The organism is Nitratireductor aquibiodomus, assembly GCF_900105565.1.
Taxonomy (GTDB): domain Bacteria; phylum Pseudomonadota; class Alphaproteobacteria; order Rhizobiales; family Rhizobiaceae; genus Nitratireductor; species Nitratireductor aquibiodomus.
The window spans coordinates 1358629-1469497 of record NZ_FNSL01000001.1 but is presented as its reverse complement, the minus strand read 5'-3'; the positions used below and the strand labels follow the sequence as shown (position 1 = coordinate 1469497).

Here is a 110869-nt window from a genome sequence, read left to right as displayed (position 1 = left end):
ATCGCGGGCGAGGTCGAAGCGCAGGGTGCCGTCAATGCCGCCTTCGATGTCCGCGACTTCATCTCCAGAAACTGACTTGCGATAGATGCCATAGGCGTCCACCGTCGCTGCATGCCGCGCCCAGTCGGAAACCGCGTTCAGTCTGAGCGTTGATTGGGAAACAATGGCTTCGCTGCCATTGGTGCTGGAATCGGCATTGGACGTCCAGGTCAGACCCTGTTCCAGCGTGGGGATGACGGTGAAAGTACCGAACCTCAGCCCCAGCGGAGCATAGGGATTTTCGTCTGTGGCCTGAAAGTCGCCTTCGATCGCCCCGGTGCGTGGATTGAGCGCTTCTGCGCGTTCGATCCGTTCAAAACCGGAGTTTTCCTCTTCGTTTTCGGGAATGCCCTGCGTGACGACCGTGTCCAGCGGTGGTTGCACCGGCCGCGTCGGGTCGTTCTGAGCCGTGCGGGCGCGCTCGCGCTCGACGGCGGTGGATGGCGCCCGGGTTGAGCGTTCGTTCTCGGTCTCGGCCGGCTCGGCTGGGCCTGGTGTCGCCGGCTCGTAACGCGGTGACGGAAGCCCGGTTTCAGCCGTGCTCTGGATGGATGATGTGATATCCGTTTCGGAGACGAGACCGCGCAGGCCTTCGGCCTGCTGCGCTTGCGCGGCAGCGGGTGTCAATGCCGTGAGACATGGGGCAATGAGGCACGGGGTAATCAGACACAGGCCGAGTGCGGTCGACCTGTACCATCCGCGTATGCGGGAACCCACTCTGACACCGGGACGAGACATACAGATCCAGACTATCAAGACGCGCCATGATTATGCTTACCGAAATCTAAAGCTCCATGGTTAACGGAAGGTTGAGCCCCGCCGCGTTATCCTCCGTCACTTGCCTGTGAACAATCTGAATGGACAGCAGGTCATCAAGGCGGTAAGGGCAGTGCCATGCTGAAAGACTCTTCCATGAACATCGACCGGAAAAGCGTTGTCGCTTCCGCCGTTCGCACGCTTGAAACGGAACGCGCGGGCCTGAAGGAACTGGCCGAAGCTCTCGACAACGGACTTGCCGACCCCTTCGCGGAGGCGGTGCGCATCATCGCCGGGATCAAGGGACGGCTGATCGTGACCGGCGTCGGCAAGAGCGGCCATATCGGCTCCAAGATCGCCGCCACACTCGCTTCGACGGGAACGCCAGCCTTCTTCGTGCATCCGGCGGAGGCCAATCACGGCGATCTCGGCATGATCGGCGATGACGACGTGATCCTCGCCATGTCATGGTCGGGCGAAACCACGGAATTGCACGGCATCGTCGCCTATGCGCGGCGCTTTGCCATCCCGATCATCGCCATCACGGCAGGCAAATCATCCGCGCTTGCACGGGAGGCCACGGTCGTTCTCGGACTGCCGCGTGCGCCCGAAGCCTGCCCGCACGGGCTCGCACCCACGACGTCGACGGTTCTGCAACTGGTCATCGGCGATGCGCTGGCGGTGGCGCTGCTTGAAGCGCGGGGCTTCACGGCCGATCATTTCCGCACTTTTCATCCTGGCGGCCAGCTCGGCGCGAAACTGACACAGGTGCGCCAGATCATGCATTCGGGCAGTGAACTGCCGCTTGCCAGCAGCGGTGCGCTGATGCGTGAAGCCATTCTGGAAATGACCCAGAAAGGGTTCGGCTGTGTCGGTATTACCGATGCGGACGGTGTGTTGATCGGGATCATCACCGATGGCGATTTGCGCCGCCACATCGACAGCGAGCTTCTTTCCATGACGGTCGATCAGGTGATGACGCGCAATCCGAAAACCATCGGGCCGGAAACACTGGCGGAAAGCGCGCTGCAGGTTGTCAATTCCTCGGCCATCACCACGCTGATGGTGGTTGAAGACGGCAAGCCATGCGGCGTGGTGCATCTGCACGATCTGCTGCGCATCGGCGCTGCCTGATCAGGCGGGAACACATGCTTTGGCCGGTCTGACCGGCCAATTCGTCAAACCGCTTCCACGCGCAAGGTGCCAGCGTCCACCGAAGCGACCCTGACACGCGTGCCTGCCGGCAGTTCGGGCCCCGCGACACGCCACAGGGTGTCGTCAAGCCGGATACGGCCGAAGCCGTTCTCGATGGCTTCCTCGAGCGTTGCCGTGCGTCCGACGAGCTGCTCCCTGCGACGATTGAGAAGCGGTTGGTCGGTTTCTTCGTTGCGGCGCGAATCCATAAGGCGTTTGCCGGCATAGGCCGAGATCAGCGAGAGCGCCAGGAAAACCAGAACCTGCACCTGCCAGCTCCAGGCCGGCAGGTCCCACAATTGCAGCGAAAGCGCGCCGGTCAGAATGGCGGCGATACCGATCCAGAGCAGGAAGACACCGGGTGCCAGAATCTCGGCTGCAAGAAGCACGAAGCCAAGCAGCATCCAGTTCCAGGGGCCGAGTTCCGCGACAACATGCTCGATCATGGCGCTACTCCTGCGACGGTCCCGTGCGGGGCGGACGGGCCGATGAGACACGGTTTGACGGCGCCTGCGGTGTGCTGCCTTCGCCAAACACTTCGCGCGCGATTGAACCGATGCCGCCCAGCGAGCCGATCAGCGAGGATGCCTCGAAAGGCATGAGAACGATCTTGTTGTTGCTGGAGGAGCCGATGGTGGCCAGCGCTTCGGTGTATTTCTGCGCGACGAAGTAGTTGACGGCCTGTACATCGCCGGCGGCGATGGCTTCCGAAACGACCTGGGTGGCGCGTGCTTCGGCCTCGGCGGCACGCTCGCGTGCCTCGGCATCGCGGAAAGCTGCCTCGCGGCGGCCTTCGGCCTCGAGAATCTCGGCCTGCTTCAGGCCTTCCGCCTCCAGAATCTGCGCACGCTTGTTGCGCTCGGCCATCATCTGGCGTGCCATCGATTCCACGAGATTGGCCGGCGGATTGATGTCCTTGATCTCCACACGGGTCATCTTGATGCCCCATGGGCTGGCTGCGTCATCGACAATCCGCAGAAGCTTCTCGTTGATCGCATCGCGGTTGGACAGGAGTTCATCAAGGTCCATGGAGCCCATGACGGAACGAATGTTTGTCATGGTCAGATTGAGGATCGCGTTCTCGAGACCGGAGACCTGATAGGCTGCCTCGGCGGCGGTGAGCACCTGGTAGAAGGCAACACCGTCGACGGCAACAATCGCGTTGTCACGGGTGATGACTTCCTGGGTGGGAACGTCGAGCACCTGCTCCATCATGTTCATCTTCGCGCCGACGCGATCGATGAAGGGGACAATGAGATTGAGGCCGGGCGTGAGCGTTTTCGTGTAGCGACCAAAGCGCTCTACGGTGAAGTTGAAGCCCTGCGGAACGGTCTTGATGCCGGCAAACAGCAGGAGCAGGACAAGGACAACGAGTACTGGAATGATGAAGTCAAAACCGGAGAAAGGCATATTCGGCTCCTGGGACCGCTTCAGAGGGGCATGAGTGACACGCGGGCGTGCAGTTTAGGGCACTGCGCCACGATGTGAATAGAAAGACCACGGATCGCACCACCACGGAAACAGACTGCACGGAGGCTAAGCCTGTTTCCACAGCAAGTTGCATCGCGGTGCATATGCCTCGCCAAATATGACGTGCCTGTGGCAAGGCTGCGTTCGATCCTAAAGCCAGCCCGAAAGCTCGCGGCGTACAAGTGTCTCGATCACGGCCATGCCCTCATCCGTGTCGTTGAGGCAGGGAATGTGGGTGAAATTCTTGCCGCCGGCTTCATGAAAAATCTCTCCGGCCTCTCCGGCGATTTCTTCCAGCGTCTCCAGACAGTCGGACACGAAGCCGGGATTGAACACGGCAATGGATTTGACGCCCTCTCTGGCGAGCTTTTCAACGGTCTTGTCGGTATAAGGCTGGAGCCATTCTTCCGGGCCGAAGCGTGACTGAAAGCAGGTCATGAGTTTCTTCTCGTCCCAGCCGAGGCGTTCGCGCAGGAGGCGTGTCGTTTTCTGGCAGTGGCAATGGTAGGGGTCGCCGCGCCTGAAATAGCTTTGCGGGATGCCGTGATAGGAAGCGATGACGACTTCCGGCTCGAAATCCAGGCTCTCAAGGTGCTTTTCGATGGAGCGGGCGAGCGCCTCGATATAGACCGGCTCGTCCTGATAGGAGGGCACGGTGCGGATGGCTGGCTGGAAGCGCATCTTCGCAAGCGCTTCAAAGAATTTGTCGTTCACCGTTGCCGTGGTGGTGGCGGAATATTGCGGGTAGAGCGGGAACATGACGATGCGGTCGCAGCCGCGTTCCATCAGGCTCTTTGTCACCGTTTCGATGGAGGGCTGCCCGTAGCGCATGGCCCAGTCGACAATGACATGCTCATGCCCCGTCAGCGCCTGGGCGAGTTTTTCGCCCTGTGAACGGGTGAAGGTACGCAGCGGCGATTCATTGCGCTCATGGTTCCAGATTTCCGCATAAGCCGCGCCTGACTTTTTCGGCCGCGTGTTGAGAACGATGCCGTAGAGGATCGGATACCAGATCGCTTTCGGCCATTCGATGACGCGGGGATCTGATAAAAACTCCTTCAGATATCGCCGCATCGGCGCGTAGTCGGTTCCGTCTGGTGTGCCGAGATTCACAAGCAAAACGCCTACCTTGCCGACGCGGACAGGTGGGTGTTCTGCGGGCAGCGGGCCAATGGCCTTTGCCGCTTTTGGGTCGATTTTCGTGGGGAGATTCATGCTTTGGCTCCGATCATGCAGGGGAAGCTAGCGAAGCCGGGCAGGTTTTCAATGGAGCGCGTGGCCGCAGGGGCGAAAAAAAGAGCCCCGCCGGGTGGCGAGGCTCCGTGAAGCTCTGGAAGCGACCGCTCAGTTTGCCGATGGCAGGTTAAGTTCCATGCCGACGTCGATCCGGTTGGGATTGATCTGCGGGTTGGCTTCCGCGATAGCCTGCCATTTGGCCGGATCGCCATAATGTGTGCGGGCGATCTCCCAAAGCGTGTCGCCGCGTGCGACGGTGTGGGTTTTCTTCTCGCCCTCCATGGCTTCACCGGCCTCTTTCGCGGCATCGCCGGCGGTTTCGGTCATCTTTTTCATGGCGTCGCCGGCCTCTTCAGCAGCCTTGTCCGCCATTTCCTTGGCGCCTTCAGCCATGCTTTCGACGGCGTCGCCCGCCTTTTCAACGGCCTCTTCGATCGCTTTTGGTGCCTCGCTGGCAATCGTTTTCGACATCTCCGGCAGATCTGGGGTTGTGGCCTCGGTCTCCGCTCCTGCAACGCTCGCCTCGACCATCGTGATGCGGCCGTCAATGGCTGGCGTATAGGGGCTGTTTTCGGCCAGATAATCGGCAAGAACCTGTTCAAGCCCCGGGCCGTAATCATAGGCGTTTTCGGCATTCTCCGCGAAGAGCCTGTAGCCATCGCCGCCATTGCGCATGAAATTGTTGGAGGCGATGGTGTAGGTGGTGCCCGGGTCGATCGGAGACCAGCCGTCGCCGTCCTTCACCTCGACGGACTTGATGCGGCCTTCGCCGGGAGAGACGGACGGGTCGAAGCTGTAGCGCAGGCCCGAGACCTGCGGGAAACGGCCCGCGCCTTCCTCGATCTGGCTCACGCCGCTTTCCAGCGAGGCGACGACGTCGGCGCCCTTCAACTGGAAGGTGGCAAGCGTGTTCTGGAAGGGCAGGACACCCAGCACTTCACCCATGGTGACCTCGCCGCCATCGATGGAGGCGCGCAGGCCGCCGCCATTGGTTATGGCGAACTGCACGCCCTGATCCGCAGTGCGCGCGACCATGGCGTCGGTCACGAGATTGCCCATCTCGCATTCGCCGGCCCGGCAGGTCTCGCGGCTGCCATCGACGGGGGCCGCCGTTTCGGCGACGATCTTGTTCTTCAGTTCCTCGATGGGGCCGGCCAGCTCCTTGACGCGGGCGACAACGGCTTCGTCCTTGGCAACGGAAGCGTCGATCAGCTTGACGTCGCCGGTGGCGGCGGTGACGACGCCGTCATCGTTGAAGGTAAGCTTCAGTTCGCCCAGATATTTGGAATAGGACGCGGCCTGCACCACGGGCACCTGATGGCCGTCGGGATTGTCGACCATGGTCGGGTAGGGGCCTTCGGCACCTTCGACCGTGTTGGACAGGAGCGTGTTTGAGTGGCCACCGACGACCACGTCAACGCCGGGGATTTTGGCGATGGCCTCAAGGTCGCGCGGATAGCCCACATGGGTGAGCGCGATGACCTTGTTTGCGCCTTCGGCGGTGGCGGCTTCGACGGCTGCGGTGATGCCGGCCACATCCTCGATGATGGAGACGTTTTCGCCGGGCGAGGAAAGCTCCGCCGTGTCATTGGCGACCGCGCCGACAATGGCGATCTTCTCGCCGCCGACATCGAGGATGAGATACTCCTTCACCCGGTCACCGAGCGCGGAGGCCTCTTTGGCCTTGACGTTGGAACCCAGAACCGGGAACTCGACCTTGTCGAGGAAGGTGGCGAGGCCGTCTTCGCCGTCGTCAAACTCATGGTTGCCAACGACCATGGCGTCGGTCTTCATGAGGTTCAGGAACTCGGCTTCGGCGGCACCCTTGTAGGTGGTGTAGAAGAGCGAGCCCTGGAAATTGTCGCCGGCGTTCAAAAGCAGGACGTTTTCGCCCTCAAGCGCCTTGCGGGACTCGGCCACGGCGGTGACGAGGCGGGCAGCACCGCCAAAGCACTCGCCGGCTTCATCGTCTTCCGGCGAACAGGTGGAATCGTATTTGTTGATGGGCTCGATGCGGCTGTGCCAGTCGTTCATGTGGAGAATGTTGAGCGTGTAATCGGCGAAGGCCGCGCCGGCGCTCAGCGTCAGTGCCGATGCGGTCAGCGATGCAAGGGCAAGGCGCTTCCTGAAGATCGATCTGTTCATTGTAACTTCTCCCGAATGGCTCTTTTGCGGTCTCTACCGCCGCATTGTGACGCCGTTTTAAAGGCTGTCCGGGCCGCATGTTTCCACCGGCTTGCAAGCGATGCAAGTGAAACTTGGGTGGCAGGCGGGAAGTTCGCGGCGCGTGCTTATGGTGCTATTCTGGGCGGTGCTGAAGAGCCTGAACAGGTCAGGATCTAACCTAAGGGAAGGTGAACGCCATGGACGCTGCAGAACTGCGCGCCATTCAGGCGCCGATCAAGAACCGCTATCGCGGCGAGCCGGGCGCAGCCCTCATCACGCTTCACGCCAGAGGCGCGCTCGACGATCAGAATATTGCCTGCAAGGTGGAGACCGGCCGTGCGATGGCCATTGCAGGACTGCACCCGGCGACGGGCGGAACGGGGCTGGAGCTTTGCTCCGGCGACATGCTTCTGGAGGCGCTGGTCGCTTGCGCGGGCGTGACGCTGAAGGCCGTGGCCACGGCGCTGGAGATACCGCTCCGGGCGGGCGTGGTTTCAGCCGAGGGCGATCTCGACTTTCGCGGCACGCTGGGCGCGGTGAAGGATGCGCCGGTGGGTTTTGCGGAAATCCGGCTGTCCTTCGATCTCGACACGGATGCATCGCAGGAGCAGCTCGATCAGTTGTTAAAACTCACCGAGCGCTACTGCGTGGTCTACCAGACGATTGCGAACGGCCCCTCGCTCAGCGTGGCTATGACGCGGGTGTGAGCGCGCCGCGCGGGCTTTCGATGCGCGCCATCTCGACGGAAACCGCCTTGAGCAGGGCGTGGACCCGGCTGCCCGGCTGAAGGCCGAGCGCATCTGCCGATTTTGCCGTGATGCGGGCCAGAAGCTGCTGCCCGCCAAAGCCGAGCGCGACGGTGGCGAATGCGCCGTCGCGGCGAATTTCCTCGACAATTGCGGGAAGCTGGTTGCGGATGGAGAGCCCGTCATGGGGCGCATTGGCGATGGCGACATCGCCTGCCCGCACGCGCAGCCGCACCGTCATGCCGGGTGCGAAACCGTCTCCGGTCAGCTCGATGCGGCCTTCACCAAGCGCGATGACGGCGGTGTGGTAGGCGGGGTCAACATCCGTGATGCGACCCTCAAGGATGACGCCGGCCTCGTCGGGATCGCCGCCGGCGGCAAGGCCGAGACGGGCGAGGATGGCGGCGGCGGGGCCACTGTCGGAAACGCGTCCGTTTTCGATCAGCACGACCGTGTCGGCCAGACGCGCGACCTCGGACGTTTCATGGCTTACATAGAGGATGGGAATGCCGGCCTCGGTGCGGATCCTCTCCAGATAGGGCAGGATCTCGTTGCGGCGCGCCTTGTCGAGCGAGGAGAGGGGCTCATCCATGAGAAGCAGTGCGGGGTCGGCAAGCAGCGCCCTGCCGATGGCGACGCGCTGGCGCTCTCCGCCTGAAAGCGTGGCGGGTGCGGCGTCGAGACGGTCTTCAAGGCCGAGCAGGGCCACCACTTCATCGAAGCCGCGGGAGGCCGGACGGCGACCGGCCCAGCGGGCATAGGTGAGGTTTCTGCGCACCGACAGATGCGGGAAGAGGCGGGCGTCCTGAAAGACGAAGCCGATGCCGCGTTTTTCCGGCGGGAGGTTCGTGCCCCTGGCCGAATCGAACAGCGTGTGCCCGCCCGCCACGATGCGCCCCGACTGCGGACGGGCCGTGCCCGCGATCATCTTCAGGAGCGTGGATTTGCCCGCGCCGGATGGCCCGAACAGGGCGGTGACGCCTGCGCCGGCCTGAAAGGCGGTTTCGATCTCGAACCTGCCGGCGCGGCCCCTGATGTCTACGTATAGAGCGGTCACGCGCGTCCTCCGGTGGTGAGCCTGCGGGCCAGATATTCGGACGCGACGATGGCGGCGAGCGCCAGGGCGACGGCGATTGCGATGAGGCGAAGGGCGGCGGCGTCGCCGGATGGCGACTGCAGCAGCGCATAGATGGCGAGCGACAGGGTCTGCGTTTCGCCGGGAATGTTTGAGACGAAGGTGATCGTCGCCCCGAACTCGCCAAGCGCCTTGGCAAAACCAAGCACGGCGCCGGCAATGACGCCCGGAAGGGCGAGCGGCAGGGTGACGGTGAAGAACACGGTGAGACGCGATGCGCCGAGCGTGCGCGCGGCCTCGCCAAAGCCCTGATCCATGGCTTCCAGTGACAGGCGGATCGGCCGCACGAGGAGCGGAAACGCCATGACACCGGCGGCGAGCGCGGCACCTGTCCAGCGGAAGGCGAAGCTGATGCCGAACAGGTTTTCAAAGAGCTGGCCAAGCGGACCTTTGGAACCGAACAGGATCAACAGGCCATAGCCGGTGACAACCGGCGGCAGCACGAGTGGCAGGGTGACCAGCGCCTGAACGACACCCTTTCCGGGGAACTCCCTGCGGGCCAGAAGCCAGGCGACTGCAAAGGCCGGAACGAGCGCGCAGAGGATGGCGGTAAACGCCACCCTCGCGGACAGGAGTATGATCGAAAGTTCGGTCTCGCCCATGTCGGCAGTCTATTCCGTAGCTTCGGAAAAACCGAGATCGGTGAAGATCGCGCGGCCGGCCTCGCTTTTCAGGAAGGCGAGGAAGGCTTCTGCGCTTTCGGCTCCATCCTTCGTGGCGGCGGCGGGGTAGAGGATCGGCGCGTGGCTGTCTGCCGGGAAGACATAGGCGCGCACCAGATCGCCGGCGGCTTTCTGGTCCGACCCGTAGACGATGGCAGCTTTCACCTCGCCACGGCTGGCAAGCTCCAGCGCCACGCGGACGTTTTCACCGAACACGGCGTTCTTTTCGACGTCTTTCCAGAGGTCGAGGTTTTCGAGCGCCGTGCGGGCATATTTGCCGGCGGGCACATGGCTCGGATCGCCCATGGCGAAGCGTTCGTCGAGCAGGGCGTCGGGGCTCTCAGCGGGCTTTGTGCCCTCTGCGGTTGCGATGACGAGATTGTTGCCGGCGATGATGATCTCGCTATCGGTGCGGACCAGATCGCGTTCGACCAGATACGCCATCCAGTCGGTGTTTGCGGAGATGTAGACATCTGCCGGCGCACCGGCCTCGATCTGGCGGGCGAGAACGGAGCTGGAGGCAAAGGAGACGACCACTTCGTCGCCACCGGCTGCCTGATATTCGCCTGCGGCGCGCTCGATGGCGTCCTTCATGCTGGCAGCGGCAAAAACGGTGATCTTTTCGGCGGTAGCCGCCGTGGAAAGAGAAGCGAGGAGGGCGAGGCTCACAAGAGCACGTTTGAACATGGAACCACCATAGGTCATTAGGCGGACGGTTGCCGCGCGCCGGTCAACGGGAATGCATGGTGGTCAGGTCTGGACATTCGCGCCCCGAATGCCGCCCGAACCTTGGGACAGAGGCAGCCATCACGCGCTGCCCGGGCCGGATATTAGGAGGGGCGTGACGGCGGGGTCAAGGGAGGATGGGGCAAAGCGTTGGGGATGCGGGCGCGTGAGGTGGTGGGCATCTTGGGAATGCCGGTGCTCGCCCCTTATCCTCACCTTCTCCCCGCAAACGGGGAGAAGGGTACCTTGACGTTGGGAAACGGTCAGGCCGTTGCTTCGGAGACGGTTGCCTCAATGTGGTCGACAAGCGGGTCGGGCAGGCGCAGGCGGCCGGCGAGCATGTCGAGATAGCCGCGCTCGGCGCGGGTCTTCGGCTCTATGGTGAGACGCGACGCCGTGTATAGCTCGATCTTCTGGGCGTCGGTCTGCGCGGCCTCGACCAGAGCATCGAGATCGACCGGACGTTCGAGCTCCTGCATGAGGAAGGCCTCTGCCTCGCTGTCGATGCCAGAAAGCTTGAGCTTGTCGGCGATTTTGGCGCGCTCGCCTTCATCGATATGGCCGTCGGCGCGGGCGGTGGCGATCATGGCGCGCACCAGCGCCAGCGCGAATTCGCCTTCGCCCTGGGGGGCCTGGGCCGGGTTGAAGCTGGTGTCTTCCGGGGGCGGCAGAAGCTCGCCTTCCTTGGCCGCTTCGGTCGGCTCCTTGCCGGACTGATAGTTCTGATAGGCCTTGTAGGCGAGGCCGGCCACGGCGGCGATGCCGCCGAGCTTGAGCGCGCTGCCGGTGACGGAACGTCCAGTGCTGGTGCCTAACAGGACGGCTGCGATGGCGCCGGTTGCAAGCGGATTGTCCTTGGCGAGCTGAACCGCCTGGCCCGCCTTGTCGCGCACGGTTCCCTGCGTTCCGGGCACCTGTGAGCCCAGAAGGTCGTTCAACAGCTTCTTTGGATCAAACATCCGCATCTCCTCGTTTCGCGCCTTTTGCGCCGTAGCGTTGGCGAAAAGGTAGGAAGGCATTTGTGGCATTGCAATGTTGGAGGGTGATGCAACCGGCAGGGGAAGACGAAAGTCCAATGTCATTCAAAGGGCTCGGCAGGAGCCTTGCCGCCCGACAGCCCGGTCATGAGCGCGGGGCGGGTACCCCTTCTGTGTTCGGCTGTCTCGAACCGGAGGGCTTCGATGACGCCGTCGCGCGGGAAACGCTCCAGAACCTTTGCGAGCGAGGCAGGCGCGATGCGGCGGCGGCCCGCGCCGAAAAGATCGCAGACCGCGCCGCGCGACACCAGATGCGCCTCCGCGCCATGGGCGCGGGCGGACACCCATCCGTTGAGATGGAGCGCGATGGCGTCGCCGACCTTCCGGCCAACCTTTGCGCCATGTCCCTTCGCGCAGAGATGATCGTGCGCCCGCTCGCCGCCGCTGAGCGCAAAACAGCGGGTGCAGACTGGCGGCTCGTGGCGCTCGGTCAGGCCGATATCGTGCAGGATGGCGGCGGCGAAAAACAGGGCGGGATCGTGGTCGAGGCGCTCATGGGCCGCGATCAGTGTCCCGAACAGATAGGTGCGCCAGCTATGGAAAAGCAGCGCATCGCGATGGGTCTCGGTGGCGAGCTGAAGCGCATCTTCCACCAGCGCGGTCTGCGGCGGCATCAGCGCGTCGAGCGAGACCGGAGCCGGGGTGAGAAGGCCAAGGCGGTGGCGAACCGTGTCGAGTGCGGCATGCACCTGCACAAAGGCGAGATTGCCGATGAGGCGGATTTTCTCGCCGCTGCTCAGTGTTCCATCCATTCCGTGCCCCCAGGCGAGCGTGCCCATGGCTGCGTTTTTGGGATGTTGGGATTGGGTCATTGTAATGTGCCTTGATATTTGTACTGTTTCGCATAAAAATGCACGGAGATGAATTTTATGCAAGATGGTACAAAATGATTGCACGCCGAGGACGCCCGCCGGCCTATGACCGCGAAGCGGCGCTGATGGCCATTGCGGAGGCGTTTCGCCTGCGCGGCTATGCCGCTGCCTCGCTGGACGAGATCGCGCGGGCGGCGGGGATGAACCGGCCCAGCCTTTTCGCCGCGTTCGGCAACAAGAAGGCCATGTATCTGGCTGCCCTTGAAGACTATCGGCGTCGGATGAAGCAGGCGGTTTCGCCGGCGCTGGCGGGTGAGGGGCCTCTGGGCGATGCGCTGACGGGGTTCTTCGACGCGGCCATTGGCTTTTATGGCGAGGGTACCGCGCCGGGCTGTCTCGTTTTTTGCACGGCGACGGCGGAAGCGCCGGCTGATGAAGAGATTGCCGCTGCCCTGGCGGACACGATTAGTGGGATCGAGGCGCAGCTAGCGGCGCGGATCGCGCGCGAAGCGGCTGACAGTGAAGTGGCGGGGCTGGCGCAGTTGATGGTGTCGGTGCTGATATGCATTGCCGTTCAGGCCCGTGCGGGTGCGGACGAGGCGGCGCTGAAGAGCTTTGCGCGCGCCAGCGTGGCTGCGGCATTGCGTCAGGCCCTGTGATTGGGCTTTGACATTTGGCGCATCGGGTGGCACTGGCTCCAGCCCGATTTTCAAATGCAAGGCATTCACGTGGCCGACGTCGTTTCCCACACCCTGACTCTTTCCGATGGACGCAGCCTCGGCTGGCATGAATGGGGCGCGCCTGCAGGCCGTGTCGTGATTTTCTGTTCCGGTGCGGGGATGGCAGGCGCTATCCCGTTTGGCGGCGCGGCGGCAGAGCGTCTTGGCCTGCGCATTGTCGCGGTGGACCGGGCAGGGCTCGGCGCGTCTGACGCGGACCCGGACAAGAGCTTTCAGCGCTGGAGCGTGGATGTGGCGGCGCTGCTGGCGGATCTGGGGGAAGACAGTGCGCTGGCCATGGGCTTTTCGCAGGGCGCGCCGTTTGCGCTGGCGCTGGCGGATGCCGGGGTGGCGAAGGCCGTGGCGCTGGTTTCAGGTCAGGATGAACTGTCTGCGCCGGAAGTGCTGTCGCAATTGCCCGAGCCTGTCGCCGATATGGTGCGGCTTGCCAGGGAAGATCCGGCGCGTCTGGAGGCGGACATTGCCGCCTTCGCGACGGCCGAATGGCTGTGGCAGATGATCGAGACGATGAGCGGGCCGCAGGACCGCGCCTATTATGCAGGCGAGGCGTTTGCGCCGCTCTATCGCGCAGCGCTGGCGGAGGGGTTTCGGCAGGGGGCAGCCGGGTATGCCCGTGACACGCGGCTTGCCATGGAGCCCTGGCCGTTCCGGGTCGAGGAGATTGCTTGTCCGGTGGCGCTGTGGTTCGGCCTTGCCGATACGAGCCCGGTGCATTCGCCGGACTTTGGTGCGACGCTGGATGGCCGTTTCGTCAACAGCACGCTGCACCGGCTTGAAGGCGAGGGCAGCGCCATTCTGTGGAGCCATGCGGACGTGATCCTCGAGGATCTTGCCGCAGCGGGCTAGGTCTTCTGCTTCTCTGACGGTGTGCCGATGGGGAAGCTCTGGCCGCGCTTTTCGGCCAGTTCCACCTGGTGCTGGCGCTCGGCATAGCGGGCGCGGTCTGCTTCGCTGCGGGTTTCGGCGCAATGCGGGCAGGAAACGCCTTCCTGAAACAGCGGGGAGGCGCGCTCCTGAGGCGTCAGCGGATGTCGGCAGGCGCGGCAAAGCGTGGCGTCGCCCTCTTCCAGACCATGGCGCACCGAGACGCGTTCATCGAACACGAAGCACTCACCTTCCCACAGGCTTTCTTCAGCCGGAACCTCTTCCAGATATTTCAGGATGCCGCCCTTGAGGTGATAGACGTCATCGACACCGATCAGCTTCATGTAGGATGTGGCCTTCTCGCAGCGGATCCCGCCGGTGCAGAACATGGCGACCTTGCGGCCCTTGAGGCGGTTGAGGTTTCGCTCCGCCCAGGCGGGAAAGTCGCGGAAGGTTTCCGTTTCGGGATCCACGGCTCGGGAAAATGTGCCGATGGCGGTTTCGTAGGCATTGCGGGTGTCGACGACCAGCGTGTCGGGATCAGCGATCAGCGCGTTCCAGTCGGCAGGCTCCACATAGGCACCCACCTGATTGACGGGGTCGACCTCGGGCACGCCCATGGTGACGATCTCCTTCTTCAGCCGCACTTTCATGCGGTGGAAGGGCATTTCGGAGGCCGTGCTGTATTTGACCTCGATGCCCCTGAGAGCGGGGATCTTCTCCAGATGGGCGATCAACGCGTCGATGGCTTCGGGCGTGCCGGCAACGGTGCCGTTGATGCCCTCAGTGGCCAGAAGAAGCGTGCCGCGAATGCCGCGTTCGCAGCAAAAAGCTGCAAGCTCGGGACGCAGCGCCTCATACCGCGGCAGGTCGGCGAAACGATAGAGCGCGGCGACGCGAAATCTCTGTTCAGGCGTGGAAGAAATCATGCGCGGTCTCCTACGCTTCTCCCCGTCGGCTTGCAAGAAAAAGCGGAGTTCTGCCATTCCCGGGGCGCCGTGGCGGGTTATTTAAAATTGTATCGCATTCAATTTATCCCCCTTTGGTTGTGTTGACCGATAATTGCCGAAAGCAATGACGGGCGATAGCGATGTTTTCAGAAACAGCAATCAGGGAAATCGGCGAAGCGGCTTTCCGGGCAGGAGTTGAGCCGGCCCTGCTTCTTGCAGTGGCCCAGGTGGAGAGCGGTGGCAGATCACATGTCATGGTTCGCGGTCGGGCAGAGCCGGTGATCCGGTTCGAAGGGCATTATTTCGACCGAAGGGTTGCTGGCAGTAAGCGGGCGGAGGCGCGGGCGGCGGGGCTGGCTTCGCCGGAAGCCGGCGGTGTCGCCAATCCGCGCGGTCAGGCCGAACGCTGGGCGCTTTTTGAGAAGGCTGCGCGCATGGACAGAAAGGCCGCGTGCGAATCCGTTTCCTGGGGGCTGGGGCAGGTGATGGGAGCACACTGGAGCTGGCTCGGCTTTGCCGATGTGGAGGCGCTGGTGGCCGAGGCGCGGAGCGAGACCGCCGGGCAGGTTCGCCTGATGCTGCGCTACATCGAGAAGGCGGGGCTGAAGGAGGCCCTGACTGCGCGGAACTGGGCACGGTTTGCGCGGGGCTATAACGGGCCGGGCTACAGGCGCAACCAGTATGACCGGAAGCTCGCCCGGGCCTACCGGGCCTATGCGGCGCGCGAAACATCCGGCGCTGGCGATCTGCTACGGATCGGTGCACGGGGCGCTGCGGTGGAGCGCCTTCAGGCTATGCTATGCGCACTCGGCTACCCGGTGGTCTTGGACGGGGTGTTTGGCGCGCGGACGGAGATGGCCTTGAGGCGCTTTCAGAAAGAGGCAGGCCTGATTGCAGATGGCGTGGCGGGAGGCGTGACATGGAGAGCGCTGCAGAACGCGCTGCCTTTTCGCGGTTTGCTGCGGCGCCTTTGGGGCCGGTTGACCGGCTTCTGGACGCGTTTGCGAACAGACAATTGAGGTTTGCGGCTTGCCAGTTTTGGGAGAAAAGTGTTCATGGGCGGCGAAATACGTGATTGAACCGTTTTAATGGTGCGGTTTCGCCGGAAATGTAGAGGCTTTGAGGAGACGTGTGCACATGAACGCTGCCATGCAGAAGAAGAACGAGGTGCTGCTGGCGATCCTGGAAGGTCAGCCGGTGATTCCGGTCTTGAAGATCGACCGCCTGGCGGACGCCGTGCCGCTGGCGCGGGCACTGGTGAAGGGCGGGTTGCCGGCCATCGAAATCACGCTGCGCACGCCCGACGCCATCGACGCGATCCGTCTCGTCAGCGAGGAAGTGCCGGAGGCGATTGTCGGTGCCGGCACGATCCTGACCTCGAAGGACTTCTCCTACGCGGTGGCGGCCGGTGCGCGGTTCATCGTCAGCCCCGGCATCACGCAGGAGCTGCTGGATGCTGCATCGATGTCCGAGGTGCCGTTCCTCCCGGGTGCAGCGACGCCGAGCGAGGTGATGGCGGCGCGTGAGGAAGGTTACAGCCTTCTGAAGTTCTTTCCGGCCGAGCAGTCGGGCGGCGCGCCTTTCCTGAAAGCCCTTTCCTCACCACTCGCTTCCATCCGTTTCTGCCCGACGGGCGGTGTCTCGCCGAAGAATGTGCATGACTATCTGTCCTTGCCGAATGTGATCTGCGTCGGCGGCTCCTGGGTCGCGCCCGACAAGGCGATCGAGGCCGGAGACTGGGCGTCCATTGAGGCGCTGGCTCGTGAGGCAAGTGGCCTGAAGGGCTGAAAAAGCCTGTTCTCAAACGAAAAAAGCGGGGCCCCGGAGCCCCGCTTTTTTGTTGTCTTGCAGGCCTGCCTCAGTTGGTGCGGAAGCGGGCCATGGAGATGAAGTTCACGGCCTTGCCGCTGAAGCGGGTGGCGTCCGCCACGGTGATATCCTGCTGGAAGCCGGTCGTGTAGACGGTCTCGGGCGAACGGACGAACTCACTGTCGAATGCCGGCGGGTGGGTCGGGCGCGCGGCTTCGGTCAGCATGGAGTTCCGGCTGAGCGCGCGGCTCGGCGCCTCACCCCTGCTGGCGACCACGACGGGCTGCGCATCGCGGATCACGTCAGCCGGGCCGGGTTTGGCCGATTTACGGGTGCTGCGTGCACGGCTTTCGTGGTGCGTTTCCGTTGCCTGATCCGCACGGGCCAGAAGCGCCTTGCGGGGGGAGGCTGAAACGGGCTGTCCACGCTCTTCCTGCAGGGCAATGGCAACCGTTTCAGGTTCCCTGTCGGCAGCGAGGGCGAATTCGCTCTGCGACGCTACGGGCTCCGCCTGCGGGCGCGGTTCGGGAAGTGCGGCGAGCGTGAACTCGTCGGCCACGGCGCGGGCGGGCCGGCTCGACGGAACCGGCAGATAAGCGGCCGTTGTAATCGGCTGCGCGGTATCTGCGTCGTCGGCCAGAACGCCGGCAATGGCATCCGGCGCATCGGTCTGCGCCGAGGCAATCTGCACAAGAGCTTCCTGGGTCGCGGCGTCTGGCGCATATTCCGGGCGGCGTGTCGGGATCGGTATATTCGCGGCCACGAGAACCGCGGTTCCGGCCTGTTCAGGCGTCGCCTGCTCGGTGATGGCCGGTGCTTCCTCGACAGGCTTGACCTCGAAGGGCAGGGACTGGCCCACGGCCACATCCGGTCGCGGTGCTGCACGTGGTGTCGGCAGGCTGCGCTGCGGCAGGGCCGCGAGGATCGTGCTCGGGGTTTCGGGCTCGGGCTGCGGTGCGGGCGCTGCTGCCGGCGCCTGAGGCCGGCGCGCTGCCGGCTGCCGCGCTGCAACCGTCGTGGTCTCGGCGGTATCCTCTTCCTCGTCGGCACCACCACCGAAGAGCGCGGCCAGGAGACCGCGGCCATTGCCGCCGCCGCCATTGTCACGCGCAACCTGAATGGAGCCGCCGTTGCGCTTGCGCGATTCGTAGGCGGCAACCGCCTGCTTGTATCCCGGCAAAGGTTTGCCGTCGGTCGGAACATGCATGGTCTTGCCGTCGGGGAACACGGCCATAAGCTGCTTGCGGCTCATGCGCGGCCAGTGGCGCACACCGCCGACATCAATGTGAATGAAGGGCGAGCCCGAACGCGGGTAATAACCGACGCCGCCGGCTTCGTACTTCAGTGCAGCGTTGCGCAGGCTGGCAAGCTTGACGCCTGGAATGTAGAAGTCGATCGCCTTGCCAAGCATGTGCTGGCTCTTCTTTGCGACACCGTTGGAACGGCTGCGAAGCATGGCGTTGGTCTTGGGCGAGCGGTAAGCGGAAACGACGTGGATGTAATCGCGTGCACCGGTGGCGCGATAGACCTCCCAAAGCAGGTCGAGAACCTTGGGGTCCATATTGGTCGGTTCGTTCTGTCGCCAGTCACGCAGGAAGCGGTTTACCTGTTTGAGGCCGCTCTGGATGTAGCGCCCGTTCCGCTTGTAGGTGATCTCGGCGCGTTCCTTCGTGTGGATGAAGTAAAGCTTCAGGGTGCGTGTTTCGGCGTGAGCAGCGGGCGCGGCTGCGACCAGCGCGCCGACTGCAAGCATCAAACCGGCGAGGAGCCTCACGCGTACAAGCGCAGGCAAGCGCCATCCAAGAACGTGAACGTCGTTTTGTCTCAAGATCCGTGGCCTTACAGGCTGGTGTTTGTCCCCCGAGCCTCAGGCCCGGACTGTGTGGTTCCCACCTTCCGATTATTCTATTTAATGGTTAATTCGATCTTATTAAAGGAGGAATGCGCGAAGAGGATGGCGATATCGTGGCAAAACGTGACAAGCCGCCGCAGGGTAAATGCGGGGTTAATGTCTGGACTGTGTCCCCGGCGCCTCAGTCGTCTTTCGCGCGCGGGCGTTCTGCCGGATCGATGCCCATATCCTTGAGTTTTCGATAAAGCGTGGAGCGTCCAATGCCCAGGCGCCGCGCGATTTCGCTCATCTGGCCACGGTAGTGATCGAGGGCAAACCGGATCACATCGCTTTCGATGTCCTCCAGCGGGCGTACATTCCCGTCTTCGTCCAGTGTGGCAACGCTTCCCGGCAGGTTTTGAATCGGAGGCGCTTCCCGATGGGGAAGGTCACGACGGTCTGTCGGGAGCTCTGCCGCAGGGCGATCCTCGGTCGGTATTGTTCCTGTCTGGGCCTCGTATGGATCGATGCCTTCGACCTGAGCGAAGATCTGCGGGAAGTCGGCTGTGTCGAGCACGGTCGTTTCACAAAGCACGACTGCCCGAAAGACGGCGTTTTCCAGTTGCCGAATGTTGCCGGGCCAGTCGTAGCTTTCCAGAAGCGCGAGCGCTCTTCGCGATATGCCAGTGATCCGGTTTGAAGCGCTGTCGCTGAAGCGGGCAATGAATGCCTGCACCAGAAGAGGAATGTCATCCCTTCTGTCGCGCAGCGGCGGCACCATGATCGGGAAGACATTGAGGCGGTAGAACAGGTCTTCACGAAACCGGCCTTCTTTGACGCGTTCAATCAGGTTCTGGTTGGTGGCCGAGATCAGGCGGATGTCGACCTTCTGTGTCCCGCGCCCGCCGACCGTGTCGACTTCGCCCTGCTGTACGGCACGCAGGAGCTTGACCTGTACGTCGAGGGGAAGGTCGCCGATCTCGTCCAGAAAAAGGGTTCCCGTATCGGCCTCGGCGAATTTGCCGATGCGCTTTTCCGTTGCGCCGGTGAAGGCCCCTTTTTCGTGGCCGAAGAGAATGCTCTCCACCAGCGTATCGGGGATCGCGCCGCAGTTGACGGTGACGAAAGGCTTTCGGCGGCGCCGGCTTTCGCTCTGGATCGCGCGGGCGATAACCTCCTTGCCGACACCGGATTCACCTTCGATCAGGATGGGTATGTCACTGGCGGCTGCCTTCTGGCCCAGCATGATGATCCGTGCCATGGACGGGCTGTTGGTGACCAGATCATCGAAAGAGGATGCCTCGGCCGGTTTGCCGCCACGGCGCTGGCGGGTCTCCATGGCGCTGAACCTGAGGGCGTTTTTTATGGCTGCACCAAGTCGGGCCGGGGCAACGGGCTTGACGATGAAATCGAAGGCGCCGGCGCGCATGGCTTCGACCGCCGTGTCGATGCTGCCGCGCGATGTCTGCACGATCACCGGAATGTCCGAGCCCTCACCGCGAAGGCGTTCGAGCATTTCGAGCCCGCTCATCTGCGGCATGACGAGGTCGAGCACAATGGTACGCGGGGCCTGCTCGGCGCGTTCCAGCACACCCAGCGCCTCCTGACCGTTCTCTGCAAGAAGCGGCGTGTGACCGAGTTTCTCCACTGCAGCCTGAAGAAGGCGGCGCTGGACCGGGTCATCGTCGACTATGAGAACGGCTTCGGACATGTCGCAATTATGCAATGGCGTTACGATATCGCGCGCAGTTTTCCGGCGCGGTCTGGATCAAAATGGCATAGGCTTCTAAACAAGGGTTCAAGAATCCCGGTGAACGAAACCTTTCGGCACCGTGGACGGACAGCGATTTCGGCAACGAGGATTACATGGCCAACAACACTGACAGGGCCCGTCGCCCTGCGGCAACGGATGCGGCGCTAGCGGCTGAAAACGCGTTTTCGGAACTCGGCAACCTGCCGGAGTGGAATCTCGCCGATCTGTATCCGGCAATCGAGTCACCCGAACTGAAGCGCGATCTCGATCGTGCCGCCGCGGAAGCGGCCGGTTTCGAAACCGCCTGGAAGGGCAAGCTTGCGGACGAGGCTGCCAGGGGTCCGGAAGGCAGGCTGGGCGAAGCGGTTGAAGCCTATGAAGGCATTGAGGAACTGATGGGCCGCATCGTCTCCTATGCGGGGCTTCTCTATGCGGGCGATACGTCAGATCCGAAGCGTGCCAAGCTTTATGGCGACGTGCAGGAGAAACTCACGGATGCCAGCGCACATCTCATCTTCTTCACGCTGGAGCTGAACAAGATCGAAGACGCAGTGCTCGACGCAGCGCTGGAAGCCGATCCAAGGCTTGCGCACTACAGGCCCTGGGTGCTCGATATCCGCCGCGACAAACCCTACGAACTCGAAGACCGGGTCGAGCAGCTTTTCCACGAAAAGTCGGTGACCGGGCGTGGCGCCTGGAACCGCCTGTTCGACGAGACCATGACCAGTCTGCGCTTCACGGTGGACGGAGAGGAACTGGCGCTGGAGCAGACGCTCAACCTGTTGCAGGATGCGGATGGCGAGAAGCGCCACCGGGCGGCGCAGGCGCTGGCCGATACTTTCTCGAAGAACCTGCGCACATTCACGCTGATTACCAACACACTGGCCAAGGACAAGGAAATCTCCGACCGCTGGCGCGGGTTCGAGGACATTGCCGATTCCCGCCACCTGGCAAACCGCGTGGAACGGCCGGTCGTGGATGCACTGGCGGAAGCCGTGCGAACAGCCTATCCGAGGCTATCGCATCGCTACTACGCCATGAAGGCCAGGTGGCTGGGCATGGATGTGCTGAACCACTGGGACCGCAACGCGCCGCTGCCGGAGACACCGCAGGCGGTGATCGGCTGGGACGAGGCGAAGAATACGGTGCTCGACGCCTATGCCGCGTTCGATCCGCGAATGGCAGAAATCGCGGGCCGCTTTTTCGATCACAACTGGATCGACGCGCCAGTGCGTCCGGGTAAGTCGCCGGGGGCGTTTGCTCACCCGACCGTGCCCTCCGCGCATCCCTATCTGCTCCTGAACTATCTCGGCAAACCGCGTGACGTGATGACGCTGGCGCATGAGATGGGGCATGGCATTCACCAGGTGCTGGCCGGAAAACAGGGCGCGCTTATGGCGCCGACGCCGCTCACGCTTGCCGAAACGGCCTCGGTTTTCGGCGAAATGCTCACCTTCCGCTCGCTGCTCGACCGAACGACCGAAAAACGCGAACGCAAGGCCATGCTGGCGCAGAAGGTGGAGGACATGCTCAACACCGTGGTGCGCCAGATCGCCTTTTATGAGTTCGAGCGCAAGGTGCATGCGAAGCGCCGCAGCGATGGTGAACTGACCTCCGATCAGATCGGCGAATTGTGGCTCGACGTGCAGAAGGCGTGTCTCGGTCCGTCGGTGAAGCTGCGCGAGGGATATGAGACGTTCTGGGCCTATATCCCGCACTTCATCCACTCGCCTTTCTACGTTTATGCCTATGCCTTCGGCGACTGTCTGGTGAACTCGCTCTTCGCCGTTTACCAGCAGGCTCCGGAGGGGTTCCAGGAACGGTATTTCGCCATGCTGGAGGCCGGTGGCACGAAGCATCATTCTGAGCTTCTGGCGCCTTTCGGCCTCGATGCGAGCGACCCGGATTTCTGGGGCAGGGGGCTTTCGGTGATCGAGGGGCTGATAGACGAGCTTGAAACGCTCGACGGCTAGGACAGGTTTCTCAAACGCGATGCCCGTCGATATTCGGGGCCAGGTTCTGATCCGCGACGACGCGGCCGGTCGGGAGCTTTGCTTCTCCCGACCGCGCGCTCTTCTGACCGCGAGAGATGCCGAGACGTTCGAGATCATGCTCGACCGGGCAGAGAGGGCGCGGCGCGACGGTTTCTGGCTTGCCGGATACATGGCCTATGAGGCCGGTTATCTGCTGGAGCCGAAGCTCAGACCGCTTCTGCCTGGGGGACGGCGTGGCCCACTCCTTTGCTTCGGCGTCTTCGACCCTCCGGAGGATCGCCCGGTTTCCAGACCGGCGGTGGCGGATGCTGAGCTCGTCGATGCGAAACCGGGATGGAACAGCTCCGACTATGAACGCCGTTTTGAATGTCTGCACGGGCATCTGCGGGCCGGCGACTGCTACCAGGCGAATTTGACCTTCCCCATCCAGGCCAGGTGGCACGGGGAGCCTGCAGGGCTGTTCGATGCGCTCGGCGCGCGCCAGCCCGTGCGGTATGGGGCGCTGGTCGAGCTCGGCTGGCCGGTGATCGTTTCCCGTTCGCCGGAACTGTTTTTCCAGGTTTCGCGGGACGGCTGGATCGAGACCCTGCCGATGAAGGGCACGGCGCCGCGCGGTGCGACGCCCGAAGAGGATGCGGCGCGGAAGGCGTTTTTACGCAACGATCCGAAGAACCAGGCGGAAAACCGCATGATCGTCGATCTCCTGCGCAACGACATTTCCCGCATCAGCGAGGTGGGAACGCTGGAGGTGCCCGAGCTTTTCCATGTGGAAACCTATCCGACGGTTCATCAGATGGTGAGCCGGGTCCGCGCGAGGATCAGACCAGCGACGGGTCTGCGTGAAATCTTCGCGGCACTCTTTCCCTGCGGCTCGGTGACGGGGGCGCCGAAAATCCGCGCCATGGAGATCCTGCGGGAACTGGAGACCGGCCCCCGCGAAGCCTATTGCGGTGCGATCGGCTGGGCGGCGCCCGACGGTACGATGCGGTTTAACGTGGCGATCCGTACGGTTTCGCTCTTTGCCGACGGGGAAGCAATCTACAATGTGGGTGGTGGCGTGGTGTTCGATTCCACAGCCGATGGCGAATATGAGGAAGCGCTGCTCAAGGCGCGCTTTGCGATGATCTAAAAAGGGACCGGTGATGTTTATCGTTTCGTTGCGCTATGTGGTGCCGATCGAGGATGTTGAGCCGCATATGGAAGGGCATATGGCCTGGCTCGAGAAATATTATGCGAACGGGACGTTCCTCGCATCCGGGCGCAAGGTGCCGAGGACGGGCGGTGTCATTCTCGCGCTCGGCGACCGCGAAGCCCTCGAAGCCTGTCTGTCGGAAGACCCATTTGCAGTGCATGGCATCGCCGAAGTCGAGATAACCGAATGTGCTATTTCACGCACGGTGGAAGGGCTTGACGCACTTAGGGAATAGCAGGGCCTTTGCTAACCGGAACCGCATTTGCGCTTTATTGTGACACGCTTCTGTGTTTTGGAGGCTCAATCGTTCTGTTTTGGAGAGGCGCGTAATGGCTGACAGGAAATGGCCCATCCATGGTGAAATCACCGGTCCGATCGTGATGATCGGCTTCGGCTCAATCGGGCGCGGAACGCTGCCGTTGATCGAGCGCCATTTCAGGTTCGACAAATCGCGCATGGTTGTGGTGGATCCGAACGATGCGGATCGCAAGCTGCTCGACGAACGGGGCATCCGTTATGTGCAGGCGCATGTCACGAAGGACAACTACAAAGACCTGCTCAAGCCACTCCTGACGGAGGGCGAGGGGCAGGGCTTCTGCGTAAACCTATCGGTCGACACGTCTTCGCTCGACCTGATGAAACTGTGCCGCAAGCTTGGCGTGCTCTATATCGACACGGTGGTGGAGCCCTGGCTCGGCTTCTATTTCGATGACAAGGCCGACAATGCCTCGCGCACCAACTATGCGCTGCGCGAGACGGTGCGTCGGGAAAAGGCCAAGAATCCGGGCGGCACCACAGCCGTTTCCACCTGCGGCGCCAACCCCGGCATGGTGTCCTGGTTCGTCAAGCAGGCGCTGGTGAACCTGGCGACCGACCTGGGGCTTGACTTCGATGAGCCGGGTGTCGAGGACCGCGAAGGCTGGGCGAAGCTGATGAAGAAGTGCGGTGTGAAGGGCATTCACATTGCCGAACGCGATACGCAGCGGACCAAGAAGCCGAAGCCCATGAACGTGTTCTGGAACACCTGGTCGGTGGAAGGTTTTATCGCTGAGGGATTACAGCCTGCCGAACTCGGCTGGGGCACACATGAGACATGGAAACCCCGGAACGCGCGCAAGCAGAAGAAGGGCAACAAGGCGGCGATCTTTCTGGAGCAGCCGGGTGCCAACACGCGGGTGCGCAGCTGGTGCCCGACGCCGGGGCCGCAATATGGCTTCCTTGTTACCCACAATGAGTCGATCTCCATCGCGGATTTTTTCACCGTACGTGACGGGAAGGGCAAGGTCGTCTACCGGCCGACCTGTCACTACGCCTATCATCCCTGCAACGATGCGGTGCTTTCGCTGCACGAAATGTTCGGTGCCGAAGGCAAGGCGCAGCCCGAGCAGCACGTTCTTGACGAGAACGAGCTGGTGGACGGGATGGATGAACTCGGCGTGCTGCTCTACGGGCACCGGAAGAACGCCTACTGGTTCGGTTCGCAGCTCACGCTGGAAGAGGCGCGCGAACTGGCGCCTTATCAGAACGCTACAGGTCTTCAGGTGACCTCCGCCGTGCTTGCGGGAATGGTGTGGGCGCTGGAGAATCCCGAAGCCGGTATCGTCGAGGCCGATGAGGTGGACTATCGCCGCTGTCTTAAGGTGCAGTTGCCATATCTGGGGCCTGTGAAGGGCTACTACACGGACTGGACGCCGCTCGAGGGCAGGCCTGGGCTTTTCCCCGAGGACATAGACGAATCCGATCCGTGGCAGTTCCGCAACATTCTCGTGCGTTGAGCGGGGATGCGCGCGCTGCGCTTGCAATGACGTCGAAATCGGGCAATTGAAATGGGTATTGCCCGGCCCTGATGGGGGCGGGCCGTTTCCAAGGCGGTGCGCTGTCGGTGCAGTACCGTAGGCGCAACAGGAGGCCAGAACCATGAAGACAGGCAAAATTCTGACGCTCACAACGGTTTTCTCGGCGCTAGCGCTGGCTGGTTGCCAGACGGGTATGCCCGATGGCGGAGGACAGCGCGCTGCGCGCCAGACGGGGGTCGAAGGGCAGTGGATGGGCACGGACGGCGTGGCGGTGTCGACACTGCAGGGCGGTCGTTTCAGCTCGCGTGCGGTGGAGACCGGCGAAGTGCTGACCGAGGGCTCCTATTCGCATCGCGATGCGACCACGATCGAGCTCTCCTTCTATTCGCTCAAGAGCCAGCAGCAGACGGCCGCAACATGCCTTCTCGCATCCAGCGATCAGATGAACTGCACGCTGGCAAACGGCACCAATTTCGTCCTCACGCGCGCGGCCCGCGTCTCCTGATCCATGGCGCGATGATGGCAGGTCGCACAGGAAGCTTCCTGCCCCTGTTGCGTTTTTCAACGCCGGCTCTCTCATGCATGACCTTGGTCGGTCTTGCTCCCTGGGTGTGATTGTTGCGATAACATGCTCAAAACCCTTTGGGAGGAGCCATGTCACCGCATTTCGACGCGCTGGAAATTCGTGATCCGGCGGAGCGTGAGCGTGACCTGTTTTCGGTCCTGCCGCATTTTTTGAGCGGTGCCGTGGCCAAGGCGGAGGGGCTGGCGGCCTGGCTTTCCGGGTGTGATCTCTCCAAAATTGTTGATCGGGCGGCGCTTGCGCGGCTGCCGGTCCTGCGCAAACCGGAGCTCCTGGAACTACAGCAGGCGAAGCCGCCTTTCGGTGGCTTTGTCGATCCAGACGCGCTCGAGGGAGCGCGTGTCTTCATGTCACCGGGGCCGATCTGGGAAATTCAGGGGGCGGGCGCCGACCCCTGGCAGGCGGCACGCGCCTTTTTTGCTGCGGGCGTGCGGCCCGGGGCGCGCGTTCACAACGCGTTTGCCTATCATATGACGCCGGGCGGTTTCGTGCTGGACACGGGCGCGCGGGCGCTCGGATGCAGCGTGTTTCCCGCGGGCACCGGCAATACCGACATGCAGGTGGAGGCGGCCGAAGCCTTCCGGCCGGATGTCTATGCCGGCACGCCGGATTTTCTGAAGATCATGCTCGAACGGGCGGATCGTGATGGCAGGGACCTGTCATCATTCCGGATCGGTCTGGTTTCGGGAGGGGCGCTGTTTCCTTCACTGCGTGAGGAATACCGCGCACGGGGCATAAACGTGCTGCAATGTTACGCCACCGCCGAGTTTGGCGTGATCGCTTATGAATCGACCGGGCCTGACGGTGCACCGCTGCCGGGCATGGTGGTCAACGAAAACCTGATCGTCGAGATCGTGCGGCCGGGCACGGACGATCCGGTGCCGGAGGGAGAGGTGGGTGAGGTTGTGGTGACCTCGCTTAACCCGGCTTATCCGCTGGTGCGGCTTGGAACCGGCGATCTATCCGCAGTGCTGCGGGAAAAGAGCCCATGCGGCCGTACCAATATGCGTATCAGGGGCTGGATGGGACGTGCCGACCAGCGAACCAAGGTCAAGGGCATGTTTGTCGATCCCAAGCAGATCGCGGAGTTGACGCGCAGACACGGCGAGATTGAACGCGCCCGGCTTGTGGTGACCCGCGATGGCGCGAGCGACGCCATGGCCCTGCATGTCGAGACAATCACCGGCACCGCTCCGGACATGAGCGCGATCGAGACAACGCTGCGCGAAGTCACGAGGGTCGGCGGGCGCGTGGTGCTGGCTGAGCCGGGCAGCCTGCCGCGCGACGGCAAGGTGATCGCCGACGAGCGGGAATATTCAGACTAAAGCATAAGGGAGAAAAGCGGGCCGCAATTCGCGTCTCGCTTGATTTCACGCCACCCGTATCACAGGATATGGTTGCAATGTCGCTGGACGCTGGTGATCGTCCGCGCCGTGCCAGAAAAGAAACAGGCGGTGACAGGCCGCGATTGTTCGTCCGCAGCGTGATGCGGGCTGTGCAGAGTGGAGGAGACCCCATGCGACTTTTGATCGGTGCCGTCTCGGCGCTTTCCCTGACCGTGCTTGCAGGTCAGGCCCAAGCCCAGTGCGACGATGGAGAAATGGTTATCAAGTTCAGCCACGTGGTTGCCGAAAAAGGCCATCCCAAGGGCGATGCAGCGACGCTTCTGGCGGAACGGGTGAATGACGAGATGAACGGAACCGCCTGTATGGAGGTGTTTCCGAACTCGACGCTTTATGACGACGACAAGGTGATGGAGGCTCTGCTTCTGGGCGACGTGCAGCTTGCCGCACCTTCGCTGGCGAAATTTGAGGCCTATACGCTCAAATACCGCCTGTTCGACCTTCCGTTCCTCTTTCCCACACTTGATGCGGTGAACAAGTTCACCACGTCGGATGATGGTCAGGGCCTGCTGACAGTGATGGAAGACGAAGGCTATACCGGCCTTGGTTTCTGGTCGTCGGGTCTCAAGCAGTTTTCTGCCGGCAAACCGCTTATGGAGCCGCAGGATGCGGCGGGGCTGAAGTTCCGCGTGCAGACCTCTGACGTCGCCGTGGCCATGATCGAAGCTATGGGCGCATCTGCGCAGAAACTTGCTTTCAAGGAGGTTTACGGTGCACTGCAGACCGGTGTCGTGGATGGCCAGGAAAACAGCTGGTGCAACATCTACACCCAGAAATTCTTTGAGGTGCAGGACGGGATCACGGAGACCAACCACCAGCTTCTTGCCTATCTTCTCGTGACCTCGACAGAATGGCTGGAAGGTCTTGACCCGGCAGTGCGGGACCAGTTCGTCTCCATTGTCCAGGAGGTGACGGAGACAGCCAACGCCAATGTTGCCGACCAGGAAGGAACCTGCCGACAGAACATACTCGACGCCGGTGGCACGATCCGTGAGCTGAGCGCCGAGCAGCGCGCGACCTGGGTCGAAACCATGAAGCCCGTCTGGGCGAAATTCGAAGGTGATATCGGCAAGGAACTGATCGATTCAGCCGCCGCAAGCGGCTCCTGAGCTTTCAGTCTTTCCCGACGCGGCGTCTCCCCTCGTCGCGTCATGCAGGGCCGTCCGCTGCGTGCGGGCGGTCTTGTGGCAGGTGATCTTCGGGAGGGAAATCATGGTTCTGATATGGCCGGCGCTCGGGCTTGCGGCAATCGTGGCCGCCATGTTCCTCCTGGAACGGCGTTTTCCCGATGCGGTCGGGCGGTTTGAAGAAAACGTGCTTGCCATTCTTCTGGCAGCCATCACATTCGTCTCTTTCACGCAGGTTGTCGCCCGATACGGTTTCAACAGCGGTTGGGGCGGTGCGCTGGAGTTTACGCGCATCCTGTTTGCCTGGATGATCCTGTTCGGGATGAGCTATGGCGTGAAGAACGGGATTCATCTGGGTGTCGATGCCTTTATCAGGCTGCTTCCTTCACGGCTCTTCAAAGCGGTGGCGATCTTCGGTGCTGTCTGTGTCTTCCTCTACGCTTTCGTTCTTCTCTATGCCGGCTGGATGACGCTGGTGGGCGCCGATGTATCCACCAACTGGCGCCAGACCGGCGCCATCGGCTACTGGAAATTCATGTTTGACCGGGGCACCGGGCTCGATGATCTGCGGTATCCGCTGTGGATGCAGGAGGCGTTCGGTCTGCAGGATCGTGTGCAGCGCTGGGTGGCCTATCTCATGCTGCCCGTCGGCCTGGCACTCCTCGCGTTTCGCGCCCTACAGGGCGTGGTGGGGATCGCCAAGGGTGAGCGCGACCTGATCATTGCCGGCCACGAGGCGGAGGACCTCGTCGCTGAAAACAAAGATGCCCTGAAGGAGTAGCGGCGATGGAACCAGCCATTCTCTTCGTCCTTGTTCTGCTCCTGCTGTTTCTTGGGGTGCCGGTGGCGGTGGCTCTCGGGCTCTCGTCGCTCATCATCATCGCCTTCTTCTCCAGCGATTCCATCTCTTCCGTCGCGCTGCAGCTTTTCACTGCCTCGCAGAACTACACGCTTCTGGCGATCCCGTTCTTCATTCTGGCTTCGGCCTTCATGTCGACGGGCGGCGTGGCGCGGCGCATCATCCGGTTCGCCATCGCTTCCGTCGGCCATTTTCGCGGCGGTCTGGCAATGGCGTCTGTGCTGGCCTGCATGATGTTCGCGGCCCTTTCCGGCTCTTCGCCGGCAACGGTGGTTGCCATCGGCACCATCGCCATCGCGGGCATGCGGCAGGTGGGCTACTCCAAGGAATTCGCGGCCGGCATCATCGCCAATGCCGGCACTCTCGGCATTCTGATACCGCCATCCATCGTGATGGTTGTCTATTCGGCGGCGACGGACGTCTCGGTCGGGCGCATGTTTCTGGCCGGTGTGGTGCCCGGGATCGTTGCCGGACTGATGCTGATGGTTGCCATCTATGTGATGGCACGGGTGCGCAACCTGCCGGCGGAAGAGTGGAAAGGGTTTCACGAGATCGTCGCGGGCGGCAAGGAGGCCGGCTGGGGGCTGTTTCTGATCATCATCATTCTTGGCGGGATCTATGGCGGGGTGTTCACTCCCACGGAGGCGGCGGCTGTTGCCGCTGTCTATTCCTTCGCGGTGGCGCTGTTCGTCTACCGCGACATGGGGCCGATGAAGGATGAGCGGTGGGTGAAGGAGGACGACGGCAGGCGCGCGCGGGTGGGGTTTTCCGCCACTGTCTATGCACTCGCGTTTTTCTTTGTCTGGATGATCCTCAGCTTCTTTCTGACCGCCGACTGGGAAGGGGTCACCTTTGAGGGGCGCACGCTTACGGGGCTCATCCTGTCTCTGGTTGCCATGGTGGCTTACGCGGTGTGGCGCGGCGGGGGCGGGGTGGCGGCGCTGCCGGGGCTGCTGGCTGCAAGCCTGCCGATCTGGCAGCGCAATCTGAGCCTGATGGGCCGAAACTTCCTGCGCGCCTTCTTCAATGAAGAGACGCGCAAGGTGACCGTGGATGCCGCACGCACCACGGTGATGCTGATGTTCATCATCGTCAACGCGCTGCTTTTCGCGCATGTGCTCACGGCCGAGCGCATTCCCCAGGCGATCACCGGGCTGATGGTCGATGCGGGGTTCACCTGGTTTACCTTCCTGATTGCCGTGAACCTGCTTCTGCTCCTGGGCGGGCAGTTCATGGAACCCTCGGGCCTGCTTCTGATCGTTGCGCCGGTGGTGTTTCCCATCGCCATGGAACTGGGTGTCGACCCGGTCCATCTTGGCATCATCATGGTGGTGAACATGGAAATCGGTATGATCACGCCGCCGATCGGGCTCAATCTGTTCGTGACGAGCGGCATAACCGGCATGAGCCTGATCCAGGTGGTGCGCGCGGCGGCGCCCTTCGTACTGGTTCTGTTTATCTTCCTGATACTGGTTACCTATATGCCGATTATGTCAACATGGCTGCCATACAGCCTTATGGGGCCTGAGATCGTGACGAGATAGATGCTTTTTGAGGCTTTTCGTTAAGTAAACGTTAACGATTTGATGGTTAGGCTTCCGATTGTCGGATCGGCTTTCCTCCTCCCAAGCACGGTTCGAAACGGGGCGGCCGACCAGTGGCCGCCCCGTCCGCTTCTGGCATCCTTCTCCAATCATTTCTCTGGCGCAGGTCTGCATGCGGTGCTGGGCCTTTTCGGGCATGTGCGGCCGTGCTTTGCAGAGCGGTAGACAAGGCTGGAGAACACCCCTATGCAGACCGACCTTAAAAACTGGACAGCCCGACCGCGCCCGGCGCGCCAGGTTCTGGAGGGGCGCACGGTCCGGCTTGAGCCACTCGATCCTGCGCGCCACGGCGATGGTCTTTATGCCATTTCCAGCGTTGTCGACGCGGGAGAGCGGTTTCGCTGGCTGGCCGAATATCCGCCGGAAAGCAGGCAGGCATTCACAGCGTGGCTCGAGAAGGCGGCCACAAGTGCGGACCCGTTCTTCTATGCCGTGATCGACAGGGAGACAGGACAGGTCGGCGGCCGGCAGGCGCTGATGCGCATCGACCCCGCAAATGGTGTTATCGAGGCGGGGAGCATCTATTGGGGACCGGGGATTTCGCGCACCGTACGGGCAACCGAGGCGCTCTATCTCTTCGCACGCCACATCTTCGACGATCTGGGTTACCGGCGCTTCGAGTGGAAGTGCAACAATGCCAACCTGCCATCACGCCGGGCAGCCGAGCGTTTCGGCTTCACGTATGAAGGTGTTTTTCGCCAGCATATGGTGGTGAAGGGGGAGAGCCGTGACACTGCCTGGTTCTCGATACTCGATAGCGAATGGCCCGCGGTAAAAAGTGCATTTGACGCATGGCTTGATCCGGCCAATTTCGATAAGGAGGGCCGTCAAAAGAAACGGCTGGAAGCTTTCAGGGTGTAACCCTGAAGTGCGGCGAACGGACAGGCAGGATCACTTGTCGGAAAATCGCAAGGCGGCGATCGCAGCCGCGCTCATCCTCATCGGCTTTGGTCTTGTGGCCTATCTGATGCCACGCATCATGCTGACAATCGGCGCTTATTCGCCCTGGGTCGCGGGCGGGGTCGCGGTGCTGTTCGTGCTGGCATTCTTCATGGTTTTCTGGTTGCGCGCGCGCGCTCAGCGGAAGCGCAACAACTGACACGCCCTTCCAGTGTCACGCGGCAAGGCTTGCGGCAAGGAGGGTGAGGCCCAGAACCATGACAAGGGCAGCGCCGCCGATCTCTATCGCGTTGTGAATGCGGTTGCTCGCACGATTGCCGCCTGACAGCGCCACCGCCCAGTTCTTTGCCGTCACCGCAAGTGTTGCCAGAACCGAAACGGTGATTGCCGTTCCGATCGACATGGCGACCACCGACAGAATGCCGCCAAGCCAGAGGCTGTTGAGAAACGCGAAGGTGAGCACGATCAGTGCGCCGGAGCAGGGACGTATGCCCACGGCGGCGATGGCAGAGCCTGCGGTTTTCCAGTCAAAACGCTCACCCGTCAGCATGGCGGGATCTGGCGCATGTGCGTGACCGCAGCTGGGGCAGACCTCGCCGGGACCGTGATCATGCGAATGTTCGTGCCCGTGCCCGTGCCCGTGGTGATGGTCATGTCCACACGCGTGTTCATCCGGATGGTGATGGTCGTGATGGTGTGTGTGCTCATGGACATGCGCTGCCGAAAGGCTGTGCATGGGCTGCGGAGCGGGCGCGCTGGTGCGCATCAGGCCCGAGGTTTTGCGCCACAGGAGCCAGGCGCCGAAAGCCGCGATCAGGCCGAAGCTGACGGTTTCCAGAAACCAGGCGGCGTCGGTCATGGAGATCGAGGTGCCACGCAGCGCAAGGAACACGACACTCATCAGGACGATGGCGGTCAGCCCCTGGAGAAGAGCGGAAGCGAAGGAAAGGATGACGCCGCGGCGCAGCGCCACCTCGTTTGCCAGCATGTAGGAAGAGATGACTGCCTTGCCGTGTCCCGGCCCGGCTGCGTGGAAAACGCCATAGGCGAAGGAAAGACCGATCAGGACCCAGAGCCTGCTGCCATCCTCGCGCATCGCCTTCAGTGCACCGGTCAGCGTACGGTAGAAGGCCTGTTGCTGGGTGTTGATCCATTGCAGGGTGCCGGCAAAAGGGCCGGCCGGGGTGATAGCCGGTTCGGCAGCGCCGATGCCGAGCGAGCTTTGTGCCATCGCTGCGCCCGCGGCGATAAGAGTGATTGCTGCAGCGGCAATGACGACACGGCGGGATGGGAGCATGGGTCAGCTATCCTTGCTGCAGGTTAACTCCAGGCGGGTCGCAAAAATCTTACTCATGTCATTGCCGGTCGGATCGTCGAAGAAGGCGTCCGTCAGGGTCTGCTGGTTCTGGGCGATCGCTTCATCGGGGTCCGGACGGACAACGCTGCTGGTGCAGCCTGCCGGGAGACTGTTGACGGTCATGTAGCTGTCTTCGATAAAGTCGATGGCTGTGTAGAATGTGGGGTCGTAGACGCCGAAGGCGATCTTGCCTGTAAGGGGGAGAGGCGTTTCGGGCTTCGATTCGAACAGGATGATGAGCTGATTGTCGACAAAATCGGCAATGAGCCGCTCGGGTGCCTGCATGGGCACATCCTTGCCGTCCCGGGTGACAAGCTGAAAGTAGTTGAAGTCTGCAAGCGACCCGTGAACCACGCTCGCCACCTCGTCCAGCTCTGCCTGGTCGAGCGCGAGGTCCTGGTTCTTGTCGAACTCGACAAGAACCGTGCTGGAAAACAGGTCGTCGAAGCGCCAGACATGGTGCAGGGAGGCAACGTTTCCATTGCCATCCGTGTTCACGTCAAGCCTGGCTTCGGCGAAGACGTGGGGGTGGGCGAAGGCAGGCGCCGCAAAAGTCAGAGCGAGAAGGGATATCCCGGCTCTGAGCATGAAATTTGTCCGAATCGCCATGTACAATCGTCCCGCTCCCATCTGGCTTGTGCTGTTTTCTACACGAACCGGGCGGAAATTGGACGATATGTTACTTGATTGGGTAATTTTCCTTCAGCCATTGCGCGAGATAGTCCACCAGGGCGCGGACCTTTGCAGGCAGGTATCGGCGGTGTGGGTAGATGGCGTAAATCCCGGCGCCGTCGAAACTGTTTTCCTCAAGCAGAGACACGAGACGGCCGGCGCTGATTTCGGGGTCCGCGATGAAGTCGGGCAGGATCGCAAAGCCAAGGCCCGATAGCGCCGCAGCGCGGGCTGCCATGGGGCTGTTGACCTCCAGGCGCCCGGTCACGGGGACATTGACGGTGGTTCCGTCATCCAGCCTGAAGGGCCAGTTCTGGCGGTAACGGCTGTTTGTGTCGACGATGCAGGGCAGGTGGGTGAGATCCTGTGGGCTTCTGGGCTCTCCGTGAAGGGAGATCAGATCGGGTGAGGCGCAAAGCGCCACGCGGAAGGGGGCCAGACGTTTGGCGATGAGCGAAGAGTCGGCCAGCTTGGTGATGCGAATAGCGAGATCGAACCCTTCCTCGACGAGATCCACGAAACGGTCGTCGAGATTGATCTCGAGCGTGACATCGGGGTGTGCCCCGGCAAAATCGATCAGGGACTGGCCGATTGGAGCGTCCGCGAATGTGCGGGGTGCGGAAAGCTTGATCCTGCCGCGCACATCTCCGGAGGAATCGCGCACCGCTTCGGCGAGGTCCTCGACGTCGCGCAGGAGCTCGACGGCGCGGGCGAAATAGGTGTGGCCGGCCTCCGTCAGGGACAATTGCCGCGTGGTGCGGTTGAGCAGGAGCGCGCCGAGTTCATCTTCCAGTTCGCGGACATATTTCGACAGAAGCGCTTTCGACTTTCCCACTTTGCGGGCGGCGGCGGAAAAGCCCTCCGCTTCGACAACATCGACGAATGCGCGCATACGGCTGAGTGTATCCAAGGGAGTTTCCTTCAGCTTCCGGAGAGGAAATCGGCGGCAAGGCGGATGAGCTGCCGGTCGCTGCCGGCGGGTCCGAGAAGCGAGATGCCGAAGGGGGCACCATGCACCTGGCCGAGGGGGATTGTGATCTCCGGCCAGCCAAGCAGGCCGGCGATGGCGGTGAGTTTGAGTGCAAGGCCTCGGTAGCGGTCGAGCTCTTCCTGGGTTGCGCTTTTCAGTGGCGCAGCGGTTGGCTGGGTCGGCATGACCAGCACCATGTCGTGGTCGAAGAGCGCGGCGAAATCCTGCTGAAAGCGCCGGCGTTCCCCGCGGGCCCCGGCAACGGTTGCAGCGCTGATGCGGCTTCCAAACTCAAAGCGCTCCCTGACACCGGGGCCAAGTTCCGGTTTTGCACTGCGGATAAAATCGCCATGCACCTCCCAGGCCTCAAAAGTCTGGATGATGCGGAAGCATTCAAAAAGCTGTTCCGGGGAACCAGGTAGCGCGAGGAAGGCGGCCTCCCGGTCGAAATGATGCACGACGGACGAAAGCATTGTGCCGTAGACGGCGCGCTCCTTCTCTCCGAAGAGGAGCGCTTCGAATTCCGGGATCCGGACGGGGCGTGCGAGGTCATCGTCATACGGGTCGTCGCCAAGCAGCACTTCGCCGACACGGGCATAAGTTGCGGCGTCGCGTGCGAACCAGCCGAACGTGTCGAAAGAGGGGGCAAGCGGCATGGCGCCGTCGAGCGGGATGCGCCCATGGGTGGTGCGGAGGCCGATCAGGCCGCAATAGGAGGCTGGCGCACGGATCGAACCATTGGTGTCGGAGCCTGCTGCGATGTCGGCCAGTCCGCCGGCGACGGCAGCCGCCGAACCGGAAGACGAACCGCCGGTGAAACGCTGGGGCGCGGCGCGATTGACCGGCGCCGGGTAATGGGCGTTCTGCCCGATCATGGAGAAGGTCAGTTCGTCTGTCTGGGTCTTGCCGATGAACCGCGCGCCCGCGTCGAGCAGACTCTGGATCGGCGGTGTGGTGCCCGGGGCGCAGGAATGGATTTCGGCCCGACGTGGATTGCCGCCACCGGTCGGATAGCCGGCAACGTCGAAAATGTCCTTCACGCCAAGCGTCAGGCCTGCTAGCGGACCCTCGCCCGAGGCTGGAGGAGGAGCGTCTGGATAGTCGAGGAAAGCGTTCAGCGTATCGCGCATCTTCATCATCTTCGTTTTCCTCGTCGATCCCAGAGCGACAAAGGTCGGCATTCGCGCTCTTTTTTTCAAGCGCATAAAATTTTTCATTGATTGTGACAGTCGTTGCGACTATATCCGCGCTGCCCAAAGTCGCACGTGCCTGTGGGTGTCCGCCGGACCTCGAATATGGCGAGGAAACCGGTACGGTACCTGGACCTAACCGCTCCAGTCGGTCTGATGGCCAACCATCAAACCGAGGACATCTTGAAGCAACGACGGTGCGGGCCTTTCTGGTGTCTGCCGGCTGTCCAAAAGCCGGGGTTACTGAAGAGGCACACCTTCATTGCCGGCAGTGCGGTTGGGGTCTCCCATCCAAAGCTGAGGCAGACAAAGCGCATCTTCGCCGCGTGGCGGGAATGCATCGTAGCGCGTTGTCGCATGAACTGGTTCCGGTGCTCTCCACCTGCCGGCTCCCGTGTGCGCATGCCGCGCCCTTTGTCCACCGCGGAAGCGAGGTTCGCTTTCGCAGTTTCGAAGCTTCGGTAACGCGGCCCGGATGCCGCGATTGGAGAGACAAATGGCCACCCAGCGCATTCTCGATTTCCTCGCCACCCGACGTCCCGACGGCCCCTGCCTCGTCGTCGACCTCGATGTTGTGCGTGACAATTACTGCGCCTTCGAAAAGGCACTGCCCGATTCCCGGATCTACTACGCTGTGAAGGCCAATCCTGCGCCGGAAATCCTGCGCCTTCTCGCTCAGCTCGGCTCCAGCTTCGACACCGCTTCCGTGGCGGAAATCGAGATGGCGCTGAATGCGGGCGCGACCGCAGATCGCATCTCCTACGGGAATACGATCAAGAAGGAGCGCGACATCGCGCGTGCCTACGAGCTTGGCATTCGCCTGTTTGCCGTCGACTGCGAGGAAGAGGTGGAGAAGATCGCACGTGTTGCCCCCGGTTCACGCGTGTTCTGCCGCGTCCTGACGGATGGTGCCGGGGCTGAATGGCCGCTCTCACGCAAATTCGGCTGTGTTCCGGCCATGGCGGTCGATGTTCTGCGCCATGCCCGAACGCTCGGCCTCGATCCTTATGGCGTTTCCTTCCATGTCGGCTCGCAACAGACCGACCTTGATGCATGGGACCGTGCGCTGGCGGATGCCCGTGGTGTCTTCGGTGCGCTGGCGGATGAGGGCATCGTGCTGCGCATGGTCAACATGGGCGGCGGCTTCCCGACGCGGTATCTTCGTGACGTTCCGGCTGCCCAGGCATACGGTCAGGCGATCTTCTCGGCGCTGCGCAAGCATTTTGGCAACCGAATTCCCGAGACCATCATTGAGCCGGGCCGCGGCATGGTAGGCAATGCCGGCGTGATCAAGTCGGAAGTCGTCCTGATCTCCAAGAAGGCCGACAACGATAATGTGCGCTGGGTTTATCTCGACATCGGCAAGTTCGGCGGTCTGGCCGAGACCATGGACGAGGCGATCCGCTACCCGCTTGTGACGCGTCACGATGGCAGCGAAACGGCACCGTGCGTGCTGGCCGGTCCGACCTGCGATTCCGCTGACGTGATGTATGAGAAGACGCCCTATCCGCTGCCGCTGTCGCTGACCATTGGCGATGAAGTGCTGATCGAAGGTACGGGCGCCTACACCACGACCTACGCATCGGTGGCCTTCAACGGATTTGAGCCGCTTCGATCCTATGTGATCTGACAGTGAAACGGGTTGCCCGCGCAAACCTGCGCGGGCCGGATTTCTCGGGTTTCGGGATCGAGGCCATGAACCAGGCTGTTGTCGGTGGCGCACCAGCGCACGCCTTTTCTATTCTTTGTGAAACCGCGCGGGACTTGGCTGAGCGCGAGGCTCTGCTCGACCGTGTCATGGGACCGAAGCGCAGGTTGAAATCATCGGAGAAGCTGCGCCGTGGCCGTTTGCCGGCCGAAGGGCTGGCTTTCGTGGCGCGTGACGAGGCAGGATATCTGATCGGCTCTGTCCGGCTTTGGAACGTGCGCCTGGGCGCAGAGGGGGCAAACGCGCTCCTTCTCGGGCCGCTTGCGGTGGAGGCTGCGCTTTCGGGACGTGGCGTCGGGGCTGCACTGATGCGCCATGCAATCGCCGAGGCGCGTCGACTGGAGCACACAGCGATCCTGCTGGTTGGCGATGCTGCTTACTATGAGCGGTTTGGCTTCTCATCGGAGCTGACGGGTGCGCTTGCCATGCCCGGGCCCTATGAGACGGATCGGTTTCTGGCGCTCGAACTCCGGCCCGGTGCGCTCGCAAACGCATCCGGAACGCTCTGTGCCAGCGGTCGCACCGGGATCACCCGGAATCTGGTTGCGTAAAACGAAAGGGCGGACCGCTCTCGTATCGCGATCCGCCCGTATATGCCTGTCCAGGGGGGGTATGAACGCCCCGTTTGTCAAGCGCCGGTTACAGAACCTGACTGAGCTGCATGGCGACCGACATATCGCCGTCGACCTTGAGCTTGCCCTGCATGAAGGCAGCGGTTGGGTCGAGATCGCCTGCGATCATCGCTTCAAGATCGTCCTTCGACAGGCTGATAACGCAATCGGCGTCACTGTCTTCGGTGGAAACCGTGTTTCCGTCGATGACGACGACGCCGTCATTGCCGCAGTCGAATTTCACTGACCGGCCGAAACCCGAGTCTGCCACGCGTGCCTTCACTTTCTCGGCGATTGCTTCCATCCCCATGCATATTCTCCCTGTAAACGCATCTGCGTTGTGTTGTCGTGCAATTGGCTTCACCCGTGCGAGGCACGCGTTGCCGATGGCCGACACTAGACGTTAGTTGACGTTTACGTCAACGTCTTTGTTGGCTTTAACGACGCGGGATCGGGGTTCTCTTCTTGCCGGCAAGCAGACGGTCGAGGAGTGCGATCAGAGCGTCTCGGTTCTCTTCTCCGCCCAGTCTTTCAATGATCCGCTTCTCGTGCTGCGCCCACAGCTTGGATATCTCGGCGATAAAATCCGAGCCCTTCGCGGTGAGGTGAAGCGAGTGCGAGCGGCGGTCAATGTCACCCTTGCGGCGCTCGGCGAGGCCGCGGGTTTCCAGGCAATCCATAAGTGCAACGAAATTCGCGCGTTTGATGCCGAGCTGCTCCGCTACTTCGGTCTGCTTTTGACCGGGGTTGGTGGCGATCAGGGAAAGCACTGCAAATTCCGTTGGCCGCAGCTTTACGCAGGCGAACGATTTCTGAAAATCCTGAAACACGGCAAGCTGAGCGCGGCGCAGCTTGTACCCGATGGCTGTCGCCAGAAGCGGTAAGCAGTGGCTGTTTGCATTTGTATCAAAGACATCAAGATAATCTTTGTCCGGTGTCCGGGCGGAAATATCGACCGAGGGCTGGGTCATCGTCACTGTAAATCTCCAAACTATACTCTTTCGGCCCGCGCAAATCGCAGCGTCGAAACAGCGCTCCGCGTCTCTACCGAAAAATGGCGAGATAAATGCAGTAGCGAAAGACTGTTTGCATACGTTGGCCGTATAAGGCAACGCCTTATATCCACATTAAACAAATCGATTTTGGACAGGAATGAGGCGTGGAGATACAAAAGTTCTCAGAAAGCAGGTTTTATTCGCCTTCTATTTCCCGATATAATCTTTATGGGAGATATTTTTTCAAACATCCAAATTTATATTTTTATAAATATGCAAACGATTATCGGGCCTGACCATTTTGCTCGGTTTATGGTCCGGGTCGGAGCGTAAACCCGATGGTCAACGAGAGCCAGGAAGATGAAAGCGGAGGCGTGAGTGCCTGAAATTCGGGTCGCTTCCCCATTTCGTGTAAGCGTTGACCGGCCCTAAAACGTCGGACCGAAAAGTGGACTCCGGATTTTGGATTGTTTCGATGCTCCATCAATAGATTAGATCGTCCTTTGTGCGTCCCGACGGACGCACGGCGATCTAGTGAGCGTTCTTCTGCGGTGCGGGTGCCGCGTCGGCTGGCCCAAGGCGGCTGCGCGCGGTCTTGTCACGGATCTCGGCCTTCGAGAGATAGTCGGCCTGTTCGATGAAAACTTCATGGATGAGCTTTTCGCCCACACGTTTGTTGATACTCTCGCGCAGGCCGTCGCGGAAGGCGGCGACATCGAACCCATTCTCGCTGGCGTAGTCGATCGCCGGATTCGCATAGAGATGGGAGTAGATTTCATCCACCAGCATCGTCTCCACCGGAATGCTCAGGGCAGGCAGCTTCTTGGAATCGACCGAGTAGGAGAGGCGGGTCAGAAAGTAGCCGTCCACCGTCCCGGCCTTGATGACCGGCACCGATATGACATCGGTGCTCACATAGTCGAGACCGCCGAAGAATGCAGGCGGTGGCTCGGCACTGATCTTGGCCTGTGAGAACTGGAACGAATAAAGCATCGTTCCGACCGTCACGGCGCAGATCCAGAGGGCGGCGAAGACGAACTTGATCATGCTGGCGAGGCCTGCCCGAATTCCTGCTGAGAGTAGGTGCCGTCCGTCTGGGCGCGCTGGATGGCGTCCTGAAGCAGATCGGCGACCTCATTCACTGCGCCCATATGCGCGCGGATGGTGGCTTCGTTGTCGGCGAGCTTGTCGCGCAGGCGGATAAGGGCGTCGCGGTGCGCACTGGCAAGACCGGCCTCGTTGGCTCCTTTGAGCGCGCGGGTGAGCTCGTAGAGGTGGCGGCTCTTGCGTGCATTGGAAGCCTTGAGGTCGAAGGCAGGATCATTGCGGATCGCAGCCGTCTCGGCATCGATGGTCTCCTCAATGCGGCGCATGATTGCCAGGGCGCTTGCGCCGCCGTGCTGGCTCATAGCCAGAGAGGCATTTTCGGAGTGGGCTGCGGAGGTCATATCATACATGGTTTCGTTCCGTTTCTGAACTTCAGCTCTCTTCGTCGCGGCTGGACGACGGTGCAGTGTTTACGCCCAGCGTTTTCGCGGCGTGTCGCTCGATTTCCTCGACCATGGCGGTGGAAAGAAGTGTTCGCCTGCCGATCGCCTCCTGTTCGGGCGTCTGAGAGACGGCGCCCACGGGCACTGGCTTTTCGTTTTCAACCGTGTAGTCGCGCAGGACGTTGCGGGCGATGCCGATGCCGCCTTTTTCAGCCAGCGTCTCGCTTAACTGCTGTGCCAGCATGGAGCGCCACATTTCGCCGGCAAGGCCCTCGCCGTAAACGGCGGAGGTTTCCTCGGGCAGAAGCGATTGCATGAAGTTCTGCAGCACCATCGCCTCGAACTTCTTTTCGACATCGGAGGGGGCGTTCACGCTGACCTTCGTGGTGCCGACGGGCTGGTTGTCGAACACTGCCGAGAAGCTGGCGGTCGCACCCGACTTTGCCTGGAGCCGCTCTCTGGCGGCTGCGGCTTTGGCGGGGTCGGCGGCGCGCGCCACGTTCAGGACAATGTCGCCGGGAGGCGATATCGCCAAGGCGTCCTCCATCGTTCGTGTCTGTGAGGGACATATTCCCAGAACAAGCTTGTGGGAGGCTTAAGCTCCGTTTGTCCTGCGGCGTTCGATAAACTCCAGACGCTCCTTGTCGGCGGCGCTGCGTTCTTCGAGATCAGCGGCTTCGCGGTAGGCGCGGGCGAGCGCGTTGCTGCGTGCATCCGCCTGCATGATGCTCTGGGCCTCCTGCCGGGCGCGATCGGCACTTGTGCGGCTGCGCTCGAGCGCGCTGGCAACACGGCGGTGGTAGAGCTCGGGAAACAATGCGGTCATGGCGGTGCCGCTGTCGAGCGTTTCGGTGATGGTTCTTGCCTCGTCCCGGGCGGCAGCGGCTTCGGCCATGTGCGCGGCGTGCTGTGCCTGATGGAAGTCCTTGAGGCGCTGCATCACCAGAACCAGTTTCTGCAGGCGCTTCTGGCGGGGTGTCGGCATCGCTAGCGTCCTTCGAAGATCGGGAAGAAGCCCTCGGCAAAGAGTCCGAGGAGTGAGGGGATGGCGAAGTAAAGAAGGATGATGCCGCCGGCAATCACGAAGGGCAGGGAGATGAAGTAGATCGGAATCTGCGGCGTGAGCTTGTTGATGAAGCCGATGGCTAGGTTCACGAGGATGGCATAGGCTAGGAACGGGCTGCCAAGCCGGATCATCACGAAGAATGCGTCGGACAGCGTGTCGGTGATGTCGGTCAGTGCCGCCTGCGGATCGAACAGGCTTTCGATCGGGGCAAGCTCGTAGGAGACCACAAGTGCGCGAATGATCTGATGGTGGAAATCGAGAACGAAAAGCAGCATCAGGGCTGACAGCGAAATGAGTGCGGTTAGGGGCGGCTGTGCTTCCGCCTCCTCAATGGCCGTACCGCCTGCCGCCATGCCGAAGCCGGAAAACATCGCCATGGATGTGCCGATGAACTGAAGCGACAGCACGTAGAGACGCGCAATGAGGCCGATCAGCGCTCCTATGGCCAGTTCCGAGGCAATGAGCAGGAACAGTGGACCAGGCTCACTGGAGACATGCGGCGTGATCAGGTCCCACAGATGTGCGAGCATGGCGAGTGTTGCCGCCACCGCCACGAACAGGCGCACCTGCATCGGCACGCGCACGCTGGAAAGCCCCGGCATGAACAGGAAGCAGCCGCCGATGCGGCAGAAGGCGAGAAAGGCTGCCAGAAGCGGGGTTTCGAGCATGGCGTCAGGCCACCGCCGCGGTCGCTTTCAGAGGAGGGGCGACGCGCATCAGGAAATCGAACCCAATACGCTGAGTTCGACGCCCTTTGCCATCTCAACATGGCTTAGCACCGGCAGCGTCGGGAAAAGCCGTTCGGTGATCATGCGTACATAGGGGCGCGCCTCCGGCGCGGTGACAAGCACAAAGCGTTCGCCGGCATCGAGATGCTTGCGGATGGCGGTGCTCGCTTCCTGACCAAACTCCTCGAGCTGACGTGGGTCGATGTCGAACTCGCGGATTTCGCCCTTGGCATCGCGCTTGAGTGCCTGGTGAAAGGCGAGGTCCCATCGGCCGCCGAGCCGCAGCACTTTGAGTGTGTTGCCCTCGGTCAGGTCGCCGCAGATCTGCTGTGCCATGCGAATGCGCACATGCTCCACGATCTGCTCCGTGCGGCGGATATGCGGCGCGATCTCGGCGATGGCCTCGATGATAAGGTGCAGGTTGCGGATCGACACGCGCTCGGCCAGGAGCAGCTTCAGCACCGCCTGCAGGCCCGGGTAGGTGATGTGCGAGGAGCAGATTTCGTCGGCAAGCTTGCGGTATTCGGGGTCGAGCCGCTCAATGAGCGCCTTCATGTCCTTATAAGAGAGTAGCTGCGGCAGGTTGTTGCGGATCACTTCGCTCAGATGGGTGAGCAGCACAGACATGTTGTCGGCGAAGGCGTAGCGCTCGCGTTTCAGGTCGTCAGCGAACATTTCCGGTACCGAGAAGGCGCGCATGCCAAAGGCGGGTTCCTTGACCTCCTCGCCGGGGATGTCGGGCATGCGGTTGTTGCCGACCAGAACGAGCAGTTCTCCCACGCGCATCTGGTATTCGGTAACCACCGTGCCATGGATCTTGATGCGGTAGCTCTTTGGCGGGATCGAATAATCGTCGGTCAGCCGGACCTCGGGCACCACGAAACCGTATTGCGCGGCGAATTTCTTGCGCATCTTGCCCATCCGGTAGGCGAGTTCCTGATGCGATGCCAGAAGCCGCGTCGAAAGCTGTTTGCCGATGAGAAGCTCGATCTCTGCGGTTTTCAGCGATGATTTGACGGAGTTGCGCTCTTCCTCTTCCTGAGAAAGTTGCTCCTGTCTCTGTGCCTCGTTGTGCTTCTCCTGCCTTTGGCGCGCCCGCCGTGGCAGCGCATAGCCGATCCCGGCCATGGCGCCGGCCAATGCCACAAAGGGCAGGAAGGGGAGGCCGGGTACAAGGCCGAGCACGGTCAGGAGCATCGCGGCAACAAAGAGCGCGCGCGGATAGGCGCTGAGCTGCCCGAACACGGCCTGATCGGCGGAACCTCGCGTGCCGCCCTTGGAGACCAGAAGGCCGGCCGCCAGTGACACGATGAGAGCCGGGATCTGCGAGACAAGGCCGTCGCCCACGGAAAGTTTGGTGAAGACATCCGCCGCTTCGCCGATGCTCATGTCGTGGCGCGCGTAGCCTATGGCGATGCCGCCGACGATGTTGATGGCGGTGATGATGAGGCCGGCGATGGCATCGCCGCGCACGAATTTGGAGGCGCCGTCCATGGCGCCGAAGAAGGAGCTTTCCTCTTCCAGTTCTGCGCGCCGGCGCTGGGCTTCCTTGTCGTCGATCGTACCGGCGGAGAGATCGGCATCGATGGACATCTGCTTGCCGGGAATGGCGTCGAGGGTGAAGCGGGCGCCAACCTCGGCGATACGCGTCGAACCCTTGGTGATGACGACGAAGTTCACCACCACCAGGATCATGAAGACGATCAGGCCGATGACGAAATCGCCGCTCATCACCATGCGCGAGAAACCACCGATCACGTAGCCTGCCGCGTTCGCCCCCTCATGTCCTTCCGAAAGGATCACGCGCGTCGTGGCGATGTTGAGCGAAAGGCGCAGCATCGTCGCAATGAGCAGGATTGTGGGGAAAGAGGAGAAATCCAGTGGCCTCTGAATCCACAGCGCGACCATCAGGATCAGCACCGAAAGCGCGATCGAAAACGCGAGGCCGACGTCGATCAGAAAGGCCGGGATGGGCAGGAAGAGCACCGCCAGAATGATGACAATGCCGACGGCAAAGCCGATGTCGCGGCCGTGTTTTCTGGTCTCTGCGCCCGTGATTGCTTCGCTCAACGCCATGCCGGTCTTCCCACTCGATTCAGGACGCGTTTGCACGCCCGCGCGCTGACGCTAGCGCGTCAAGCTTGCGCGAAAGAGGAGAGTGGCGCGGGAAGAGGTCAGAAGCCGCCTTCGATGCGCTGAAAGATGACGTTGCTGAAACCGGAAATCTGCGAGGCGACGAAGGGTGCCGAAAAGGCAACCGCAACGAGGATTGCCACGATCTTGGGAACGAAGGTGAGGGTGATTTCCTGCACCTGTGTCAGCGCCTGCACAAGCGCGATGCCGACGCCGACCACCATGGCGACGATGACCGCGGGGCTGGAGGCCACCAAGACGGTCCAGATCGCATACTGGACGATATCGAGGGCGTCGGCTTCGTTCATTGTCTAACGGATTATGACGCCGGGTCCGACGGGGATCTTGTCGCCGCTTTCCAGAATGGCCATGACACCATCGCTGTAAAGACGGACTTCAGCGACCTTGCCGGTGGTCTCGCCATCGGCGGACGTGATCTCGCGGCCAACCAGGCTGCCGGCCTGCGCAAGTGCGGACGCCTGCAGGATCTGGTCAAGCTTGGCATTGGCCTGCACCGACTGCTCCACCTGCGAGAACGTGGCGAGCTGCGCCACATAATCGGTGGATTCCATCGGGCTCGTGGGATCCTGGTTTTTCATCTCGGCCACCAGCAGGCGAAGGAATGCCTGATAGTCCACCGTCTGCGGTGCGGCGACCTGCTGCGTTCCGTTGCCGTAGGTCTTTGCGCCCGATGCTGCTTCAACGTTCATGGCTTACTCTCCTGCAACGGCGGCGACCGGCTGGCTCTCCGCCGCTCCTGATTTCTGGATCATGATTTCGTCTTCGACAGGATAGAGCGCACGGATTTCCTTCAGCGCGTCATAAACCTGGCCGTTGGCCACAAGCTCCTCGACATGCTTCAGCCCGGCACGAATGCGCTCACTGGTGAAGCTGTTGAGGAGCCTGGGCAGGAGTTGACTGAAGAGACGGCGCGCGTCGTCTGCATTGTCCGGCGTGATCAGCATGATCTGTACCGTGAAATACAGCTGCCGCAGCGGCGTCCGTGCCTCTTCTGCCTGGAGAACATGGTTCTCAAGCAGGAACTGGACATTGTTCAGAAACTCCAGCGTGACCTTTCGATCGGTCTTGATGACCGCGCCGTTGACGTAGATCTTCTCGTTCGCCTTGAGTGATATTTTTAACGTGCTCATTGCTGAATGCCGTCGCGGATGATCTGCGACACCTCGATCAGCCCATCAAGGTTCTGCGATCTTCCCTGACGAACCTCTTCGCCTTCCCGTAAAAGCCATAAACCGATGGAAATCAGATTGGCCCTGAGCTCCTTGGGAAGCTCGTTTTCCGGATTGCCGAGATCGTCGATGAAGGCAGTCCAGACGCGGATCATGAAATGGATTGCCTCGACGGCTTCCTGCGAGTTCACACCCTTTTCGCGCGCGGCCTGGAGGAGATCGATTGAACGGCTTAGAACCTGTTCCTCCCGATCTCGGGCGTCGGCGAGCGAGTCTGTCTGAACTTCGCTGTAGGAAAACTGGTACATGTGCTTCCCGTTCGTTTGGTTCCGGCTGTCTGTTATCGCAGATAGTTCAAGAGGCTGAGTTGCTGGAGCCGGGCTGTCAGTGCGTATGAGGCATCGAGCTGCGCTCTCAGATCGTTGACCCGTGTCGCTGCCTCGTAAGGATCGATGCCTTCGCTGTCCTTGATGAGGGTATTGAACAGATCGACCTGAGATGAAATGCGCGCGCTCGCGTCCGAGACGCGGTTTTCTACGATACCGGCCTCGGCCTGCGCACCGGCGATGTCAGCGATCGCTTCTCCCACAAGCGTGAGCGACCTGTCGTACAGGACGTTACGGGCCTCCTCGCCGAGCGGTCCGCTGAGCAGATCGGAGATCGTGGCCGCGACCATGGCCAGTTTGCGTATACCGGTTTCATTTGCCGTGAGCGAGGTTTCGGCGGTCTCGTTCAGGGTGATGCGGCTGGTGATTTTCTGGTTGGATGCGCTCGACCAGTTGGTCTCCCATCCCGCTCCGATGAACTGGGATTCCACATAATTTGTCAGGAAGTCATCCATATCGACCGCGCTGATGTTTGCAGCCGCCGGATCATTCTGTGTGAAACCGAATTTTGCCACGAATGCCGCATCGAAGGCGGCTTTGGCCGGGGAGGCAGGATCGTGAAAATCTGCCACCGGCTTCACGTCCGTGTTGATGCCCGCAAACAGATACTCGCCGTTCAGATTGCTGTTGAGGATGCCGGTCATCGTCTTGAGCACGCGTTCGGCTTCACCCCGCGACACAGAGACCTGGTCGATGTCCGATTTCGCCGCGGTCAGCGAGGCAAGGAGACTTTGCCCCATATCGCCAAGCTGGGTCATCGCATTCTGCGTTGCCGAAAGACGATTGGCTGCGATTGCGTTGGCGTCGATCAGCCCGTTTAGACGATCGATGTTGCGGTTCATCGACAGGTTGCGGCCAGCGTGTGCGCCAAGCGCGATGCCGACGTCCGAGTGGCGTCCGGTCTGCGATTCCTTCAGGCTCTCGGCAAGCTCGGCCTGCATGCGCATGGTTTGGTAGCGCAGCGTCTGCGACATGGCCAGCGACGAGATGAAGGAGGTTTTCATGATCGGTCTCTCTACCGGGTTGCCTGCAGCAAGGTGGACAGCATTTCGTCGATCACCGAGATCAGCCGCGCTGATGCCTCATAGGCGTTTTCGAGATCGAGCAGCAGTGCCATCTCGTTGTCGACATTCACGCCGGTTGCGTTGGAGAGTGCGGTTGCCGTGCGCACGGCGAGCGCTTCCTTGCCTTCCGCGCCGCTTGCAGCCTGTTTGCGGTTTGCTTCCAGCCAGCTGACGGAATCGAACGAAAAGGCCGTTACGCTGCGGTTCGTGTCGAGACCGGCCAGCGGGTCGAACGTCATGGGTTCGTCAAGGCGTTCGGAGTAGCGCAGGAGCAGATCCGAGAATGAAGCCGCGCTGGTTGTGTTGTGCAGATAGGCCGCGCCATTGGCACCGCCATCCCTTAACAGTGACGGGTCGCCACCTGCGTTCTTGTCGAACGCAGCGTTCACGCGGATCGCACCGGCCAGGCCGTCAATCAGGGTGCCCGCAGGCGGGATGCCGGGCCCGCCGGCCCAGCTGAACAGGCCGGCCATATCCGGGAGTGTGCCGCTCGGATCGGTCTCCGCAAATGCCGTGATCAGGCCGCGTGCAACCTCGTCGAGCTGGCGCTGCATCTGCAGCGCGGTCTCGTCGCGCAACTGAAGGGAAGCTGCGATGGACCCCTTTGCGCTGGTGTTGCCACCAACACCCGGCACCAGGGGCACGCCGTCGACATAGACCGAATTGCCGGTCGTTCCCGGACCATAGCTCGTGTTCGGGGTGAATGTGACGGGCCGGGGAATTGTCTCGAACAGCGTTGCTCCGTCAGCGGTGACAATCACCATGTCGTTTCCGGAGCGCGTCGTGGTCGAGATGGCCACATATTCCGAAATCTTCTTGAGGAGTGCATCCCGGCGATCCAGCGCATCCGAAACGGCGCGCCCGGAACGTGTCCCGTTCACGACCTCCGTATTGACGGTCTCGAACTCGCCCAGAAGATAGTTGAGGTCATCCACGGCCGTTGCGATGTCGCGATCGGCATCGGCTCTGAAGTTTTGCACCGCGCCCGCACCGTCATTGAGCGAACGCACCACCTGATGTGCCGCCTGCACCGCGCTTTCGGCGAGTGTTGCGTTCGAGGGGGTGCCTGCATAGAGCTGCAGCGCCTCCTGCAACTTGCTGATGGCGGTAGCAGGCGCGTTCGCGTCCTCGACGCCATTGACTGTCAGGCGCATCGTATCGAGCCCGCCGGACATGGCTTTCTGGCCCTGCCATGCGGAAATTGCGAAGAGATTTTGCCGGAAGAGAACTTCATCGGCGGCGCGTCGAATCTGGACGACGCGCGCGCCGGGAGCCATGCTGGACAGAAGCGCGCTGCGATGCGCGTAGTCCGGGTTGCTGGCTTCCGAAACGTTGCGAGAGACGACCGAGGTCTGGCGCGAGGTGTTGAAAAGCGCCGTCTGCGCGATGTTCAGTGCAGATGTCAGTGACATTTACGTTCTTCCACTCCCCCGTTCCGGAAACCCACGCTTATCGCTTCAGATTGACCAGGAGTTCCATCAGCTCGGAACCGGTCTGGAATGACTTGGAATTGGCCGTGTAGTTGCGCTGGGCCTCGATCATGTCCGTAAGCTCTGTGGCGATGTCCACATTGGACCGCTCCACCGCGCCCGGCGTTACCTTTCCAAGGCCGCCGCTTCCCGAGAAGCCCAGTTGCACACCGCCCGAGTCTGCGCTTTCGGAAAAGACGTTGCCGGTGATGACCTTCAACTGGTCCGGGCTCTGCACGGTCGCGAGCGGAATGCGGTAGAGTGCGCGCCGCGATCCGTCCGCATATTGAGCGAAGACTGTGCCATCCTCTGAAATCTCGACGCTGTCGATGGCGTAGGGTGCGCTTCCGTCCACCTTGCCGGTGACCGAGAAGCCCGTGTCGAGCTGCGTCATGTCCGACATATCAATCGTCAGCGTGTCGCCGCCTGGTACGGTCAGGGAGATGTCCGTCGGGCTGCCGCCGGCGAGTTTGCCGTTGGTCGGGTCGAAGGTGAGCGTGGTCGTGGCCAGCGGCGGGTTGGCATAGGGGAACGACGTATCAGGCGCGGCATCCGCGCGGTCGTAGACGGTGACTTCCCAGGTGTCCGCGCCGGTCTTTGTCATGTAGACGTCGAGCAACTGCTTGCCGCCGAGATTGTCGTAGGCCACGAGCGATGTCTTGTGCGTGTACTGTGCCGTGGCTGCGTTGGCGGACGGCAGGTCCGCAGCGGCGACCACATCTGAGCCTGCCGGGAGGTTGGCCGTGAGCGAGCCATTGCGCGATGGCGTCGCTACCAGCTCCGACTGCGCGATCGTCACGGTTTCAAGACCCGCATACCCGTTTGCGGTGACAGCGGGAACGCCATTGGCGTAGCTGTACCCCATGAGCTTGTAGCCAGCGGCATTGACGAGTTCGCCGTCAGCGTTCGGCACGAAAGAGCCGGCACGGGTGAGGAATGGCTGACCGTTGGTGCCCTGGACGACGAAGAAGCCGTTGCCTTCGATGGCAAGGTCCGTTCCCGACGTGGTGTATTGCAGCGGGCCGGACTTGGAAATTTCATAGCGGATTGATGTCGTGACGCCGCCCGAATTGTACGAGCCGCCAGAGGACGGCAGGACAAGCGAGGAAAATTCGGCCTTCGCGCGCTTGTAACCGTTGGTGCTGGAATTGGCGATGTTGTCGGCAACGGTGGACAATCGGTTGGATTGTGCCGCCATGCCGGAAACGCCGGTACGCATCATGCCATAAAGGCCCATCGGAAGTCTCCTCGTAGTCTGCGCCGATCACGGCCAAGGTAGGAGACGTGACTTGCGTGAAACTGGTGGTGGCGTGTTCTGAAGGAAAAAAGCCGGCGGATTATGTATCCGCCAGCCGATAGCCGAGGTAGCGTTTGGAATCGATCGGGTCGAAACCGAGTTTTTCGCGCAGTTTCTTGCGCAGTTTGCTGATGTGGCTTTCGACCACATTCTCTTCGACGTCCTCGTCGAAGATGCCGTAGATGGCATTGAAGATCTGGGTCTTGGTGACCCGGCGCGCCGGGTTGCTCGCCAGATATTCCAGGATGCGACGTTCGCGGCGCGGCAGGGGAAGTGGTTGCCCCTCGATTTCCGGATCGCGCCCGTCGAAGTAGATGCGCATGGCACCGATTTCGGTAAATGTCGCGGCTTCCTGCTGGGCCCGGCGGCGGATCGCCGTGATGCGTGCCAGAATTTCGCGGATGTGCACCGGTTTGCGCACGACATCGTCGACACCCCACTCGAACATGCGCAGTGTGTCATCGAGCGAATTGCGTTCGCTGAGTGCGATCAGCGGTGCTGCCGAACGTTCGCGAATGCGCTGGGCGCGAATGTCGCCCTCTTCGCACTGGCCGAGCAGGAAAGCACTGACGGCCTTCAGTTCTTCGTCGGCGACCGTTTCGACCCATTCGCCGAATTCATCCGGTGCGAAGCCCGCGCTCGCAACCCCCTCACGATTGAAAAGTGAGTGATAACCTTCAGTCACCAGCTCACGCTCGTCTATCACGACAATCAACGGCCCGCCCTCCGAATCAACTTATGTATCAAGTGGTAACTGGTCGGGCGAATCGCACACAACCATGAAATCTCAGGAGTCAATATTGGGGAGTCGCTGTATGGATGCTTTTCAGCTCAAGGAAATCAATAAATTCAATTAATGGTTGCAAAAACTGCGTGCCTCGGGTGTCCACGCACCGAAGCCCGTTGTGACCATGTTGGTGATCACCCGGCAGACATAGCGCTTCTGCGCCGGATCGTTGTCAGGGCCGGCGTGATAGCGTGCCACGGCCATTGACCAGGAGCCGTGCCGCCGCTTTAGCTGAATCAGAAACCGGGCCGCGTAGTCGACATTCTGACGCGGGTCCAGCATGGACCCTAGATTTCGAAATTGATCGCCATGGTAGTGGTGGTTGATCTGCATGCATCCAAGATCAATGAGTTTCTTGCCCTCGCCGCGTGCCCGCTCGAAGGTGCGGATCGCTTCACCCGCGCTGCGGGCGAAGACGGCCTTGCCTTCAATGTTGAGAGCGTAAGGCTGCAGGCTTCCCCTCACGCCGGTCTCCGTGAGCCCGACAGCGTAGAGAATACCGGGCGGAACCTGATAGCGTTCCGCCGCGCGGAGGATTTCGCCCTCGCAGGCGTTCCCAGCTGCCTGCGCGTCTCCCGCGAGCATGAAGAGGCTAAATATAAAGGCCGTTCTGCGCCGCATCGGCGGTATCCTGCGCCTGTCTTCCGTCGCGGCCAGCCTGCTCTCGGGGCGAGCGTTCCCCGCCAGCTCCGCGTGAGAGGTCGCCTTCGCCCCGGCCATCGCTCATGGACTGGAACGCCCCATCGCGTGCGTTGCCGCCGGTTGCGGTGTTGCTTTGACCACTGGACGCGGACTGCTGCACCGTGACCCGGTCAATATCGTAGCCGAGCGAGCGCAGCGCCTTGACGATGGAATCGCTGTCGGTGCTGAGACGATGGCGCGCTTCGGTGTTTTCCACCTGCAGGTCCACGGTCAGTTGCTCTCCAACGATGCGCAGCCGGGCTGTCACCATCCCGAGTTCGGCCGGCTGGAGCTGAATCTTCAACGTCTGCACCATGCGCCCGGCCTCGCCCTGCTGACCGGTTTGCAGATGTGCGGCTTCGCTGGTGCCGGCGCGCGGGGCAAGAGGTGTCAGCTCGCCGCCGGCCACAGGGGCGGGTGCGGGTGCGCGCTGGATGGAAACCACGCGGATTTCAGGTTGCTGGTGCTGCTGGGCGTTGTCACGCAGCAACCCATCGCTACCGTTGCCGCCAGCGACACGCTGCGTCGCCTCGGGTTTTCCAGAATGGCCAGGCTGCTGCTCGACGGCTCCTGCGGCCGGCTTTTCGGCTGCGGAGGCATTTGCTTTCACTGCCGCCTGTGCGGTTTCGGGAGCGGGGCGTTCAGGCCTGCCCGGGGCTACCGTAGCCGTGCGCTCCCGGGGCCGTTCATTTGTCTGGGGTGACGGCTGCCCGGCTGCAGCGTGAGGTGCAGCTGCAGCACGTTCTGAGGCTGGAGGGGTAGCGTTTGGCGCTCCATTGGCCTGTGCGGCCCTGCTTTCACCGTTCAGTGCCTGTTTGCCGTCGTCCTCAACCGCTGCAGGATCTGCAGCCACGGGTGTTGGCCTGTCGCCGGCTTCAGTGGAGGCGGCGCGCATCTGATCGGAGGGCTGGTCTTCCGAAAGCGAGATTTCAATGCTGTCGGCCGGTTGCTCTTCGTCGCGCGGGGCCCCCTCCTGCCCACCCATTCGATGCGGCAGGGTCCAGCGTATCGGGTGCCAGCCTGTTTCTTCGTCTCCGGCTTTTCTCTCCGGGTCGCCGTTTGCTTTCTGGTTTTCCTGGAGGGCTTCCTCGAACGCGGGGGAACCAGCCTCGCCGGCGGCGCGCTTCTGCAAACCTGTGTCCAGTGACTGTGGGCCGGTCGGCAAACTCCGGCTGATAGCGGCGTTCATTGCGCGGTTTCCTCTTCAAGCAGTGCATCGATATCTTCGAGCTTGCTGCGCATTTCTTTCAGGTACCCATCGGCTTCCTCGTTCACCGGATCGCCGGGGAATACCAGGTCGTCGGTGCCCGGCGATGCGGGCGCGGTGGCGTTTTGTTCGTTCTCGACGATGCCGTTGTCCTCAATCGCTGCCTCCTCGGGAAGACCTGCCTCTGCAGGCGTCGGCTCGGGGGGCGGGGATACCGCAGACGTGTGGCGGGGTTCATCCAGCACCGCCTTTGCGATGGCGGTCGCTGCGTCGAGCAGTTCCCGGTCGGCACTGGAGAGCCGGTCGCGTTCGATGCCGTTGAGCGCGGCAAGAACATCGTCGACATTATCCGAACTGACGGAAGCCATATTCGCGTAGAGAACGGCCCGTGGGTCGCTGTCACCGTCTGCGTCCTCGCTATGGGCCATGGCCTTTTGTGAGGCGAAGGCAAGGAGCCGCTCATAACCCTCAATGGCACTCTTGCGTGCGAGCCGCAGGTAGACGATTCGTGCCTGCTCGCTGGACATCTGCGCCGTAACGTCATCGACCATGCCCGGATCGACGGTTTCGTGCAGTTCCACGACGGCGGCCACGAAGGTGTCGACAAACTGCGTTGCGTAGGGTGAGCGCAGGAAACGCCGGACATATTGTTCGGACGCGCGGGCAAGCCGCTCGGTATCCCCGAGGGCGGCAGCCAGGGGGATGCTTCTGCGCAGGGCCGCCTCCTCTATCAGGGTGCCTGGACTGAGAAGCCTGGCTTCGTCAAGCATCCTGACCGCGAAAAGAGGGTTGTCCCTTGCCGTCACCGTCGCGCTGACGAGGGCGACAGGTGGCCCCACTTCCGGCGGGAGGCTCTTGGGATCGATCTCCTGGAGCACGGACCGGGCAGCGGCGAAGTCGCCCAGCGCATAGCGCACGATCGCATTGCCGAGCCGGCTTTCATCTGCATTCAGCGAAAGCTTCGAGAACAGGAGCTCCAGCGTCTTGGGATTGCCGCCGCTGAGACCATAGATGAGCAGCGCCTGCAGGTTCCGGGGGTCGGAAAAATCGTCCGGTGCGGCTTTGCGCATGCGGTTGTCGATGATGCCCAGGAGCTTCTGCTGCATGGGCAGGGCCGCATGATCGCCGTCTGCAATCCGGTCTTGAACCCGCTGAAGCGAGCGGACCATCTGATAGGGCTGCATGGAAGCCGCCTCGGCACCGGCATCGAGAAACAAGCCGGTCACCAGAATGGCGGCAAGTCTCGCAACTGCCTTCATCGCGGCACTTCCAGAAGAATTTCGATGCGGCGGTTTGCGCTGGCATAGGGATCTTCCGGCACCTTCAGCCTGCGGTCGGCGAAGCCGGCCACCTGCTCAATGCGCATTTCATCCAGCCCGCCGCGCACGAGCATGTAATAGGCGGCCTGCGCGCGCGCGCTGGACAGGCGCCAGTTGTCATAAGTTTCGCTGCGGAAGGGGCGCCCGTCGGTGTGGCCGCGCACGCTGACCTTTCCGCTCTGCTCGCTCAATGTCTGGCCGATTTTGTCCATGGCGAGAACGAGTTCACGCTGAGGCACTGCCGATCCCACCGGGAACATGCCATTTTCAAGGTCGTCGGTGATGGACACTAGAACGCCCTCATCCGTTGCGACGACTGAAATCGAGCTTTCAAGCGGCGTGCCCGCAAACTGCGCGGCGAGTTGAGCGCGGATCTGCTCGGCCAACTGCTCGCCGCGTTTTACAGCGTCCTCAGAGGCGGGCTGCGGCATTGCCTCCTGTGTGCTCGCCATTTCCGGTTCGGCCGGAGGAACTTTTTCCTGTGGCCTGGGCTCTTCCCGTTCAGCCGGTTTCACGGGCTCCACTTCAGGAACGGGTTCCAGTGCTATGGCCGTTCCAGCGTCAGTCTTGGGGGCCTCCCTGGACACGGCGGGTGGGGCATTTTCGCCATTGGTCGGGAGGTCGACATCGCTTCCCGCGGGGTTTTCGCGTGCATTGTCGGGGTCACCCTGAACGCCGATCTGTGGCCGTGCGACCTGCTGTGACCAGAAATCCGGGGCGAACGGATCGCGATAGGATTCACCGCCGGAGGCGCCCGAGGACGGGCCCGCGACCTGCGCGCCGCCATCGCCCCTGTCTGACACATTCTGCATCGTGTCGGTGTTGGAAGCGATTTCTGCGAGAACGGCATAGGGATCGGAGAACAGATTTTCGTCTGAAAGCTTCTGCATATCCGAGCGGCCGACAGCGTTCTCGAAACTCATTGGCCCGGATGTCTGATCCTGGTTCTGCGATGGAGCACCGGGAGCATCGTCCTCGACATCGTTCGGTGCGCTGTCGACCGGGTCACCATCAACATCTTCAAGCCCTTTGCTGCTTGTGTTTCGGTCGATGAGCTGCACGGGGTTGAAATAGCTCGCAAGCGCGGTTTTCGTATCGTCGTCGGTTGCGTTGATCAGCCACATAACCAGAAAGAAGCACATCATGGCGGTCATGAAATCCGCGAATGCGATCTTCCATGCACCACCGTGATGGCCCTCGTCTTCGCCGCCGCCGCCGCGACGAACGATAATGATCTCGGATGCCCGATCCTCGTTTTCGGCCACGCTCATGAGATCAATCCTGCAAGTGCTTCCGACCACTCGGTGAGCCGGGTTTCAAAAAGCTCTTCATCAACCGAGATGCTGATGTCGAAGCCGGGCGCTTCCGCGAAATCCACATGACGGGCCTCTTCGCCGAGCCCCGCCTTCAGGCTTTCCCACAACACCGGTGAGCCGCTCACGCGGATGCGCAGCGTCTCGCGGTCGTCGATGGCGCTGCGTATCACGCGTTCCAGTTCGGCAATCGATCGCTTCTGCAGGTCATCCGTCAGAACACCGCCCAGGATACGTGCCGTGGCCTGCGTGGTGAGGGCGACGAGCTGATCCTCCAGAGCGGCAAAACGGGTGTTGATTGTCTGCCCAGCAGCCTCACCGAGCTGCCTGCGTAACGCTTCCATTTCTTCGGCGTGTCGCTGACGCTCCTGTTCGAGAGCCTGGGCATGTTCATGCGCGAGCCTCTCCGCCAGCGCGGCTTCCGCCGCCGCGATCCTCTCGTCAACCTGTGTCTGCAGCGGCCGAACGGCTTCCTTCGCTGGTGGCTCCCCGGTCTCGAGAAGCGCATCGAAATGGCTGGGGGCTGCAGCGCGCGGGGGTGCGGGCGGGGAAGGGGTGCCGAAATCCGGCAGCACGTCGATCAGCGACAGAGCGGGGGGCATCAGCCAGCCTCCGCCTCAGCACGCGCCCATTTGCGCAAGATGTGTGCGGTGCGCTCTTCATTGAGGTCGACCATCCGCGCCAGTCGTTCCTGCGGCGCGGGACGGATCTTGAGACGATGGGTCCCGTATGTGTCGTCTTCCTCGAACTCGGGGTCGGAATAAGCGCCGTCCATGAGACGGGCTTGCTCTTCCTCGTGGTTGGGCAAGGCGCGCTGCGCCTCACCGGAAGCCGGATCCTGAGCGATCGCGGGGCGCATGAGGTTGGTGCCGATTGGCTTCAGGCCGAACCAGGTGACAAGGAAAGCCACGAGAATGAAGGCGGCAGCGTTGATCAGCGTGCCCGTATGCTGCCCGACGGCATCGAGAATTCCAGGCTCCGGCATCGGTGTGCCGTCGAGACCGTCGATAAACTCCACCGAGGAGACGTTGATCACGTCGCCACGGGTTTCGTTGAAGCCGGTGGCGGAAGCAACAACATTCTGGATATCGGCAATGCGTTCACCGATCTGCTCGGGTGTTGCATTGGGCCCGAGGATCTCCATGATCCGAGCCTGATTGACGACCACGGCGATCGACATCTTGTCGACGCTATACCCATTGCTGGTGGTGGCGATGCGTTTGGTGTTCAGTTCATAGTTGGTGGTTTCCTCGCGGCGTTCGCTCTCTTCGGAGGACTTCGGACCGGCCGTCGCAGCGGTATCGTCCTCGGGAAGATTCTGAGCCACGGAGGTCGGCTGAATGGCTGTCTCGCGATTCGCACTGTCGCTGGAGCGAACCACCTGGACCGACCGCTCCACCCGTGATTTCGGGTCGTAAATGACCTCCTCGATCTGGCGGGCGTCGGTGTTGACGTCAGCCTTGACGCTGGCACGGAAATTGTCGGGCCCAAGATAGGGAGCCAATGCGCGGCGGATGTTCTGCTCGATCTGGTTTTCGACCGTGCGTTCCACCCCGATGGAGCGCTGTGCGGTGCTGTTGGAGGGATCGTCGCCGGCGGCCAGCAGTGTGCCCGTGGAATCAAGCACGGTCACCTTTTCCGCGTCGAGGCCAGGCACGGCTGCCGAGACGAGGTAGCGGATGGAAGACGCTGCATTGGTGGCATCGAGACTGGACGCGCGAATGACGACGGACGCCGAAGGCTGGCGTTCCTCGGTGCGGAACGTGCCGCGTTCCTGCATGACGATGTGAACCCGTGCGGCCTTGATGCCGGCGAGCGACTGGATGGTACGGGCAATCTCGCCTTCCAGTGCCCGAACGCGCGTGACTTGCTGCATGAAGGTGGTCAGGCCGAGAGAACCCACATTGTCGAAGAGTTCGTAGCCTGCATTGGTGCTGCTCGGCAGGCCCTTTTCCGCAAGTAGCATGCGCGCCTGGGCTGTCTTGCCGGCAGGAACCAGAACCGCGGTGCCATCGGAAATCACGTCGAAGCCGATGCCGGCTTCACCCAGCACGAGGCCTATCTGATTGACGTCGGACCGCTCGAGCCCGACATAGAGCGTTTCGTAGGCGGGCCTGTTCAGATAGGCCGCGCCGGCAACGATGACGGCCATGACCAGTGCCAGCATGCCGCCCAGAAGGGCGAGCCGGCGGGGGCCGAGGCTTTTCAGGTTTTCAACGACGGTCTGAATCTGCTCAGGCAACGCCCAATGCTCCCATACGAATTCTGACCGGGAGACTAGACGCCGAAGCTTGTGCGAAAATGAAATGAGGCCGCAATGCGGCCCCATTCGATACCTGGTGTTCTTGTGAACGCTGGCTCTACTTGAACAGGGCCAGAATGCTCTGCGCGTTCTGATTGGCGATGGCCAGGGCCTGAATACCGAGCTGCTGCTGCACCTGGAGTGCCTGTAGCCGCGTCGATTCCTCGTTCATGTCAGCGTCGACGAGCTGTCCGACGCCGCGCTCAATGGAATCCATCAAATTGGAAACGAAGTCCTTCTGCAGATCGAGGCGGGTCTTTGCGGCACCGAGATCGGCAGCGGCGTTTGACATGCCCGACAGGGCCGTTTCCACATCGGTCAGATAGCCGTCGATATCGGCATCCGCGCCATTGGTGACGATGTCGATCAGCATGATGTCGTCCGCCAGCCCGCCCGGCAGACCGCCGGCGGCGAAAAGCTTCACGCTGGCAATGTCGATCTGGATCGTGCCGACCGTGACCGTGCCTGCTGAAGAGCGGTTGTAGGCGGAGACGACTTCCATATTGCCTGTATCGTCCGTTGCCAGAATGTTGGTGCCTGCATAGCTTGCGCCGGTGGCAGCGCTCTTGATGTGGTCAAGCAGGATTTCGATTTCGGCCTGGATCTTGCCCTGGTTCTCCGCGCTTGCGCCGCGTGCCGTCACCAGTTTGGATTTGATCGCGTCGACCGCTTCCAGAACGTTGTTCATGGCGGTGTAGGAGGTGTCGATCTTGCCGGCGCCGAGGCCGAGCGCGTCCTGCACGGCGGATAACGCCTTGTTGTCGGAACGCATGGTTGTAGCGATGGACCAATAGGCCGCATTGTCGCTCGCTTCAGCGACGCGGTAGCCGGTGGAGATCCGGCCCTGAACGACGTCCATGGACTTGTTGGTCGCTTTCAGGCTCTGCAATGCCACCATTGCAGAAGTGTTGGTCATGATGCTGGCCACGTGATCACCCCTTTGTTCAGCCGCCCCTGATGCACCGCGTGATGGCGCCGGGTATGGTTAACAATAGGTAGAAGCACATGGTTAACAGCCGATTAACGGACGTTAACTGTTATTGGCAAGATCAAAAAAAGACGGGCCGCTCGTGTGAGCGGCCCGTCCATTGTGGAAGGATGCCGACGCTCGCGCGCCGGGATCAACCTTTTAGCGGAACAGCGACAGGATGTTCTGCGAGTTGGAGTTGGCGATCGACAGCGCCTGAATGCCCAGCTGCTGCTGGACCTGCAGGGCCGACAGACGGGCCGACTCTTCGTTCATGTCTGCATCGACCAGCTGGCCAACACCACGCTCGATGGCGTCGGAGAGCTTGCCAACGAAGTCTTTCTGCAGGTCCACGCGCGACTTGGCGGCACCGAGCTCGGCAGCCTGATCAGCGAGGGCGGCGAGAGCCGTCTCGACGGTGCCAAGTGCGGTGTCGACTGCGGCGTCGGCAACCTGGCCGCCCGAAGCATCGAACAGGGCTGCCGCAACGACGTTCGCCGCGCTACCAGCGGTGCCGGCTGCGTCGAGCACCAGAACGTCGGCACCCGTCAGCGTGACTTCGTCGATGGAGACGGTCGTGCCGGTACGGTTGTAGGATGCGACGATGTTCACATCGGCGTTGTCCTGGATGATGTTGGAACCGGCATAGTTGGAGTTGCCGACAACCGAGGTGATGTGCTCCTGGAGCGCGTTGATTTCGCCCTGGATCTTCTGCTGGTCTTCCTGCGAAGCACCGCGTGCCGTGACAAGCTTCTGCTTGATCTTGTCGACGGTGTCGATGACTTCATTGATACCCGTGTAGGCCGTGTCGACTTTACCGGCACCGAGACCCAGAGCATCCTGAACGCTGGACAGGGCCTTGTTGTCGGACTTCATCGAAGTCGCGATCGACCAGTAAGCTGCGTTGTCGGCAGCTTCGCCCACGCGCAGGCCCGTCGAAATGCGGGACTGGGTGGTAGCCATGTTCTTGGAGATGTTGTTGAGGGTCTGCAGCGCCGTCATTGCCGACGCGTTGGTCATAAGACTTGCCATGGGATAAACGCCCCTGAAATACAAAACATACGAGGGACATACCGGGCTCACCGGTATGACGGAGCGGCATCATGCCCTTGATCCCGTTGGAAGATCTGTCCGCCATGCTTGAGGGCATTTATCGCGGGAAAGTCCTACCAAAAGGATAATGGGCCGGCTTAATTTCGGGGGATGTGACTTTTTTCGGATAGACGCCGTCAAGCTTACACGAATGAGCGGACAAGGCTGCCGACGAGCAGGTTCCAGCCGTCGATCAGGACGAAGAACAATATCTTGAACGGAAGAGACACGACCGTCGGTGGCAGCATCATCATGCCCATCGACATGGTGATGGTCGCGACGATGAGATCAATGACGAGGAAGGGCAGCACGATCAGGAAACCGATCTCGAAACCGCGCCTGATTTCCGAAATCATGAACGCGGGCACCAGCACCCGCAGGTCTGCTGTTTCCACCGTTACGTCGATGTCGATGTTGCCGCGTTCGGCTGCGAGATCGGCAAAGAGAGCGAAATCCTTCTCGCGGACATTGTTTACCATGAAGCCGCGGAACGGCTCGGCGATACGCTGCACCGCATCCTCTTCGCTGATTTCATTGTTCATCAGCGGGCGTATTCCTTCGGCCCAGGCACGGTCGAAGGTCGGGGCCATGACATAGAAGGTCATGAACAATGACAGGCTGATCAGGATCAGGTTGGCCGGTGTGGTCGGCAGACCCATGCCCGCGCGCAGGATCGAGAAGGCGATCACGAAGCGGGTAAAGCTCGTGACCATGATCAGGATACCGGGTGCAACGGAAAGAACCGTCAGCAGACCGAACAGCTGGATGATCGTGCCGATGGTTGAGCCATCGGCACCTGTCAGCGCGCCAAGGTCGATGGATTGAGCTGCCGCAGCGGATGGAAACAGCGCGCTGGCGGCCAGAAGAGCAAGTCGTCTCATTCGAACAGCAGGGCCCTGAACAGGATTTGTTTGACCGCGCCTTCGCTGCGGATACTGGCGCGCTCTGCAAGATCGGAGCGCAGATGCTGGAGACCGCTGGCCGTTTCCACCTGACGCAGTTTCACCGTGCGCAGATAGGCGAACAGGTCCTGATGGATGGCGGCTGCAACCACGGGATCGGGTTCGCCTTCAAAGACGAGGGAGAGCTCGGCCCGGACCCAGATCTCGCTTGGCTCGGCCAGATTGGTGGTGATCGGCTCCATCATGAAAATGCCGGGTTGCGCGTGCGCCGCACCGTCTTCTTCCATGGCGTGTTCGGCAGTTGTGGTTTCGGTCGCGGCGGCGGCAGCTTCCTCGGGGCCGCCCAATCTGCTCTGCAGATAGCCGCCGGCGAACCATGCAGCCCCGGCGGCAAGCGCCGACATGACCAGCAGCATCGCCAGCTGGACCACGAGGGACGGCCCTTTTTTCTCTTGTGGTTGCTGTTCAAGCAGCGCCATGCGTCTTCTGGCTCCGGCGTCGGGTTAGAATGGAAGCACCTGGTCGAGGAACTGCTGGCCGTAGGGCGGCTGCTGAACCTCGCTGATCCGTCCGCGTCCACCGTAGGAGATGCGCGCCTCGGCAATGCGCTCGTAGGAGATCATGTTCTGCGGGTCGATGTCGCTCGGCCGGACGATGCCCTCGATGGTGAGAATGCGCAGCTCTGCGTTGACGCGCACTTCCTGGGTGCCGCGAATGCGCAGGTTTCCGTTGGACATCACCTGTGTGACCACGGCCGCCACAAGAAGACGGATGTTTTCCGAGCGTTCTGTCTGTCCGCCCCCTGCGGTCGACGTGCCGGAGCCGATCTTGCCTTCTGCTGCGGCGGAAGAGCCCGCGCCGCCGATCGAATAGGAGCCGGAAAGGCCAAGACTGCGCGCCGCATCGCGGGAGCGCTCGGATTCGTTCTTGAAACGCGCCTTGTCGTTGATCGAGATTTCGACGGTCAGAATATCGCCGACATTGAGCGCGCGCGGATCGGTGAAGAGCCGACTCTGCTTGTCGTCCCAAAGAGAATAGCGCGTGAGCGCCGGGGCGGGGCGTTTTGGATAGTTGTAGGCCGCCATCACTTCCGGATCGATTGTGGCACCGACCTGAGTCATGGCCGGTTCCTTTCCGATCTCCTTCAGTGACTGTGAGCAGCCGGCGACGAAGACCAGCGGCAGGAGAAATACGGGCCGGAACGTCATGTCGGGTCCTCCGGACGCGCGGCGCTGGCGATGATGGTCGTCAGTGTCGCTGCGGATTTGCTGTTCATTTCATTGAGGATGATGCCCGCCGTGCGCGGTTCGAGCTTCATCAGGATTGCGGCGGCAAGCTCTACACGGACTTCCGCAAGGCGCTCGGCGGCAGCGTCGGGCCGCATGGAGGCGTAGATCTCCACAATGCCGGCCTCTGCCTGCGCCAGGAAGACGTTGCGGCGCTGAAGCCAGCCTTCATAGTCGGCGCGCTTCTGCTCAAGCGCGGCAATGCGTTCGTCCACTTCGCCCCTGAGCTTCTTCAGTTCCATGGCCTGGAGCGCATAGCGGCGGTCCCGCGCGGCGTCGGCAATATTGGCGCAGAAACGTTCCACCTCGTCCGGTTTCATGCTGGCAGGATTGTCTGCCGCCAGCGTATGGAGCGGCGCGATCTGTGTGGCGAAAACGAGACCGGCGAACGCGGCGGAGGCGGTTTTCTTCAATTGGGTCCGGCGTGACATACGGCGCACCTATTGCAGCACGAGTTCGGCCTGAAGCGCACCGGCGGACTTGATGCCCTGCAGGATGGCAATGATGCCATCGGGCTTCACGCCCAGCCGATTGAGGCCGGAAACGAGGGTTTGCAGATTGGGACCGTCCAGCAGGGCCACATTGGCATCGGGCTGGTCGGCTTCGATTTCGGTAAAGGGTTCGATCGCAGTCTCACCGCGCGAGAATGGCTCTGGCTGGACCACGCGCGGTGTCTCTGTGATGCGCACGGTGAGCGTGCCGTGGCTTATGGCAACGCGGGAGATGCGGACGTCATTGCCGATGACCACGGTGCCGGTGCGTTCGTCGACCACAACGCGGGCCGGGCCGTCGGACTCCACCATCAGGTTTTCGATTTCGGCGTAGAAGCGGGCGTAAGAGATGCCCTTCGGCCGGCGGATGCGGATCGTGCGGGCATCCTCTTCCTGGGCGAGCCGGGCACCGAAACGCGAGCCGGTATAGGTGTTGATCGCATCCGCAACGCGCACGGCTGTTGAGAAATCCGCATTGCGCAACTGCAGGACGAGGCTTGCGCTGTCGGACATGGACGCCTCGACCTTGCGTTCGATGATGGCGCCATTGGGCACGCGGCCCGAGGTCGGCACGCCCTGCGTCAATGTTTCTGCCTGCCCCTGGGCGCTGAAGCCGGAAACGATGACGGACCCCTGTGCCACGGCGTAAATCTCGCCATCGGCAGCGCGAAGGGGGGTCATCACCAGTGTACCGCCGGCGAGCGATGTCGCGTCGCCCAGCGAGGAGACGCTGACGTCGATCCGTGCGCCCGACTGCACGAAGGGCGGGAGGTTTGCGGTGACGATGACGGCGGCAACGTTCTTTGCGCGGGCGCGACCGCCTTCCGACGCGATGCCGAGATTTTCAAGCATCGCGCGCATGGACTGTTCGGTGAAGGGAGAGTTGCGCAGGCTGTCGCCGCTGCCCTGCAGACCGATCACCAGGCCGTAGCCGACAAGCTGGTTGTCGCGTGCGGCCTGCAGCATCGCAATGTCCTTGATGCGCGATGCGGCGCCGGCCGGCAGGGCCAGCGTCAACGCCATCAGGACTGAAAGGAAAAGGCGAGCCATCATATGGCACCGACCTGAACGCTTCCATCAGCCAGCACCACACCCGTGAAGGTGCGGCCGCTCTCGATGTTGCGCAACCGGATCATATCGCCGGCGGCACCCGCCTGAAGCGGAACCGCGCGCAGGGAAATGACGAGGGGACCTTCGCTGAAGGTCACGGTGACGGGGCTGCCGGTTTCCACCAGATAGGCCTCGCGCACATAGCTGATGGGTATGAGACGGCCTGGAAGCAGCGTGCGCCGGGCAACCTTGCCGTCAATGTCTTCCAGCATCCGGGCAATCGCCGTGTTGCCGCGTGGCGGGCGGCGCAGCACCACCTCGTCGAGCGCGTCGACGGAGATGGTTTCGCCGGGATAGATGACGCGGGTGGACACCACCGCCTGCTCCAGCGCTGCAGCCGGAAGGCCGGTCGCAACAAAGCTGGCCAGTGCGAGGATGAGCGCGGAGAGGAGGGGGTGCCGCTTCATGCGAACCTACCGGATCGACTGGGTGACGGTTGCAGCCATTTCATCGGCCGCGCGGATGACCTTTGAGTTCATCTCGTAAGCGCGCTGTGCCGAGATCAGCTCTGTGATTTCCTTCACGGGGTCCACATTGGAGCCTTCGAGATAGCCCTGCTCTATGACGGCGAAGCCCGGATCGCCCGGCACGCCCTGAATGGCGGCTCCAGAAGCGGGAGTCTCACGGAACAGATTGTCGCCAATCGGGTCGAGACCGGCTTCATTGGCGAAGTTGGCAAGCGTGAGCTGGCCCAGATCCTGAAGCTCTGCCTGCCCGTCGATCCGTGCAAAAACCTGTCCGGTCTTGTTGATCACGACCTCCACGGCATCTTCGGGAATGACGATTGCCGGGTTCACGTTGTAGCCCTGGGTGGTGACGAGCTGGCCTGTTGCATTGGTGTTGAAGGAGCCGGCGCGCGTATAGAGCGGCTCGCCATCAGTGCCTTCGATCTCGAACCAGCCCTTGCCGACCAGCGCGACATCCAGCTTGTTGCCGGTGTTGTTCATTGGCCCCTGGATATGCAGGTTGCGGACAGCCGCGGCCTTGACGCCGAGGCCCACATTTGCACCCTCCGGCACGATGGCCTGGTTGGCGCGGCTGGGAACGCCCTGCATGCGCTCGGTCTGATAGAGCAGGTCCGAGAACTCGGCGCGGGCGCGCTTGAAGCCGGTCGTGTTGATGTTGGCGATGTTGTTGGCGATGACTTCAAGATTGAGCTGCTGGGCGCTCATGCCGGTGGCGGCGATCGACAGGGCTTTCATGAATCAGGCTCCTCAGATGGCCATGCGGCTGATGTCGAGATAGGCAGTGACGAGCTTGTCGCGGACGGCGATCGCCGCCTGCAGCGCCTGCTCGGCACTCATGACGGCATCCACCACTTCGCGGGTTTCGGCTTCGCCCTGAAGTGCCTTCAGCGAAACGCCCTCGGCGTGGTTGAGCCTTGCCATGGTGTTGGCGGCTGCTTCGCCCAGCATGGCGCTGAAGGCTTCTCCGGTTTCGGAGGCGGGGGCCTGGCGTGCCGGCTGGACACCGGTGGCTTGCGTCAGTGTCGAAGGGGCAATGCTGCCGACTGGAGGAATCATGACTGGCTCCGCATCAAATCAATGGTCATGGAAATGAGTTCGCGCGCCTGCTTGATGACCTGCAGGTTCGCTTCGTAGCCGCGATTGGCCTCGCGCATGTCGGCCATCTCGATCAGCACGTTCACATTCGGCATCTTGACGTAGCCGCGCTCGTCCGCCGCCTCGTGGCCGGGGTTGAACTCAAGGGTGAACTCGGCGGGATCGCGGGCGACCGATCCGACCTCGACGACGCTGCCGCCGATATTGCGGTCGAGCTCGGCGACGAAGCTGATCGTCTTGCGGCGATAGGGATCTCCGCCCGGAATGTCGCTGGTGGACTTGGCGTTCGCCAGGTTTTCCGAAACCACCTGCATGCGCTCGGACTGTGCCTGCAGGCCGGATGCGGCGACTTTCAGGGATGCGGAAAGCGGGTCCACGGATTATCCTCTCGACGTGTTCATGAGCATGCGGTGAAAGGCCTTGACGATGGCCGTGTTGAGCTCGAACGAGCGGCGAACCTCACCTGCATTGGCCAGTTCGTCTTCCATTTTCACCGTGTTCTCCGAGGGCAGGACTGCCGGGTCCTCGGTGCTTCCGACGGCGAAGGAAGCGTTGGTCGCGCCAAATTGCAGATGGTTCGGATTGGTGCTCTTCAAAGCCACCCGCGAGCCGTTCAGAACATTTTCGAACGGCTCGACCTCAAGCGCCCTGTAGCCGGGCGTGTTGATGTTGGCGACATTGCTCGCCACCGTCGTCTGACGGACGGAAAGCCATTTCGCCTGCTGGGTGGCGAGATCGAACAGGTTGACGGGCTGCATCAGGCAGGTCTCTCAGTCTATGCAAACATCCTGAATGGCACTTTAGGCAGCCAGTCTTGTGCGGGCCTTACGTCCCGTCTTCGGCAGATAGCTTGATCACCAGTTCGCGCGTCGTGATCATTTCCCACTGCCCGTTTTTCCAGACGATCTGGGCGACGCGACTGCCATCCGGCAGGCGTGAGCCGCGCTGGACCAGCCAGTAGCCGTCTTCATCTTCGATCATGGCGCGCCCCCCGACCGCGTGCACCAGGCGGAAGCCCGGCTCATCGCCAGGGAAGGGTTGATCCTCGAGCGCCCCGGTCGGTGTGCGGCCAACCGTGCCGGTGGAGGTGTAGTCGACCTGTGGCAGCGGGATTATCTGGGAGGGAATGCGTGCGCCAACCAAGGCAGGCAGAGCCTCGCGTGACGGCCCCTGCGGGGAGGGGCGGCCGGCAAATGTCATGGGGCGAACGCCAAACTGTTCCTGATTGAAGAAGATATACCATGGAAACATGGCACAGACGGCGGCGAGCCCGAGGCCACCGAGCATGATCATCCAGTCACTCCGGCTGCTGCTCGGCTTGTGCAGGGCGCTCGCCTTTTGAAGGCGACGCGGAAGAAATGCGGATCGTCGGGAAGGCGGAGGAGCCTCGACAACGGGTGCGGCGGTCGGGTTCGGTTCGGTTCGCCGCCCGTCCGGCAGTTCAAGACTGGCCAGTTTCAGCGTCATTGTACCGGTTCTCCGGCTTTCAGTTTCATCGCCAGATCCGTGAAGGGATCAGTCGAACGTGGATCGTTCGGCGACTGGGTGAGGGCATCGTAGATCAGCGGTATCTGACGCACGGCCTGATCCAGCTCGGCATCGTTTCCGGGCTGGTACGCGCCGAGCAGGCGAATGTCGCGTGTGTCCTCAAAACGGGCGATCATGGAGCGTAGCCGGGTTACGAGGCGTTTTTCGTCGGGTTTCCAGGCGCGATCGGCAAGGCGCGAGATAGAGGCCAGCGGATTGACGGGTGGAAAGCGTCCCTGTTCTGCAATGGCGCGGTCGAGCACGACATGACCGTCGAGAATGCCACGTACGGCGTCGGCAACCGGGTCGTTGTGATCGTCGCCGTCGACAAGGACGGACAGTATTGCGGTGATGGAGCCGCGGCCGGTTTCGCCGGGCCCGGCGCGTTCGAGCAGGCGTGGCAGTTCCGTGAACACCGAGGCAGGATAGCCGCGCGCCACGGGTGGCTCGCCAGCGCCGATTGAGACCTCGCGCAGGGCATGGGCAAAGCGCGTGATGGAATCGAGAATGAGCAGCACCTTGTCACCGCGATCGCGAAAGTATTCCGCGACGCTCATGGCTGTATCCGGCGCGCGCCTGCGCATCATGGCGCTTTCGTCGCTGGTGGCGACCACAGCCACCGATTTGGCCATGCCCTGCGGTCCGATTGTATCTTCGAGGAATTCACGGACTTCACGCCCGCGTTCTCCCACCAGCGCGATCACCACCGTGTCGAACGCATCCGCGTTGGCCAGCATGGATAGAAGCGTGGACTTGCCGACACCGGAACCGGCGAAAACACCGAGCCGCTGCCCATGGCAAAGCGGGGTGAAGATGTCGATGACCCGAACGCCCGTTCGGAACGCTTCTGAAACCCGCTGCCGCTGCATGGCCGGCGGCGTGACGGGGGCGAAGCCTGAGGCCGGAGGTGCGCCAGTGGGAGCGGGTTTCCCATCGGCGGGCCGGCCAAGGGCGTCGACGACCCTGCCGCGCCACGACGGGGCGGGCGCGAGATCGAGTTGTCCACGGTTGAACACGGCTTCGCCGAGACCGACGGAACCGGCTTCTTCGTAAGGCGCGACGAGAACACCATCCTGCGTGATGCGCACCACTTCGCCCGCGCCGGCAATGCCGCCCTTGCGATTGCGCCGCGATACCAGGTCTCCGAGCCTTGCCGTTTCCGACAGGCCGCGCACGCTATAATGCGTGGGAGAAACTTCGCTGACGCGCCCGCCATGCCGGACGAGAAAACGCTCATCGCCCGCGATGCGCCGATGGGCTTCTTCCAGTGCTGTGAGCACGGTTTCCCTCGGCGGTGGGGCTGGCACTGCGGGTTCTGTCACGGCTTCACTCATGCGCCCAGCAGTTTGATGGCATCTTTCAGCGCGGTGTCGCTATCGCTCATCAGCGCCGAGACGTGTTCAAAGGTGCGCTGCACCTCAATGAGGTTCATCATTTCGAGAACCGGATTGACGTTGGCTTCTTCCACGAAACCCTGCGCCACGCCGACATCCGGCTGGTCGATCACCGGCTGCGCATCATTGGCAACGAAGCCGGAGTTGCCGAACCGCGCATAGTCCTGCGAGGGAGCGAAGGCGTAGAGGCCAATGGCGCCGACCAACTGGCCATTCTGGCGCAGCGTGCCGTCGGCGCTTGCCTCCGGCGGTCCGGCAAGGGGATCGAGCAGCAGCGGCGCGCCGCCGGCGTCGAGCACCGGGTGCCCGTCTATGCTGACCAATTCGCCGGTCTCGCGCATGGTGAAGCGCCCGTCACGCGTGACGACGGTCCCGGCCGGTGTCTCCAGCGCGAACCAGGCATCGCCCTGTACTGCGAAGTCGAAAGGGTTTTTCGTTTCACGCAGGCCGCCTGCATGGATGGCGATGCTGGGCGTGCCGGGTGCGGCAAAGGAAACCGAATCCGGACCGTCGCCATTGACCATGTCGCGGAAATTCACCGATGTGGCGCGAAAGCCGACCGTACCGGCATTTGCGACGTTGTCGGCCAGTGTCCCAAGGCGCTTTTCAAGCGCCACCTGGGAGGACAGGGCGACGTAGAGTCCGGTCTGCATTGGGTCTCTTACCTCTTCAACTGCGCAATGGTGAAAAGCATGTCGGTGGAGATGCCGAACTCCGCCGGCTGACTGAACAGCGCGGCGATGGAGGTCTGCTGGGAGCTGGTCGGGTTTTCAAGCTCCCACATGGTGGTGAAGCGCTTCAGAAAGTCCTCCAGCTTCTCCGGATCCCGAAAATCCGCGATGTCAATGCGCTCCCTGATCATCTCGACCTGCTTGTCGATGTCGGCCTGGGCCAGCGCTGGGGGGAAACCGAGCGCGGTGCGCACCACCTGGGCGATGGCCTTGTCAGCGAGCAGTTCGTAGTAGGAACGGAATTCGGGGGCCTTGCGCTGGAAATAGAGCGCCAGCCGCACGCCCTCGTTCTCCCTGCCTGCATCTTCTTCGAGCGTCTGGCGCACATAGCGTTCGACGGCGAGGTTGTTTGCGATGTTGTAGGTGGTCGCGTCTTCGCCGTAGCGGGCGAAATTGAAGGCTTCCGCGAGTGCCCTGTAGCGCTTGTCTTCGGTCTGGTTCGCAGGGCTTTCGGGATCATCGATGCCACCCTCCAGAACCGAACGCAGGAATTTGAGGTCGATCACTTCGTCCACCTCGAACCCATGCGCCATGAGCGCGAAGGTCAGCATGTCCTGGTCGCCCATGAGATCATCGACGGATTTGATGTCGGGTATTTTCGCCAGGTAGTTGTTGATGCTGCCGATCAGTGCGGGATCGTTTGGTGCCGTGCCGTTCTTGATCGCGCGTGTAAGATATTTGTCGACCGTTCCCTTCTGGGCCGGGTTGTAGTTGGTGGTGTCGACGCCACCGGCCGCAAAATTATAGGTGCGGGCAAATTCGACATAGCGCTTGTCGGTCAGCTTGTTGGCGAAGCTGTCGGGGTCGCTGATGCCCTCCTCCAGAACCTTCATCATGAACGCCTTGGCGTAGGCCATGTCGTCCAGCCCGTGTGCTTTCATGGCATAGCGAAAGAGGCGGTCGTCATTGACGAACTCCTCAATGGAGGTCACCCGACCGATGTTCTCCTGATAATATTCGGTCTCGCGCTGCACCATTGGCTGCGACTGCACGCGCTCCAGCGACCGCGACAAGTCGCGGTTGATGAGGTTGTAGCTCGTGAACGTATTGATCAAGGCGCACCCTCCGCCATCTTCGGTTGCGCAACCCTAATTCGCCTATCTTGCGCGAGGCTTTCGCGTGGACTTCCGGCATTCAAGCCTCACGCAAGCCACGACGGCTACACATGACGAAAGGCCTAAAAAGTAATGGCGGTATAGATGGGTATTCTTGTCGGACTGGTGGTAACGCTCGGCTGCGTGATCGGCGGCTATATGGCAATGGGCGGGCATGTGGACGTGCTTTTCCAGCCGTGGGAAGTGGTGATCATCTGCGGCGCGGCATTCGGCACGTTTCTGGTCGCCAACCCCATGTCGACCGTGAAGGACGCCGGCAAGGCCTGTGTGGAGGCTTTCAAGGGCGCGGTTCCGAAGGAAACCGAGTATCTGGAGACACTCGGTGTCCTGCACAGCCTGATGCGGGAACTGCGATCCAAGTCGCGCAGCGAGGTTGAAGCCCATATCGACAACCCGGAAGAATCCGCAATCTTTCAGACTTATCCGACGATCCTGAAAAACACGGATCTTACCAATTTTATCTGCGATTACTGCCGTATCATCATTATCGGCAATGCCCGGCCCTTCGAGATCGAAGCGTTGATGGATGAAGAAATCCAGACCATCCGGCGTGACAAGCTGAAGTCATACAATGCACTTGTCGCCGTCTCCGAAGGACTGCCGGCGCTCGGTATCGTGGCTGCCGTGCTGGGCGTCATCAAGGCCATGGGCGCGATCAACGAGTCGCCCGAGATACTGGGTGGCCTGGTCGGTGCCGCGCTTGTGGGTACCTTCCTCGGCATCTTCATGTCGTATGCCGTGGTCGGCCCGATCGCGACCAAGATCAAGATCGTGCGCGAAAAGAAGAACCGGCTCTACGTCATCGTGAAGCAGACGCTGCTTGCCTACATGAACGGCTCGCTGCCGCAGGTGGCGCTTGAGTTCGGCCGCAAGACCATTTCCGCTTATGACCGGCCGACGATCGATGCGGTCGAGCAGAGCACCATGAATGCCGGTGGCGAAAAGCAGGCCGCGTGATGCAGCAGGATCAACGGAGTAACAGTCGATCATGGCGCTGACGGAAGACCCAGAACTGATGCGTGCGCTGGTCGTGGAGCGGCTGGTGGGTGCCACCGGAGATCCGCGAAAGGTGGTCGAGGCGGCGCGCTCCTGTGCGACACGGGCCCTGCCGCGCGTGATGGAAAGCCTGGAAGAGAAGCTGCCGACACCGATTGCGGTGGATCTGGTTGATGTGGAGATCGTGCGGCTTGCGGACCTGAAGCCCCAGCCCGATTGCTGCGATGCGCTGGTGGTCGTTCCCGGAGAAGTTTCCGGAGACGCGCTGACCATGCGGCTCGACCCCACGGCCATTTCCCTGCTCGTCGGTGCGATGTTCGGCGGCAATCCCGAGTTGCCGGCGGTTCCGGTCGAGCGCCCGCCTTCTGCCATCGAGCGCGATGTGGCGGCCCATGCTTTCGAGCTCTTCGCAAGGGCGCTGAACGGAAAAGGTGCCCGTTCTCTTGGCCTGCGGCTGCAGATGCCCACGGTGCTGGCGGGTGCGGATTTCCGCCGCTTCGTCGTGCGTGACGGTCCGGGTGTGCGGATACGGTTTGCCGTTGGCGGGGAAGAGCAGGGTGGCCTTTTGACCGCATGGATGCCGCAGCGGCTGCTGCTTGAAACACGCGACACCGAGGCGGAAGACAAGCGCCAGCAGAATGCGAAGGCGGCCGACTGGCACAACCGGTTCAGCGATGAGGTCATGCGCTCGAATGTGCGCCTCAAAGCAACCATCCCGCTGATGCGCATGGCGCTTGGACAACTCGCGTCGCTTCACGAAGGTCAGGTGATCGAGTTTGGCGACGGCGCGCAGCCTGAGGCGCGGCTCGCCGTGCGCGACAAGACGGTGTTCACCTGTGACTTCGGCAAGGCCGGACATCACTACACGGTGCGGATCAAACAGCCCTTCGACGCCCGCAAGGATGTCGTCGAGGGACTTCTGGCGCAATGATGTGCCGGAAAGGCGGTGAAGGAGAATGACGATGACGAATGCCGAGCCTGAGCCGCAGGAAAACGGCGAGGAAGAGCTCAACAAGGCGATTGAGGAGCTCAAGGACGTTCTTCACGAGGATGGTCCCGGGGCGCGTGAAAGGGTCGATTCCTTTTCGGGAAATCCAGACCTGGTCATGAGCATCCCGGTTGAGGTTCAGATTGTACTGGGCAGCGCCGAGATGCCGGTATCGCAGCTCATGGCCTTGAAGAAGGGTTCGACGGTGTCACTCAACCGGCGTGTCGGCGAACCGGTGGAGATCGTGGTGAACGGTCGACGCATCGCGCGGGGCGAGATCACGCTGGTCGATGACGATCCGTCACGTTTCGGTGTGAAACTGACTGAGATCGCCGGCAAGGCATCTGCTGAATAACGCGCATAACGGATTGCAGATAGAAAGGTCGGATCGGTCATGACTGAAGCTCTGGCTCTGACACAGGCACAGAAGGCAGCCACCATTCTCGTGGCCATGGGCAAGCCCTCGGCGGGGCGGCTCTTGAAGTTCTTCAAGCAGGACGAACTCAAGGCGCTCATGGAAGGGGCGCGCCTGCTGCGGACAATTCCGCAGGCGGAGCTGGAGAAAGTGGTCAGTGAGTTTGAAAACGAGTTCACTGAAGGCGCCGGCCTGCTGGATTCTGCGGACAGCATCGACACGATCCTCAATGAAACCCTTTCCGAAGAAGAGATGAACCTTCTCATGGGGCGCAATGCGCCGGCTGCCAGCGAGGCAGAGGAGGTCTGGGCGGAACTTGAGAAGCTGCCTGCTGAGGAATTGATCGAACTGATCTCTGCGGAGCACCCGCAGGTTATCGCGGCCATTCTAAGTGGTATCTCTTCGTCTATCGCGGCCAAGGTTCTGGTGAGCCTGGACAAGAACCTGCGGACCTCCGTCGTCAGCCGCATGGCCGCGACGGGTGAAATGCCGGTGCAGGCGAAGAAGCTTATCGAAAACCGCATGAGCGACCTTTTGCGCAACATGCGCGCGGGCAAGGATTCCGCTGTCGGACTCGCACGTGTCGCCTCGCTGCTGAACGAACTCGACAAGGATCAGGCGGACGAGGTCATTCACGATCTGGAGCTGACAGGCACAAGCGACGTGAAGGCGATCCGCTCGCAGCTTTTCAGCTTCGAGGAGATCGTGCTGCTCGATCAGAAGGCGCGTGTTGCGCTGTTCGACGGTTTGTCCAGCGAGCTTGTCACGCTGGCACTTCGAAACGCGCCGGAGGATACCGTGGAGGCTGTCCTCTCCGCACTGGGCCAGCGCACGCGCCGCATGATCGAAGCCGAGCTCAGCACCGGTTCGGAGGACGTGCAGGAGGCCGACATCATGCAGGCCCGCAGACGCATCTCCGCGAGTGCGGTTCAGCTCGCACAGCAGGGTAGTTTTGTCCTGCCCAGCATGCAGCAGCAGGAAGCCGCCTGACGCTTTCAGAAGGAGAAACCCGGCGCGCGGCGATCCCGGTGCCGGGCAGCCACATCTTCAATCGTCTGAGCGAAGGTCCTGATGGCGGAAGGTGCCGACAAGGAAAGCAAGACAGAAGAGGCCACGGAAAAGAAGATCCGTGACTCTATCGACAAGGGTCAGCTGCCTTTTTCCAAGGAGGCACCGGTTTTTGCATCCTTTCTTGCCATTCTGACATTCACAATCTTCTTCGCGCAGGACAGCGCGGTGCGGCTTGGCAGCTTCCTGTCCATCTTTCTTGAGCGGGCGGATGGCTGGTCGCTTGAAACACGCTCCGATGCGATGGCGATCTACCAGCTCGTTTTCATGGAGATCGCAAAGGTTGTCGGTATCGTCATGCTTCTGCTCGTGACGGCTGGCGTTGCCGCATCCGTCTTGCAGAACACGCCGCGCTTTGTGCTCGACCGAATCAAGCCGAAACTTTCACGAATCTCGCTGAAAGAAGGCTGGAGCCGGATTTTTGGGGCCAAAGGTTTCGTCGAATTTGCAAAATCAGTAGGAAAGATCATCGTTGCAGGTGGTTTTCTGGTTCTGGCGATGCGTGAGGCCGAGACCCGCCTCCTTGCGGGTATGATCACCAACCCTGTCGAGTTCACGTCCGTCATCCGCGACATCGCGGTTCAAAGTCTTGTGGTCGTGACCCTGGTGGTCGCGGTTATCGCAGTCGCGGATCTTTTCTGGTCGCGTCACCAGTGGCGGGTGGACCTGCGCATGACGAGGCAGGAGGTGAAGGACGAGCACAAGCAGACCGAAGGTGACCCGATCGTCAAGGCGCGGCTGCGATCGCTTGCGCGCGACCGCGCCCGTCAGCGCATGATGTCGGCTGTGCCTCAGGCGACGCTCGTGATCGCCAATCCGACCCATTTCGCCATCGCGCTTCGCTATCGGCGGGATGAAGATGCAGCGCCCGTTGTCGTGGCAAAGGGGCAGGATCTCATTGCGCTCAGGATCAGGGAGATCGCCACGGAGCACAACATTCCCGTCTTCGAGGAACCGGTGCTCGCGCGCTCCATGTACAAACAAGTTTCGGTTGATAATTTGATTCCGTCACAGTTCTACAAGGCCGTGGCGGAGCTGATCCGCCGCATCTACAGAACCGGTGAAAGACCGTAGTCAGCAGGGATACACTATGGACAAGCAGCCGCATTCGCCTGCTCGAGAAATTATCGTTGCCAACGCCATTCGCGCGGTGGCCAACGAGTTGCGTCTTATCGACGTGGCCGACTACATCGCTTTCATTCGGCTGGAGAGCCTGGCGAGCGTTGCGGATATCGTGGAGTCGGCTGCGGAACTGTATTTCATGCCGGGTACATTGCGGCTTGGCCATGGCTGCGACGCGCATGTGACATGGGGGGGAAGCCCTCGCATATCGCTTGACCTTGAGCTTCGCCCGCAGGGCGCGACGGTTTATTTCACGCTGGAACTGAGCGCTGACAATGCTGGTGTGGAGGTCAACTATGTGGCCTTCGACAACCCTTCAGACGACCCGGAAGCGAACTCGCGCTATCTCGCCGACACACTGCAGGCTTCGCGCATCGTGCGCACGGAAAGACCGTTGATCAACGGATAGCAGCGCGGGCACGTGGGCGGTTGCAGCCTCGTGTCCCTTGAGATGATGTTCAGAGGGTCCGGGACCTAATCGATGAGGCCTTTGCGCAGCGCCTTGGCAACCGCGTGGACACGATTGACCGCGTTCAGTTTTTGAGTGGTGTTTGCCAGATATTGATTGGCGGTGTGCACCGAAAGCCCCAGCCGCTTTGCAATTTCATCGCTGGTCAGGCCGTTCGCGGTGAGTTTCAGGCACTGGAGTTCACGCCTCGATATGGCCGGGCCGCTGGTTCCGCCGGGAAGCGGATCGTGCTCCAGAAACCGGGTGAAAAGGGCGTGACACCGGCTATGGAGATCGAGCAATGCGTCGCGCTCCAGGCAGATTCCTCCGCCGAGAAAGAAGATGGCACCATGATGCCGCTGGTCCGTTGCAAGCGGCAGTACCAGACCCCTTTCCCCCTCAAGCGGTGGAATCTCCTCCCAATGTACTCCAAAAGTCTCTTCCGGCATGGCGATGCCCCAGAGAAGCGGATGGAACGTTTCGGACAGCTTGTCCACAAAGCGCTTGCTTAATCGGCCGGCGAGTTCGAGAGCTTCAGCGTGGTTCTGCGTGTTCGCCTGCTCCAGACAGGGGGTAAGCCTTGGTTTCCCAAGACCATTGACCAGATAAAGATGAGACCGGACGGCGCTGATGCTTTCGGTGAGCTCCTGCAGCTCGACTGCCATATCCGAAAGCGTCATCGATCCACCGTTTTATATAAGGCCGTTGCGAATGGCCGTCGCAATTGCCATCGCGCGATTTTTCGCTGCCAGCTTGTGGATCGCGTGGGCGACGTAACTGTTCACAGTGTTCGATGACACGTTGATGATGAGCGAGACCTCATCGGCGGTTTTTCCTTCGGAAACCCAGTAAAGACATTCGCGCTCGCGCTCGGAAAGCGGCTCGCCGATCGGATTTGTCTTTGCCTTGTAACCGGAAAGCAGGTGGCACAGCCCCATCTGCAGGCGCTGGAGTTCCGTTGTGTCGAGTGCATCGGCCTCATCTGCCGAAATCAGGGCGACGTAGCGCTTCTTTCCCGAAGGGAGCTTGAGGAGAAAGACTTCCTGCTGTTGGTGAAGCGAAAGATGTGCAACCTCATCACAGGCGACGAGTGCGGCAAGCGCAAGCGGGTGCCAGCCGCGCGGCGCTGCACCGGGAAATGTGGAAATGGGACTTTCGACAAGGCGTGTGATGGCATTGAGGCCCACATCCTCGATAGTGTCGAAACTCCAGTTGGAGACCAGGATGCTTGCCATTCCTGTGGCGCTGTCAGGCGCAGCCTCGGCAATCAGGTAGGAAATGTTGTTGCCGGAACGGCAATAACCGCGCGCGAGGCTGGAGACGTCGCGCCGCGATGCGGCTTTGTACTGCCGGGCACTGCGTTTCTCTTTCGTCTCAGTCGCCATTCGGTCTCACCGCAGATCCGCACCGCCGGATGGCCGGTGCTTTAGGGTTCGCGGATACGCAATACGAGGCCCGCTATTTGCCCGCTCCAAGTGAGATAATGGTGAAAAGGTCGAAACCGTTCACTTCAAAACGGGCAGCACGAGAGAGCAGATCCGGTGTGGATTTTTGGCTGCCCCCCAGTCACCCGCTTATGGTTAGGTAAGCTTTCGATTCGGGTCAAGAAATCCTCAAATCGGTTAAAATGTGTCAGATATGGAGGAGCGAGCGTCCCTCTTCGGTGAAAAGATGCATCTTTTCCGGGGCCGCGGCGATGCGCAGCCGGTCGCCCTTGGCGTATTTCTGGACACCGGCCACCTTCACCACCACCGCGTCATCCACATCTTTCACATTCATGTAAACATTTGTCACTTCTCCAAGGCGTTCGACGAAGTGCACGTCGCCCTCGAAGAGGAAGTCGTCCCCCTCCGCGATCCGCATATCTTCCGGGCGCACACCGAAATGGACCGGCGCCCCGGAGAGTGTTTCAGGCGAGGGGATTGGCACCACGGTTTCGCGCCCGGCAAGGCTGACAACCGTCTCACCGCCCGTCTTCGCGATTCGTGCGGGCTGGATGTTCATGGCGGGCGAGCCGATGAAGCGGGCGACGAACAGGTTGGCCGGCTTTTCGTAGAGCTCGATCGGGCCTCCCACCTGTTCGATGCGGCCTGCCGACAGAACCACGATGCGGTCGGCAAGCGTCATGGCCTCCACCTGGTCATGCGTGACATAGATCATGGTGGTTTCAGGCATGGAGCTTTTCAGCTTGGCGATCTCGATGCGCGTGGCGACGCGCAGCGCTGCATCCAGATTGGAGAGCGGCTCGTCGAACAGGAACACTTTCGGATTGCGCACGATGGCGCGCCCGATGGCGACCCGCTGGCGCTGACCGCCTGAAAGCGCCTTTGGCAGCCGGTCAAGATAGGGCGTCAACTGGAGGATGTCGGCAGCCGCCTGCACGCGTTTGTCGATTTCCTCCTTCGGCGCTTTGGCAATCTTCATGCCGAAGGCCATGTTATCGTAGACCGTCATATGTGGGTATAGCGCGTAGGACTGAAACACCATGGCGATACCGCGCTGTGAGGGCGGTATGTCGTTGACGCGCTGGCCGCCTATGAACATGTCACCGCCGGTGATGTTTTCCAGCCCGGCGATCATCCGCAGCAGGGTGGACTTGCCGCAACCCGACGGACCGACGAAGACGACGAACTCCCCATCCTCGATCTTCAGGTCGATGCCGTGAATGACACGGGTTGCGCCGTAGCTCTTGTGGATGTCTTTCAGGTCGAGCGCCGTCATTGTCCCACTCCCCTGCTGCCGAACCAGTATCCATAGGCCGGCAGGTTCAATATGCCGTTTTCCGCGGCTCCGCTGCTTTCTGCGTCCTGCATGGTCGCGTATGCGCCAGCATCGAACGCGAGCTCAACCGGATGACCGGCCATGTTGATGGCCACCAGTATCGAATGCGCAGCCATGGAGCGTTCGAAGACGATAACGTCCTCGCCGGCATCGCGAAACGCAATATCGCCCTTGGCGAAGACCGGGTGACGGGCGCGGAAGGCAAGCGCCCGGCGATAATGAGCGAGGAGGGAGTTCGGCCCGTCCTGTGACGAGACTGCCAGATGGAGGTGCTCTGGCGGGACTGGCAGCCAGGGCTTTGCCGCCGAAAAGCCTGCATTGACCTGTGTTTCCGACCAGACCATCGGCGTACGGCAGCCGTCACGCCCCTTGAAGGTCGGCCAGAACTGGATGCCGTAGGGATCCTGCAGATCCTTGAAGTCGAGCACCGCTTCCGTGAGACCGAGCTCTTCCCCCTGGTAGAAGCAGACCGAGCCGCGCAGCGACAGAAGCAGTGTCGTCGTCATCTTCAGGAAGGCTTCGCGGTCATGCACCTGGTCGGCCCAGCGCGAGGCGTGACGGACCACGTCATGGTTGGAAAAACTCCAGCATGACCAGCCATCCGGAGCCTTCTTTTCAAAGGCCTCAAGGACGTCCCGAACGCGTTTCGGTGTGAGCGGTTCCTGCGAGAGGAAATCGAAGGAATAGCACATATGCACCTTGTCGCCGTCGCTCGTATACTCGGCGACGATATCGAGGCCACGCTGCGCGTCACCCACTTCGCCGACGGCCGTGGTACCGGGGAATTCATCCAGCAGGGCGCGGAAGCGCTTCAGAAACTCCAGGTTCTCCGGCTGGTTCTTGTCGTAGAGATGATCCTGGTAATTGTAGGGATTGACCGCCGGTGCGATGGAGGCGTTGCGCTCGTCCTGTTCAAGCGGCGGATTGTCTTCCAGACCGGCCGAGTGAACATAGAAATTGATCGTGTCGAGCCGGAAACCGTCGACACCGCGCTCGAGCCAGAAGCGCACCGAGTCGAGCAGTGCGTCCTGCACGTCCGGATTGTGAAAATTGAGATCGGGCTGGCTGGCCAGGAAATTGTGCAGGTAATACTGGCAGCGGCTCGTGTCCCACTGCCAGGCCGAGCCGCCGAAGATCGACAGCCAGTTGTTGGGCGGGCTGCCATCTTGCTTCGGGTCGGCCCAGACATACCAGTCGGCGCGCGGATTGATGCGGCTCTGCCGACTCTCCATGAACCACGGGTGCTGGTCGGAGGAGTGGGAGATCACCTGGTCGATCATGACCTTGAGGCCGAGCCGGTGCGCTTCGGTGATCATGGCGTCGAAATCGGCCAGCGAGCCGAACATCGGGTCCACTTCCCTGTAGTCCGATACATCGTAGCCGAAGTCGAGCATGGGTGATTTGAAGAAGGGCGAAATCCAGATCGCGTCCACACCGAGCGAGGCGATGTAGGGGAGGCGCTGCGTGATCCCCTTCAGGTCTCCGAGCCCGTCTCCGTTGGAATCCTGAAAGGAGCGCGGATAAATCTGGTAGATGACCGCGCCGCGCCACCAGTCGGTGTCTTCCGCATGGCGGCTGATGGCTCCGGGGGCATGTTCGAAGGGAACATCGTGCAGGACATTCATGGGAGCGGTCAGCCTCCTTTGACGGACCCGGCCAGAAGGCCGCGGACCAGGTAACGTTGCATTGCGAAGAAAACGAGAATGGGTACCACGATGGCCACGAAGGCCGAGGCAGTAAGAATTTCCCAGTTGCCACCGCGCGAGCCGAGCAGTTCGCGCAGGCGACCTGTCAGCACAAGCTGCTCCTCATTGTTGCCAAGGAAGACGGTGGCAACGAGCAGGTCGTTCCACACCCAGAGAAACTGGAAGATGGCGAAGGAGGCGAGCGCGGGGAAGGATAGGGGCAGGATGATCTTGCGAAAGATTTCGAAATCCGAGGCCCCATCGACGCGCGCGCTCTCGATGATTTCGCGCGGCAGGCCGGCCATGTAGTTGCGCAGAAGATAGATGGCGAGCGGCAGGCCGAAGCCAGTATGCGCGAGCCAGATGCCGATGAATGATTTGCCGATGCCGACCGTGTTGTAGAGGCGCAGGAGCGGGATGAGCGACATCTGAAGCGGCACGACAAGCAGGCCGACAATCGCGGCGAGCAGAAGCGCGCGGCCGGGAAATTCCATCCAGGCCAGAGCATAAGCTGCGTAGGCGGCTATCAGAATTGGGATGACGGTGGCTGGAATGGTCACGGTCATCGTGTTGATGAAGCTCTTGCCGAGTCCTTCGGAGAACAGGACGTTCTCGTAATTTGCGGTGGTGAATTTCGGGGGCTCGACGGAGCTCACGAAAATACGCTGGCCGCGGCCGGGTTCGGGCTGTCCGGCATAGGCAACCGTGTAGTCGCCATTGGCCTCGACGGTGAGTGTGGCGCCACCGCGCAGCTCGGCTTCTTCGCCGACTGCGAAGGCCGACGGGTCGCGTGAAGAAATGCCAAAGCCAGTGACCTCTCCGCTGCCGCCTTCGAACACGTTGCCGGTCAGCACATAGCGGCTGCCTTCCAGCGTGGCATTCTCCGGCGGTGCCGCGCGTGCGACCAGGTTGCGCTCGGATGAGGTCAGTGCCGTCCACCAGCCGCTGACGGCGAGTTGATCCTTGTCGCGCAGCGACGAGACGAGAATGCCGAAGGTCGGCAGCGTCCAAAGGGCCACAAGCAGAATGACGGAAATGTTGACGACCCATGCAAGCGCGGGCCGGGAACCGACGGGCGTGCTCATTTCATGTCCTTCCGTGCTTCGCGGATGTTCCACACCATGATGGGTGTGACCATGGCCATGATGACCAGCGCGATGGTGGATGCGCGGCCGAAGTCCAAACCGCGGAACATCCAGTCGAACATGTAGTTGGCGAGCACCTGGCTGCCCCACTGGCCGTTGGTCATGGCCAGCACGATGTCGAACACCTTGAGAACCAGAATGGTGATCGTGGTCCAGACAACGGCGATGGTGCCCCAGATTTGCGGTACCTTGATCTTGTAGAAAATCTGAAACGGAGAAGCGCCGTCGATAATGGCGGCTTCGATTGTTTCCTCCGGAATGCCGCGGAGGGCGGCGGAAAGAATGACCATGGCAAAACCGGTCTGGATCCAGATCAGGATGACCATCAGGAAGAAATTGTTCCAGAAGGGGATGGTGATCCAGGCCTGCGGCTCTGCCCCGAAGAAAGTAACGATGGCGTTGAGGATGCCGATCTGATCGGAGCCTTCGGCGCGGTAATCATAGATGAACTTCCAGATCACGCTCGCGCCGACAAAGGAGATCGCCATGGGCATGAAGATAAGGCTCTTGGCGACATTGCCCCAGCCGATGCGGTCGGTCAGGGCTGCTGCGATGAGGCCGAAGAAGGTGGCGGCGGCGGGCACGACGATGAGCCAGAGAATGTTGTTCCGCATGCTCTCGCGGAAGGCCGCATCCTTGGCGAGCCAGGCGTAATTGGCCCCGCCGACCCAGCTCTCGCCGCTCGGTCCGAAAAAGGACAGGACGATCGAATTGATAACCGGATAGACCAGATAGATGCCGAGAATGACAACCGCGGGCCCAAGGAACAGCCACGGCCGGATGCCGTTGGCCGCGTTGATGTTTTCGGCCACCCGGCTGCCGCGGGGCGGGTAGATTACGTCGAGCAGCCGATTGGAACCCCAGAAATAGCCGAAACACGCCGCCACGCCGAGCACCATGACCAGCACCGCCTGGACAAGCTTGATATCGGGGAGGACCGTGTTGAGCGCGGCAAAGACGGCGACGGCACACAGCACCGCGAAGACGATGCCAGCCACCATGATGACGAGCGCGATCGCCAGATTCAGAAGGAAACCACCGGGGCCGGGAGAGCCGGCGGGCGGGGCTGTTTCGGTCGAGGAAATTGCCATGACTGCCTCCTGGGGCGCATGCGCAGAAGTTGGCCGTTTCCCGCCGCCTACGGTTCGGGCGGCGGGCTCGTCAGATGTTCGCGCCTATTTGATGGCGTCCCACTCCTTCTGGATGTCGCCGGCGACATCCCCGGCGGACTTGCCGCCGACATAGTCGATCATCCCGGTCCAGAACGCGCCGGCGCCGATCTTGCCGGGCATAAGGTCCGAGCCGTCGAAACGGAAGGTGGTCGCACTGGTCAGGATTTCACCCTGTTTGCGAAGGGCATCATTGGCGTAGGCCTCGGGGTTCACACCCTTGTGCGGGGTCAGGAAACCGGCCTGCGCCATCCATATTTCATGCGCGATGGGGGTTTTCAGGAACTCGATGAAGGCGCGCGCCACTTCCGATTCCTTCGTGATGGCAAACACCGTGCCCGCACCGAGCACCGGTTTGCCCAGGTCTCTGTCTGCATAGGCCGGCAGGTAGAAGAAGTCGGCATCGCGGCCAAGCTGTGTCCCTTCCGGGAAGAAGGATGGGATGAAAGATGCCTGCCGATGCATGTAGCATTTGGGCGGTACGGCAAAGAGCCCCTTGGGGCTGTCGCGGAAGTCGGTGGAGGCCACGGCGCCCGCGCCGCCATCCACATAGTCGTCGTTGCGGGCAAACGCTCCGAATTCCTCGATTGCAGCAACGATCCGTTCATCGTTGAACGGGATTTCATTGGTCACCCACTGGTCGTAGACCTCGGGCGACTGTGTGCGCAGCATCATGTCCTCCACCCAGTCGGTGGCAGGCCAGCCGGTCGCGCCGCCGGAGCCAAGGCCGATGCACCAGGGCGTCTCGCCGTCGGCGACGATCTGCTCGGAGAGGGCTTTCAGCTCTTCCATGGTCTGCGGCACTTGATAGCCGGCATCCTCGAAATTCTCCGGGACGTACCAGACGAGCGACTTCACATCTGCCTTATAGGGAAAAGCGAAGAAAGCTTTGGTCCCGTCCTGATTTTCATACGTGCCAAGATCCACCCAGGATTGACCGGCTGCATAATTGTCCTTCATCCAGTCAGCGGTATCGCTGCCGAGCGGCACGAGCAGGCCTTTGGAGGCAAGGTCGGCGGCGAGGCCCGGTTGCGGAAAGACGGCGACATTCGGCGCACTGCCGGCCTGCGTGTCGATGACGATCTGTTGCTCGAAGGAATCGGAGCCCGAATAGTTGACCTTCGCGCCCGTGGCCTCCTCGAAATAGGCGGTGACGGATTCGATCAGATCCTTGTCGGCGCTGAGCCAGGGGCCGAACAGGCTCATCTCCTGACCGGAGAGGTCGTTTGCGGCCTTGAAATCCTCAAAACTCTGCCAGTTGAAGCGGGCATCCTCGCCCGGAGCGAACTTTAGGTCGGCGGCCTGGGCTGCCGTGACGGCGGCGGTGGTGCCGGCCAGCGCCAGGGCAAGCGCGCCGATTAGCATGGACGTCTTCATGGTTCCTCCACTTGCGGCGCAAGGCCGCTCCTCCTCGGGTCTCTGCATGTCCGGCGCAATGACAACGATTTAAACAAAATTCAAAGCGCTTTGGATATGTGCAGCATCAATCTGTGACGCTCGCGAGTCAAGAGGACAGGATATTTGTTGAAGAAATTCTGGAAAAATACCGCTTTAATGGCGGTTGCTCTGGAAATTGTTGCTTCTGGTGGGGGAGGGGCTTGATCTGCCTGGAAGGCTATGACACCAGTTTTTAAAGCGCTTTGAAAAGGAAACGTGTTGTCTGCCCGAAAAGCGATCAATCTGAAGATGCTCTCGGAAGCTCTAGGACTGTCCCAGACGACCGTCTCTCGGGCGCTCAATGGCTTTCCGGAAGTGGCCGAGAAAACACGCGCCCGGGTGATCGAGGCGGCAGAGCGGCTGAACTATCGCCCAAGCCCCAGCGCTGCGAGCCTGGCGACCGGCAAGTCGCGCATGATCGGCCATGTGGTAAGCCTGTCCGAGCATATCATGATCAACCCACATTTCGCCGACTTCATCGCAGGCGCGGGCGAGGTCTATGGCGAGAACGGCTACGACATTCTGCTGCGGCTTGCCTCCCTTGAGGAGCAGGAGGGCGTCTATCGCGATCTGGTGGATGACCAGCGTGTGGACGGCGTGGTGGTCCATGGCCCGCTCACCGGTGACAGCCGCATTGGCCTTCTCAATGCCCTCGGGCTCCCGTTCGTCGTGCATGGGCGCAGCGATGAGGAGGGAGCGGACTATTGCTGGATGGACGTCAACAACCGCCGCGCCTTTCATCGCGCCACGAAGTTCCTGCTCGATCTGGGCCATCAGCGCGTTGCGCTTGTCAACGGCCTTGAAACGATGAACTTCGCAGACCGGCGTCGGCAGGGCTATGAGGTGGCGCTGGAGGAGGCGGGCATCGTTCTTGACGAGCAACTGCTGCACAGTGCCGACATGGTTGAACCCTATGGCTATCACGCCACACGCGCACTGATGGATCTCGCAGAACCGCCGACAGCCATCGTCGTGGCAAGCGTCCTGCCCGCTATGGGCGTGACGCGGGCGCTGGCCGATCTGGGCCTGCGTGCAGGCGAAGACGTGTCGATCATCGCCTTCGATGACTGCCTCTCCTTCCTGCAGTCCGGCTATAAGGGCAGGACGCCTGACATTCCATATTTCACGGCGGTTCGGTCCTCCATCCGCGACGCGGGCAAGCGCGTGGCCCAGATGCTGCTTGAGCGCATCGAGAATCCTGCGGGACCGTTGCAGAGCGAATTATGGGAAGCCGATTTTGTAATCGGCCAGACCACCGCACCGCCGCGTCGGCGCTGATAGCGAGCAAAACATCTACGATTGAACCCGGGAGACCCTCATGTCCGCCACCGACACGGAAACCATGGAGCTTGACTTCTCCCGCGCGGATTTCCCGGACGATTTCGTCTTCGGAACGGCGACCTCGAGCTACCAGATCGAGGGTAGCCGGTTTGGCGGCTGTGGCACATCGCATTGGGATACCTTCGCCGCCACCCCCGGCAATACGGTTCGTGGCGAGGACGGGGCGACAGCCTGCGCCCATTACCACCGCTGGGAAAGCGATCTGGACCTGGTGCGGGATGCCGGGTTTGACTGCTATCGTTTCTCGACATCCTGGTCGCGTATCCTGCCGGAAGGGCGCGGTGTGCCCAATGCCGGAGGGCTCGATTTCTACGACCGTCTCGTTGACGGCATGCTGGCACGGGGGCTGAAGCCTTTCGCCACGCTCTACCATTGGGATCTGCCGGCGCCGCTTGCTGATCTTGGCGGCTGGCGCAACCGCGACATTGCAGGCTGGTTTGCCGATTATGCAGAAGTGGTGATGAAGCGCATCGGCGACCGGGTGGCGACGGCGGCCACCGTCAACGAACCGTGGTGCGTGGCCTGGCTCAGCCATTTCATGGGCGAGCATGCGCCGGGCGTGCGCGACATTCGCGCCGCCGCACACGCCATGCATCATGTGCTTCTTGCACATGGGCGGGCGACGCAGGCCATGCGGGCGCTGGGCATGGGCAATCTCGGCCTTGTCACCAATTTCGAGTATGCGGCACCTGCCGATGACAGCGAAGCGGCGAAAAGGGCCGCCCGCCTCTATGATGGAATCTACAATCGCTGGTTCCTGGGCGGAGTGTTCGACGGGGCCTATCCGGAGGACGTGCTGGTGGGGCTTGGCCCCCACATGCCGGAAGGCTTCGAGAACGATTTCGACATCATCGGTACGCCGGTCGACTGGCTCGGTGTCAATTATTATACGCGCAAGCTGATCGCGCCGGACGGCTCAGGCCAGTTTCCGGCGCTGAGGGAAATCGAGGGGCCGCTGCCCAAGACGCAGATGAACTGGGAAATCTATCCTGAAGGTCTGCACCATTTCATCACCTGGGTGCATGATACCTACACCAAGGGTCTGCCGATCTATGTGACGGAAAACGGCATGGCCTCGCCCGATCAGGTGCTGAACGGAAAAGTGGCGGACCCTTCCCGCATCGATTTCCTGAATCGACATCTCGGCGCGGTGCGGCGCGCGATGGCCGGGGGCGCTCCCGTGAAGGGCTATATCGTCTGGTCGCTTCTCGACAATTACGAGTGGGCGCTTGGCTATGAGAAACGCTTCGGTCTCGTGCATGTCGATTTTGAAACGCTGGAGCGCACGCCCAAGGCCTCGTGGCATGCGCTCGGGCGTGCGCTGAGACGCTAGGGTCAGGACCCATTAATATGGCCGCAATGGCGATCGATAGACCAAGAGATGCAAGGAGAAACCCGCAGAGCGGGGTCCTCCCCCGGTCAAGGGGTTTGACGTGGCAGGTCGCCGGTCTATCGAGCGTCCTTCGGATCGGCCTGATTTGCACGGCCTACTTTGTCGCAAGACCTTGAAAGACATGAAGTCTTCCTGTGGTCTTGCTTCGCGTATCCGCACAAATCAGGCCGACCATTGCGACCATATTAATAGGTCCTGACCCTAGGTTCTGACCCTAAGGCCTGCTCAGACCGAACGGGTAGCGCCGCCGTCGATCCGGACCTTTGTTCCGGTGACATAGGAGGCGCGCTCGGAGGCGAGGAAAACGGCCATGTTGGCGAATTCCTCCGGATCGCCGTAGCGCCCCATCGGAATGGTCTCTGCTGCTGCCGCGGAAACCTCTTCCACCGGCTTTCCGGAGCGGCTTGCCGCGGCGGTGTCGAGTTCGACGACGCGCTGCGTGTGGATGCGCCCGGGCATCAGGATGTTGACCGTCACGCCATCGCGGGCGACTTCCGTGGCCAGTGTCTTCGACCAGCCGACGATTGCCGAGCGAATGCCGTTAGACAGCGCCAGAACCGGAATCGGCTGTTCCACGCCAGACGAGGTAACCGTCAGAATGCGGCCCCATTTGCGCTCTCGCATGGCTGGAAGGAGACGCCCGGTCAGGTGAAAGATATTGGCGGCCATCGTCTCGAAATTCGCGATCCAGTCGCTGCGTCTGGCATCGACGGCGGTGGAAGGGGGCGGGCCGCCGGTGTTGTTCACAAGAATGTCGACGCCTCCATCGGCCAGCAGCCTGTCAGCGAGATCGTCTATCGCGGCGTGATCGGAAAGATCGAGCTCATGAGCCTCGACCGAACCCGCGCCTGCCGGCAGGTCCCTGGCCCAGGCCTCGATCTTGTCCCTGCTGCGTGCGGCTGCGACCACGGTCGCGCCTTCCTTCGCCAGCCCCTGGGCGATGGCGGCGCCGAGGCCGCGGCTTGCGCCGAGCACCAGGGCGCGCTTGTTCTTCAGTCCTAGATCCATCGGCAAATTCCCGGATTGATGCACCGCCGGCCGCATTGCTGTGGTCCGGCCATGGCGCTGGATGGTGGGTTTTCTCACCCTGGGTGAGGTGGCGCGATTGGGCACGATTCAGAACAGGATTGCAAGTCTCGAGGGGACGCTGTACAGCGATCCGCCGCCCTGCGCTGTGCCTTCAAATCTTGGTAACGGACAGTCTCCGAATGTTATGTCTACTGCCGAAACTAAACCGCAATTAATGCGTTGAAAGCGCGTGGTTTGTGCCGCGGCTTCACCCTGAGTTTTCTTGCATACGAGTTCCATATATGGACCGACGATCCTTCCTTGTTTCCTGCCTGTCAGCATCGCTGTTGGGTACGTCCAGCCTGACGGCCCTTGCAACCCATGCGCGCGCTGAAGACGTTGCCGCGCAAGGTGTTGATGTGAAGGGAGAGGCGCGGCCTTTTTCCTTCGAGGCGCTTACGGAGGCGATGAAAAACAAGGCTTCCGAGCCCTTCGCCAAAGCCGAATTCAAGCTCCCCGAGCAGATTGCCGGGCTGACCTACGACCAGCACCGGGCGATTCGTTTCCGGCCCGACCACGCATTGTGGCAGGGTGAGGCCCCGTTCGAACTGCAGGCCTTTCACATGGGCTGGCTGTTCAAAGAGCCGGTGCGCCTTTACGCGGTGGAGGGCGAGGCTGCCGCGCCGATCCTCTTCACCGGTCGCGATTTCGAGTATCGCAAGCCGCTTGACCCCTCGCGGTTCGAAGATCTGGTCATGGAGGGCGAGGCGGGCTTTCGTCTGCATTATCCGCTCAATGCACCCGATGTGATGGATGAGCTGGTGTCCTTCCTAGGTGCGAGCTACTTCCGTGCGCTCGGCCGGGACACACTCTACGGATTATCGGCACGCGGGCTGGCCATCGGCACCGCGACAACCAGCGGGGAAGAGTTTCCGCGCTTCACCGACTTCTATATCGAGAAGCCCAACCGGCGCAGCAAGGAAGTGACCGTCTATGCCGCGCTCGACAGCGAGAGTGTGACGGGTGCCTATCGCTTTGTGATTGCGCCTGGCCGCAACACGGTCATGACCGTGACGGCCCGCCTCTTCGCCAGAAAGGCCATCGGGCGGCTCGGCGTCGCGCCGATGACATCCATGTTCCTTTTCGCCGAAAACAATGACAGCGCATTTGATGATTACCGTGGCCAGGTTCACGACAGCGACGGGCTGAAGATCGTCCGTAAGGATGGTGACGAGCTGTGGCGCAATCTGAACAATCCGTCCGAGCTTGCCACGTCGTTCTTTTCCGAAGACAGCCCACAGGCATTCGGCCTCTACCAGCGCGATCGTGATTTTGCGCATTTCCAGGATGCGGGCGCTCATTATGAGCGCCGGCCGTCGCTCCTCGTGGAGCCGCTTGAAGCCTGGGGACGCGGCAACATCACACTTGTCGAGATACCGACCGATCTCGAGGTCAACGACAACATCGTCGCGTTCTGGGTTCCTGAAAAGGACGTTGAAGCGGGAGATGCGCTTGAGTTCAACTATCGCCTGACCTGGGGTGCCATCGATGAGCCGACCAACCGGTTTGCACGGGTCATGGCGCTTCGCAGTGGCGAGGGCGGTGTCTCCGGTGTCAAGAACGAGGAGGGGTTGCGCAAGTTCGTCGTCGATTTCGATGGCGAGGTTCTGCGGAACCTTCCGGGCGATTCAAACATTGAAGCAGTTGTGAATGTCAGCCGTGGCGAGATTGCGCATTCGGCGGTTTCCCGCATCGACAGCAATGGCATGTGGCGTCTCGTGATCGACCTCAAACCGAGCGGTGCGGGACCTGTTGAAATGAGCGGTCACCTCAAGCTCGATGACAAACGCCTTTCTGAAATCTGGAGTTATCAGTGGAGAGATGCAGATGACGCACGTTCGTGAGACGGATAGCCAGCCGATGACGTATGGCCGTCACGCTCTGCCGGTTGCGCCCATGGCGATGCCCGAGCAGGTGCTGGAACGCCGGCGTGCGCGCCCCGCGCTGTTCTCCGTGCTGCTCAAGCGACTGGCCTGGAAGTGAAATTACGGGCCCGATTGAGAGACGGGAATGGTGGTCGGTGAACCCATGAGAGTGTGATGGTCAGTGTAAGACGCGTATTGTCGATCCTTTTCTGCCTGCTTATGGCAGGGCTCGTCGCCTCGCTTGCCGTCGGCTATTTTTCAGCCGATGGCATTCAATGGATCGACGCCGTCCGCATCGTGCTGCTGGCCGCCAGCACAGCCTGGCTCGCATGGGGCGCGGCGTATGCGTTCAACGGGCTCTTAAGCTCGCCCTTCAGGGAGAGAAAGCAGTCATTCGAACTGACGCCGGCCAGCGCACGAACGGCGGTGCTCGTCCCTGTCTACAACGAAGATCCGGTCAAAACGTTTTCGCATGTGGCCGCGATGATCGGCAGCCTTCACACGCTTGGCGTTGCCGGCCGCTTCGATTTTGCGATCCTGTCTGACACGCGTGACGAGCGCGTTGCGGCGGAGGAAGAGCGCTGGTTCGAGCGCCTGCAGGCGGAATGCGGCGCACACACGGCCATCTATTACCGGCGGCGGGAGCAGAACACGGGCAAGAAAGCCGGCAATGTTGCTGATTTCATTCGGACATCTGGCGCGATGTATGAATACATGATCGTGCTCGATGCCGACAGTCTGATGGAAGGCGCGACGATGGCCGAGATGGTGCGGCGCATGGAGGCGGAACCCAGGCTCGGTCTCCTGCAGACCCTGCCGAAAATCGTCCATGCGCGTTCTTTCTTCGGCCGGGCGATGCAGTTTTCCACCAGCTATTACTCCCCGGTTTATACGCGTGGCCTGGCCGCGCTGCAGGGAGAGTCCGGGCCGTTCTGGGGGCACAATGCGATTGTCCGTACACGTGCTTTCGCCCAGAGCTGTGGCCTTCCCGAGCTCTCCGGTGCACCGCCATTTGGCGGGCATATACTGAGCCACGACTATGTCGAAGCAGCGCTTTTGACCCGCAATGGCTGGATTGTGCGGGTCGATCCCGATCTGGCTGGCTCCTATGAAGAGGGACCGGATAATGTTGTCGACTTCGCCAAGCGCGACCGTCGGTGGTGCCAGGGTAATCTTCAACATGGCCGCGTGATGGTGGCTCCGGGCCTCAAGCCCTGGAGCCGGTTCGTGTTTGTCCAGAACATAATGGCTTATGTGACCTCACCGCTCTGGGCGCTGTTCATCATTGCCTCGATCGCCGCACCGCTGCTGAAGGGCGTTCCGGACTATTTCCCCGAGCCGGGGCTTTTTCCCGTGTTTCCACGCGTTGAGCAGGGGCTGGCGCTGACGCTGCTCGTCGGCGTTTTTGGCCTGTTGATCGGCCCCAAGCTTCTGATTGTTCTGCGTGGCGCACTGAGTGGCGTTAACGATGCGTTCGGCGGCACCGGTCGCGCTCTTCTCAATACGCTGACGGAGATTCTGTCCACCAGCCTGCTCGCGCCGATCATGCTCATGTATCAGTGCCGGGCGGTGATGGAAGTGTTTCTCGGGATGGATGGCGGCTGGCCCGCCACCGACCGGGAAGCCGGCTCTGTCAGCCTTTCAGAAGCGTGGTCTGCGAGCTGGTGGATCAGCGCCACTGGACTGGTGACGCTGGGGCTGGCCTTCCAGTTTGCTCCGGAATATGTCGGCTGGCTGCTTCTGGTGGCAGGGCCGCAGGTCTTCGCGCCTCTCCTGATCCAGGTCAGTTCGCGGAGCGCGCTCGACGCTGCGGAAGCCGGGCTTTTCCAGACCGCGGATGACCGCGATCCTTCACCAGTGGTCCTTCGTCAGGAAGTCATACTTTCCCGTTGGCGCGGCGCCGCACAGACTGCGCCCGTAAGCCAGCCGGTGGCGGAACCGGCGCTCAAGCCCGCTGACGCGGAACAGTGAGGCTGCCTCATGAACGCCCCCTTCATTCCTTCAAGCGTTGGCCGTGACCAGCGCCTGGACGTGTTCCGTGGTCTGGCGCTGATCACGATCTTCATCAACCACGTGCCCGGCAATCTCTATGAGAACCTGACGTCGCGCAATTTTGGCTTTTCCGACGCGGCCGAGGCTTTCGTGCTCATGTCTGGCATCGCCGTGGGGCTTGCCTATTCACGCGGGTTTCGCGGAGGAGCCTTCTTCTCCTCATGCATGAAGGTCTGGAGGCGTGCCGGCCTGCTCTATGTGACGCATATTGTTACGTCGTTCATGGCCATTGCCCTTGTCGCCGGCGGGGCGCTCTATCTCGGTGTCTTCGAGATGCTCAGCCGGATCAATTTCGGGCCGCTTCTGACGAAGCCACTGCAGACCATGGTCGGCGTGCCGCTGCTTGGCCATCAACTTGGCTACTTCAACATTCTGCCGCTTTACGCCATGCTTCTGCTGATCTCGCCGCTCTACATTATGATCGGCCTGCGCAGTCCGCGGGTGCTGATCGGCGTGGCCGTTGGTGTCTGGCTTCTTGCGGGTGCTTTCCGCCTGAACCTGCCGAATTATCCGAACCCGGGTGGCTGGTTCTTCAACCCGATAGCCTGGCAGCTTATCTTCGCTGTCGGCATCGCCGGCGGGCTTTGCATGCTGGAGGGGAGAAAGCTCGTTCCCTATCGTGCCTGGCTGTTCTGGCTGTGCACTGCCTTCCTCGCATTCTCCTGTGTCTGGGTTTCGCTCAGGGCAGGGGCGCTGCCGGGACGCAGGATGCTGCCGTTCTTCATTGCCGGGTTCGACAAGACTTTCCTGTCGCTGCCGCGCCTTCTGCATGCGCTGGCTCTCGCCTATGTTCTGACCAATGTCGCCTGGGTGGTGCGCGCTTTTCAATGGCCTGTGTTCCGCCCGGTCGAACTGATGGGCAGGAACGGTCTCGCCGTCTTCGCGACCGGTTCGGTTCTGGCGATCGCGCTGCAGATCCTGCGTTTGCGCCATGAAACCAGTTTCGCTTCTGATGCAGTCCTCCTGAGTGCCGGTATCGCCATTCAGTATGCCGTTGCCCGCTTCCTTTCCTGGCAGAAGTCAGGGAAGAAGGATGCACCTCGCGCAGCGGAACGCAGGTTCATGCCAGGTCCGGCGGAGAAAGAGCGCCTCAGCGAGACCGTTTGACAGTCTGCCGGACGCTGAATTTTGCGCGGCGTATAAAGCCACGGACATGTGTTCCTGATCTGAACGGTGGTTGTTTCTGGTCCGTCGGTTCTGGCCGTATGCCGACTTGTGTTCCTTCTTTGCGCGGGTAGCGAAGCCGCGGAAACCTGGTGGGTCTTTCCCAGACACCCTTGACAGGGCGCGCAACTCATCCATTATGAAAGCGCTTTCACTTTGAGGAGAGGGGGACGTTGAATCAGCTCTGGGTTACGCTTGCGCCGCACCTGCCCTTCATGCTCGACGGGTTTCTGCTCACCGTGTTCGCCTGTACGCTGGCGATCATCGGGGCGGTCCTCATCGGGGCATTGATGGCGTCGCTTCGCACGTCCGGAAACCGGATCGTGCGCGGGGTTGCGTTCGCCTATAGCGACGTGTTTCGCAACACGCCGTTCATCGTTCAGCTCTTTTTCTTCTTCTACGGCCTTCCGGAAATCGGCATCTATATCGGTGCGTTCGAGACCGGGGTGATCGCCCTGTCGATCATCGGCGGCGCGTTTGTTTCCGATGTCATCCGCTCGGGCATTCTGGCGGTGGATCAGGGTGTGATCGAGGCGGCGAAGGTGAGTGGCCTCAGCCGCTGGACCATTTTTACCAGAATCGTTCTGCCGATTGCGCTGCGCACCTCCGTGCGCCCGATGGGCTCGGTGCTGATCAACATGGTTCTGACCTCCTCGATCCTGTCGACCATCACGATCAATGAACTGACGGGCACCACCAAGATCGTGGCTTCGACGACCTTCAAGCCGTTCGAGGTCTATCTCGTGCTGCTCATTCTCTACGCCTCGCTCACCTATGCGCTCTCGCTTCTGATCAACACGGTTCACAGGCGGCTCAACCGGGCGATGGATACGGGAGGTGCGGCATGAGATATGCGGACTTCACGCCCTATGATCTGGTGCTGCTTGCGCAGGGGCTGGGCGTCACGGTGGGGCTCTTCACGCTCACCACGCTTGTCGGCCTTCTGATTGCGGCGCTCTTCACCCTGGTCGACTATTACCGCGTGCCGGTGCTGCGGCAGGTGATCGTCACGATCAGCGAAGCACTCAAGAACTCGCCGGTTCTGGTTCAGCTCTTTCTGGTTTTCTTCGGCCTGCCGGCCTTCTTTCACATCAACATGACGCCATTCATGGCGGCATCGCTGACCATCAGCCTGAACACGGCGGCGTTCGCATTCGTGATCTTCCGCTCGGGCATCGATGCGGTGGAGGCGGAGCAGGTGGCGGCGGCAAAGGTCTATGGGCATTCGCGCTGGCAGATCCTGCGCTTCGTGCTTCTGCCGCAGGCTGCCGCGTTCTCCATCGGGCCGCTGGTCGGTCTTCTGGTGAACCAGCTTCAGGTCACATCGCTGATCTCGGTCATCGGCGTGTTCGATCTGACCAAGATCGGCAACATTCTCAATCTGCGCACGCTTGAGCCGTTCATCGTGTGGAGCGTGGTGGGGCTCCTCTACTACGCGCTGGCAAAGCTTCTGGCGAGTGTGGGCGCGCGCATTGAAAAGCGGCTGCGCAGGTCGGTCGTCTGGGAAGGAATCTGACATGATTGTCATTGAAAACGTCGAGAAGCGTTTTGGCGAAACGACGGTTCTGAAGCGCATCAACCTGAACATCTCCGAAGGCGAGGTGGTGACCATTCTGGGCTCAAGCGGTTCGGGAAAGTCGACGCTGATCCGCTGCATCAACGGGCTGGAGGCCCTCTCTGGCGGGAGCATCACCGTCGATGGCAATGATGTGTCCACCAAAGCGGGGCTCGCGGCGGCGCGTCGGCGCTCGGCGACGGTGTTCCAGCTGTTCAATCTCTACCCGCACATGACGGCGCTGGAGAACATCACGCTGGCGCCGATCAACGTTTTGAAGAAGCCGCGCGCGGAAGCCGAGGCGCGGGCGCGCGAGCTCATGAAGCTGGTGGGGCTCGCCGATCTTGCGACAGCCTATCCGCAGCGCCTGTCGGGCGGTCAGCGTCAGCGCGTGGGCATCTGCCGGGCGCTTGCGATGGACCCGCGTTACCTGCTTCTGGACGAGGTGACGAGCGCGCTCGATCCGGAGATGACGGGCGAGGTTCTGGACATTCTGGCCGAGCTTGCGCGCGGGGGCACGACGATGCTGTTCGTGACCCACGAGGTCGAATTTGCGCGGCGCATTTCCAGCCGCATCGTTTTTCTGGAGCAGGGCGAGCTCATCGTCGACATGCCCACCGAACGTTTCTTTGCGGAGGATGGCGGCTTTGCCGTGCCGCGCATTCGCCAGTTCCTGACCAAGATGAAGAAAGACTGACGCGTGATACTTCTTGCCAATTGCGAGGCCGAAGCCGGATTTTCCGAATCCATTGCCGACCTGAAGAACGGAAAATCCGCCGTGGATGCGCTGGTGCGCGGCATCGGCTTCGTGGAGGCCGATCCGAAGGTGCGCAGCGTCGGCTATGGCGGCTGGCCCAACATGCTGGGCGTGATGGAATGCGACGCCGGCGTGATGGACGGAACGACCCGCGCCGTGGGCACGGTGGCCGCCGTGCCACGCACGCTGCATGTGGCCGCACTCGCCTGCGAGGTGATGCGCCGGCTGCCCCATGTAATGCTGACCGGAGAGGGCGCGCGCAGGTTTGCAGATGAAATCGGTTTCAATTCCGATGAGATGCTCTATCCCGACAGCAAGCGCGTCTGGTGGGAAAAGCTTGACGGCCTGATGACCGAGGAACAGAAGGGCACTTTCCCCGACACGCCTCTGGCGGGGCTTCTGGGCGCGATCACCGACCCCGAGCGGGTGCGCGACACGACCGTTTTTCTGGGGCAGGACCAGACCGGCGGGATCGCGACCGTCACCTCGACTTCGGGCTGGGCGTGGAAATATCCGGGCCGCGTGGGCGACAGCCCGATCCCCGGCGCAGGCTTTTACGCCGACAGCCGCTATGGCGCGGCGGCGTGCACGCATACTGGCGAGATGACCATGCGTTCGGCGACGGCGCACGCAATCGTGCACGGCATGAAATGCGGTCTGTCTCTCGATGACGCGATCCAGAGCGCTGCCGACGATCTGCTCGCGCTCGACACCGGTTTCATCGGCGAAGTGGTGATCCACGCGCTCGACACGCACGGTAATCACCGTGTCGTCAATCTCCATGGCCAGGGGACCGTTGCCTACTGGTTCTGGGAGCCTTCCATGGCCGCTCCGGAAAAGCGGCAATCGCAACCGATTTGATCCAAGAAGGAGGAGTTCAATGAAATCACTTGTGAAGAAAACCATCGTGGCGCTGGCGGCCTGTGCCGCGCTCGCCGGACCGGCGGCAGCCGGCATGCTGGATGACATCATCGAGCGCGGCAAGGTGCGCATCGGCGTGTCGCTGGGCGGTGAGCCCATCGGCTTCCGTGACGACAAGAACAACCCCGTCGGCTACGACGTGGACGTGGCCACCCTGCTTGCCGAGAAGATCGGCGTGCCGGTGGAGTTCACCGACGTTTCTGGCGATGCGCGCGTTTCGATGCTGGTTTCCGGCCAGCTCGACATCGTGGTCGCAAACACGTCTGCAACGCTGCCCCGCGCCAAGGCGGTGAGCTTCTCGATCCCCTACAACCGCGCAGGCCTGCGCGTGATTGCCCAGACCGATGCGGGGATCAAGACCCTCGCTGATCTCGATGGCAAGCGCGTCGTTGTGGGGCGTGGCACCACGGGCGAAGCCTTCCTGAAGCGTGAAGTGCCGGGTGCGGAGCTGGTCTATACCGACACGTTTTCGCCGGACGGCGTTCTGCTTCTGCGCCAGAAGCGCGTTGACGCCGGCATCGAGGATTCCTCCATGCTCGACTATCTGGCGGCAAAGGAAGAAGGTCTGGTCACGGTGCCGGGTCTTTATTCCAACGATCCGATCGGCATTGCCGTCGCCAAGGGAGATCCGGACTTCGTGCGCTGGCTCGACATGTTCGTCTCGGACTACATCCAGTCCGGCGCCTATGAGGCGAACTACAAGAAATGGTGGGGCGAAGACGCCAACCCGCCGGAGCTGAACCCGCTCTGGTAAACCCGAATGGCCCGCTGGCGAGCAACCTTGCCGGCGGGCATTCTCGTTATCCGGTGCTGCGCTCGACGAAACGGGTGCGCAGCTCATGCACTTCCGGGTGGTCGCGATAGCCGGCCGGATCCTTCAGAAACATCGAAATGCCATGGATCAGTTCCGCCCTGTCAAAGCCGATCGAGGAGATGTCGAAGGCGTTGAAATTGGCGTTCACCACGGCGTCGAACCCGTAGAGACGATAGTCGCGCGGCGGCAGAAGATCGCGCGCTCTCAGCCCGTCCATCATGCCCATGGCCATGGCGTCCGAGGTGCAGAAAATCGCATCGGGAAGGCTGGCGCCGTCTATGCTACGAGCGAGGGCAAGCCCCGACGCGTAGGAATAATCGCCCTGCAGTTCCTGAACGAGATCGAGACCAGCCCCGGCGCAGATGTCGCGATAGGCCTGAATGCGGGCTTGCTCGATGAGCGAGGTCTGACGGCCGGTGACCAGCGCGCCGGTTTTCGCCCCGCGTTCCAGCGCACGCGTCACCGCCTCGCGAATGCCCGCCGCCTCGTCAATCGTGATGTAGGCGGACTTGGCGTCGAAGCGCCCGTTGAGCATCAGCACATTGTCACTGTGGAAGAGCGTGCGCACGCCCTCGGCATCCGCAAAGTCGGAAAAGACGAGCGCTGCATGAACATGAAACGCGGCGCTGTTGCGCAGGAAATCTTCGATCTTCTCGGTGTTGCCGACACGGATGATGACCGCCTGCTTGCCAAGCGCCTGGATCGCTTCGAGCAGCGGGTCGAACAGGTCGAGATCGGAAAGATCGGTGATGTGGTTGACGATGACCGCCACCATGTCGAGCGAATTGGTGGCCAGACCGCGCGCCAGTGGGTTCTGGTTGTAGCCAAGCTCCGCGGCCGCCTTCAGAACACGCTCGCGCTTCTCGCGCGAGACCGGACGGCGCTCCGGCGAGAGCGCACGGGAGACAATCGCCGGCGCCACGCCCGCCCGCTTCGCGACATCGGCAATCGTCGGCCTTTTGCGTCGCGCGGGTTTGTCTTCGGGCATGGATTCTTCCGGTTTTCTTGTAATGTTCTGGCCTTCGCGGCCTTATGCCATCAAACACGAAAGAATTGAAATGATATGTTGTTTTGACATCGGCGGGTCCAAGGCCGTCGTTGCCGACATGGGATCGGACAACAGGCCGGTCATTCGCGGCAGGCAGGCGACGCCCGCGCGCGATTACGACGCTTTCCGCGAAACGGTGAAGGCGATGGCGGGAGAGGGCGATGCACCGGTGGGCATCTCCATCGCGGCGGTGATCGATCCCGTGACCGGGCTTGCGCGCAGCGCGAACATTCCCTGCATCACCGGCCGCAACGTGGCGGAGGATCTGCGCGAAACACTCTCGCGCCCGGTCTATGTCATCAATGATGCGAATGCCTTTGCGCTCGCCGAAGCGCAGACGGGCGCAGGCATCGGGCACCGGCAGGTGCTTGCCGCAATCATCGGAACGGGCATTGGCGGCGCGGTGGTGATCGATGGCCGCGTGATGACGGGTGCGACCGGCAATGCCGGCGAATGGGGCCACGGACCGGCCAGCGCCATGCGCACGGGCACCGTGCTGCCGGCGATTGAATGCGGCTGCGGGCAGGTGGGCTGCGTCGACACGCTGGGCGCCGCGCGTGGCATCGAGCGGCTGCACCGGCACCTGCACGGCATCGAGAGCGACAGCGTGACGATCCTCGCGCAATGGCATGCCGGTGAGGAGCTGGCGACACGCACCGTTGATGTGTTCCTCGACATTGTCGGCGGCGCGCTGGCCAACATCGTCAACATGGTCGATCCGTCCATCATCCCGGTCAGCGGCGGGCTGGCACAGGATGAAGCACTCATTGAAGCGCTTGATGCGGAGGTGCGCCAGCGCTGTCTGATCGAGCGCAGCGAACGGCTGCTTGTCCCGGTTCTGGGCGGGGCGGAAAAGGCGCTGGTGGGCGCTGCAATCTTTGCAAGGGAGGCACATGATGCGGGCAACGCTTGAGGTTTGCGTGGACACGCTTGAAGGCGTGGAGGCCTGCGTTGAGGGCGGGGCGGATAGGATCGAGCTGTGCTCCGCGCTGCCACTTGGCGGGCTGACACCCTCGCCGGGCCTGATGCGGGCAGCGGCGAAATGCAATGTGCCGGCCTATGCCATGATCCGGCCGCGCCAGGGCGATTTCTGCTTCAGCGAGTGCGAAGTTGCGCTGATGCTGGATGACATCGCAGCGGCGCGCGATGCCGGCCTCGCCGGTGTGGTGCTGGGTGCGGCGACCGCTGACGGCCTTCTCGACGAGCGAACGCTTGCGGCGCTATGCGAAGCGAGTGCGTGCATGGGCCGCACGCTACACCGCGTGATCGACACGGTGGAGGATCGGCTGGCGGCAATCGAGACTGCGGTCGCGCTTGGCTTTGAGAGAGTCCTGACCTCCGGCGGCGCCCTGACGGTGCTGGAGGGGAAGGATGCCCTTGCTGCCATGCATACCCATGCGGACGCGCGCATCGAGATCATGGCCGGGTCGGGTGTCTCGACTGAGAATGTCGAAGCGATCGCGCGCTCAACCGGCATCCGCTCGTTTCATGCCTCCTGCAGTGAAGCAATGGCCGCCGACGACAGGCTGGCCCGCTTCGGTTTCACGTCGCCCGTGGAGCGGCGAACGTCGGCGCGGCGTATCTGTGAGATGCAGGCTGTTTTGCAGCGCATTTCCGGACCGAAGGAGACTTGAGCGCCGGGCTTCGGACACGCGGGCCTATTTGCCCTCCGTGTCCTGCCAGTCCTTCGGCAGGTTGGGCTCCTGCACGAGCGGTGCAAGGAGAACCTTGCCGTAGATCGGGCCATGGCGCCTGCGCTGTTCAGGGTCTTCCTTGAAGGAAAGCGCGTACTGGCCGATCTGATGGAAATAGGTCAGCCGGGCACGCACAAGGCTTTCCTCCGGGCCGTAGCCCATGGCGCGAAAGGCACGCTGAAGAAGCGTGATGCGCAGGTCGTCCATGGCCGCCACTTCTCTGCCGAGCGCTTTGGAGGTGCGTGACCAGTCGCGTACTGCAAGATCCAGCAAGGGGCTGAAGGGCTTTTCGTCCACCCAGATATGAACGATCTCTGTGAAGAACTGCAGGCCATCGATGTCGGTGACGTCGCGCTTTGCCTCGAAGGGCGCGCAGTTCGCGCGGCGCCATTCGTTCAGCAGTTCGTCGTGGAGATCCTTCAGGCTGGAAAAGTGAAAATAGAAACTTCCGCGCGTGACTTTGAAGTGACGGGCGAGCCGGTCGATTTTGACCTCGGCGATGCCGCGCTTCTCCAGCACCTTTCGCGCAGCTTTTACCCAGGCCTCGCGGCTCAGCGTCTGGCGCGGTGAGGACTTTGGGTCCGAGGCGAGTTTTGCATTCGTCTTTCTTGCCAACGCTGTCTCCACTTCGAATGGGTTGCCGGGCCCGGGCCAGGCAGAACTCAGAATTGGACCATAGCGACCCGGCTTCCGCTAGCAGAAGTTGCGCGCGCGGTCATCCCATGCCTTATGGGAGTGCGCTGATGCGATCGAGCATCAGGTCGAAGAACGGCGCCGGTTCGATCCGCCGCAGCACATTGACGTTCTTCTCTTTCCCGGTGACGTGCCACCAGTCGACGACGGTCATGCCGATGGTCTCGGATGACGAAATATCGACGGTCACGTAACACTGGCGCTGTTCATAGATATTTGGGGAAAGCAGATAGCCCGTCACGCAGGCATCGTGGATCGGCCGCGCCCTGGTGGGGAATTTGTGATCGCCATACTGGCAATAGAATTCAGCCATGTTGGCGGCTTCCAGGGCCGCGCGGCTGCCCGTGGCGCGCAGGGTTCCAAGCCACTCCGGTGTCATCTGCGCCGTGTAGGTGCAGTCAATCGGCGCCATGGTGACCGGGACGCCCGAATGGAACACTTTGTGAGCTGCATGTGGATCGACGAAAATGTTGAACTCCGCCGCAGGCGTCGCATTCCCTCCTTCGAAGAAACCGCCCCCCATCAGCACCACTTCGCGGATGCGCGGGACGATACGCGGCTCCATGGTCATGGCCATGGCGAGGTTGGTCATCGGCCCAAGCGTGCATACGGTGATCTCGCCTTCGCGCGCGGCCATGATCGTGCGCACCATCCAGTTGACTGCATGCTCGTCCTGTACGGGGGTTGCCGGTTCGGGCAGTTCCGCGCCGTCGAGGCCGGTCTCGCCATGGACGTATTCCGCTGTCATCAGCTTCTTCACCATTGGCGCCGGGCACCCCGCGAAGACGGGGACGTCCGGGCGTCCCGCCAGTTCCACGACCTTGAGTGCGTTTTTTGTGGTCAGCGAAAGAGGCACGTTGCCGCCGACGGTTGTGATGCCGACCACTTCAAGGTCTTCAGGAGAACCCAGGGCGAACAGGATTGCAAACGCGTCGTCCTGTCCCGGGTCGGTATCGATGATGATTTTCCGTGGCGCCATGCTCGTTATCCAATTCCGTCTGCTGCGGCTATTGCCGACCACAATCTGATATGCATAAATACAGTACTGTATGGTATCTTCAAGCTGGGATGGTGGTCATGTCAACGATTACACGCGGCGAGTTCTCCGAAATTCCTGTTCTCGACGTCTCCGGTCTCTATGGAGGCGATGAGGACGCGGTGCGCGCGGTTGCTTCAACTCTGCGCGGTTATCTGGAGAATATCGGCTTCCTCTATATCGTGGGCCATGAGATTTCTCAGTCCGACATCGAGGCCGTGCGTGAGGCGAGCAAGCAGTTCTTTGCTCTTCCGGAAGAGGAAAAACTGAAGCTGCGGATCGACAGGAACTTCCGCGGCTATCTGCCTTTTGCCGGTTCCACGATCGTTACCTCTTCGGTTGCCACCGTCAGCAAGCCGAACCAGAGCGAATCGATTTTCTTCATGCACGAGGTCGATGCAAACGACCCGCGTGTTGCTGCAGAAAAGCCGCTGCAGGGGCCCAACCAGTGGCCGGACGCCGCGCTACTGCCGGAGTTCCGTGAGACCATCGAGCGCTATGTCGCGCAGATGACCACGCTGGCCCGCAAGATGGTCGGTGCAATTTCAATCTCGCTCGGTTTGTCGCCGGACGAACTGAACGCCCATTTCGACGACCCGACAACCTTCCTGCGGCTTCTGCACTATCCCACGCAGAAGGCGGAAGAGGGGCTTTTCGGCTCTGCGCCACATACGGATTATGGGTTCATAACGCTGCTCGCGCAGGATGACGTCGGGGGACTTGAAGTGAAAAACAAGGCCGGAGACTGGGTGCCGGCGCCGCCGATCGCCAATTCCTTTGTCATGAATGTGGGCGACATTCTCGCCCGCTGGTCGAACGACGTCTTCGTTTCCACGCCGCACCGCGTGATCAACCGTTCGGGCCGCGAGCGCTATTCGCAGCCCTTCTTTTTCGACCCGTCGATGGAAGCTCTGATCGAAGCCCTGCCGGCCTGCGTCGCGGAAGGTGCCGCAGCGAAATACGAGCCGGTGCTCTATGGCGATTATCTGATGGAGCGGATCGACAAGAACTACCATTACCGCAAGAAGCAGGCAGCCCAGGAGAGCGCTGCGCGCTGACAGGCGGAGGTGATGCGGCCCTGACGGTCCCAAGGGACGCCAGGGCCGTTTTGCAAAGGGTTATGCAGCCGAGCTTCGGCATATAAGAATGGATTGAGAGGAGAACGGGTATGAACAGGCATCTTAAGCAACTCGCATGCGCTGGTTTCGCCGCCCTGCTTGGCGGGTGGAGCGTTTCGGCGATGGCTGCCGATGTTTCGAAATCGCCGGAGGTCGAAGAGACGGGCAAGCTGACGGTCGCAAACACGATCGACTTTGCGCCATTCGAATATCTCGATGCCGATGGCAAGCCGACCGGCATCATCATCGAACTGGCCGGCGAAGTCGCCAAACTTGTGGATGCCGAGCTTGATGTTCAGCGAACCCCGTTCCCGTCGATGATCCCGGGTCTGGCTGCCGGTCGCTTCAAGATTGCCTGGGAAACCTTCTCGGCCAATCCGGATCGTTTGAAGCAGGTCGATTTCGTGATGTTCATCAAGGCCGGCATTGCCGCCTCCACATCACCGGAAAAGAAGGACGAGTTCACAGGGGAATTGCCTCTTTGCGGCAAGCGCGTCGGCGTTTCGGCCGGCAGTGCGTCTGACTTCCTCGTCGACAAGCTGACCGCCGAATGCACGGAGAAGGGGCTCGAGCCCATCGACAAGTCGGTGTTCAATTCCTCAACGGACATTATCCAGGCGGTGCTTGCCGACCGCGTTGATGCGCGTATGGACGATGCGACCGCCTCCAGCTATTTCGAGGTCACGAGCAAGGGCCAGCTGGTCGTGCTGCCGACGCTCTATGACGTTGCGCCGCTCGGCCTTGCCATCGCCAAGGACGACAAGCCGACCGCCGACATGATGGTTTCGGCCCTTTCCGAACTGTTCGAGAATGGCACCTACCAGTCTATCCTCGAGAAATACGGAATGGGCGCCTATGCGATCAAGGAACCCTATTTCGTCGGTGACATGGAAGCGCTGCGGGCCGAGTGATCGGCCCATAGCGTCATTGCAGTGAATTTGGAGAAACGATGAGCAAGGTCGACGCGAGCGAAACTCGCCCCCAGCCATCCTCCCTGGTCGCGGATGTCGACCGTCTCGTCGTGGTGCCGCGCCGCAACTATGGCATATGGATCGGTACCGCACTCACCCTGGTGCTCTCGTTCTTCATTCTGCGCGCTTTCGCCGTGAATCCGGCTTTTGGATGGGAGACAGCCGCAGGCTATCTCTTCCATCCCTCTATCATGCGCGGTCTGCTGAACACGCTGATCCTTACCGTGGTGATCATGGCGCTGGCCATCATCATTGGCACGGTGGTGGCGGTCATGCGGGTTTCTCCGAGCCCCGTCCTGCGTGGTTTCGCAGGGGCTTATGTGTGGTTCTTTCGCGGTGTCCCGGCGCTGATCCAGCTCATCTTCTGGTTCAATCTGGCGCTTCTGGTCCGCGAGATTTCGCTGACGCTGCCGTTTGTCGGCGAGGTGTTCTCGATCCGCACAAATGACTTCATGACGCCGTTCTTCTCTGCCGTTGTCGCCCTGTCGCTCTGTGAAGCGGGGTATATGGCCGAGATCATCCGCGCGGGCATCAAGTCGGTGCCTTCGGGGCAATCGGAAGCAGCAAGCGCGCTCGGCATGCCCTATCGCAACATCCTGAAACGCATTGTCCTGCCGCAGGCCATGCGTTTCGTCGTGCCGCCCACGGGCAATGAGGCGATCAATCTTCTCAAGATGACCTCGCTCGTGACCTTTATCGCGGTCGATGACCTTTTCTATTCGGCGCAGTCGATCTATGCGCGCACCTTCGAGACCATCCCGTTGCTCATCGTGGTTGCGGTCTGGTATCTCGCGGTTGTCTCCATCATGTCGGTGGGGCAGCACTTTCTGGAGCGCCATTTCGGCCGCAGCGAGACCCGGACGGATTCATGGGCACTGCGCGTCATTCGCAATGCATTCGGATCCCGCGCCAAGGAATTTTCAGCATGAGCAACACGCCAAGCGAAAATCGCGCGCGCTTTGGCGTGCCGGAAAACTCCATGGTGTTTGCCCGCGGCGTGCGCAAATCCTATGGTCCGCTTGAGGTGCTGAAGGGCGTGGACATCGATGTACCGGCCGGTTCGGTTGCATGCATCATCGGCCCGTCCGGCTCCGGAAAAAGCACGTTTCTGCGCTGCATCAACCATCTGGAGAAACTGACTGGTGGAATTCTTCTCGTTGATGGCGCCTTTGTGGGGTACGATCTGCGGGACGATCGTCTCTACGAGGTAAAGGACGACGAGCTTTGCCAGCGGCGCGCCGAGATCGGCATGCTGTTTCAGTCCTTCAATCTGTTCTCTCACATGACGGTGATGGAGAATCTGGTCGAAGCGCCCATCCATGTGCGTCGGATGCCGGCGGAACAGGCAAAGGCTGAAGCTCTGGAGCTGCTGGCGCGCGTGGGGCTGTCCGACAAGGTCGACCGGTATCCGCGGGAATTGTCAGGCGGTCAGCAGCAGCGCGTGGCCATCGCCCGGGCCATGGCGATGAAGCCCAAGGTGCTTCTTTTTGACGAGCCCACTTCCGCACTCGACCCCGAGCTTGTGGGTGAGGTTCTGCAGGTGATGCGTGATCTCGCCGAAGCCGGCATGACCATGGTCGTTGTCACCCACGAGATCGGCTTCGCCCGCGAAATCGGCGATCAGCTTATTTTCATGGATGGCGGCGTGATCGTCGAGCAGGGCGATCCGCGTGAGATGATCGCCAACCCGCAATCGCCGAGGACGCGGGAGTTCCTCTCAAAGGTTCTCTGAGGGGCCGCCTTTCCGAAGCACGTTCTGTCCAGGGCGGGTCACCATTCAGCGATTGATCCGTCCTCGTGACGCCACACAGGTGCGCGCCAGCGGTGCCCGATCTCTGTCTGCTTTCGCACAAAATCCTCGTTCACCCGAATGCCGAGGCCGGGCCCCCTGGGGATTTTGAGAAAACCATCCTTGAGTTCAAAACCATGGCCTGGCTCGAGATAGTCGGCCATGTCCTGGGTGGCATTGTAGTGGATGCCGAGGCTCTGCTCCTGAATGAAGGCATTGTGGCATACGGCATCCACCTGCAAACAGGCGGCCAGCGCGATCGGTCCCAACGGGCAATGCGGTGCAAGGGCGACATCATAGGCTTCGGCCCAGTGTGCAATGCGCAGCATTTCTGAGATCCCGCCGACATGTGCGGTGTCCGGGTTGATTACGCTTGCTGCCCGCTGTTCGAACACCGGCTTGAAGTCGAAGCGCGAATGCAGCCGCTCACCGATGCACAGCGGGATCGACGTTTGCCGGGAAAGATCGGCCAGCGTGCCGATATGAGCGGAATCGACCGCGTCTTCGATGAATATCGGCCTTAGATGCTCTATCTCCTTCAGCAACTGCTTCGACATGGGCGCGTGAACGCGGCCGTGGAAATCGAAGGCGAGATCCATCTCGGTACCGACCGCAGAACGCAGATCCGACAATTGCCGGACGACGCCATCCAGCTTTTTATAGCTGTCGATGATCTGCATTTCGGCACAGGCATTGAACTTGCAGGCAGTGAAGCCGCGATCCATCAGGTCTTTCGCGCCGGCGACGAGATCCGAGGGGCGGTCGCCTCCGATCCAGCAATAGCTGCGGATCCTGTCGCGGACAGCACCGCCCAGGAGGTCGTGAACGGGAGCGTTGTAATATTGCCCCTTGATGTCCCATAGCGCCATGTCGATACCTGACAGGGCGCTCATCAGAACCGGGCCTCCCCGGTAGCAGCCATTGCGGTAGAGCATGTGCCAGATGTCTTCGATCCGCATGGGATCGGCGCCGATCAGGAAATCGGAGAACTCCTCGATCTTGGCAGCAAGCGTTGCCGCATGGCCTTCCAGAACAGGCTCGCCCCAGCCGGAAATGCCCTCGTCCGTCTCGATCTTGAGAAAGAGCCACCGCGGCGGAACGAGGAACGTGGTGAGTTTGGTGATCTTCATGAAAACGTGTCTTTTCCCGTTATGGCTTGACGGACCGGGCCGCGCTCACATCGTGCTTTGCCTTGGCGATCAAGGCGAGGGCGAGTTTGCGTGCTCCTTCCGCGTCTCTCAGGCGCAGCGCCTCGACCAGCGCGCCGTGCTGGCCGATTGATTCTTCAAGGTTTTCTGCTGAATGCGCCGAGGTGGAGAGCATGAAGTTCAGCGCCGGATCCATGAGCGCGCCGAACTGCTGGAAAATGCGGTTGTGGCTGGCCTTTAGAAGGTGCTCATGAAACACGATGTCTGCGGCGATGAAGGCTTCGACATCGTTGCCGGCAGCCGCCATCGCCTGCCATGCCGCCTCAATGTCTGCTATCTCCTGCATGGTGGCGCGCCGGGCCGCCAGCTCAGCGGCCATCGGTTCGATGGCACCGCGCGCTTCCAGAATGCAGTCCACAAGTCCCATCCTGTCGAGATTGGGGCCTATCCATTCGAGAACCTGAGTGTCCAGAATGTTCCATTCATCCTGTCTGCACACGATGGTGCCAATGCGTGGGCGGCTCACCACCAGCCCTTTCGCCTGAAGGATTTTCAGCGTTTCGCGAATGACCGTGCGGCTGACGCCGTATTCTTCGCAGAGATCGTTTTCACGCGGCAGGTTCGTCCCCTCGGCGAACTTTCCAGAAAAGATGTCCCGGGCGATGGATTGAGCGACGGACAGGCGGACGCGTGGTCGGGTTGATCTGCCTGCTGGAACTTCCATGGTCGAAACGGTCACTGTCCGGTTGCCTCCGCATTGTTGCCCGCCCGCTTTTGACAAAGCCGAGCTTGGATTTTGTCGGCAGTCATGGCCGTCTTTTCTATGTTGTCAAACCAGTATCATTATTTATCATACAAATGCAATTGACTAATATGATGATTGGACGTAATTTTCCCACGCTCTCAGGAGGGCGTCGCAGAGCAACAGGGAGGTTCTCATGCGCTTTTTGAAAACTGCAGCGATGGCTGCGATTGCCGGCACGCTTTTGGCCGGGTCGGCGCTGGCCGATGACGTGAAGATCGGATTTCTGGTCAAGCAGCCGGAAGAGCCGTGGTTTCAGGACGAGTGGAAATTCGCCGATATCGCAGCTTCGGAAAAAGGCTTCACGCTCGTCAAGATCGGTGCCGAGGATGGCGAAAAAGTCATGTCCGCCATCGATAATCTGGGCGTTCAAGGCGTGCAGGGGTTTGTCATTTGCACGCCTGATGTGAAGCTTGGACCGGGCATCGTCGCGAAGGCGGCGGCCAATGGTCTCAAGCTGATGACTGTCGATGACAGGCTGGTCGGTTCCGATGGTGAGCCTCTCGCCGATGTACCCCACATGGGTATTTCAGCCGTGAAGATCGGCGAAACGGCGGGTGAAGCCATCGTCGCCGAAATCAAGAATCGTGGCTGGGACATGACCGAGGTAGGTGCGATCCGGGTGTCCTATGATCAGCTCCCGACGGCGGTTGATCGGGTTGAGGGTGCCATTGCCAAGCTTAAAGAGGCAGGCTTTCCGGAAGCCAACATCTTCGATGCGCCGCAGGCGCGCACGGACACCGAAGCCGCTCTCAACGCGGCGACCGTGGTTCTGAACAAGAGCGCGGACATCAAGCACTGGGTCGCCTTCGGTCTGAACGACGAAGCCGTTCTTGGCGCGGTGCGGGCTGCCGAAGGCGTGGGCATCGGAGCGGACGCCATGATCGGTGTCGGTATCGGCGGTGCGGATTCGGCGATCAACGAATTCAGGAAGCCCGAGCCGACCGGCTTCTTCGGAACTGTGATCATTTCGCCAAAACGCCATGGCTACGAAACCGCGCTCAACATGTATGACTGGATCGTTGACGACAAGGAGCCGGAGAAGCTGATCCTGACGTCCGGCGCTCTGGCCGTGCGCGACAACTATCAGGACGTGCGCAAGGACCTTGGCATCGAATAGGCAACTGTTCGTGTAGCGCCGGCGCGTGAGCCGCGCCGGCGCCCTTCTTCCCGCCCGTGAGGGCGGGTTTCCGACACTGGCTATGCTTTGGAGGAAGCCGGCTTTATGTCTGCCTATCTCGAATTCTCCGGCATTTCGAAGAGTTATCCTGGCGTCAAAGCGCTTTCCAACGTCTCCTTCGGGGTTCGGAAGGGGGCAGTTCACGGGTTGATGGGAGAAAACGGAGCGGGGAAATCCACCCTGATCCGCATTCTCTCCGGTGACGCCGCTGCCGATGAGGGCACGGTGCGCCTCGATGGCGAGACGCAGCACTATCAGTCGACCCGCGATGCTTTCGATGCGGGCGTGGTGGTCATTCACCAGGAACTGCAGCTTGTGCCCGGGCTCACCGTTGCAGAAAATCTCTGCCTTGGACGGTTTCCGGCAACCGGCGGCGTGATCGGCTTCAGCGCCATGTATGAGGATGTCCGGCGCAAGCTCGAGCTTGCCGGCATCTCGGTCGATCCGACGCGCAAGGTTGCAGAGCTTTCCATCGGCGAACGTCAGATGGTGGAAATCGCCAAAGCCGTCATGCTCGATGCCCGCGTGATCGCACTGGATGAACCAACCTCCTCGCTTTCCTCACGCGAGAGCGAGATCCTCTTTTCCCTGATCGACAGGTTGAGGGAGGATGGCCGCGTTATTCTCTACATTTCCCATCGGTTGGACGAAGTCTTCCGCCTCTGCGACAGCCTTACGGTGCTGCGTGATGGCCGGCTGGCGGCGCACCATGAGACGATCAAGGGGGTGACGCGAGATCAGATCGTGTCCGAAATGGTCGGGCGGGAAATCAGCGACATCTGGGGGTGGCGCTCTCGTCCCGTCGGGGCGGTCGAACTGGAAGTGGACAGTGTTCATGGCGAAAAGCTGCCTGTTCCTGCCTCCTTCGAGGCGCGTCGGGGTGAAATCCTCGGCTTTTTCGGTCTGATCGGGGCAGGTCGCTCGGAGCTGTTGCGCATGATCAGCGGTGCCGATCCGCGCGCCGGCGGCCATGTGCGTGTCGGTGGCGTGGAGATCGCCTCCGGCCAGCCGGCGGAGGCGATCCGCAAGGGGGTCGTTCTGTGCTCCGAGGATCGCAAGTTCGACGGCATCATCCAGGGCCGCTCGCTTGAAGAGAACATCCTTATTTCTTCGCGCCGGCATCTGACACGCTTCGGTGTGCTGGACCTGCGCCAGGAAGGGCAGGTGGCCGAAACCTTTCTGAAGAAGCTCAGGGTGCGCACGCCGTCGCGCAAACAGGACATCATCAACCTGTCCGGCGGAAACCAGCAGAAAGTTATCCTGTGCCGCTGGCTCTCGGAAAAGGGTGTCAGGGTTCTGCTCGTCGACGAACCGACACGGGGTATCGACGTCGGCGCCAAATCCGAAATCTACGACATTCTCTATCAGCTCGCGGAGGAGGGGATGGCCATCGTCGTCATCTCCAGCGAACTGCCCGAAGTCATGGGCATCTGCGACCGTATCCTCGTGATGTGCGAAGGGCGCATCAGTGCAGAGATCGGGCGGGCTGGCTTCAACGAACAATCCATCCTCGCCGCCGCGCTGCCGGACGAGGTGACCGCTGCGTCGGTCGATTAAGAGGCTTCACGATGACGACTTCCATCAAAAAGCTCATCCTGGGCGACCAGGGACTGCTTGTAATCTTCATTCTCGCTTTCGCGCTCGTGTCGCTGACGGTCCCCAACTTCCTGACCGAACGCAACATGCTCGGTCTTCTACAGTCCGTGGTTACGGTCGGTGTGATCGCCTGCACAATGATGTTCTGTCTCGCGGCGCGCGATTTCGACCTTTCCGTCGGCTCCAATGTCGCCTTTTGCGGCATGGTGGCGGTTATGGCCTCCAACGCGACTGGCTCCATCTTTCTGGGCATTCTGACGGCGCTGGCTGCGGGCGCGCTCGTCGGGCTTTTCAATGGCGTCGTCATCGCTAAGTTCCGCATCAATGCGCTGATCACGACGCTGGCAACCATGCAGATCGTGCGCGGTCTTGCGCTCATCTCGTCGGATGGGCGGGCTGTGGGCATCGACGATCCCAGTTTTTATCAGCTCGCCCTGTCCAGGTTTCTGGGCGTTCCGACACCGATCTGGGTTCTGGCGGCGCTGTTTGTCGTCTTTGGCTTTGTCCTGAATCGCACGGTGTTCGGCAAGAACACGCTCGCCATGGGGGGGAATCCCGAGGCTTCGCGGCTTGCGGGCGTCAATGTCGACTGGATGCGAATCTGGATTTTCACCCTGCAGGGCTTCATCTGCGCGGTGGCTGGCATCCTGCTTGCCTCCCGCATCACATCCGGCCAGCCCAACGCGGCGACGGGGCTTGAGCTTTCAGTGATATCGGCCTGTGTTCTGGGCGGCGTATCGCTGGCCGGCGGCCGCGCGACGATGACCGGCGTGATCGTCGGTGTGATGATCATGGGGATAGCCGAGAACGTCATGAACCTTTTGAACATTCAGGCCTTCTATCAATATGTGGTGCGTGGGTTCATCCTCCTGCTTGCAGTGCTGCTCGACAATATGCGGTCAAGCGCGATCGGTCGGCGTTGATTCAGGGGTGACTGTTTGTACAAGAGGTCTGGCCGGACGTGCGGGAAGCGGGCGGCAGCGCATTGGATACGGGGAGGCATGGCATGACATCCGGACAGGGGCGGCTGAGCGGCAAGCGCATCTTTTTGACAGGTGCTGCCCAGGGCATAGGCCGGGCGATCGCTGAAGCCTGCCTGCGTGAAGGGGCCTCTCTGTTTCTAGTGGACCGGGACGCGTCGCTTCTGGAGAAGGCGGTTGGCGAACTCGGTGCTCCCGACGGGCGGCTCGCCCATGCCGTTGCCGACATCTCGGATGCCGCGGCCATCCGGGCTGCAGCCGGTGAAGCCAGGAAGGCCATCGGCGTTCCCAACGCACTTATCAACAATGCCGGTGTCAACGTCTTCCATGAACCGCTTGAGACCGACGACGAAGAATGGGCGCGCTGCTTCGATATCAATCTGAAGGGGGCATGGCATTGCTGCCGTTCGCTGCTTCCCGGTATGATCGAGGAGGGGGGTGGCGCCATTCTCAACATCGCCTCTACCCACAGTTTCACGATCATTCCGCATACGTTTCCCTATCCCGTGGCCAAGCATGCGCTTCTGGGCATGACGAAAGCGCTGGCGCTGGAATATGCGGGCAGAGGGGTGCGTGTGAACGCCATCGCGCCAGGCTATGTGGAGACACAAAAAAACGTCGACTACTGGAACAGTTTTCCCGATCCTACGGCTGCGCGCGCCGAGACGCTGGCCATGCATCCGGGCGGTCGGATAGCAACGCCCGGCGAGATCGCCATGGCGTCGGTTTTCATGATTTCCGACGAATGTCCCTTCATGAATGCCGCGTGCCTCGTTATTGATGGTGGTCTGAGCGTTTTGCAGCATCCGGCCTGAGTTCATTTTCATGACTGACCATTCCCGTTCCTTCTGCGCTGCCGTTGACTGGGGCACGAGCAGTTTTCGCCTCTGGCTTCTGGATGATGAGGGCACTGTCATCGCCTCCAGCAGCAGCAATGAGGGGATGATGCATTGCGTGGGCAGGGGCTTTGCGCCGGTTCTCGATGCTCATCTTGCAAAAGTGGGTACGCCTGCCCGCACGCCTGTGTTGATCTGCGGTATGGCGGGTGCAAGGCAGGGCTGGCTGGAGGCTCCCTATATGGAGGTTCCCGCAAGCCTCATGGCGCTTTCGGCACAGGCAGCGCGGGTTTCGAAC

The 110869-nt window shown here is 61.5% G+C and carries 115 protein-coding genes (2 of these 115 running past the window's edge); 47 read left to right on the top strand and 68 right to left on the bottom strand.

The features are described from left to right. Positions 1-756 carry the 5' end (the start) of an outer membrane beta-barrel protein gene (locus BLW55_RS07085; protein WP_244509010.1) on the bottom strand. 852 nt of this gene lie to the left of the window's left edge, so only the first 756 of its 1608 coding nucleotides appear in the window; the start codon lies at positions 754-756; the stop codon falls past the left edge of the window. Between the two features lie 177 nt (positions 757-933). On the opposite strand from BLW55_RS07085, the gene BLW55_RS07080 reads away from it, so the two are divergent. Further along, on the top strand, positions 934-1929 hold the full coding sequence (locus BLW55_RS07080) for a KpsF/GutQ family sugar-phosphate isomerase (protein ID WP_007008565.1): 996 nt from the start codon (positions 934-936) through the stop codon (positions 1927-1929). A gap of 44 nt (positions 1930-1973) precedes the next feature. Here the strand turns inward: BLW55_RS07080 and BLW55_RS07075 are convergent, their stop codons facing one another. The 4 genes from BLW55_RS07075 to BLW55_RS07060 all read right to left on the bottom strand — a co-directional run bounded on the left by BLW55_RS07075 (position 1974) and on the right by BLW55_RS07060 (position 6840). Further along, a complete protein-coding gene (locus BLW55_RS07075) occupies positions 1974-2435 on the bottom strand; it encodes an NfeD family protein (RefSeq protein WP_007008566.1) in 462 nt (153 codons plus the stop codon). Positions 2436-2439: 4 nt separating this feature from the next. Continuing rightward, a complete protein-coding gene (locus BLW55_RS07070) occupies positions 2440-3399 on the bottom strand; it encodes an SPFH domain-containing protein (RefSeq protein WP_007008567.1) in 960 nt (319 codons plus the stop codon). A gap of 210 nt (positions 3400-3609) precedes the next feature. Continuing rightward, positions 3610-4674 (bottom strand): ferrochelatase, encoded by a 1065-nt coding sequence (hemH, locus tag BLW55_RS07065; RefSeq protein ID WP_007008568.1) that lies wholly within the window; start codon positions 4672-4674, stop codon positions 3610-3612. Positions 4675-4803: 129 nt separating this feature from the next. After that, positions 4804-6840 (bottom strand): 5'-nucleotidase C-terminal domain-containing protein, encoded by a 2037-nt coding sequence (locus BLW55_RS07060; RefSeq protein WP_090327783.1) that lies wholly within the window; start codon positions 6838-6840, stop codon positions 4804-4806. Positions 6841-7058: 218 nt separating this feature from the next. On the opposite strand from BLW55_RS07060, the gene BLW55_RS07055 reads away from it, so the two are divergent. Continuing rightward, positions 7059-7568, top strand: a complete 510-nt coding sequence (locus BLW55_RS07055) for an OsmC family protein (protein ID WP_090327780.1) — start codon at positions 7059-7061, stop codon at positions 7566-7568. Here the strand turns inward: BLW55_RS07055 and modC are convergent. The 5 genes from modC to BLW55_RS07030 all read right to left on the bottom strand — a co-directional run bounded on the left by modC (position 7552) and on the right by BLW55_RS07030 (position 11979). Continuing rightward, positions 7552-8664, bottom strand: coding sequence for a molybdenum ABC transporter ATP-binding protein (gene modC / locus BLW55_RS07050; RefSeq protein WP_090327779.1), 1113 nt, complete (start codon positions 8662-8664; stop codon positions 7552-7554). The two genes, BLW55_RS07055 and modC, sit on opposite strands and share 17 nt — an antisense overlap. Then, positions 8661-9344: a molybdate ABC transporter permease subunit gene (gene modB, locus BLW55_RS07045; RefSeq protein WP_025031672.1), complete on the bottom strand. Its 684-nt coding sequence runs from the start codon at positions 9342-9344 to the stop codon at positions 8661-8663. Before modB ends, modC begins: the two co-directional genes overlap by 4 nt. A 9-nt stretch (positions 9345-9353) precedes the next feature. Further along, on the bottom strand, positions 9354-10091 hold the full coding sequence (gene modA / locus BLW55_RS07040; RefSeq protein ID WP_090329916.1) for a molybdate ABC transporter substrate-binding protein: 738 nt from the start codon (positions 10089-10091) through the stop codon (positions 9354-9356). A gap of 302 nt (positions 10092-10393) precedes the next feature. Continuing rightward, positions 10394-11089: a tellurite resistance TerB family protein gene (locus BLW55_RS07035; RefSeq protein WP_090329915.1), complete on the bottom strand. Its 696-nt coding sequence runs from the start codon at positions 11087-11089 to the stop codon at positions 10394-10396. Between the two features lie 119 nt (positions 11090-11208). Further along, positions 11209-11979, bottom strand: coding sequence for an HD domain-containing protein (locus BLW55_RS07030; RefSeq protein WP_036541600.1), 771 nt, complete (start codon positions 11977-11979; stop codon positions 11209-11211). Positions 11980-12053: 74 nt separating this feature from the next. On the opposite strand from BLW55_RS07030, the gene BLW55_RS07025 reads away from it, so the two are divergent. Then, the gene (locus tag BLW55_RS07025) at positions 12054-12638 is read left to right on the top strand and encodes a TetR/AcrR family transcriptional regulator (protein WP_090327777.1); all 585 of its coding nucleotides are present in this window, start codon (positions 12054-12056) and stop codon (positions 12636-12638) included. 69 nt (positions 12639-12707) lie between these two features. Continuing rightward, entirely contained in the window at positions 12708-13565 is an 858-nt protein-coding gene (locus BLW55_RS07020; RefSeq protein ID WP_244509009.1) for an alpha/beta fold hydrolase, read from the top strand. Here the strand turns inward: BLW55_RS07020 and trhO are convergent. After that, positions 13562-14512 (bottom strand): oxygen-dependent tRNA uridine(34) hydroxylase TrhO, encoded by a 951-nt coding sequence (gene trhO / locus BLW55_RS07015; protein WP_007008578.1) that lies wholly within the window; start codon positions 14510-14512, stop codon positions 13562-13564. The genes BLW55_RS07020 and trhO overlap by 4 nt on opposite strands. Positions 14513-14673: 161 nt before the next feature. Here trhO and BLW55_RS07010 point away from each other — a divergent pair, with 161 nt between their 5' ends. Further along, positions 14674-15552: an N-acetylmuramidase domain-containing protein gene (locus tag BLW55_RS07010; protein ID WP_090327772.1), complete on the top strand. Its 879-nt coding sequence runs from the start codon at positions 14674-14676 to the stop codon at positions 15550-15552. Between the two features lie 130 nt (positions 15553-15682). Further along, positions 15683-16321, top strand: a complete 639-nt coding sequence (locus BLW55_RS07005) for a 2-dehydro-3-deoxy-phosphogluconate aldolase (RefSeq protein WP_088941525.1) — start codon at positions 15683-15685, stop codon at positions 16319-16321. A 70-nt stretch (positions 16322-16391) separates the two neighbouring features. Here BLW55_RS07005 and mepK read toward each other — a convergent pair whose 3' ends face one another. After that, a complete protein-coding gene (gene mepK / locus BLW55_RS07000) occupies positions 16392-18134 on the bottom strand; it encodes a peptidoglycan L,D-endopeptidase MepK (RefSeq protein WP_342027718.1) in 1743 nt (580 codons plus the stop codon). A gap of 241 nt (positions 18135-18375) precedes the next feature. Next, positions 18376-19884, bottom strand: a complete 1509-nt coding sequence (locus BLW55_RS06995) for a sigma-54-dependent transcriptional regulator (protein ID WP_090327766.1) — start codon at positions 19882-19884, stop codon at positions 18376-18378. A 155-nt stretch (positions 19885-20039) separates the two neighbouring features. On the opposite strand from BLW55_RS06995, the gene BLW55_RS06990 reads away from it, so the two are divergent. The 11 genes from BLW55_RS06990 to BLW55_RS06940 all read left to right on the top strand — a co-directional run bounded on the left by BLW55_RS06990 (position 20040) and on the right by BLW55_RS06940 (position 31583). Next, positions 20040-21899, top strand: coding sequence for a M3 family oligoendopeptidase (locus BLW55_RS06990; protein WP_007008583.1), 1860 nt, complete (start codon positions 20040-20042; stop codon positions 21897-21899). A gap of 19 nt (positions 21900-21918) precedes the next feature. Next, positions 21919-23049 carry an aminodeoxychorismate synthase component I gene (locus BLW55_RS06985; protein ID WP_090327763.1) on the top strand — a complete coding sequence of 377 codons (1131 nt, stop codon included), beginning with the start codon at positions 21919-21921 and terminating at the stop codon, positions 23047-23049. A 13-nt stretch (positions 23050-23062) separates the two neighbouring features. Then, a complete protein-coding gene (locus tag BLW55_RS06980; protein ID WP_090327761.1) occupies positions 23063-23347 on the top strand; it encodes a YciI family protein in 285 nt (94 codons plus the stop codon). Positions 23348-23441: 94 nt separating this feature from the next. Next, on the top strand, positions 23442-24887 hold the full coding sequence (locus BLW55_RS06975; RefSeq protein ID WP_090327759.1) for a homospermidine synthase: 1446 nt from the start codon (positions 23442-23444) through the stop codon (positions 24885-24887). Between the two features lie 142 nt (positions 24888-25029). Then, entirely contained in the window at positions 25030-25413 is a 384-nt protein-coding gene (locus BLW55_RS06970) for an Omp10 family outer membrane lipoprotein (protein ID WP_090327756.1), read from the top strand. A 149-nt stretch (positions 25414-25562) separates the two neighbouring features. After that, complete coding sequence (locus BLW55_RS06965) at positions 25563-26816, top strand: phenylacetate--CoA ligase family protein (RefSeq protein ID WP_090327754.1); 1254 nt, start codon at positions 25563-25565, stop codon at positions 26814-26816. 191 nt (positions 26817-27007) lie between these two features. Beyond that, on the top strand, positions 27008-28003 hold the full coding sequence (locus tag BLW55_RS06960; RefSeq protein ID WP_007008589.1) for a DctP family TRAP transporter solute-binding subunit: 996 nt from the start codon (positions 27008-27010) through the stop codon (positions 28001-28003). 103 nt (positions 28004-28106) lie between these two features. Next, positions 28107-28802, top strand: coding sequence for a TRAP transporter small permease (locus tag BLW55_RS06955; protein ID WP_177175038.1), 696 nt, complete (start codon positions 28107-28109; stop codon positions 28800-28802). Positions 28803-28807: 5 nt separating this feature from the next. Beyond that, positions 28808-30424, top strand: a complete 1617-nt coding sequence (locus BLW55_RS06950; RefSeq protein ID WP_090327752.1) for a TRAP transporter large permease — start codon at positions 28808-28810, stop codon at positions 30422-30424. Between the two features lie 246 nt (positions 30425-30670). Further along, positions 30671-31345, top strand: a complete 675-nt coding sequence (locus BLW55_RS06945) for a GNAT family N-acetyltransferase (protein WP_090327749.1) — start codon at positions 30671-30673, stop codon at positions 31343-31345. Between the two features lie 34 nt (positions 31346-31379). Beyond that, a complete protein-coding gene (locus BLW55_RS06940) occupies positions 31380-31583 on the top strand; it encodes a hypothetical protein (protein WP_090327746.1) in 204 nt (67 codons plus the stop codon). Positions 31584-31598: 15 nt separating this feature from the next. Here BLW55_RS06940 and BLW55_RS06935 read toward each other — a convergent pair whose 3' ends face one another. The 4 genes from BLW55_RS06935 to BLW55_RS06920 all read right to left on the bottom strand — a co-directional run bounded on the left by BLW55_RS06935 (position 31599) and on the right by BLW55_RS06920 (position 35522). Beyond that, on the bottom strand, positions 31599-32681 hold the full coding sequence (locus BLW55_RS06935) for a nickel/cobalt transporter (RefSeq protein WP_090327744.1): 1083 nt from the start codon (positions 32679-32681) through the stop codon (positions 31599-31601). A 3-nt stretch (positions 32682-32684) separates the two neighbouring features. Continuing rightward, positions 32685-33350 (bottom strand): DUF1007 family protein, encoded by a 666-nt coding sequence (locus BLW55_RS06930; protein ID WP_025029075.1) that lies wholly within the window; start codon positions 33348-33350, stop codon positions 32685-32687. A gap of 70 nt (positions 33351-33420) precedes the next feature. Then, entirely contained in the window at positions 33421-34323 is a 903-nt protein-coding gene (locus tag BLW55_RS06925) for a LysR family transcriptional regulator (protein WP_090327742.1), read from the bottom strand. An 11-nt stretch (positions 34324-34334) separates the two neighbouring features. After that, positions 34335-35522: an amidase gene (locus BLW55_RS06920; RefSeq protein WP_090329913.1), complete on the bottom strand. Its 1188-nt coding sequence runs from the start codon at positions 35520-35522 to the stop codon at positions 34335-34337. 547 nt (positions 35523-36069) lie between these two features. Here BLW55_RS06920 and odc2 point away from each other — a divergent pair. Beyond that, on the top strand, positions 36070-37203 hold the full coding sequence (gene odc2, locus BLW55_RS06915; protein WP_007008597.1) for an ornithine/lysine decarboxylase: 1134 nt from the start codon (positions 36070-36072) through the stop codon (positions 37201-37203). Between the two features lie 65 nt (positions 37204-37268). Next, entirely contained in the window at positions 37269-37832 is a 564-nt protein-coding gene (locus BLW55_RS06910) for a GNAT family N-acetyltransferase (protein ID WP_025029077.1), read from the top strand. Positions 37833-37920: 88 nt separating this feature from the next. Here the strand turns inward: BLW55_RS06910 and BLW55_RS06905 are convergent, their stop codons facing one another. The 38 genes from BLW55_RS06905 to BLW55_RS06715 all read right to left on the bottom strand — a co-directional run bounded on the left by BLW55_RS06905 (position 37921) and on the right by BLW55_RS06715 (position 69436). Then, a complete protein-coding gene (locus tag BLW55_RS06905) occupies positions 37921-38202 on the bottom strand; it encodes an SCP2 sterol-binding domain-containing protein (RefSeq protein WP_090327737.1) in 282 nt (93 codons plus the stop codon). A 127-nt stretch (positions 38203-38329) separates the two neighbouring features. Further along, a complete protein-coding gene (locus BLW55_RS06900; protein ID WP_244423463.1) occupies positions 38330-39004 on the bottom strand; it encodes a MarR family winged helix-turn-helix transcriptional regulator in 675 nt (224 codons plus the stop codon). Between the two features lie 414 nt (positions 39005-39418). Beyond that, the gene (locus BLW55_RS06895) at positions 39419-39934 is read right to left on the bottom strand and encodes a hypothetical protein (protein WP_025029078.1); all 516 of its coding nucleotides are present in this window, start codon (positions 39932-39934) and stop codon (positions 39419-39421) included. Next, the gene (locus BLW55_RS06890; protein ID WP_088941524.1) at positions 39931-40296 is read right to left on the bottom strand and encodes a hypothetical protein; all 366 of its coding nucleotides are present in this window, start codon (positions 40294-40296) and stop codon (positions 39931-39933) included. The genes BLW55_RS06895 and BLW55_RS06890 overlap by 4 nt, the downstream gene beginning before the upstream one ends. Positions 40297-40366: 70 nt before the next feature. Next, complete coding sequence (locus BLW55_RS06885) at positions 40367-40912, bottom strand: rod-binding protein (protein WP_025029080.1); 546 nt, start codon at positions 40910-40912, stop codon at positions 40367-40369. Positions 40913-40972: 60 nt separating this feature from the next. After that, positions 40973-41362, bottom strand: a complete 390-nt coding sequence (locus BLW55_RS06880) for a hypothetical protein (protein WP_007008604.1) — start codon at positions 41360-41362, stop codon at positions 40973-40975. A gap of 2 nt (positions 41363-41364) precedes the next feature. Next, positions 41365-42111, bottom strand: a complete 747-nt coding sequence (gene fliR, locus BLW55_RS06875; protein ID WP_007008605.1) for a flagellar biosynthetic protein FliR — start codon at positions 42109-42111, stop codon at positions 41365-41367. A gap of 48 nt (positions 42112-42159) precedes the next feature. Beyond that, positions 42160-44247, bottom strand: coding sequence for a flagellar biosynthesis protein FlhA (gene flhA, locus BLW55_RS06865; protein WP_007008606.1), 2088 nt, complete (start codon positions 44245-44247; stop codon positions 42160-42162). A 98-nt stretch (positions 44248-44345) separates the two neighbouring features. Beyond that, complete coding sequence (gene fliQ / locus BLW55_RS06860) at positions 44346-44612, bottom strand: flagellar biosynthesis protein FliQ (protein WP_007008607.1); 267 nt, start codon at positions 44610-44612, stop codon at positions 44346-44348. A gap of 3 nt (positions 44613-44615) precedes the next feature. Then, positions 44616-45014 (bottom strand): flagellar hook assembly protein FlgD, encoded by a 399-nt coding sequence (flgD, locus tag BLW55_RS06855; RefSeq protein ID WP_007008608.1) that lies wholly within the window; start codon positions 45012-45014, stop codon positions 44616-44618. Positions 45015-45017: 3 nt separating this feature from the next. Continuing rightward, positions 45018-45455: a flagellar biosynthesis repressor FlbT gene (flbT, locus tag BLW55_RS06850; RefSeq protein WP_007008609.1), complete on the bottom strand. Its 438-nt coding sequence runs from the start codon at positions 45453-45455 to the stop codon at positions 45018-45020. Then, positions 45452-45802 (bottom strand): flagellar biosynthesis regulator FlaF, encoded by a 351-nt coding sequence (gene flaF / locus BLW55_RS06845; RefSeq protein WP_007008610.1) that lies wholly within the window; start codon positions 45800-45802, stop codon positions 45452-45454. Before flaF ends, flbT begins: the two co-directional genes overlap by 4 nt. Positions 45803-45834: 32 nt before the next feature. After that, positions 45835-46884: a flagellar hook-associated family protein gene (locus BLW55_RS06840; RefSeq protein WP_090327734.1), complete on the bottom strand. Its 1050-nt coding sequence runs from the start codon at positions 46882-46884 to the stop codon at positions 45835-45837. An 11-nt stretch (positions 46885-46895) separates the two neighbouring features. Then, on the bottom strand, positions 46896-48356 hold the full coding sequence (gene flgK / locus BLW55_RS06835; RefSeq protein ID WP_090327731.1) for a flagellar hook-associated protein FlgK: 1461 nt from the start codon (positions 48354-48356) through the stop codon (positions 46896-46898). A gap of 37 nt (positions 48357-48393) precedes the next feature. Beyond that, positions 48394-49650, bottom strand: a complete 1257-nt coding sequence (locus tag BLW55_RS06830) for a flagellar hook protein FlgE (RefSeq protein ID WP_090327729.1) — start codon at positions 49648-49650, stop codon at positions 48394-48396. 100 nt (positions 49651-49750) lie between these two features. Further along, positions 49751-50425 (bottom strand): response regulator transcription factor, encoded by a 675-nt coding sequence (locus BLW55_RS06825; RefSeq protein WP_090327726.1) that lies wholly within the window; start codon positions 50423-50425, stop codon positions 49751-49753. A 138-nt stretch (positions 50426-50563) separates the two neighbouring features. Then, on the bottom strand, positions 50564-51118 hold the full coding sequence (locus tag BLW55_RS06820) for a transglycosylase SLT domain-containing protein (RefSeq protein WP_090327724.1): 555 nt from the start codon (positions 51116-51118) through the stop codon (positions 50564-50566). After that, on the bottom strand, positions 51090-52367 hold the full coding sequence (locus BLW55_RS06815) for a flagellar hook-length control protein FliK (protein ID WP_090327722.1): 1278 nt from the start codon (positions 52365-52367) through the stop codon (positions 51090-51092). The genes BLW55_RS06820 and BLW55_RS06815 overlap by 29 nt, the downstream gene beginning before the upstream one ends. Continuing rightward, positions 52364-53644 carry a chemotaxis protein gene (locus BLW55_RS06810; protein ID WP_090327719.1) on the bottom strand — a complete coding sequence of 427 codons (1281 nt, stop codon included), beginning with the start codon at positions 53642-53644 and terminating at the stop codon, positions 52364-52366. Before BLW55_RS06810 ends, BLW55_RS06815 begins: the two co-directional genes overlap by 4 nt. Continuing rightward, positions 53641-54975 carry a MotB family protein gene (locus BLW55_RS06805; RefSeq protein ID WP_090327717.1) on the bottom strand — a complete coding sequence of 445 codons (1335 nt, stop codon included), beginning with the start codon at positions 54973-54975 and terminating at the stop codon, positions 53641-53643. Before BLW55_RS06805 ends, BLW55_RS06810 begins: the two co-directional genes overlap by 4 nt. Continuing rightward, positions 54972-55619, bottom strand: a complete 648-nt coding sequence (locus BLW55_RS06800; RefSeq protein WP_090327714.1) for a hypothetical protein — start codon at positions 55617-55619, stop codon at positions 54972-54974. The genes BLW55_RS06805 and BLW55_RS06800 overlap by 4 nt, the downstream gene beginning before the upstream one ends. Further along, on the bottom strand, positions 55619-57259 hold the full coding sequence (gene fliF, locus BLW55_RS06795) for a flagellar basal-body MS-ring/collar protein FliF (RefSeq protein WP_007008621.1): 1641 nt from the start codon (positions 57257-57259) through the stop codon (positions 55619-55621). The genes BLW55_RS06800 and fliF overlap by 1 nt, the downstream gene beginning before the upstream one ends. A 118-nt stretch (positions 57260-57377) precedes the next feature. Beyond that, the gene (locus BLW55_RS06790) at positions 57378-58247 is read right to left on the bottom strand and encodes a flagellin N-terminal helical domain-containing protein (protein WP_025029089.1); all 870 of its coding nucleotides are present in this window, start codon (positions 58245-58247) and stop codon (positions 57378-57380) included. 201 nt (positions 58248-58448) lie between these two features. Continuing rightward, positions 58449-59318 carry a flagellin N-terminal helical domain-containing protein gene (locus tag BLW55_RS06785; RefSeq protein ID WP_007008624.1) on the bottom strand — a complete coding sequence of 290 codons (870 nt, stop codon included), beginning with the start codon at positions 59316-59318 and terminating at the stop codon, positions 58449-58451. Positions 59319-59521: 203 nt separating this feature from the next. After that, on the bottom strand, positions 59522-60259 hold the full coding sequence (gene fliP, locus BLW55_RS06780; protein ID WP_090327711.1) for a flagellar type III secretion system pore protein FliP: 738 nt from the start codon (positions 60257-60259) through the stop codon (positions 59522-59524). Then, entirely contained in the window at positions 60256-60759 is a 504-nt protein-coding gene (locus BLW55_RS06775) for a flagellar basal body-associated FliL family protein (protein ID WP_090327708.1), read from the bottom strand. The genes fliP and BLW55_RS06775 overlap by 4 nt, the downstream gene beginning before the upstream one ends. A gap of 24 nt (positions 60760-60783) precedes the next feature. Next, a complete protein-coding gene (gene flgH / locus BLW55_RS06770) occupies positions 60784-61488 on the bottom strand; it encodes a flagellar basal body L-ring protein FlgH (RefSeq protein ID WP_090327706.1) in 705 nt (234 codons plus the stop codon). Then, on the bottom strand, positions 61485-61997 hold the full coding sequence (locus tag BLW55_RS06765) for a MotE family protein (protein WP_090327703.1): 513 nt from the start codon (positions 61995-61997) through the stop codon (positions 61485-61487). The genes flgH and BLW55_RS06765 overlap by 4 nt, the downstream gene beginning before the upstream one ends. 9 nt (positions 61998-62006) lie before the next feature. Beyond that, positions 62007-63110, bottom strand: coding sequence for a flagellar basal body P-ring protein FlgI (locus BLW55_RS06760; protein WP_090327700.1), 1104 nt, complete (start codon positions 63108-63110; stop codon positions 62007-62009). Next, entirely contained in the window at positions 63107-63574 is a 468-nt protein-coding gene (flgA, locus tag BLW55_RS06755) for a flagellar basal body P-ring formation chaperone FlgA (protein WP_090327698.1), read from the bottom strand. Before flgA ends, BLW55_RS06760 begins: the two co-directional genes overlap by 4 nt. 6 nt (positions 63575-63580) lie before the next feature. Continuing rightward, positions 63581-64369 (bottom strand): flagellar basal-body rod protein FlgG, encoded by a 789-nt coding sequence (gene flgG, locus BLW55_RS06750; RefSeq protein ID WP_007008631.1) that lies wholly within the window; start codon positions 64367-64369, stop codon positions 63581-63583. Between the two features lie 12 nt (positions 64370-64381). After that, positions 64382-64690, bottom strand: coding sequence for a flagellar hook-basal body complex protein FliE (gene fliE, locus BLW55_RS06745; protein WP_007008632.1), 309 nt, complete (start codon positions 64688-64690; stop codon positions 64382-64384). Next, positions 64687-65106 carry a flagellar basal body rod protein FlgC gene (gene flgC / locus BLW55_RS06740; protein WP_090327695.1) on the bottom strand — a complete coding sequence of 140 codons (420 nt, stop codon included), beginning with the start codon at positions 65104-65106 and terminating at the stop codon, positions 64687-64689. Before flgC ends, fliE begins: the two co-directional genes overlap by 4 nt. Positions 65107-65109: 3 nt before the next feature. After that, positions 65110-65487 carry a flagellar basal body rod protein FlgB gene (gene flgB / locus BLW55_RS06735; RefSeq protein ID WP_007008634.1) on the bottom strand — a complete coding sequence of 126 codons (378 nt, stop codon included), beginning with the start codon at positions 65485-65487 and terminating at the stop codon, positions 65110-65112. A gap of 67 nt (positions 65488-65554) precedes the next feature. Continuing rightward, positions 65555-66196 (bottom strand): hypothetical protein, encoded by a 642-nt coding sequence (locus BLW55_RS06730; protein ID WP_090327692.1) that lies wholly within the window; start codon positions 66194-66196, stop codon positions 65555-65557. Beyond that, entirely contained in the window at positions 66193-67590 is a 1398-nt protein-coding gene (fliI, locus tag BLW55_RS06725) for a flagellar protein export ATPase FliI (RefSeq protein WP_090327690.1), read from the bottom strand. The genes BLW55_RS06730 and fliI overlap by 4 nt, the downstream gene beginning before the upstream one ends. Beyond that, positions 67587-68303, bottom strand: coding sequence for a flagellar basal-body rod protein FlgF (gene flgF, locus BLW55_RS06720; RefSeq protein ID WP_007008637.1), 717 nt, complete (start codon positions 68301-68303; stop codon positions 67587-67589). Before flgF ends, fliI begins: the two co-directional genes overlap by 4 nt. A gap of 8 nt (positions 68304-68311) precedes the next feature. Continuing rightward, entirely contained in the window at positions 68312-69436 is a 1125-nt protein-coding gene (locus BLW55_RS06715) for a DUF1217 domain-containing protein (RefSeq protein ID WP_090327688.1), read from the bottom strand. Positions 69437-69580: 144 nt separating this feature from the next. Between BLW55_RS06715 and motA the strand changes: the two genes are divergently transcribed. The 6 genes from motA (at position 69581) to BLW55_RS06685 (ending at position 74494) form a co-directional block, all read left to right on the top strand. Continuing rightward, positions 69581-70453, top strand: a complete 873-nt coding sequence (motA, locus tag BLW55_RS06710) for a flagellar motor stator protein MotA (RefSeq protein ID WP_007008638.1) — start codon at positions 69581-69583, stop codon at positions 70451-70453. 31 nt (positions 70454-70484) lie between these two features. Further along, positions 70485-71423, top strand: a complete 939-nt coding sequence (locus BLW55_RS06705; RefSeq protein ID WP_090327685.1) for a FliM/FliN family flagellar motor switch protein — start codon at positions 70485-70487, stop codon at positions 71421-71423. A gap of 25 nt (positions 71424-71448) precedes the next feature. Next, the gene (gene fliN / locus BLW55_RS06700; RefSeq protein WP_025029096.1) at positions 71449-71835 is read left to right on the top strand and encodes a flagellar motor switch protein FliN; all 387 of its coding nucleotides are present in this window, start codon (positions 71449-71451) and stop codon (positions 71833-71835) included. A 39-nt stretch (positions 71836-71874) separates the two neighbouring features. Continuing rightward, on the top strand, positions 71875-72885 hold the full coding sequence (locus BLW55_RS06695; protein WP_007008641.1) for a FliG C-terminal domain-containing protein: 1011 nt from the start codon (positions 71875-71877) through the stop codon (positions 72883-72885). 81 nt (positions 72886-72966) lie between these two features. Continuing rightward, positions 72967-74037 carry a flagellar biosynthesis protein FlhB gene (flhB, locus tag BLW55_RS06690; RefSeq protein ID WP_065815711.1) on the top strand — a complete coding sequence of 357 codons (1071 nt, stop codon included), beginning with the start codon at positions 72967-72969 and terminating at the stop codon, positions 74035-74037. 16 nt (positions 74038-74053) lie between these two features. Then, a complete protein-coding gene (locus BLW55_RS06685) occupies positions 74054-74494 on the top strand; it encodes a hypothetical protein (RefSeq protein ID WP_007008643.1) in 441 nt (146 codons plus the stop codon). 65 nt (positions 74495-74559) lie between these two features. On the opposite strand, the gene BLW55_RS21025 is transcribed toward BLW55_RS06685, so the two are convergent. From BLW55_RS21025 to BLW55_RS06650, 7 genes are all read right to left on the bottom strand, one after another. Further along, positions 74560-75213 carry a helix-turn-helix transcriptional regulator gene (locus BLW55_RS21025; RefSeq protein WP_090327681.1) on the bottom strand — a complete coding sequence of 218 codons (654 nt, stop codon included), beginning with the start codon at positions 75211-75213 and terminating at the stop codon, positions 74560-74562. Positions 75214-75225: 12 nt separating this feature from the next. After that, positions 75226-75918 (bottom strand): helix-turn-helix transcriptional regulator, encoded by a 693-nt coding sequence (locus BLW55_RS06675; protein WP_090327680.1) that lies wholly within the window; start codon positions 75916-75918, stop codon positions 75226-75228. Positions 75919-76165: 247 nt separating this feature from the next. Beyond that, positions 76166-77254, bottom strand: a complete 1089-nt coding sequence (locus BLW55_RS06670) for an ABC transporter ATP-binding protein (protein ID WP_090327677.1) — start codon at positions 77252-77254, stop codon at positions 76166-76168. Continuing rightward, positions 77251-78939, bottom strand: coding sequence for a beta-galactosidase BglA (gene bglA / locus BLW55_RS06665; RefSeq protein WP_244509007.1), 1689 nt, complete (start codon positions 78937-78939; stop codon positions 77251-77253). The genes BLW55_RS06670 and bglA overlap by 4 nt, the downstream gene beginning before the upstream one ends. Before the next feature lie 8 nt (positions 78940-78947). Further along, on the bottom strand, positions 78948-80084 hold the full coding sequence (locus BLW55_RS06660; protein ID WP_090327675.1) for a carbohydrate ABC transporter permease: 1137 nt from the start codon (positions 80082-80084) through the stop codon (positions 78948-78950). Further along, complete coding sequence (locus BLW55_RS06655) at positions 80081-81235, bottom strand: carbohydrate ABC transporter permease (protein ID WP_090327672.1); 1155 nt, start codon at positions 81233-81235, stop codon at positions 80081-80083. Before BLW55_RS06655 ends, BLW55_RS06660 begins: the two co-directional genes overlap by 4 nt. An 84-nt stretch (positions 81236-81319) precedes the next feature. Further along, complete coding sequence (locus BLW55_RS06650; RefSeq protein WP_090327670.1) at positions 81320-82690, bottom strand: ABC transporter substrate-binding protein; 1371 nt, start codon at positions 82688-82690, stop codon at positions 81320-81322. A gap of 279 nt (positions 82691-82969) precedes the next feature. On the opposite strand from BLW55_RS06650, the gene BLW55_RS06645 reads away from it, so the two are divergent. Further along, positions 82970-84028 (top strand): LacI family DNA-binding transcriptional regulator, encoded by a 1059-nt coding sequence (locus BLW55_RS06645; RefSeq protein WP_007008653.1) that lies wholly within the window; start codon positions 82970-82972, stop codon positions 84026-84028. Positions 84029-84068: 40 nt separating this feature from the next. Beyond that, positions 84069-85424 (top strand): GH1 family beta-glucosidase, encoded by a 1356-nt coding sequence (locus BLW55_RS06640; protein WP_090327668.1) that lies wholly within the window; start codon positions 84069-84071, stop codon positions 85422-85424. Between the two features lie 285 nt (positions 85425-85709). Here the strand turns inward: BLW55_RS06640 and BLW55_RS06635 are convergent, their stop codons facing one another. Beyond that, positions 85710-86492, bottom strand: a complete 783-nt coding sequence (locus BLW55_RS06635) for an SDR family oxidoreductase (protein WP_090329910.1) — start codon at positions 86490-86492, stop codon at positions 85710-85712. Positions 86493-86794: 302 nt separating this feature from the next. On the opposite strand from BLW55_RS06635, the gene BLW55_RS06630 reads away from it, so the two are divergent. The 9 genes from BLW55_RS06630 to BLW55_RS06595 all read left to right on the top strand — a co-directional run bounded on the left by BLW55_RS06630 (position 86795) and on the right by BLW55_RS06595 (position 95620). Further along, entirely contained in the window at positions 86795-88396 is a 1602-nt protein-coding gene (locus BLW55_RS06630) for an OpgD/OpgG family glucan biosynthesis protein (protein ID WP_177175037.1), read from the top strand. Beyond that, positions 88380-88535 carry a hypothetical protein gene (locus BLW55_RS20765; RefSeq protein WP_155983348.1) on the top strand — a complete coding sequence of 52 codons (156 nt, stop codon included), beginning with the start codon at positions 88380-88382 and terminating at the stop codon, positions 88533-88535. The genes BLW55_RS06630 and BLW55_RS20765 overlap by 17 nt, the downstream gene beginning before the upstream one ends. 56 nt (positions 88536-88591) lie before the next feature. Then, the gene (gene mdoH, locus BLW55_RS06625) at positions 88592-90388 is read left to right on the top strand and encodes a glucans biosynthesis glucosyltransferase MdoH (RefSeq protein ID WP_090327663.1); all 1797 of its coding nucleotides are present in this window, start codon (positions 88592-88594) and stop codon (positions 90386-90388) included. Positions 90389-90397: 9 nt separating this feature from the next. Next, positions 90398-91576, top strand: a complete 1179-nt coding sequence (locus tag BLW55_RS06620; protein WP_090327661.1) for an OpgC family protein — start codon at positions 90398-90400, stop codon at positions 91574-91576. 230 nt (positions 91577-91806) lie between these two features. Beyond that, entirely contained in the window at positions 91807-92481 is a 675-nt protein-coding gene (locus BLW55_RS06615) for an amino acid ABC transporter permease (RefSeq protein ID WP_244509006.1), read from the top strand. Further along, entirely contained in the window at positions 92478-93149 is a 672-nt protein-coding gene (locus BLW55_RS06610; RefSeq protein WP_090327658.1) for an ABC transporter permease subunit, read from the top strand. The genes BLW55_RS06615 and BLW55_RS06610 overlap by 4 nt, the downstream gene beginning before the upstream one ends. 1 nt (position 93150) lies before the next feature. Beyond that, on the top strand, positions 93151-93885 hold the full coding sequence (locus BLW55_RS06605) for an amino acid ABC transporter ATP-binding protein (RefSeq protein ID WP_090327656.1): 735 nt from the start codon (positions 93151-93153) through the stop codon (positions 93883-93885). 3 nt (positions 93886-93888) lie between these two features. Beyond that, on the top strand, positions 93889-94806 hold the full coding sequence (locus tag BLW55_RS06600) for an isoaspartyl peptidase/L-asparaginase (protein WP_090327655.1): 918 nt from the start codon (positions 93889-93891) through the stop codon (positions 94804-94806). Positions 94807-94825: 19 nt separating this feature from the next. Then, entirely contained in the window at positions 94826-95620 is a 795-nt protein-coding gene (locus tag BLW55_RS06595) for a transporter substrate-binding domain-containing protein (protein WP_065815700.1), read from the top strand. Between the two features lie 46 nt (positions 95621-95666). Here BLW55_RS06595 and BLW55_RS06590 read toward each other — a convergent pair whose 3' ends face one another. After that, positions 95667-96668, bottom strand: coding sequence for a LacI family DNA-binding transcriptional regulator (locus tag BLW55_RS06590; protein WP_090327653.1), 1002 nt, complete (start codon positions 96666-96668; stop codon positions 95667-95669). Positions 96669-96738: 70 nt separating this feature from the next. Between BLW55_RS06590 and BLW55_RS06585 the strand changes: the two genes are divergently transcribed. Beyond that, complete coding sequence (locus tag BLW55_RS06585) at positions 96739-97641, top strand: ROK family protein (RefSeq protein ID WP_177175036.1); 903 nt, start codon at positions 96739-96741, stop codon at positions 97639-97641. Beyond that, a complete protein-coding gene (locus tag BLW55_RS06580; protein ID WP_177175035.1) occupies positions 97622-98362 on the top strand; it encodes a copper homeostasis protein CutC in 741 nt (246 codons plus the stop codon). Before BLW55_RS06585 ends, BLW55_RS06580 begins: the two co-directional genes overlap by 20 nt. Before the next feature lie 24 nt (positions 98363-98386). On the opposite strand, the gene BLW55_RS06575 is transcribed toward BLW55_RS06580, so the two are convergent. Together BLW55_RS06575 and BLW55_RS06570 are read right to left on the bottom strand one after the other, a co-directional pair. Beyond that, the gene (locus BLW55_RS06575) at positions 98387-99037 is read right to left on the bottom strand and encodes a TetR/AcrR family transcriptional regulator (RefSeq protein WP_090327648.1); all 651 of its coding nucleotides are present in this window, start codon (positions 99035-99037) and stop codon (positions 98387-98389) included. Positions 99038-99149: 112 nt separating this feature from the next. Beyond that, a complete protein-coding gene (locus tag BLW55_RS06570; RefSeq protein ID WP_090327647.1) occupies positions 99150-100094 on the bottom strand; it encodes a nucleoside hydrolase in 945 nt (314 codons plus the stop codon). 98 nt (positions 100095-100192) lie between these two features. On the opposite strand from BLW55_RS06570, the gene BLW55_RS06565 reads away from it, so the two are divergent. The 4 genes from BLW55_RS06565 to BLW55_RS06550 all read left to right on the top strand — a co-directional run bounded on the left by BLW55_RS06565 (position 100193) and on the right by BLW55_RS06550 (position 103972). Then, positions 100193-101209, top strand: a complete 1017-nt coding sequence (locus BLW55_RS06565) for an isopenicillin N synthase family dioxygenase (RefSeq protein ID WP_090329908.1) — start codon at positions 100193-100195, stop codon at positions 101207-101209. A 110-nt stretch (positions 101210-101319) separates the two neighbouring features. After that, on the top strand, positions 101320-102180 hold the full coding sequence (locus BLW55_RS06560; protein WP_090327645.1) for an ABC transporter substrate-binding protein: 861 nt from the start codon (positions 101320-101322) through the stop codon (positions 102178-102180). Positions 102181-102218: 38 nt separating this feature from the next. Continuing rightward, positions 102219-103169, top strand: a complete 951-nt coding sequence (locus tag BLW55_RS06555) for an amino acid ABC transporter permease (RefSeq protein WP_007008671.1) — start codon at positions 102219-102221, stop codon at positions 103167-103169. Further along, the gene (locus tag BLW55_RS06550) at positions 103166-103972 is read left to right on the top strand and encodes an amino acid ABC transporter ATP-binding protein (protein ID WP_025029115.1); all 807 of its coding nucleotides are present in this window, start codon (positions 103166-103168) and stop codon (positions 103970-103972) included. The genes BLW55_RS06555 and BLW55_RS06550 overlap by 4 nt, the downstream gene beginning before the upstream one ends. Before the next feature lie 38 nt (positions 103973-104010). Here the strand turns inward: BLW55_RS06550 and dgoD are convergent, their stop codons facing one another. Together dgoD and BLW55_RS06540 are read right to left on the bottom strand one after the other, a co-directional pair. Next, complete coding sequence (gene dgoD, locus BLW55_RS06545; protein WP_025029116.1) at positions 104011-105159, bottom strand: galactonate dehydratase; 1149 nt, start codon at positions 105157-105159, stop codon at positions 104011-104013. A gap of 19 nt (positions 105160-105178) precedes the next feature. After that, entirely contained in the window at positions 105179-105901 is a 723-nt protein-coding gene (locus BLW55_RS06540; RefSeq protein ID WP_036539206.1) for a FadR/GntR family transcriptional regulator, read from the bottom strand. 214 nt (positions 105902-106115) lie between these two features. On the opposite strand from BLW55_RS06540, the gene BLW55_RS06535 reads away from it, so the two are divergent. The 5 genes from BLW55_RS06535 to BLW55_RS06515 form a co-directional block, all read left to right on the top strand. After that, positions 106116-107099 carry an arabinose ABC transporter substrate-binding protein gene (locus BLW55_RS06535; protein WP_090327644.1) on the top strand — a complete coding sequence of 328 codons (984 nt, stop codon included), beginning with the start codon at positions 106116-106118 and terminating at the stop codon, positions 107097-107099. A 105-nt stretch (positions 107100-107204) separates the two neighbouring features. Then, a complete protein-coding gene (gene araG / locus BLW55_RS06530; RefSeq protein WP_007008676.1) occupies positions 107205-108716 on the top strand; it encodes an L-arabinose ABC transporter ATP-binding protein AraG in 1512 nt (503 codons plus the stop codon). An 11-nt stretch (positions 108717-108727) separates the two neighbouring features. Beyond that, the gene (araH, locus tag BLW55_RS06525) at positions 108728-109678 is read left to right on the top strand and encodes an L-arabinose ABC transporter permease AraH (protein WP_007008677.1); all 951 of its coding nucleotides are present in this window, start codon (positions 108728-108730) and stop codon (positions 109676-109678) included. A gap of 83 nt (positions 109679-109761) precedes the next feature. Next, complete coding sequence (locus BLW55_RS06520) at positions 109762-110550, top strand: SDR family oxidoreductase (RefSeq protein ID WP_090327643.1); 789 nt, start codon at positions 109762-109764, stop codon at positions 110548-110550. Between the two features lie 10 nt (positions 110551-110560). Then, positions 110561-110869, top strand: the start of a protein-coding gene (locus BLW55_RS06515) for a 2-dehydro-3-deoxygalactonokinase (protein ID WP_090327642.1). The gene runs 612 nt beyond the window's last position; 309 of the gene's 921 nt are visible here — the first part of the coding sequence; the start codon lies at positions 110561-110563; the stop codon falls past the right edge of the window.

What these genes read in the sequence shown, in the direction of transcription:
- BLW55_RS06765 (WP_090327703.1), bottom strand. Translation starts at nt 61,997, where the DNA reads ATGTCACGCCGGACCCAATTGAAGAAAACCGCCTCCGCCGCGTTCGCC.
- BLW55_RS06905 (WP_090327737.1), bottom strand. Translation starts at nt 38,202, where the DNA reads ATGGGGATGGAAGCAATCGCCGAGAAAGTGAAGGCACGCGTGGCAGAC.
- BLW55_RS06955 (WP_177175038.1), top strand. Translation starts at nt 28,107, where the DNA reads ATGGTTCTGATATGGCCGGCGCTCGGGCTTGCGGCAATCGTGGCCGCC.
- BLW55_RS07005 (WP_088941525.1), top strand. Translation starts at nt 15,683, where the DNA reads ATGCAGAAGAAGAACGAGGTGCTGCTGGCGATCCTGGAAGGTCAGCCG.
- araG (WP_007008676.1), top strand. Translation starts at nt 107,205, where the DNA reads ATGTCTGCCTATCTCGAATTCTCCGGCATTTCGAAGAGTTATCCTGGC.
- BLW55_RS06705 (WP_090327685.1), top strand. Translation starts at nt 70,485, where the DNA reads ATGGCGCTGACGGAAGACCCAGAACTGATGCGTGCGCTGGTCGTGGAG.
- odc2 (WP_007008597.1), top strand. Translation starts at nt 36,070, where the DNA reads ATGGCCACCCAGCGCATTCTCGATTTCCTCGCCACCCGACGTCCCGAC.
- BLW55_RS06675 (WP_090327680.1), bottom strand. Translation starts at nt 75,918, where the DNA reads ATGGCGACTGAGACGAAAGAGAAACGCAGTGCCCGGCAGTACAAAGCC.
- BLW55_RS07060 (WP_090327783.1), bottom strand. Translation starts at nt 6,840, where the DNA reads ATGAACAGATCGATCTTCAGGAAGCGCCTTGCCCTTGCATCGCTGACC.
- BLW55_RS06880 (WP_007008604.1), bottom strand. Translation starts at nt 41,362, where the DNA reads ATGCCGACACCCCGCCAGAAGCGCCTGCAGAAACTGGTTCTGGTGATG.
- modB (WP_025031672.1), bottom strand. Translation starts at nt 9,344, where the DNA reads ATGGGCGAGACCGAACTTTCGATCATACTCCTGTCCGCGAGGGTGGCG.
- BLW55_RS06945 (WP_090327749.1), top strand. Translation starts at nt 30,671, where the DNA reads ATGCAGACCGACCTTAAAAACTGGACAGCCCGACCGCGCCCGGCGCGC.
- hemH (WP_007008568.1), bottom strand. Translation starts at nt 4,674, where the DNA reads ATGAATCTCCCCACGAAAATCGACCCAAAAGCGGCAAAGGCCATTGGC.
- fliI (WP_090327690.1), bottom strand. Translation starts at nt 67,590, where the DNA reads ATGAGTGAAGCCGTGACAGAACCCGCAGTGCCAGCCCCACCGCCGAGG.
- BLW55_RS07080 (WP_007008565.1), top strand. Translation starts at nt 934, where the DNA reads ATGCTGAAAGACTCTTCCATGAACATCGACCGGAAAAGCGTTGTCGCT.
- BLW55_RS06950 (WP_090327752.1), top strand. Translation starts at nt 28,808, where the DNA reads ATGGAACCAGCCATTCTCTTCGTCCTTGTTCTGCTCCTGCTGTTTCTT.
- BLW55_RS20765 (WP_155983348.1), top strand. Translation starts at nt 88,380, where the DNA reads ATGACGCACGTTCGTGAGACGGATAGCCAGCCGATGACGTATGGCCGT.
- flhB (WP_065815711.1), top strand. Translation starts at nt 72,967, where the DNA reads ATGGCGGAAGGTGCCGACAAGGAAAGCAAGACAGAAGAGGCCACGGAA.
- BLW55_RS07070 (WP_007008567.1), bottom strand. Translation starts at nt 3,399, where the DNA reads ATGCCTTTCTCCGGTTTTGACTTCATCATTCCAGTACTCGTTGTCCTT.
- BLW55_RS06630 (WP_177175037.1), top strand. Translation starts at nt 86,795, where the DNA reads ATGGACCGACGATCCTTCCTTGTTTCCTGCCTGTCAGCATCGCTGTTG.
- BLW55_RS07055 (WP_090327780.1), top strand. Translation starts at nt 7,059, where the DNA reads ATGGACGCTGCAGAACTGCGCGCCATTCAGGCGCCGATCAAGAACCGC.
- BLW55_RS06610 (WP_090327658.1), top strand. Translation starts at nt 92,478, where the DNA reads ATGAGATATGCGGACTTCACGCCCTATGATCTGGTGCTGCTTGCGCAG.
- BLW55_RS06960 (WP_007008589.1), top strand. Translation starts at nt 27,008, where the DNA reads ATGCGACTTTTGATCGGTGCCGTCTCGGCGCTTTCCCTGACCGTGCTT.
- fliE (WP_007008632.1), bottom strand. Translation starts at nt 64,690, where the DNA reads ATGATTCCTCCAGTCGGCAGCATTGCCCCTTCGACACTGACGCAAGCC.
- BLW55_RS06840 (WP_090327734.1), bottom strand. Translation starts at nt 46,884, where the DNA reads ATGAAAACCTCCTTCATCTCGTCGCTGGCCATGTCGCAGACGCTGCGC.
- BLW55_RS06635 (WP_090329910.1), bottom strand. Translation starts at nt 86,492, where the DNA reads ATGGATCTAGGACTGAAGAACAAGCGCGCCCTGGTGCTCGGCGCAAGC.
- BLW55_RS06640 (WP_090327668.1), top strand. Translation starts at nt 84,069, where the DNA reads ATGTCCGCCACCGACACGGAAACCATGGAGCTTGACTTCTCCCGCGCG.
- BLW55_RS06890 (WP_088941524.1), bottom strand. Translation starts at nt 40,296, where the DNA reads ATGAGCCAGCACGGCGGCGCAAGCGCCCTGGCAATCATGCGCCGCATT.
- BLW55_RS06580 (WP_177175035.1), top strand. Translation starts at nt 97,622, where the DNA reads ATGATGCGGGCAACGCTTGAGGTTTGCGTGGACACGCTTGAAGGCGTG.
- flgK (WP_090327731.1), bottom strand. Translation starts at nt 48,356, where the DNA reads ATGTCACTGACATCTGCACTGAACATCGCGCAGACGGCGCTTTTCAAC.
- BLW55_RS06595 (WP_065815700.1), top strand. Translation starts at nt 94,826, where the DNA reads ATGAAATCACTTGTGAAGAAAACCATCGTGGCGCTGGCGGCCTGTGCC.
- BLW55_RS06970 (WP_090327756.1), top strand. Translation starts at nt 25,030, where the DNA reads ATGAAGACAGGCAAAATTCTGACGCTCACAACGGTTTTCTCGGCGCTA.
- BLW55_RS07010 (WP_090327772.1), top strand. Translation starts at nt 14,674, where the DNA reads ATGTTTTCAGAAACAGCAATCAGGGAAATCGGCGAAGCGGCTTTCCGG.
- BLW55_RS06935 (WP_090327744.1), bottom strand. Translation starts at nt 32,681, where the DNA reads ATGCTCCCATCCCGCCGTGTCGTCATTGCCGCTGCAGCAATCACTCTT.
- BLW55_RS06805 (WP_090327717.1), bottom strand. Translation starts at nt 54,975, where the DNA reads ATGAGCGTGGCCGAAAACGAGGATCGGGCATCCGAGATCATTATCGTT.
- BLW55_RS06760 (WP_090327700.1), bottom strand. Translation starts at nt 63,110, where the DNA reads ATGATGGCTCGCCTTTTCCTTTCAGTCCTGATGGCGTTGACGCTGGCC.
- flgD (WP_007008608.1), bottom strand. Translation starts at nt 45,014, where the DNA reads ATGAACGTTGAAGCAGCATCGGGCGCAAAGACCTACGGCAACGGAACG.
- BLW55_RS06535 (WP_090327644.1), top strand. Translation starts at nt 106,116, where the DNA reads ATGCGCTTTTTGAAAACTGCAGCGATGGCTGCGATTGCCGGCACGCTT.
- flgF (WP_007008637.1), bottom strand. Translation starts at nt 68,303, where the DNA reads ATGCAGACCGGACTCTACGTCGCCCTGTCCTCCCAGGTGGCGCTTGAA.
- BLW55_RS07075 (WP_007008566.1), bottom strand. Translation starts at nt 2,435, where the DNA reads ATGATCGAGCATGTTGTCGCGGAACTCGGCCCCTGGAACTGGATGCTG.
- fliP (WP_090327711.1), bottom strand. Translation starts at nt 60,259, where the DNA reads ATGAGACGACTTGCTCTTCTGGCCGCCAGCGCGCTGTTTCCATCCGCT.
- BLW55_RS06650 (WP_090327670.1), bottom strand. Translation starts at nt 82,690, where the DNA reads ATGAAGACGTCCATGCTAATCGGCGCGCTTGCCCTGGCGCTGGCCGGC.
- BLW55_RS06730 (WP_090327692.1), bottom strand. Translation starts at nt 66,196, where the DNA reads ATGACGCTGAAACTGGCCAGTCTTGAACTGCCGGACGGGCGGCGAACC.
- BLW55_RS06785 (WP_007008624.1), bottom strand. Translation starts at nt 59,318, where the DNA reads ATGGCAAGTCTTATGACCAACGCGTCGGCAATGACGGCGCTGCAGACC.
- flgA (WP_090327698.1), bottom strand. Translation starts at nt 63,574, where the DNA reads ATGAAGCGGCACCCCCTCCTCTCCGCGCTCATCCTCGCACTGGCCAGC.
- BLW55_RS06655 (WP_090327672.1), bottom strand. Translation starts at nt 81,235, where the DNA reads ATGGCAATTTCCTCGACCGAAACAGCCCCGCCCGCCGGCTCTCCCGGC.
- BLW55_RS06560 (WP_090327645.1), top strand. Translation starts at nt 101,320, where the DNA reads ATGAACAGGCATCTTAAGCAACTCGCATGCGCTGGTTTCGCCGCCCTG.
- BLW55_RS06810 (WP_090327719.1), bottom strand. Translation starts at nt 53,644, where the DNA reads ATGAAGGCAGTTGCGAGACTTGCCGCCATTCTGGTGACCGGCTTGTTT.
- BLW55_RS06555 (WP_007008671.1), top strand. Translation starts at nt 102,219, where the DNA reads ATGAGCAAGGTCGACGCGAGCGAAACTCGCCCCCAGCCATCCTCCCTG.
- mdoH (WP_090327663.1), top strand. Translation starts at nt 88,592, where the DNA reads ATGGTCAGTGTAAGACGCGTATTGTCGATCCTTTTCTGCCTGCTTATG.
- flgH (WP_090327706.1), bottom strand. Translation starts at nt 61,488, where the DNA reads ATGACGTTCCGGCCCGTATTTCTCCTGCCGCTGGTCTTCGTCGCCGGC.
- flbT (WP_007008609.1), bottom strand. Translation starts at nt 45,455, where the DNA reads ATGAGCACGTTAAAAATATCACTCAAGGCGAACGAGAAGATCTACGTC.
- BLW55_RS06775 (WP_090327708.1), bottom strand. Translation starts at nt 60,759, where the DNA reads ATGGCGCTGCTTGAACAGCAACCACAAGAGAAAAAAGGGCCGTCCCTC.
- BLW55_RS06820 (WP_090327724.1), bottom strand. Translation starts at nt 51,118, where the DNA reads ATGCGGCGCAGAACGGCCTTTATATTTAGCCTCTTCATGCTCGCGGGA.
- BLW55_RS06670 (WP_090327677.1), bottom strand. Translation starts at nt 77,254, where the DNA reads ATGACGGCGCTCGACCTGAAAGACATCCACAAGAGCTACGGCGCAACC.
- BLW55_RS06585 (WP_177175036.1), top strand. Translation starts at nt 96,739, where the DNA reads ATGATATGTTGTTTTGACATCGGCGGGTCCAAGGCCGTCGTTGCCGAC.
- BLW55_RS06975 (WP_090327759.1), top strand. Translation starts at nt 23,442, where the DNA reads ATGGCTGACAGGAAATGGCCCATCCATGGTGAAATCACCGGTCCGATC.
- flgG (WP_007008631.1), bottom strand. Translation starts at nt 64,369, where the DNA reads ATGAAAGCCCTGTCGATCGCCGCCACCGGCATGAGCGCCCAGCAGCTC.
- BLW55_RS06660 (WP_090327675.1), bottom strand. Translation starts at nt 80,084, where the DNA reads ATGAGCACGCCCGTCGGTTCCCGGCCCGCGCTTGCATGGGTCGTCAAC.
- BLW55_RS06910 (WP_025029077.1), top strand. Translation starts at nt 37,269, where the DNA reads ATGAACCAGGCTGTTGTCGGTGGCGCACCAGCGCACGCCTTTTCTATT.
- araH (WP_007008677.1), top strand. Translation starts at nt 108,728, where the DNA reads ATGACGACTTCCATCAAAAAGCTCATCCTGGGCGACCAGGGACTGCTT.
- BLW55_RS06565 (WP_090329908.1), top strand. Translation starts at nt 100,193, where the DNA reads ATGTCAACGATTACACGCGGCGAGTTCTCCGAAATTCCTGTTCTCGAC.
- BLW55_RS07025 (WP_090327777.1), top strand. Translation starts at nt 12,054, where the DNA reads ATGATTGCACGCCGAGGACGCCCGCCGGCCTATGACCGCGAAGCGGCG.
- bglA (WP_244509007.1), bottom strand. Translation starts at nt 78,939, where the DNA reads ATGAATGTCCTGCACGATGTTCCCTTCGAACATGCCCCCGGAGCCATC.
- BLW55_RS21025 (WP_090327681.1), bottom strand. Translation starts at nt 75,213, where the DNA reads ATGACGCTTTCGGATATGGCAGTCGAGCTGCAGGAGCTCACCGAAAGC.
- BLW55_RS06620 (WP_090327661.1), top strand. Translation starts at nt 90,398, where the DNA reads ATGAACGCCCCCTTCATTCCTTCAAGCGTTGGCCGTGACCAGCGCCTG.
- BLW55_RS06520 (WP_090327643.1), top strand. Translation starts at nt 109,762, where the DNA reads ATGACATCCGGACAGGGGCGGCTGAGCGGCAAGCGCATCTTTTTGACA.
- BLW55_RS06895 (WP_025029078.1), bottom strand. Translation starts at nt 39,934, where the DNA reads ATGATCAAGTTCGTCTTCGCCGCCCTCTGGATCTGCGCCGTGACGGTC.
- BLW55_RS06985 (WP_090327763.1), top strand. Translation starts at nt 21,919, where the DNA reads ATGCCCGTCGATATTCGGGGCCAGGTTCTGATCCGCGACGACGCGGCC.
- BLW55_RS06590 (WP_090327653.1), bottom strand. Translation starts at nt 96,668, where the DNA reads ATGCCCGAAGACAAACCCGCGCGACGCAAAAGGCCGACGATTGCCGAT.
- BLW55_RS06830 (WP_090327729.1), bottom strand. Translation starts at nt 49,650, where the DNA reads ATGGGCCTTTATGGCATGATGCGTACCGGCGTTTCCGGCATGGCGGCA.
- flhA (WP_007008606.1), bottom strand. Translation starts at nt 44,247, where the DNA reads ATGGCGTTGAGCGAAGCAATCACGGGCGCAGAGACCAGAAAACACGGC.
- BLW55_RS06685 (WP_007008643.1), top strand. Translation starts at nt 74,054, where the DNA reads ATGGACAAGCAGCCGCATTCGCCTGCTCGAGAAATTATCGTTGCCAAC.
- BLW55_RS06965 (WP_090327754.1), top strand. Translation starts at nt 25,563, where the DNA reads ATGTCACCGCATTTCGACGCGCTGGAAATTCGTGATCCGGCGGAGCGT.
- BLW55_RS06540 (WP_036539206.1), bottom strand. Translation starts at nt 105,901, where the DNA reads ATGGAAGTTCCAGCAGGCAGATCAACCCGACCACGCGTCCGCCTGTCC.
- flgB (WP_007008634.1), bottom strand. Translation starts at nt 65,487, where the DNA reads ATGCAGCCCGTCAACCTGTTCGATCTCGCCACCCAGCAGGCGAAATGG.
- BLW55_RS06550 (WP_025029115.1), top strand. Translation starts at nt 103,166, where the DNA reads ATGAGCAACACGCCAAGCGAAAATCGCGCGCGCTTTGGCGTGCCGGAA.
- BLW55_RS06800 (WP_090327714.1), bottom strand. Translation starts at nt 55,619, where the DNA reads ATGCCCCCCGCTCTGTCGCTGATCGACGTGCTGCCGGATTTCGGCACC.
- BLW55_RS06605 (WP_090327656.1), top strand. Translation starts at nt 93,151, where the DNA reads ATGATTGTCATTGAAAACGTCGAGAAGCGTTTTGGCGAAACGACGGTT.
- BLW55_RS07035 (WP_090329915.1), bottom strand. Translation starts at nt 11,089, where the DNA reads ATGTTTGATCCAAAGAAGCTGTTGAACGACCTTCTGGGCTCACAGGTG.
- BLW55_RS06695 (WP_007008641.1), top strand. Translation starts at nt 71,875, where the DNA reads ATGACTGAAGCTCTGGCTCTGACACAGGCACAGAAGGCAGCCACCATT.
- BLW55_RS06570 (WP_090327647.1), bottom strand. Translation starts at nt 100,094, where the DNA reads ATGGCGCCACGGAAAATCATCATCGATACCGACCCGGGACAGGACGAC.
- flaF (WP_007008610.1), bottom strand. Translation starts at nt 45,802, where the DNA reads ATGTACCAGTTTTCCTACAGCGAAGTTCAGACAGACTCGCTCGCCGAC.
- dgoD (WP_025029116.1), bottom strand. Translation starts at nt 105,159, where the DNA reads ATGAAGATCACCAAACTCACCACGTTCCTCGTTCCGCCGCGGTGGCTC.
- fliN (WP_025029096.1), top strand. Translation starts at nt 71,449, where the DNA reads ATGACGATGACGAATGCCGAGCCTGAGCCGCAGGAAAACGGCGAGGAA.
- trhO (WP_007008578.1), bottom strand. Translation starts at nt 14,512, where the DNA reads ATGATTTCTTCCACGCCTGAACAGAGATTTCGCGTCGCCGCGCTCTAT.
- BLW55_RS06920 (WP_090329913.1), bottom strand. Translation starts at nt 35,522, where the DNA reads ATGATGAAGATGCGCGATACGCTGAACGCTTTCCTCGACTATCCAGAC.
- BLW55_RS06815 (WP_090327722.1), bottom strand. Translation starts at nt 52,367, where the DNA reads ATGAACGCCGCTATCAGCCGGAGTTTGCCGACCGGCCCACAGTCACTG.
- fliQ (WP_007008607.1), bottom strand. Translation starts at nt 44,612, where the DNA reads ATGAACGAAGCCGACGCCCTCGATATCGTCCAGTATGCGATCTGGACC.
- motA (WP_007008638.1), top strand. Translation starts at nt 69,581, where the DNA reads ATGGGTATTCTTGTCGGACTGGTGGTAACGCTCGGCTGCGTGATCGGC.
- BLW55_RS06995 (WP_090327766.1), bottom strand. Translation starts at nt 19,884, where the DNA reads ATGTCCGAAGCCGTTCTCATAGTCGACGATGACCCGGTCCAGCGCCGC.
- BLW55_RS06980 (WP_090327761.1), top strand. Translation starts at nt 23,063, where the DNA reads ATGTTTATCGTTTCGTTGCGCTATGTGGTGCCGATCGAGGATGTTGAG.
- BLW55_RS07030 (WP_036541600.1), bottom strand. Translation starts at nt 11,979, where the DNA reads ATGACCCAATCCCAACATCCCAAAAACGCAGCCATGGGCACGCTCGCC.
- BLW55_RS06990 (WP_007008583.1), top strand. Translation starts at nt 20,040, where the DNA reads ATGGCCAACAACACTGACAGGGCCCGTCGCCCTGCGGCAACGGATGCG.
- modA (WP_090329916.1), bottom strand. Translation starts at nt 10,091, where the DNA reads ATGTTCAAACGTGCTCTTGTGAGCCTCGCCCTCCTCGCTTCTCTTTCC.
- BLW55_RS06930 (WP_025029075.1), bottom strand. Translation starts at nt 33,350, where the DNA reads ATGGCGATTCGGACAAATTTCATGCTCAGAGCCGGGATATCCCTTCTC.
- fliR (WP_007008605.1), bottom strand. Translation starts at nt 42,111, where the DNA reads ATGCTCGAAACCCCGCTTCTGGCAGCCTTTCTCGCCTTCTGCCGCATC.